Here is a 113,826-nt window from a genome sequence, read left to right as displayed (position 1 = left end):
GATGCGCCTGAACTCGACATCCATTGGCAGCCGTTCCAGCTGGACCCGGACGCGGATGCGAAGCCGGTGCCGCTGCGCGAGGCCTATGTGCGCAAGTTCGGCGGTGTCGAGCGCACCGAGCAGATCCTCAACCAGACCCAGACCACCGCGCGTGCCGAAGGCCTGCCGATGGACTTCAGCCAGGGCCAGGTGCGGGTGACCACGCTGCCGGCCCACCGGGTGCTGTGGCTGGCCGGCCAGCATGGGGTGCAGGACGCGGTGGGCGAGGCGTTGTTCCGCGCCCATTTCGAGCTGGGCCAGAACCTGGCCGACAGCTCGGTACTGGTCAAGGCTGGCGTAGCCGGTGGCCTCGACGCGGGCGAGATCACCCAGATGCTGGCCTCCGACCGCGGCCTGGCGGAGGTCGAGGCAAAGCTGCAGGAAGCCCATGCACTGGGCATTTCCTCGGTGCCGACCTTCGTCATCGACGGCCGTTGGGCCATTTCAGGCGCACAGCCGCCCGAGGCGTTCGCCAACGCGCTGCGCCAGATCGCGGCCGAGCAGGGCGCATCCGTGTCCCCGGCGGAGGGCGACGAGGCCTGCGGCCCGGACGGCTGCAAGGTCTGATCAGCCCCGAAAAAGGGGACGGAGGGGATTAAGCCGCAATCGGCCCTCACGAGCTGGAAACGACTTAATCCCCTCCGTCCCCTTTTCGCGACCACTGCGCCTGTCGGCCGGTTCTGCGACAATGCGGCACTGCGCCATGCGGGCGCGCGTTGTGGAGATCGACCATGCTGCTGATCGGCGTTGCCGGCACCGAACTGACCGCCCAGGAACGTGACTGGCTGCAGCACGATGCCGTGGCCGGGGTGGTGCTGTTCAAGCGCAACTTCGCCTCGCGCCAGCAGGTGACCGATCTGAGCGCGGCGATCCGCGCCGCCGCCCCGCGCCCACAGCTGATCTGCGTGGACCAGGAAGGCGGCCGCGTGCAGCGTTTCCGTGAAGGCTACAGCGATCTGCCGCCGCTGCAGGAGATCGGCGCGCTGTACGCGACCGATCCGCAGCGGGCGCTGGCGCTGGCCGAGCAGCACGCCTGGCTGATGGCCAGCGAGGTCCGCGCCAGCGGTGTGGACCTGAGCTTCGCGCCGGTGGTCGACCTCGGCCGTGGCAACCGCGCCATCGGCAACCGCGCCTTCAGTGAAGACCCGCAGGTGGTGGCCGCGTTCACCGCCGCCTACGTGCGTGGCATGCACGCCGTTGGCATGGCGGCCACGCTCAAGCATTTCCCTGGCCACGGCACGGTGCTGGAAGACACCCACGTGGACACCGCGATCGACCCGCGCGCGCTGGACGAGCTGCGTGCGCAGGACCGGGTGCCGTTCCAGGCCGGCATCGCCGCCGGTGCCGACGCGGTGATGATGGCGCACGTGATCTATCCGCAGGTGGCACCGGAACCGGCCGGCTATTCGCCGCGCTGGATCCAGGACATCCTGCGCGGCGAGCTCGGCTTCCGTGGCGTGGTGTTCTCCGACGACATCGGCATGGCCGCCTCGCACAGCGCCGGCGGCGTGCCGGCGCGCGTGCATGCACACCTGGACGCCGGTTGCGATGTGGTGCTGGTCTGCCACCCGGAACTGGTCGATGAAGCCCTGCACGCCGTGCAGGGACGCACCCTCAATACTGCTGCGCTGCTGGGGCTGCTTGGCCGCGGCGCGCTCGGCTGGGACGGCCTGCTGGCCGATGCCCGCCATGGCGACACCCAATCCCGTCTGCTTGAAACCCTTGGAAGAACCGTCTGATGCCCAACCTCACCATTTCCCAGGCCCTGGCCCAGGCTGACCTGCTGGTCGACCGCCCCACCATCGACAAGGCCATCGCTGGTATCGCCGACGCCATTGCGCGCGATTACAAGGGCGAGGTGCCGCTGTTCCTGTCGATCATGCACGGCGCGCTGCCGTTCGCCGGCCAGCTGGCGCTGGAACTGGGCGCGCGTGGCCAGGACGTGCAGTTCGATTACCTGCACGCCACCCGCTACCGCGGTGAAACCACCGGCGGCGACCTGGTCTGGAAGCACAAGCCGGCCACCTCGCTGTTCGGCCGCCGCGTGCTGCTGATCGACGACATCCTCGACGAGGGCTACACCCTGCAGGGCGTGCGCACCTGGTGCCTGGAGCAGGGCGCGACCGACGTGCGCATCGCTGCGATGACAGTGAAGAAGCACGACCGCGCGCTGCCGGACGTGGTCGCCGACTACGCCGGCATCGAACTGCCGGACCGCTACGTGTTCGGCTTCGGCATGGACGTCAACGAAACCCTGCGCTGCGTGCCGGCCATCTACGCGATGAAGGAATAACGACGCCGCCGCCCGCGGCGCGTGTTCTTCTGCCGCCGGCATCCTTGGGTGCCGGCGTTTGTCTTTTCATGGAGTGCTTCGAATGCAACAGATCGCCCTGGCCGTGATCGGCGGTACCGGTGTCTACAACCTGGCCAAGCTCGACGACGTGCAGACCCACGAGGTCGACACCCGCTTCGGCCGTCCGTCCGGCCCGGTGCGCGTGGGGACGCTGCTCGGCCATCGCGTGGCGTTCCTGGCGCGGCATGGTGAAGGCCACTCGCTGCCGCCGCACAAGATCAACTACCGCGCCAACCTGGCGGCGCTGCAGCAGCTGGGCGCGCAGCGGGTGCTGGCATTGAACACGGTCGGTGGCATCACCGAACACTTTGGTCCGCGCGTGCTGGCCTGCCCGGACCAGATCATCGACTACACCTGGGGTCGCATCAGCACCATCTGTGAAGAAGAAGGCACCGACGTGGTCCACGTCGATTTCGGCCATCCGTACACGCCGATGCTGCGCAGCAAGATCCTGGCCGCCGCGAAAGTGACCGGTGTCACGGTCCATGACGGCGGCTGCTACGGCGCCACGCAGGGCCCGCGTTTGGAAACCATCGCCGAAATCGCCCGCATGCGCCGTGATGGCTGCGACCTGGTGGGCATGACCGGCATGCCGGAAGCCGCACTGGCACGGGAGTTGGGGCTGGATTACGCCTGCCTGGCCATCATCGCCAACTGGGCCGCCGGCTGTGGAGATGGCGAGGAGATTACGATGGCCGAAGTGCTGGCCAACGTGCAGGCGGCCAGCAACGGACTTCCGGAACTGGTGGGCGAATTGGCACGGGGGTGATTGTCTTCCCCGAGCAAGCTTTGCATACTCAGCTTGTGCGCGGGTTCAGCGTACACCACCCATTCATTGCATAAGGTCTCGCATCACCATGCCGAACGGTACCGTCAAGTGGTTCAACGACGCCAAGGGATTTGGCTTCATCTCGCCGGAGGATGGCAGCGCCGACGTGTTCGCGCACTTCTCCGCCATCAACTCCAAGGGCTTCCGCAGCCTGCAGGAAGGCCAGCGTGTCACCTATGACGTGACCCAGGGCCCGAAGGGTGCCCAGGCTTCGAACATCACGCCGGCCGAGTGATCCACTCGACAGTGCGTTGAAAACCCCGCTCCGGCGGGGTTTTTTTTGCGCAGCTGTCCGCATTCCGGTCGTCATCTGCCGGCCTCGGGCACAATGCAGGCATGAAGGAACGACTGCGCATCGCCGTGATTGGCTACGGCACCGCTGGACAGGCCTTGTCCATCCTGCTCACCCGTGATGGTCATGAGGTGGACATTTTCGAGCGCGTGCCCACGCCGGGGCCGGTCGGCGCAGGCTTCCTGCTGCAGCCCAGTGGCCTGCAGGTGCTGTGGCAGATGGGCCTGCTCGACGCCGTGCGCGCGCATGCTGCACCGGTGCACCGCCTGTACGGCGATACGCCGTGCGAGCGCGCTGTGATGGACATGCGCTACGACGGCCTGGACGCGCGCCTGCATGGGCTGGGCATGCAGCGCGGCGCGTTGTTCTCGTTGCTGGATGAAGCGCGGGACGGCGCAGGGCAATTGCATGCCGGCATCACGATTACCGGAGTGGATTCCGAACAGGGCCGCCTGCGCGACGGCGAAGGCCGCACGCATGGCCCGTTCGACCTGGTGGTGGCTGCGGATGGCGCAGCGTCGTCGCTGCGCGGCACCATTGGCACGGGTGCCGGGCTGGATCGCGTGTATCCGTGGGGCGCGCTGTGGTGCCTGCTGCCGGCCGAAGACTGGCCACACGTACAGGAATTGCGCCAGCGCTACGTGGCCGCGCGCAAGATGATCGGTCTGCTGCCGGTGGGCACCTGTCCGGGTGACGACACGCCGCGCCTGAGCTTCTTCTGGAGCCTGCCGTGTACCGATTTCGAGCGCTGGCAGAACGAGGGCATGCCGTCCTGGCTGGAGGAACTGCACACGCTGTGGCCGCAGGCCGCTGCGCGCTTCACCCACCTGCGTGATGCCGGCCAACTGGCGCGCGCGGTCTATCGCGATGCGGTGATGTCGCGCTGGCATCAGGGGCGCTTGGTGCTGGCCGGTGATGCCGCACACGCGATGAGTCCGCAGCTGGGGCAGGGCGTGAACATGGCGCTGCTCGATGCGCTGGCGCTGCGCGATGCGGTGCGCATCCATGGTAGTGGCACGGCCGCGCTGCAGGCCTACCAGGCGCAGCGGCGCGCGCACGTGGCGGTGTACCAGCGTTGGAGCCGATGGCTGACGCCGTTGTTCCAGTCCGACCGCGATGCCTGGGCGAAGGCGCGTGATGTGCTGCTCGGCCCGATGGGGCGCCTGCCTGGCGGTCGCAGCCACATGCTGCGCGTGCTGAGCGGCACGCAGCATGGCTGGTTCGGTTCGCTCGCGCTGGAACCTGCCTTCATCGAGGCGCTGGGCAGCGCAGCCCGAGCGCCTCGCACTGCCGCTGCAAGCGCAAGCGTGTGAAGCAGACCGTCACGTGAATTAACGGTTGCCTCACTGTGGTTGTGCGACAAGAGGGGAGCACGCGATAGCCGCGTCGCCCGTTTTCCTTTCCGTGATCAACATCGCGCGTGGCCCGGGTGGCGCCGCCGTTGCGGCCTGCTGCGGCCCGGACGTGCCGCCGGATGTTGAAGAGGAGGACGCCATGTTGTTCGCGGTCGAAGAGCTGGAATCGGAAATCTGCAAGCTGCGCGGCCTGTTGCAGATGCTGCACGAGGACCAGCCCGACGTACTGGAGGACGTGTTCGAGTTCCATGTCGGCAGCCTGATCAGCCATGCATCACCGGAACACCACGCACGCATCCGCGCCTGCGCGCAGGAGATGCTGGCGGCGATCCAGGCCCTGCCGCGACGACGTGACGATGACACGGCGGATTTCCGCCTGATGCCGGCGCTGGGCCTGCGCCCGGCCTGATTCAACGCGCGGGCAGTTGCACCAGGCCGCCGTCGACGCAGGCGATCATCTGCTCGCCGCGGATGGGCACTGGCACGATGCCAGCGGTGAATGCGGAGAACGCGGGCAGGATCGTCATCCGCTCGCGCAGCCAGAATGCAGGAAATCGCCGCCGCAACGAGGGCAGTGCGACCTGCGGGTGCAGATGCCCTGCGATCACGTGCATCGCCGCGTCCGGCACCGGCTCATGGCGAAGCAGGAACGGCGCCAGCCCGATCTCATCGTGGATCTGTACCTGCAGCTGCGCGTGCGGCAGCTGCCGATCGTGATTGCCACGCAGTACGTGAACGTCCAGCCCGGCATTGCGCTCGCGCCAGCCCAGCCATTGCTGGTACCAGGCCGCGCGATGCGCGGGCCCATGCAGGATGTCGCCGAGAATCCACAGTTCGCGGCAGGCGCGCGTGTCCAGCAGTGACTGCACGCGTTGCAGGTCGTTGGCGGTGCCGCCGCGGGGCAGGGCGATGCCGGCACGACGGAACACGTCGGCCTTTCCGAGGTGCAGGTCGGCGATCAGCAGCGCCTGCCGCGCCGGCCAGTACAGCGCACGCGCGCCGATCAGAACCATGGTTTCACCGGCAAGCTGCACGGGCAGTTCATCGGCCATGGCGGCGTTCCAGTTGCTGTGCCGCGCGCTGCACGCGTGTGCGCCAGTCTTCGTTGCTGAACTGCCCGCGCAGACGCTCGGCCCACAAGGGAAAGCCCAGTGGCGTCAGCGACGCTGGGCGCTGCACTGACAGCGCCTGCGTACTGATGCGTGCCAGCACCTGCTGCAGGCCACGCAGGTCCAGGCTGTCATGCAGCACCTCGTGTTCGGCCAGCGCCAGCAGTAGATGGTCCGGATCGTGTTCGCGAAGCACGTCGTACAGCAGGCCCGCCGAGGCCTGCAGCTGGCGAAGCGAACGCGGCATGCCGCCGGGCAGGCTGGGCACCAGCAGGCCCGCCACGCGTGCGATGCCGCGGAACTGTCGGCGTGCCAGCTCGCCCAGGTTCACGGCTGCACGCAGATCGTCCAGCAACCGATCACCGGTGAACAGTGTGCGCCACTGCGCTGTGTCCAGATCGATGGCCTGCGCCGGTGCCAGCACCAGGCCATGGTCGTTCACCGCATAGCCGATGCTGTTGCGCTGCAGGCGCGTGCAACGCAGCGCCAACAGGGCCGCCAGTGCCTCGTGCACGTGACGGCCGGCAAAGGGATAGACGAACAGGAACTGGCCGTCGCGGCGGCGTACGTCCTCCACCAGCAGATGATCGGGCGCGGGCCGCGCCGACATGCGTTGCTGCAGGGCCAGCAGCGGAGCCAGCCATCGTGATTCCGCACTGTCATCGGCGCCGGACAGGACCGACTCCAGTTCGCGGCCCAGCGCCATCGACAGCGGCAACTGGCCGCCCTGCCAGCGCGGCACGACACCGTCACCGCGCCCGCGTGCCAATCGCACGAAGGCGGTCATGTCGCGCAGCTGCACCAGCTCCAGCAGGCGCCCGGCGAACTGGAAGCGATCTCCACGGCGCAGGCGGCTGGCGAACTGTTCCTCGACCGCGCCCAGGCCACCGCCGCGCAGGAACTGTACCCGCACGCTGCCATCGCTGCTGATGGTGCCGATCGAGAGCCGATGACGCAGCGCCTGGCGACGGTCGTGCATGCGATAGCAACCGTCGTCATCGCGCACCACCTTGTGGAAGTCGGGGTACTGGGCCAGCGCCTGGCCGCCCTGCACGACGAATGTCAGCACGGCCTGCCACTGTTCTTCACCGAGCGTGGCAAAGGCGTGGGTGCGCCGTACCTGCGCCAGCAACGCGTCGCTGTGGAATCCACCGGCCAACGCGCGGCTGACCGCATGCTGGGCCAGCACATCCAGCGACAGTGTCGGTGGCCTGCGCGCCTCGACCACGCCCTCAGCCAGTGCACGGCGCACGGCGGCGTACTCGGCCAACTCCAGCGCGTGGCTGGGTATGCAGAGGATGGCGCCGCCGGCTCCGGGTCGATGGCGTGCGCGTCCAGCGCGCTGGCGCAGGCGTGCCACGCCCTTCGGGCTGCCCAGCTGCAGCACCTGTTCAACCTCGGGGAAGTCCACGCCCAGGTCGAGGCTGGAGGTCGCGACCACGCAACGCAACGTGCCCGCACGCAGGCCATCTTCCACCTGCTGGCGCAGCGCTGGATCCAGCGAGCCATGGTGCAGTGCCAGCGTATCCGGGTCTTCCGGCCAGACTGCCGCCAGCGCCTGATGCCACAGTTCGGCCTGCGCGCGGGTGTTGGTGAACAGCAGGCTGCTGCGCGCCTGCAGCAGTGCCTCCAGTACGCGCGGCAGCTGCGCCAGGCCGAGATGCCCGGCCCACGGGAAGCGCTCGCCGGGCTCGGGCAGCAGGCTGCGCACGCTGATCGCGCGCGGGCGTACGCCCTGCACGATCGGTGCATCCGGCTGGCCAGGCAGCAGCACGTCGCGCGCCTGCTGCAGATTGCCCAGCGTGGCCGACAGCCCCCACAGCTGCAGTGCAGGCGCGGCCTCGCGCAGCACGGCCAGGTTCAGCTGCAGCAGGACGCCCCGCTTGTTGCCCAGCAGTTCGTGCCACTCATCCACCACCACGCAGCGCAGCTGGCGCATGCGCGGCAAGGTATCCGGATAGCTCAGCAGCAATGCCAATGATTCCGGTGTGGTCACCAGCACGTCGACGCGGCCCTCGCGCGCCTGCCGCCGCTCGCGGTTGCTGGCATCACCGCTGCGCAGGCCCACCCGCCATCCCAGGCCGAGCCCGTCGACCACCGCCTGGAGGGCGCGCGCGGTGTCGCTGGCCAGTGCGCGCAACGGGGTCACCCACAGCACCTGCAGCGGCCGTACCGCGCTGGCACGCCGCGGCGATGCGGGTGGGTCGATCATCGCCTGCAGCAGCGGCCCACCGAACATGGCCAGCGTCTTGCCGCTGCCGGTGGGCGTGTTCAGCACGCCCGATTCACCGGCCAGGTAGTGCCGCCACATCGCGCGCTGGAACGGCAGTGAGCGCCAGCCGCGCGCCGCGAACCAGTCCTCCAGCCGACGCAGCGCCTGGCTGCGGGTCATCGCGCCAGCACCTGCAGCGTGGCCAGCTGATCGGCCTCGCTGGCCGGCTTGTCGTGGCGCCAGCGCAGGATACGCGGGAAGCGCACGGCAACGCCCGACTTGTGCCGTGAACTCGGGTTGACCGCTTCGAAGCCCAGTTCGAAAACCTGTTCGGCGCGCACGCTGCGTACAGGTCCGAAGCGCTCGCGCGTGTTGGCGCGGATCCAGCGGTCGAGTGCGAGGATTTCCTTGTCGTCCAGGCCCGAGTAAGCCTTCGCCACCGGCACCAGGGTGTCGCCATCCCAGACCCCGAACGTGTAGTCGGTGTACAGCGTGCTGCGGCGGCCATGGCCGGCCTGCGCATACAGCAGCACGGCATCGATCGTGAGCGGATCGACCTTCCATTTCCACCAGTCGCCGCGGCGTCGCCCGGCCTGGTAGGGCGAGCCACGTCGTTTCAGCATCAATCCTTCCACGCCGCGTTCGCGCGCCAGCTCACGCATCGCGGCCGCATGCGCCCAATCATCGGCGGCGACCTCGGGCGACAGTTGGATGCGGGTGTCGCCCAGCCCGCCGATGACCTCTGCCAGCCGCAGGCGTCGCTGCTGCAACGGCAACGCGCGCAGATCCTCTCCGTCGAGTTCAAGCAGGTCATAGGCGAGCACGCGTACCGGCGTGTTGCGCAGCGTGGTAGTGCCGGGCTTGCGACGCTGGATGCGGGTCTGCAGCGCAGTGAAGGCGCGCGGCAGGTCGCCGCTCTCGTCCCAGGCCAGCAGCTCGCCATCCAGTACGCACCCATCGGGCAGGGCCAATGCAGCCTGTTCGATCTCAGGGAAGCGACCATCCAGCCGCTCCTCGCCGCGTGACCACAGGGCTGTTTCGCCGCGCCGCCGCAGCAGCTGCAGGCGGATGCCGTCCCACTTCCATTCCAGCATCCAGTCGTCGATCGGGCCGAGGCGGTCTTCCGGTTCGCCTTCCAGCGGCGAGGCGAGGAAGAACGGGTAGGGCTGCTGCCGGTCCAGTGGCAGCTCGTCCGGTGACAGCAGCTGGTCCAGCAGCCCGGGTGAAGGGACCCATTCGCCGAGCATGCGCTGGGCGATGCGTGCGATGTCCAGGCCCGACCATTCGGCCAGCGCCTGCTGCACCAGTCGCTGCGAAACACCGACACGCAGTGCGCCGGTCAGCAGCTTGTTGAACACCAGCCGTTCGCTGCTGCACAGCTGCTGCCAGCCAGCAACTACTGCTGCGCGGCGTACCGCCTCGTCCTGGTTGGCCACGGCCAGCAGGTGCTGTTCGATCCATTCTGCGAGGGGCCGGTCGGCAGCCGGTTGCGCCGGATCGTCCAGCAGCAGGGTGAGCGTTTCGGCCAGGTCACCGACCTGCGCATAGCTGTCTTCGACCAGCCACGGTGGCAGACCCGATTGTTCGGCAATCCAGGCGCGCAGCTCGCCGCTTGCAGCGATCTTCCTGCGCGCGCCGCCGACCTTGCCGCCGCTGAGCAGGTACAGCGCCCACGCCGCATCATGCGCACGTGCCTGGCGGAAGTAATCGACCAGCGCAGCACGCTTGTCCAGCGTGGCGGTGCTGCGGTCCAGCCGCTGGTAGAGCGCGGCGAAGGCTTTCATTCCTCGCTCCCGAAGTCGGTACGGAAAGCTTCGGCAGCGACCCCGCGCTCGCGCAGGAAGGGGATCAGCGCGTCGGTGTTGCCATGGGTGGCGATCACCCGCTGCGCGCCGGTCTGTTCGATGGTCTGCAGCAGCGCAGGCCAATCGGCATGGTCGGAAATGACGAAACCTCGATCGACATTGCGCCGGCGCCGATTGCCGCGCAGCTGCATCCAGCCGGACGCGAAGCCCAGCTGATGGCGTCCGAAGCGCCGCATCCACGGCGTGCCCGCAGCCGAGGGCGGCGCAAGGATCAACTGGCCGGCTGCATCCGGCTGGCGGCCCTGCTCGGCGACGGTGTGCGTCTCCAGCATCGGTACGCCGGCCTGCCGGTAGACCGCTACGCCGTTGGCAATGGCGCCATGCAGCCAGGCCGGACGATCATCCAGCGGCAACAGTTCGGCCAGCACCCGCTGTGCCTTGCCCAGTGCGTAGCACAGCAGGATCGCGGCCTCGCCACGCTGTTCGCATTCGCGGCGCCACCCCAGGATCTCGGCAGCGACTGCCGGCGTGTCCGGCCAACGGTAGATCGGCAGCGCGAAGGTGGCCTCGGTGATGAAGGTATCGCAGGGCACGACTTCGAACGGCGTACAGGTCGGATCAGGCTGGCGCTTGTAGTCGCCGGACGCCACCCAGACCTGCTGCCCGTCATCGATCCGGACCTGCGATGAACCCAGCACATGCCCGGCCGGATGCAGCGATACCTGTACCCGCCCCAGCCGGAACGGCACGCCCTCGGCATGTGCCTGCACCGGCACGTCACCCAGGCGCCAGCGCAGGATCGGCAGAGTCCCTTCGCTGCAGTGGTATTCACCCATGCCCGGGCGCGCGTGATCACCATGGCCATGGGTGATGACCGCGCGCGGCACCGGCCGCCAGGGATCGATGTGGAAGTCACCGGCGGCGCAGTACAGCCCCTCCGGGCGCAGGACCACCAGATCGTCGTTGCCTGTCATGCAGCAACTGTGGCGGCTGCCTCGTGCACGGGGTGAGAACCGGCCTGAACGCGGGCTTGGCAGGCGATGCGGCACAATCGGAGCGCACACTTCTTGCCGCCAGGACGGACCGGATGAGTGGACCCAGCATCAGCAGCAATGCCCCCTTTGAAACCCATGTGGTGCTGAACCAGCCGCCACCGTTCGCCGGCCGCCAGCTGTGGACCGATGATGTGGCGTTGATGGACGCGGTGCAGCGGGAGGGCGCCGGCGGCTTCGCGCCGCGCCTGGCGGTATACGGCGCGCTGGCCGGTGACGAACTGTACCGGCTCGGCTTCGATGCCAACCGTGATCGGCCACGACTGCGTACGCATGATGCGCAGGGCCATCGCATCGATACCGTGGAGTTCCATCCGGCCTACCACCAGCTGATGGGCACGGCGAAGCAACATGGCGTGGCTGGGCTGTCGTGGCACGAGCCGCAGCCCGGCGCACATGTCGCGCGCGCGGCCCTGAGCTACCTGCATCACCAGGCCGAGGCGGGCACCAGCTGCCCGTTGACCATGACCCACGCCGCAGTGGCGGTGCTGAGCCCGCACCCGCATCTGGCCGAGTGGGCGCGCAAGGCCGCTGCGCCGGTCTACGACCCACGCGACGTGCCGGTGGCGGACAAGGCCGGCATCACCCTGGGCATGGGCATGACCGAGAAGCAGGGCGGCTCGGACGTGCGGGCCAACAGCACGCGCGCCGAACCGATCGATGGCGAGCGCTACCGCCTGGTCGGCCACAAGTGGTTCTTCTCCGCGCCCATGTGCGATGGCTTCCTGGTGTTGGCACAGGCACCTGGCGGGCTGACCTGCCTGCTGATGCCGCGCCGGTTGGCCGATGGTGACCGCAATGCGTTCCGGCTGATGCGCTTGAAGGACAAGCTGGGTGACTGGGCCAATGCGTCCAGCGAAGTCGAGTTCTGTGGCGCACAGGCGTGGCGCGTGGGCGAGGAGGGGCGCGGTGTGGCCACCATCATCGGCATGGTGATGATGACCCGCCTGGATTGCATGCTGGGCGCTGCGGCGGAGATGCGCATGGCATTGGCACAGGCACTGCACCATGCGCGCCATCGACGTACCTTCGGCACGCTGCTGGTCGATCACCCGCTGATGGCCAACGTGCTGGCCGATCTGGCGTTGGAGTCAGAAGCGGCCACGGTGTTGTCGATGCGTATCGCGCGCGCGGTGGATCGTGCCGGCGTGGATGGCAACGAAGCGGCACTGGCGCGGCTCGGCACGGCCCTGGGCAAGTATTGGGTATGCAAGCGTGCGGCCGCGTTCGTCAATGAAGCACAGGAATGCCTGGGCGGCGCCGGCTATGTGGAGGAATCGATGCTGCCGCGGCTGTACCGGCAGGCACCGTTGAATTCGATCTGGGAGGGCAGCGGCAACATCCAGTGCCTGGACGTGCTGCGCGCGCTGGCACGTGAGCCCGAGGCGATGGTGGCGCTGCGTGGCGAGCTGGCCGCGGTGGCCGATCGTGATGCGCGCTATGCGGCCGCCCTGCAGCGCTGGGCGGCGGCACCGCCGCCGGAAGAATCGCAGGCGCGGATGTTCTGCGAGCGCACAGCGCTGCTGTTGCAGGCGGCGCTGCTGTTGCGTGCACGCAGTCCGATGGCCGAGGCATTCGTGCGCAGCCGGTTGGAAGGGGAGCATGGGCTGGCATTCGGGACGCTGCCGGTGGGGCTGGATCTGTCGGGGATGCTGGCGCGCGCGTTGCCGTAGGCGGCGTCCAACGGCGGAGCCCCGCGTGGTGGACGCTGATATCGGCGGTGGCCGCGCGAGTGGGTTGCGCAGGGGACGCCGTGAACCCGTCCCTGGGGGCTTGGCCGCGGCATCCATGCCGCGGACACCGCTGCGCAACCCACTCGCGCGGCCTCGGACGGTTTCCGTGCCGTCCACCACGGAATCAACAGAAAGAGCAGAGAGCGGAAAGCAGAAAAGCCGCGGCAGTGCCGCGGCTTTTCCTGTGGCGCCGAGCGCATGCCCGGCTGCCGGTATGCCTCAGTGCTTGGCTTCTTCCTTGGCGGCGTTGGCCTTCGCGTCATTGGCGACATCGCGGGCCTTGTCGGCGACCTTCTGGGCGGCGTTGGCGGTGGCGTCGCTGGCGTGAGCCGCGGCGTCGGTGGCAGCGTCCTTGGCCTTGTCGGCGGCATTGGCGGTAGCGTCTGCGGCCTTGTCCAGCGCCTGCTGGGTATCGGCAGCCGCCTGTTCGGAGGCGGCGGCGGTCTTGTCGGCGGCTTCGCGGGTGGCGGCGGCGGCCTTGTCGACAGCGTCGCGGGCGGCAGCGCCAGCGCTGTCGGCGGCCTGCTGTGCGTCCTGCTTGGCCTGTTCGGCTTCCGGGCCCTTGCAGGCGGCCAGTGCCAGCAGCAGGGAGGCGGCCAGCAGGGTAGTGGTGATCGGACGAATCTTCATGGCGGACTCCGGTGCTGCAATGGATGGGGACGCCAGCCTATTCATGCCGTTGTGAAGACGGGGTGGCGATGCACTGGCTCAACCGCCGGCATCGGCGCAAAGAAAAAGCCGCTGGCGAACCAGCGGCTTTTCCAGAACAGCGTGAAGAAAGAAGTTATTACTTCTTGGCTTCTTCAGCAGCGTCCTTGGCCTTCTCGGCGGTGCCTTCGGCAGCCTTGGCAGCGTCGGCAGCAGCGCCGGCAGCAGCGTCGGTGGCAGCAGCGCCAGCCTGGGCAGCGGCGTCAACCGAAGCGTCAGCAGCGGTGGCGGCGGTGTCAGCGGCCTGCTGGGCAGCGTCGGCGGTCTGGGCGCCAGCAGCGGCGGCCTGGTCGGCAGCAGCCTGGGCTTCGGTGGCGGCTTCGTTGGCCGAAGCAGCGGCGTCCTGGGCAGCTTCCTGCTTCGAGCAGGCGGCCAGGGCCAGAGCCAGGGACATCGCGACCAGCAGCTTGTTGATGCTCATTGTGTGAATCCTCGTCGTTAGAATTAGGCAACGCGCATGCTGCGCGCCGACAACATGATGACAAGCCAATATTGGGTGTCAAGCGATCCCGCATTCATTTTTGCGAAATCATCGTTAAATCTTTTTAAATCAATTCGATGGCAATTGCCGTCGCTTCGCCGCCGCCGATGCAGAGGGTGGCAATGCCGCGCTTGCCACCGCGCGTGCGCAGCGCGTTGACCAGGGTCACCACCAGGCGTGCACCCGAGGCACCGATGGGATGGCCCAGGGCGCAGGCACCGCCATTCACGTTGAGCTTGTCGTGCGGGATGCCAAGCTCACGCATCGGCGCCATCGCCACCACGGCAAAGGCTTCGTTGATTTCGAACAGATCGACCTGGTCCAGCGACCAGCCGGTCTTGGCCAGCAGCGTGTGCAGCGCGCCGATCGGCGCGGTGGTGAACCATTCCGGTTCCTGCGAGTGGGTGGCGTGGCCGACGATGCGGGCCAGCGGGGTGATGCCACGCGCGGCAGCATCTTCCTCGGTCAGCAGGACCACGGCGGCCGCGCCATCGGAAATGCTGGAGGAACTGGCGGCGGTGACGCTGCCGTCCTTCTTGAAGGCCGGACGCAGGGTCGGGATCTTGGCGATGTCCGAGCGGCCCGGCTGCTCGTCGATGGCGACCTCGATCTCTCCCTTGCGGGTGGCGACCTTCACCGCGACGATTTCATCGGCGAACGCGCCATTGGCCTGCGCGGCCTGCGCACGCTTGACCGATTCGATGGCGTAGGCGTCCTGCTCCTCGCGGCTGAACTGGTACTTGTCCACGGCGCATTCGGCGAATTCGCCCATCGCCTTGCCATCGTAGGCATTGACCAGGCCGTCGTGGGCCATGTGGTCGACCGCCTGGAAGTTGCCGAAGCGGTTGCCGGTGCGCGAGTTCGGCAGCATGTGCGGCGCGTTGGACATCGATTCCATGCCGCCGGCGACCACGATGCTGGCCGAGCCGGCCTTGATCAGGTCATGACCGAGCATGATGGTCTTCATGCCCGAGCCGCAGACCTTGTTGAGGGTGGTGGCACCGGTGGACAGGGGAATGCCGGCGGCAATCGCCGCCTGGCGCGCGGGCGCCTGGCCGAGGTTGGCCGGCAGCACGCAGCCCATGAGGACCTCGGAGACGTCGCCGGCCGGAACTCCCGACTGCTCCAGGGCGGCGCGGATGACGGCCGCCCCCAGGGTCGGGGTCGGCACGCCATTGAACTGGCCGAGGAAGGAGCCGATGGCGGTGCGCTTGGCGGCGGCGATGACGATGTTGGACATGGCAATCTCGTTGATGCGTAAGCAATGTTCGGAAAGGAGACCGGAGGCCGTTGGAAGCGCCCCGGTTTCCCGGCAGACTGCGTGGGGGTCGGCCCAAGTATAGAGGGTCGCGGAGGGCCGTCGCTGGGCGCGGCCGCATGCCAGCCAGGATCACGGCCGGCCAACGTTCATGGGAAGGAATCGATGGAACGCACGACGATGGTGAAGTCTGCCCTGGGTACCGCGCTGGCCATGGCGCTGACAGCATGTGGCGGAGGTGGAGGCGGCAGCAATGTGCGCATCGATCCACCGCCGACTACGCCGCCCACCACGCCGCCGCCCACGACCCCGCCCCCCACGACGCCGCCGCCGGCCAAGCCGCAGGAGCCGGCCTTCGATGCGCATCTGTCAGTCACCAACGCGCGGGCCGCACAGGCGGCCGGTCTGACCGGGCAGGGCGTGCGCATCGGCATCGTTGATTCAGGGGTGCAGCGCAATGCGGTGGCGCTGAACGGGCGGGTGCTGGCCAACCTCAACTACATCGATCCGGCCAGGAACAACCTGGCGGTCGACGATGTGGTTGGCCACGGCACGGCGGTGGCCAGCCTGGCCGCCGGTGCAGCGGTGGGAACGTGGCCGGGAGGCATCGCGCCGGGGGCGCAGATCGTATCCGCGCGGATCATTTCCGACACGCCGCCAACCGATGACGGCAGTGGGCGCGGCAATGCCTTCAGCGGTCCGCTCGGCGTGGCGCAGGTCCACCAGGACCTGATCAGCTACAACGTGAAGGTGATGAACAATTCGTGGGGCGGCCTGTACTGGACCGACCTGCCGACCACCGCGCAGGTGGCGGCCGAATACCGCCCGTTTGTCATCAACCACGGCGGCCTGGTGGTGTTCGCTGCCGGCAATGATGCACGCACCGAACCCAGCAGCCTGGCCGCGCTGCCCAGCCAGAAAGGCGTGGCCGGCACGCTTCCGGCGGCCGACCTGGAGCGCGGCTGGCTGGTTGCGACCGCGGTTGATCCCTACACGCCGGGCGCACTGGCCAGCTATGCCAATGCCTGCGGCCAGGCGGCCCGCTACTGCCTGGCGGCGCCGGGCAGCGCGGTCTATCCCGACGCCAGCGGCGGCAGCTATTACTGGAACTACGGCACGTCATTCGCCGCGCCGTTGATCTCCGGTGCGGCGGCGCTGGTCTGGCAGCGTTTCCCGTACTTCAACAACGATCTCGTGCGGCAGACCCTGCTGGGCACCGCCAAGGACATCGGCGCGCCCGGCGTGGACCCGGTGTTCGGCTATGGCCTGCTCGACATCGGCCGAGCGATCAATGGCCCGGGGCGCTTCGACTGGGGGGATGTGGTCGCCAATGTGGATGTGGCCTCGACCGGCTCGCTGTGGAGCAACGACATCGTCGGCAGTGGCGGCCTGGTCAAGCAGGGCAGTGGGACCCTGGTGCTGGGCGGCAACAACAGCTACACCGGTGCCACCCGCATCGAGCGCGGCATCCTGTCGCTGCAGAACGGCGGTGTCATCCGTTCCAACGTGACCATCCTCGGCCAGTCCGACCCGGACTCGACCGGCCTGCAGTTCAACGGCGGCACGCCGCGGGTGATCGGCAACGTGGTCAACGGCAGCAGTGTGTTCCTCACCACCGGCAACACCACCGCTACCATCGAAGGTGACTACACGCAGCAGGCCGGCGCACAGCTGATGATCGCGCTCGGTGCCAATGCGCTGCAGGTCACTGGCAACGCGAGGATCGACGGCGGCGTGCGCGTGCATGGCTTCGTCTCCGGCTACGTGCCACGCGACGGCAGCCGCCAGGATCTGATCCATGCCGCAGGCGGCCTCAGCGGCACCTTTGCTGCACCGGCTACGTCCAGTGGCCTGCAGGGCCTGTCACTGCTGCAGACCAGTTATGGCTATGACAGCAACACGGCCTGGTTGAACCTGGCCCAGGTCAGTGTCACTTCTGCCGCCAGTGGACTGAGCGCCTCTGCGCAGGCTGCGGCGCAGCGCGTGGACGGCGCGTTCAACGCGCTGGATCGCAGCGGTGGCCTGCAGGGTTCGCCGTTCGGCGCGGCCGCCGGCGCGCTGCAGTGGACCGGCGGTGGTCGTGATGGCCTGGCCGCCAGCCTGCAGAGCCTGTCGGGGCAGGCGCATGCGCGGGCCGAGGCGGCCACGTTCGACAGCATCGACATGTCACGTCGCGCGATCGCCGAACGTTTCGATCGGGTGCAGGCGGCACCGCGGCTGCGCGGCACCTGGCAGAGCGCCTTGGGCGAGGCCGGGCAGGGCAGCTTCGCCGGCAACAGCGCCGACAGCCGCGGCTGGATGGCTGGCCAGGATCTGGCCTTGGGCACCAACGGGCTGATGGGCGTGGCCTTCGGCGAGACCCGCAGCAACGGTGGCAGCAGTTTTGATGGCGATCGCGGTCGTGATCGCCAGGCGCAGGCGCAGTTGTATGCCGGCTGGAATCTGGGGCGTGGCTATGCGCTGGCCCAGTTCGGCAGCGGTCAGTTCACCCGTGCGCTGGATCGCCAGCTGCTGCTGGGTGCCGGCGCCTACGGTGTCTCTGCGCGCTACGGCGGGCGCTTCAGCAGTGCCAGCGTGGAAGGCGGCTATCGCTTCGGCCGTGCCGGTGCGTCGCTGACGCCTTACCTGGGCGCCAGCACCACGCGCGTGGAGACCGACGCCTTCCAGGAGATGGGTGGTTTCGGCTTCGGCCTGCGTGGCGATGCCAACCGCGTGCAGCGCAGCCAGATGCTGGCCGGTGTGCGCGGTGAGCGTGGATGGGGGCGATGGACGCTGCGCGGTCATGCCGAGTGGCAGCAACGGCTCGATGGCGCCGATGCGGATTGGCAGGCCAGTTTCGTCGGCGTCGATGCCTGGGCGCCACTGGCGGGCTGGAACACGTCGCGTGGAAGTGCGCTGTTCGGCGTGGCGCTGGAATCGTGGTGGGGCCGCAATGGCCGCCTGAGCCTGGGCTTCGACCAGCGTGTCGGTGGCGAAGGCGCGCGGCAGGCGGCCCTGCGCTACAGCACCGGGTTCTGAGTGATCGGTCGCGCCGGGCCAGGCCCGGCGCGACCCTCCGCAGGCTCAGCCGCCGCGCAGGTTGCCCAAGCGCGGGGTACTGCGGCCCAGTGGCATCTTCAGCTTGCCGATCGACAGGATGCGGCTTTCGGCGATGCGGTCGGCGGCACGCTGCGGCGCGATGTTCTCGCGCTGCGACAGTTCGAAGATGCGGGAGAGGTTGTGGTAGATGCTGCGGATCAGGCGCATCGCGCGTTCGCGGTTGTAGCCGTCGATCTCCAGCGACACGTTCATCACGCCACCGGCGTTGACCGCGTAATCCGGCGCATACAGGATGCCGCGCGCATGCAGCTCGTCGCCGATTTCCAGGCTCGACAGCTGGTTGTTGGCGGTGCCGCAGATGATCTTGGCCTTGATCCGCGGCAGGGTGTCGGCATTGATCGCGCCTTCCAGTGCGCACGGCGCAAACACATCCGCGTTGACCTCGTGGATCTCGTCCGGCTTGACCGCTTCGGCGCCGAAATCGCTGACCGCACGATCGACCAGCGCACTGTCCAGGTCGGTGACATACAGCTTGGCGCCGCGGTCGCGCAGCAGCTTCACCAGCTCCATGCCGATGTGGCCCAGGCCCTGCACCGCGATGCTGGTCTTGCCTACTTCTTCATGCCCGAACTTGAAGCGCATCGCCGCCATCAGCGCCTGCAGCGCACCGTAGGCGGTGAACGGCGCCGGATCGCCGGAGCCGCCATGGACCTGGTGCACGCCGGTCACGAACTGGCTCTCCAGGTAGATGTTCTCCATGTCGTTGACGTCGGTACCGACGTCCTCGGCGGTGATGTAGCGCCCGCCCAGCGAATCAACGTAACGGCCGAAGGCGCGGAACAGCACCTCGGTCTTGTCCACCTTCGGGTCGCCGATGATCACCGCCTTGCCACCACCGACATTGAGGCCGGCCAGCGCATTCTTGTAGGTCATCGTCCGGCTCAACCGCAGCACGTCGGCCAGCGCCTCGTCGGTGCTGGCGTAGGGGCGCATGCGCACGCCGCCTAGGGCCGGGCCCAGGGTGGTGTTGTGGATGGCGATGATCGCCTTCAGCCCGGCATCGTGGTTGTGGCAGAACACCACCTGTTCATGGCCGGTGGTGGCGAGGGTTTCGAATAGCATGGCATCTCCGATGGCGCGAACAGCGGCGAACTGCGGCGAACGGCCAGTGAACGGTAGGGTCCCAAAAACAAAAAAAGCGACGTCGTCGGTGCAGGGGGACGGGTCGCGCGGCGCCATTCTAGTCCATTCCTCCGGCTGCTGCCGTCGACATCGGCGGGCTTCTGGTTAAAGAAGATGAAAGCGCGGCCGATGCTGCGACGACGGCGGGTCGCCGGATTCATGTGAAGAGGCAGGACGGTCAGTGACGGCAAAGGCAGCACAACGACAGGGCGGGCGGCGATGACGCCGGCCTGGTGGCGATCGCTGCGCGCGTGGCTGGCGCGCTCGACCGGAGCGGCGCCGTCGCGGTTGGCGGCAGCGTCGCGGCAGGCGGTGGCTGCCGCCGCGGCCAGCCTGCAGGGCGAGGCCCTGCCGCCGGGTGAGATCGCCGCGCACCTGCAGCGCGGCCTGCATGCGCTGGCGCTGTATCCGCGGCTGGCCGGCGAGCCCACGCCGGTCCAGGACCCGGCGCTGGGCGAGGCGGTGGCGCGCGCGCTGCAGGATCGCGACTGGGCGGCCCGGCACCTGCCCCGCCGCCCGCAGCTGCTGCCGCAACTGATCCAGACCGTCAACGACGACGCGGCCTCGGCGCGGGTGATGGCGGCGATCATCGGCCAGGACCCGGTGCTGACCGGCAACCTGCTGCGCATCGCCAACAGCCCGGCCTACAAGGTGCACGAGCGGCCCGTGGAAAGCCTGCAGCGGGCGGTGACCCTGGTCGGCACCGAAGGCGTGCGCCAGATCATCAGCGCGGTGCTGGTGCAGCCGGTGATGCAGGTGCAGTGCGAGGTGTTCCCGCAGTTCAGCACGATCATCTGGGAACATGCGTTGCTGGCTTCGCGCGCGGCCGCCGACCACGCACGCACGGTCACCTTCGGCGATGCCTTCGCCGCGCAGTGGCTGGGACTGGTGCAGGGGCTGGGCGCTGCGCTGGTGATGCGCCAGCTGCTGCAGGAAGCGCAGGCGCGCGGCGAAACCGTGGAGCCGACCCTGGCCCTGCAGCTGCTGCAACAGTGGTCGTTGCCGCTGGCACAGCGCGTGGCGGCGGCCTGGGAACTGCCCGAACCGGTGCACCAGGCACTGGCACGGGAAGCGGACGGACCGCTGGCCGATAGTCTGCGGCTGGCCAGCGCCGCTGCGGCTGCCAGCCTGCTGTGCCGGCACGGACATGCCAGCCAGAACCGCATGCTGGCCCTGCTCGAACAACTGCCGTCGGCACCCCCGCATACCCTGCGCTGGATCTGGCGGCGCCTGCACGGGCGCAGTGTGGAAACGCGGGATGAGGCCGGGCAGGAGGCATCGCCGTCGCCCTGAGCGCTACAGCTGCGATTCCACCGGCAGCCAGCTGATCACCCGTGCAGTCCAGCGCTTGCCCAGGCTTGCCCCGGGTTCGGCCTCCACCCAGTGCGGCGGCGGCTGCCGCTCCAGCCAGCGCAGCGCATCGTCGTGGCCCAGGGCCAGCCACCAGCTGTGCGCAGGGCTGGCCAGGCGCAGGTACTCGTCGCGCAGCTGCGCACCCAGCACCGGATCGTCGAACAGCACGCCCATCTCGGTATTGAGATAGGCCGAGCGCGGATCGAGGTTGAACGAGCCGACGAAACCGCGGCGGTCATCGACCACGAACGCCTTGGTATGCAGGCTGGCCCCGCTGCTGCCAAACAGGCTGGTATCCGGCTGGCCGTGTGCCTTCAGTTCGTACAGCTGCACACCGGCCTTCAGCAATGGTACGCGGTAGCCCATGTAGCCGCCGTGCACCGCAGCCACGTCGTTGGCGGCCAGCGAGTTGGTGACCACGCCCACCTGGGCGCCGCGCGCAGCCAGTCCCGAAAGGCCCTCCACGCCATCGCTGCCGGGCACGAAGTAGGGCGAGATCAGCAGTGCGCTGCGACGGGTGGTTGCCAGCTCGTCGCTGAGCGTAGTGACCAGCCAGTGGCGGCGATCATCGTCGCGGTGCTTCATCGGCGGATCGGAGGCGATGCGCACGTTCGCGCTCCAGTGCAGGGGCTCCGGCGCAGGCCGCTGCAGGCCGCGCGATGCGGCTACGCGTTGCAGGTAGGGCTGCGCCCTGGCATGCAGCGCGTCCAGGTCCGACTGCCGCACGAGTTGCCGCAGCTGTTCATCGCTGTAGGAGGCCAGCGCGGAAATCGGAATGGCCGTGCTGCTGTTCCAGTAATCGTCGAAGATCCGGTTGGCCTGCTGCACGGCCGGTCCGGCCACCACCAGGTCAAGATCCTGGAAGTTCACATCGTCGCGTGCACTGAAGTATTCCTCGCCGATGTTGCGGCCACCGACGATCGCGATGCGGCCATCGGCGATCCAGCTCTTGTTGTGCATGCGGTGGTTCACGCTGAAGGCGCGTTGCACCAGCTCCAGCGTGCGTGCGATGCCACTGCGGTTGCGGAACGGGTTGTACAGGCGGATCTCGATGTTGGGATGCGCATCGAGCGCCATCATCAGCGCATCCTTGTCCCTGGCGTTCATGTCGTCGAGCAGGATGCGCACGCGCACGCCGCGCTCGGCGGCGTCATACAGCGCCTTGGCCATCAGGTGGCCGACCAGATCGTCGTGCCAGATGTAGTACTGCAGGTCCAGGCTGCGCCCTGCGTGCGTGGTGATCATCGCGCGGGCCGCGAACGCATCCATGCCATCGCTGAGGAAGGCCACGCCGGACTTGCCGGGATGGGCCTCCTGCAGTGGCACGATCTGCTGATCGATGCGGGTCTGCGCCGGCTGCAGTGGCAGTACGTGCGACGACGCGCCCTGTGCCTGCGGTGTGAGATGGTCGGCCAGCAGCAGGCCGGACAGCACCAGCAGCAACACGGCGGCGACGATGATCGCAGCGACACGCAACAGGCGTCGCCACAGGGGCTTGGGCGGACTCATGCCCCGATGGTAGATCCACGCCATGCGTGGATGAAAGCCGGAAGACCCATTGCAATGGATCCACGCCGTGCGTGGATGGCTTCTTCAGGCAATGTCATGCCATGCGTGGATGCGGTCAGAACCGCTCGTCACTGCCCAGGTAGCGCCACTGGCCCGGCGGCAGCGGCCCGAGTGCCACGCGCCCGATACGCAGGCGACGCACGGCTGCGACCTGCAGCCCGGCGGCGGTCACCGCCACGCGCAGGCCCTTGGCGGTCAGCCCCTTGCCGGCAAAGCGCAGGCGCTGTTCGCTCTGCCAGCTGACCTTGGCGCCGCCGGATTCCTGCTGCAGCCGTGCCATCAGCCACGGCCCACGCTCGGGGCCACCCTCGGCCACTTCGATCAGGTACTCCTGCTCGGTGCGGCCCAGGTTGCGCTGCAGATGGGCCAGCGTGGCAGGATCCTGGCTGACCACCACCAGGCCGCTGTCGCTGGCAGGCAGTGCGGCGGCCAGCTGCAGGCCGTGGAAATGGCGCTGCAGCGGACGGATGCCGCTGGCATCAAGCTCGCTGCGGCTGTCACTGCTGACCAGCGCGCACAGGGTCTCGGCGGCGACGCCGGCCGGCTTGTGCAGCAGCATGCTGACCCGTTCGGCCTTGTCATCGCTGGCCTGCTCGGCCACCACGATCACCGCGTTGTCGTCGACCGGGCGCTGCGGCTGTTCCACCACCTCGCCATCGACCGTGACCCAGCCACCCTCGATGTAGCGCCGGGCTTCGCCGCGCGGGATGCCGAGCAGGGCGGACAGGCGTTTGTCGAGACGGATCGGTTCCATGGCGGGCAGGTCGGTCAGGTCGGGCAGGGGGCGCGCAGTGTAGCTGCTGCGGCCGCTCAGCGCTGGCCGCGGTTGACCAGCTCGGTCAGGTACAGGCGGGTATCGAACTCCAGCTGCAGGTAGTCCGGCTCCATGTGCTGGCACAGCTGGTAGAAAGCCTTGTTGTGGTCGGCTTCCTTCAGGTGGGCCAGTTCATGCACCACGATCATGCGCAGGAATGCCGCCGGCGCCTGGCGGAACACGGTAGCGATGCGGATCTCGCGGCTGGCCTTGAGGCGGCCGCCGTGTACACGGGAGATGGCGGTGTGGGTGCCCAGCGCGTGCTTGATCACCTCCAGCGTGTTGTCGTAGCAGACCTTGTTGAGCGGCACCGACTTGCGCAGGTAACGGTCTTTCAGTTCCTGCGTGTACTCGTACAGCTGGCGATCGCTGCGCACCTCGTGCGGGTCCGGGTAGCGCTGCTGCAGCCAGGGCCCCAGCTTGCCCTGCGCCAGCAGTTCGCTGACCTGGGCGACCAGGGGCTCGGGATAGCCGGTGAGGTACTTCATCACTGCCATGCAGGGGCGGCGGGGCGTCGGTAGAATGGGGCCTCCAAGATTACACGCGGTACGCATCGACCATGGCAAAGCCCAACGCGCTGCAGGAACAATTGCTCAAGGCCGGCCTGGCCAAGAAGTCGCAGGCCAGTGCCGCAGCGAGCGCGCAGGCCAAGGCCCGCCAGGGCAAGGCCGAATCGACCTCGGCCGAGGTCCAGCGCGAAGCTGAACGCGCCCGCGCCGAGAAGGTCGAGCGTGACCGCGCACTGGCTGCCGAGCGCAATGCCCAGGCCAGGCAGGCTGAACAGAAGGCCCAGGCCAGGCAGATCATCAGCGCCCACGCCGTGCCCCACAAGGGCGATGACGAATACCGCTTCAGCGACGGCGCGGCGATCCGCACCCTGCTGATCGACCCCAAGCTGCGCAAGGCACTGTCGGTGGGCGTGCTGGTCATTGTCGCGCACGGTGAAGGCTATGCGCTGCTGCCGCGTGCCGCCGCCGAGAAGGTGCGTGAACGCGCCCCGGAAGCGATCATCGTCGACCACGGCCAGCCGGGCTCGACCGCCGAGATCTCCACCGGCAACGCCGAGGACGACGCCTACTACGCCCAGTTCCAGGTGCCGGACGACCTGGTCTGGTAAGCAAAAAGGGGACGGAGGGGATTAAGCCGCAATCGGCTCGATCGAACCCGTCCGCGTTCTGTTCGTCTTCCTGAAGAGCGGCCGAGCACGGCTCGGCTCCACATGAAGGCCTGTCTTTTTGCCGGCGTGTATCGTCCCCATATCAGGCGACACACCTGCGGAGGATGGCCATGGCCACCGGTTGGGCGGGAGATGGTGCGGTCCAGGACCAGATCGACGCTACCGTTGATGATGCGATTGCCCGCGCGCGGCGCCAGCTGCGCCAGGGTCCGGGTCTGGAACACTGTGAGGAATGCGACGCGCCGATCCCGTTGGCGCGGCGCCAGGCCGTGCCTGGGGTGCGCCTGTGCGTGGCCTGCCAGCAGGCGCTGGATGATGAGCAACACGCGCACAGCGGCTACAACCGGCGCGGCAGCAAGGACAGCCAGCTGAGGTAAGGGTTTTGTTGCAGGGCTGCGCCCTGCACCTGCAGATGCCTCAAGCCAAGGCAACAGCAAAAGCAAAAGCAATAGCTTGCGTTCCGCGGGTTAGCGGGGCGGTGTCGGAGTGCGGGGACGCCGTGAACCGTCCATGGGGGCTTGGCAGCCGCTTGCTCGTGTGCGCGTTCCTGCGCACACGGCAAGACCGGGGTTGGGCGTCCTGCCCAACCCGCCCGAGGCATGCCTCGGGCCCATGCGGCTGACACCCCGCACTCCGACACCGCCCCACCTTCGACAGGTTCACGCCGCTGTTGGCAACGGCGGCCGTTGGAACGCGCGGCTGTTGGTAGGTGTCGACCCTGGTCGACACGACTTTTCTGTCAGATATCGAATGAATCATCCACGCATGGCGTGGCTCTACTGTGTCGACCAAGGTCGACACCCACCAGAGCGGAACGCCGTTCCGGCAGCTCGCGGAAATCTGTCGAAGGCGGGGTGGGGCCGGTTGAGGGGGCGTGAGCCGCATGGATGCGGCGACCGAGCCTACATGGACGTATTTACGGCGCCCCCCTCAACCGGACCCCCCCCGCCAACCCACGGAATGCCGGCTTTTGCTGTTGTTCTGGCGATTGACGTGGATTCGGCGGGTGCAGGGCGCAGCCCTGCAAAGAAAAACCCCCTCAGCCGTCGCCCTGGATCCCGCCGGGGGCCTGCGCCGGGTCGCGCCAGCGACGCACCGTGCGCTGGAAGAACAGGTTGTTCGGCAGCTGCAGCACCGTGCCTTCGTGGCCGTCACCGGTTTCCTGCAGCGTCGTGTAGATCAGGTTCACGTCGATCACCCGGCCCTTCAGCCCAGGTTTCTCGCCGTTCTCCAGCACCTCGATGTAGTCGTGCAGGCGGAACGGACGGGTGGTGAAGATCAGCAGCGTGCAGAAGATGTTGGACAGCACGCTCCAGGCCGCGAAGAAGGCCACCGCGCCCACCGCGGCGAAGCCGGTGAAGGCGGTCCAGAGCACTGACGGTTTCGCGCCGAGCAGGCTGAGGATGTACAGCAGGGCACTGAAATAGACCACGAAGCTGGTGATCCGGCGTGCGCCCATCACCATTTCCGGCGGCAGCGTGTAGTGCTCGGCGAAGCGGCGGATCAGGCGACGGGCGAGCAGCCGCAGCAGCCAGGCGACCAGCAGCACCAGCACGATCTGCAGAGCAACGCCGGCGTAGTTCAGCCAAGGGTGAGTCCAGGGCGGCAGGTGGTCCTTCAGCGACAACATCATGGGGCGACTACGGCGGGGGGAACGGCCCCCGATGTTACCCGGCGCGTGCGGCGGATTCGACCGTGGGCGTCCAGGCCAGGCAGACCAGCTCCTTGCGATGCTGCTGCAGGCAGGCGCGGCCGTTGTCGGGGCGAAGCTGCAGCGACAGGCCCAGCACCTGCAACAGGACGCAGGCGGCGATCACCAGCAGGGCGGCGCAGGATGGGCTGGACATGGCAGGACTCCCGGACGGCGTTTTCACGAAGGACCTTGCATGGATGCAGCGGCCGCCGAAAAGGTTGCAGGGAATCGATCATCATCCGGCTCTAAACCTTTTTCCGGGCCGGCGCATCCAAGCGATATGCTCGACACCACCATGCCCGCGCCGCCTGCCGCCAACGACACCGTCGACGAACCCGCCTTGGTGCGGGCGGCGGCCGCTGGCGATACCGCCGCGTACGAACTGCTGTACCGGCGCCATGCGCCCCGCGTATTTGCCGTGCTGTGGCGGCTGTGTGGGGGGCAGCAGGCGCGTGCCGAAGATGCGCTGCAGGAAGCCTTCCTGCAGGCCTGGAAGGCGCTGCCGGGGTTCCGTTTCGAGAGCAGCCTGTCGACCTGGCTGCATCGGCTGGGCGTCAATGCCGCCCTGATGGAACTGCGTGGGCGCGCGGCCGGGCAGGACCACGACAGTCTGGAGGAGGTCGACGGCGGATTGCAGGAACTGGCGGTGCATGACCGCTGTGCCGGCACCGAGCGCGACCTGGAGCGCGCGCTGTCGACGTTGCCACCACGGGCACGTGCGGTACTGGTATTGCACGATATTGAAGGCTGGAAACACCAGGAAATCGCCGAGCAGCTGCAGATGGCTGTCGGCAGTTCCAAGGCACAGTTGCATCGTGCGCGCGGTTTGTTGCGTGCACGGCTGGGAGACATGACATGACGACACACGACTACGATTCCGATTCCGCGCTGCTGGCACGCCTGCGTGCCCTGCCCAGTGAACGCAGCGTGCCCGCCGATGGCTGGGAGCGACTGTCGAGCCGGCTGCCACCGCGTGAACCAGCGTCGGCACCTGCAGCGGATGGCAATGTGGTGGCCCTGCCCATGCGTCCGAGGCGGCGCTGGTGGCTGCCGGTGGGCGCGGCGCTGGCGGCCAGCCTGGCGGTGTATGCGGTGGCGCCATGGCGCCATGCGCAACCCGGCATGCCGGCGCCGTCCGCGCTGCAGTTGCAGGCCGCGGCGATGACCGAGCAGTACCAGCAGGCCGTCGCTTCGCTGCCCGATGGCCGCGCACCGGAATGGCAGCCGGCCCTGCACGAACTCGATGAAAGTGCCGCGCAGATCCGCGCCGCACTGGCGCAGGACCCACGTGCGCCGCACCTGCTTGGCCAGCTCAAGCGCACCTATGCGCTGCGTCTGGAACTGACCCGGCAGGCGGCCTATGCCGCCGAGTCCGGCCTGGCAACCTGAGGAGACCCCCATGACCCGAACCCTGATTTCCTGCTGTGTGGCGCTGTTGCTGGCACCCTCGCTGGCGCTGGCCGACACCCGTATCGACGAGCGCCACACGCTGGCCGCCGGCGGTCGCATCGAACTGAGCAATGTTGCCGGCAAGGTGACCGTGCGCGGCTGGGACCGCAACGATGTGCAGCTTACCGGCACGCTCAGTGACGGCCTGCAGCTGCGCCAGGAGAAGAGCGCCAATCGCGTGCGCTGGGAGATCGAGTACCCGCGCCGCAACAACAACGGTGGCGCCACCCTGGTGCTGAATGTGCCGCGCTCGGTGGAACTGCTGCTGAGTACGGTCAGCGCCAGCCAGGACATCAGCGGCATCGACGTACGCCGCCTGCAGGCCGATACGGTCAGCGGCAGCCTGAGCGCGGCCGGGCGCAGTGGCGACAGCAAACTCAACACGGTCAGCGGCAGTGTCAGTGCACGCCTGCAGACCCCGAAGCTTGACGTCAATACGGTCAGTGGTCGGATCGAGGCCGGTGGCGGCGTATCCGGTGATATCGGTGCGCAGACCGTGTCCGGCCGGGTCGAGGTGGACGCCGGGCGCGTGCAGCGGCTGGCGGTTGAGACCGTGTCGGGCAGCATCGAGCTGGCAGCGGCCGGGTTGGCACCGGGTGGCCGCATCAATGTCGAATCGGTGAGCGCTTCGGTCACGCTGAGCCTGCCGCGCACGGTATCGGCGCAGCTGTCGGTGAACAGCTTCAGCGGTTCGATCAACAGCGATGCCGGGCAGGTGGAGCGGCCGCGCTACGGGCCGGGCAGCCACCTCGACACGCGGCTGGGCGGCGGTGATGGTGACATCCGCATCCAGTCGCATTCGGGCAGTGTGCAGGTGCGCCTGGATCGCTGAGCGCGGTCCGGCAGGCCGCGGCGGCAGCGCCGCCGCGGTCGGTACTGGGTCAGCTGGCTTTCTTCAGCGCCCAGGTGGTGCCGAGGACTTCGATCTTGCCACCGGCCTTGCGGAACGCAGCCAGGTCCGAAGCGATCGAATCACTGCTGACCACGGTGCTGGCGGTCGCGCCCTTGCGTTCGCTGCGGATGCTGTTGCTGGCCTTCGCGGGGGTCTTTGCCTTGCGGGGCATGGTTGCTCCTGTCAGGTGGAAGGGGAGGAAAGCGCCCAGGCATCAGCCTGGCGCAGGTAATCCTGCCGCTCGCGGCGGCAGTCATCGCCGCCCATCGAAAACTGGCGGCAGATCGCCGGGCGCTGCGAATAGATCGTGCAGCGCAGGTGATAGGGATCGATCGCCGCGCACCAGCCTTCCTCGTTGCGTGCCATCACGGCACGGCCGTGGGCATCACGCGAAAGGAACTGGCCAGGCACGTGGTCGCCGGGCTGCAGCAGCACGGGCAGCCGGCAACAGACCGCGTCACAACGGCGGCAGTCGATGGGTGCAGGTGCTGCGTCAGGTTGTAAGGCCTCTGGGGCCTGGCGGGTGCCCAAAGCGGGTCTCGATGGCGGCTCCGGTGGTACGCGGACCATGAACGAGCCAGGAAGGCATGGCCGCTAGGCCCGCAGGGCGGGCCGGGCTGCACGGAAGACACGCACCGGCGTGGCCGGCGGAAGGTGCAGCTGGGTTCTAGCCGACCAAGAGTAACTTAGACCGCGTAACGTTTTGTTAATCCTGGCTGGCTGCCGCCAGCGCAAGGCCCTGGACCACCCCCAGCGAGGGGTCGCCGTGGACCATGCGGGCGCCCGGGAAGGCCTCGGCCACGGCCTGGCGCAGGTAGCCGGCACGGGACATGCCACCGGTCAGGAACACCGCGTCCGGATCGCCACCGATGTCGCTGCGGACCTGGGCCAGCAGCTCGCGGATCTGCTCCAGGTACCCATGCGCGGCGGAGGCCAGGCCGTCGGCGCTGCTGTCGGCATGCAGGTCGCGCGCGATGTAGTCCAGCGTGCTGCGGTGTTCACTGGCGGCGCTGAGGGCGATCTTGGCGCGTTCGACATCGCGGTACAGGCGCGCGGTATTGCCGGTGTCCTGCAGGGCCTGCAGGCGGTCGCCCCAGGGCGCGTCCACATGGTCGTACTTGTGCAGGCGGAAATCGCGCTGCCGGGTCATGTCCTGCACGGTGGCCGCCTCCACGTAGTGGTGGGCCGGTACGCGGGTGATGCCGCGGCCGAACAGCGGCATGTAGCTGGACAGGCTCAGCGCCAGGTCGATGTCGGTGCCACCGCGGGCGATACCCCAGGCGCGGTGGATGCGCGGTGCGTCGTCGCCGCCGACTTCGGCATGCGCGATGTCGGTGGTACCGCCGCCGATGTCGACGATCACGGCCTGGTGCCGCTCGCGGCTTTCGGCGTGGTAGTGCATGGCCGCCGCCGCCGGCTCTTCGAGAAAATCGATCTGGTCGAAGCCGGCCTGGGTGGCGGCCTCGCGCAGGATGTCCAGCGCCTGGTCGTTGCCGGCCGCGCCGATCGAACTGCGGAACTGTACCGGGCGGCCGAGCAGGGCGGCACGCAGCGGGCGGCCAAGCTGGGCGCTGGCGGTCAGGCGGATGTGTTCAAGGATATGCGCGGCGATACCGGTGATGGTCTGCCTGGCGCGCGGGTGCAGGTTGTAGCCCAGCATCGACTTCGGGCTCTGCACCAGGTTGCCTTCGTGTTCCTCGAAGTACGCTTCCAGTGCCTCATCACCGTAGACCGCGTTCTGCAGCAGGTCGCTGGCACTGCGTTCCTGACCGGCCCGGGCTTCCATCCACTCGCGGCGCAACGCGCGCAGGGCTTCGCGGCGCAGCGCCTGTGGCGTGCGTTCCTGGCCGGCGGCACGCGCTGCGCGGGCGGCGCTGTCGATCATCTGCTGCAGCTGGTGTTCCTGGCCGTCGTCGAGCTGGAAATCGTCCGGGTCGGGCACCACGCCGGGGAAGTACACGCTGGTGCGGAACTGCTCGGCGTCGCCGAAGCGGATCGGCAGCAGTTTTCCCTCATGCACGATGGCGGCGGCGGAGTTGCTGGTACCGAAGTCGATGCCGAGGCGCATGGGGAATTCCGGGGACGATCAGGGGCCGCGCACTCTGCTGCAGTTCGCGGCCGACTGCAAGTTCCAGCGTCCTGCCGTGAAGGAGGGCTGCCGCCGCCCCTCCCGGCGGAATGGGAAAAAGGCCGGCCGGTTACAATGGCGGCTGTTGATTCATTTTGAGGTACTTGCCGATGTCGTCCGCCCCCGCCTGCCCGCAGTGCACCCTGGAAAACACCTATGCCGATGGCGCGCTGTGGATCTGCGCCGACTGCGGCTTCGAGTGGACCGCCGAGGAAAGCGCCGGTTCGACCCTGGTCGTGCGTGACAGCAACGGCAACACCCTGCAGACCGGCGACACCGTCACCGTGATCAAGGACCTGAAGGTGAAGGGCTCCTCGATCCCGCTGAAGCAGGGCACGGTGATCCGCAACATCCGCCTGGTCGAGGACGATGCCGAGCACATCGAAGGCAACTCGGACAAGATCAAGGGACTGGTCCTGAAGACCTGTTTCCTCAAGAAGGCCTGACCGGACCTCAGCGCCTGGCCTGCTGCGCGCGCCAGCGCGCCAGGCTGTCCAGCTTGGCCTGGTAGCGCGCCTGCTCCTGGGCCCCGCCCAGTTCCTGCGCGCGCAGCATTTCGCGATCGGCGCGCTTGAGCTGGCCGGCCAGGAAATAGACCCGCGCCAGCCCGAAGTGGAACTGGTGCGCGGTGTCATACAGGCGCACCGCCTGGCGGTAGTAGCGGATCGCCGCATCCAGCTGGCCCGCACGCTCGGCCTTGGCGCCCAGCATGTACTGCGCGAACGGGTCCTCGCGCTGCACCGACGTCAACCGACGTTCCAGCGCCAGCGCCTGCGCGGTCAGGCCCAGGCTGCGGAACAGGGCCGAGGCATTGGTCAGCGCGGCATCCTGGCGTCCATCCAGCTGCAGCGACCTGTCCAGCGCCTGTCGTGCGCCTTCGTTGTCGCCTGCGCGATGGTCGAGCACGCCGACGTTGTTCCAGACCGGAGCGAACCCGCTGTCCTGGGCCAGCGCCGCGTCGAAGAACGCGCGTGCGCCCACCAGGTCACCTTCGGCAAGGTACTCGGCGCCGCGGTTGTTGTAGAAATGCGCCAAGGCCCGCGCACGGCTGACCGGAACCGGCCCGCGCCGGTCGTAGAGCACGTTGCGGTCGAGGTCGACCGTACCGAAACGCCCGCCGACGTCGACGCCGGCGTTGACGTGCCCGACGTTGTAGACCACGCCGTTCTGCTGGTCCTGGTACCACGACACCACCTGTCCCACTTCCTGCACGCGGGCCTGGATGCCGGCTTCGCGGGCAAGCGTCACGAACAGCAGGGTGAAGGCCAGGCAGTTGGCCTGGCGGTGCTGCCAGATCTCGCTGACGGTGTAGGTCGCATTGGCGTCGTACTGCAGGTCCAGCCCGTGCTGGTCGAAGATCATTTCCACCAGCGACTGCAGGCGCTGGTCGCGGGAGTAGCTGCGCTGGATCACCTGCTTCTGCAGCATCGCGCGCAGGTCCGCCGGAATGGCGAACACCTCGTCCGGTGTCGGCACGCGCGGGGCCGACACGGTGATGGTCGGAGTGGTCACCACCGCTGCAGGTGGCGCCGGGTCCGCGCCGAAGGCCGGCGCACAGAGGGCGAGCAGCGAAAGGGCCAGGCAAGGGACGGAAGGGCGGTACATGACAGCTCCCGGCAGCGGCGGGCGCTCCCGCCTGTGGCGAGTGTAGACCCAAGGATGTTCCGCTGCAGCGACCGTTGGTCGGCGCCGCGGTTCATCCACAACCGGTGTGGACCAGCGCTCGACAAAGCTGTGGACAACCACGCCGAGGCCACGCCCGGCAAGCGTTGTGAGTGCGTGGTGAAAAAACAGCCAGCTTGCCCGCCGCCAACGCAGGCGGGATGATCCGGGCATGGACTTCCAACCTCTGACGCTTGCCCCGGCGCAGTGGCAGGCGCTGCAGGACAGCTATGCAACGCCGCCACGCGCCTACCACCACTTTGGCCACGTGCGTGCCGTGCTGCAGCACTGCCAGCAGGTGGCTGATGGCCCGGGCTGGCAGCAGCCGGCCGAGGTCTATCTGGCCGTGCTGTACCACGATGCGATCTACCAGGCCGGGCGCAAGGACAACGAGGCACGTTCGGCACAGTTGGCCTTGCAGGCAATCGCGCAGGCACCGGAACTGGCCGCCGTCGATGCGGCCCGGGTCGAGCAGCTGATCCTGTTGACCGCCCGCCATGGCGAGCTCGGCCCGGGTGATGTCGATGCCGAGGCCGCGCTGTTCCTGGACTGCGACATGGCGATCCTGGCCGCGCCGGAACCGGTGTTCGCCGCCTACGACCGGGGCGTGGCCGAGGAGTACACGGGCGTGGTGCCGGGCTTCCTGTACCGGGCCGGGCGCCGGCGTTTCCTGCAGGGCCTGCTGCGCGCGCCACGCATCTTCCTCAGCGACTTCTTCCACCAGCGCCTGGATGCCGCGGCCCGCGACAACCTGCGCCGGCAGCTGGGCCGCTGAGCCCGCCCGGTACACTGGGGGCTGTTTCCACCGATCACCGTTTCCGACCGTGTCCGTCCCTGATCCCGATCCCCGTCCGCTGCCACCGGAAGAGCCTGGTCCCAATGAATGCTGCGGCAGTGGCTGCCCGCTGTGCGTGCTTGACCTGTATGCCGATGAGCTGCAGCGCTACCGCAAGGCGCTGGCCGAGTGGCAGGCGCGGCATCCGGAAGCGGCGCCATGAACCGCGCGCGTCCGGCGGCGATGCTGGCACTGGTGGCGTTGCTGCTGTTCATGGCAACTGCACTGTGGACCCAGTTCGCGCGCACCGACCTGGACTGGGTGCGGGCCACGCTCAGCCTCTACCTGCATGGGCCGTGGGGGCTGGCATTGCGCGCTGCGTACTGCCTGCTGGCGCTGGCCATCGCGGTGCTGGGCATCGCGCTGTATCGCGGCAGCATCGGCCCGCGGCGCAGCGGGGCCGCGCCGCTGCTGTTCACCGTGTCCGCACTTGGGCTGGCCACCGTCGCCATCGGTGACAGCTGGCTGCCCGAGGCAACGCCGTTGCTGGCACCGTTCATCCATGGGCTGGCGGCCAACACCGCGTTCCTGTGTGCCAGCGTCGGCATGCTGCTGCAGGCCTGGTACCTGCGCCGCGAACCGGGCTGGCAGTCCGCCGCCCGCCTGCTCTGGGGCTGGGCGTGGCTGGCGTTCGTGCTTCTCTGGCTGCACGTGCTGTGGCGCGCTGGGCCGCCGCGTGGGCTGGGACAGAAGGTTGTGATTACGGTGATCGTGGGCTGGCTGCTGTACCTGGCGCTGGCGTTGTACCGCCGCAGCCGCCGCCCCGCGCCCTGCTGAACCCCCAACGGCCTGCGCCGGTACGTGCCGTGCACGCGGTGGCGGCGTATCGTGTGCGCATTCCATCGGGGCTGCGATATGAAGCGTGCAGGGCTGGGCAGGGCAATGGGTGTGGTACTGGCGCTGGCTGCGCTGCCGGCGATGGCGGCAGCCAACGTGCAGCAGTTCAGCCACGGGCGGTTCGAACAGATTCCGGTGCACATGCCGTCGGGAACGCCGCAACGGGTAGTGATCTGGTTCCATGAACCTTCTGCCGGCGGTGATACCAGCCGTTTGCCGATCGAGGCCCTGCGTGCCGATGGCGCGATGGTCGCTGCCGTGGATATCGCGCATCTGCGCGGGGTGCTCAAGCGAGAGGGTGACCCGAGCTGCTCGTTCGGTTCCGGTGACGTCGAGAACTTCTCGCGCTGGCTGCAGGCGTCGCTGCATCTGCCCGGCTATCACCTGCCGCTGGTCGGCGGCGATGGTGAAGGTGCCGAAATGGCCTACTCGCTGGCGGCGCAGGCCGATACCCAGGTATTCGCCGGCCTGCTCACCACCGGCTTCTGCCCGGACCACAGCCACGAGCGCATGGTCTGCGGCGATGGCGTGAAGCGCAACAGGTTGCAGCCCGCCGAACTGAACTTCCCGTGGTTGAGTGCGGCCGGTGATCACGGCTGCAAGGTGGGCGAGGCCAGTGGGTTCGTGCAGCAGGTCGCGATGGCGCGCGAGTTCAAGCGCACCATGCGCGGTGATGCCTCGCCGGGGCTGGTGGCTGCGGCGCGGGTGATGGGGGCGCAGGCAGGTGTCAGCCTGGCGCCGCCACCGGCCGCGTTGAAGGGCTTGCCGGTGGTGGAAGTGCCCGCCGCCGGCAACGGCGACACGCTGGCCGTGTTTGTCTCCGGCGACGGTGGCTGGGCCGGCCTGGACAAGGACGTGGCGTCGTCGCTCAACGAGCACGGCGTGGCGGTGGTCGGCATCGATTCGCTGCGCTACTTCTGGAGCGAGCGCACGCCGAAGGGCTTTGCTGCGGACCTGCAGAAGATCATCGACCACTACCGCCAGCAGTGGCACCGCGACAAGGTCATGCTGATCGGATTCTCGCAGGGCGCCGACGTGTTGCCGGCCACCATCAACCAGCTCGACGCCGATACCCGCGCAGCGCTGGACCGTATCGTGCTGCTGTCGGTCGGCAAGAAGGCCGACTTCGAGTTCCACGTCAGCAACTGGCTGGGCGGCGGCGGTGACGGCCTGCCGATCGCGCCGGAAGTGGCGAAGCTGCCGGCTGGCAAGACGTTGTGCGTGTATGGGCAGGACGACGATGACGCGTTGTGCCCGGGCCTTCCCGCCAACGATGGCGTGCAGAAGGTGAAGCTGCCGGGCGACCATCACTTCAATGGTGACTACGACCGCCTGGCCGAGGTGATCCTCAAGGGTGGGGCGTAACGCCGGGCCAGGCCCGGCGGTAGGGGGCCTCAATTCCGCCGCGGATCCAGCGAGATCAGGCGCGTGGCATCCAGCAGCGCCGCCGGCAGGTGCATGCCGCCGGGTGCTGCCAGATAGCGCGGCCGCCACTGCGGGTCGAACTTCGACTTGAAGCGGCGCAGGCCACTGAAGCCATAGAAGCGTTCGCCGTGCCGCGCCAGCAGGCCGGCCAGCCGGTTCCAGCGGCCGGCCAGCCGATGCTGGGCCAGGCCGGACAACGGCGCCATGCCCAGCGAGAAGCGCGCGTAGCCCTGCGCGCGGCCCCACAGGAACAGCTCGATGAAGAGGAAGTCCATCGTGCCCTTTGGCGCCTCGTTGACATGGCGCATCAGGTCCACCGACAGCTCGGCGCCGGCCGGTGCCTGCCACAGGTTGGCGAATGCCACGATCTGGCCTTCGGCCTCGACCAGTGCGACCGGGAAGCGCGCCAGGTAGTCCGGGTCGTAGCTGCCCAGCGAGAAGCCCTTTTCATCGCCGGCCTTGTCGTCCAGCCAGGCGTTGGAGATGGCATGCAGGCGTGGCAGCAGGCTGGGAATCTCCTCCACTGGCGCCACCCGGAATGACAGGCCGCTGCGCTTGCCGCGGTTCCAGGCCTGGCGCAGGTCGGCACGTTCGCGGCCTTCCAGGCCGAAGTCGTGCAGCGGCACGATCGCTTCCTCGCCCAGCTTGACCAGGCCCAGGCCGAGGTCAAGGTAGGTCTGCCAGTAGGTCTCGCCCACCTGGTAGAACACCGGGCGCAGGCCCAGCCGGTCGGCTTCCTCGCGGAAGCGCCAGATCAGTGCGCGGGCGACCTCCGGCGGTCCGACCGGATCGCCCATCGCGATCAGCGAACCGCCATAGCGCTGCATCATCACGAAGCCCTGCTTCGCATCATCGCGCAGCACCGCCTTGTCGGCGGTCAGCACCAGGCAGGCCTGGGTATCGGTGGCACCGGCCAGTACCGGCGCCAGCGATTGCAGCGTGGCTTCATCGGCGGCCGGCAGCGGGCTGCGGGTGCTGTGCAGCAGCCGCGCCAGGCCGAACATCACCAGCGCGATGGCCACCAGCAGCAAGGCTCGCAGCGCGCGCGGCGCATTGCCGGACACCGCGAATTCCCACCACAGCTCGTTCTGGTATTCGACATGGCTGTAGGTGAAGAACAGCAGCCAGGTGACCGCCACCAGCACCAGCCCGAGGTTGCGCAGCCATGGCCACGACCAGGCCTCGTCCAGCAGTGCGCCCTGGCGGTAGAACTCGCGGCGCGCGGCCCACAGCGCCATCGCCACCAGCAATGCGGACACGGCGATCAGCGGCTGGCCGCCGCGCAGCCACAATGGCAGCGGCGTGATCACACACACCGCCATCGCCAGCATCCACGCCGCGTGGCTGCGCCGGGACAGGCCCTGGCCGATCAGCAGCAGGGCGACACCGCTGAGGCTGCCGATCAGGTGCGAGGTTTCCAGGATCGGCAGCGAGGCGTTGACCAGATGGCGCCGTGGCGTGGGCAGTGTGCCGTCGATGACCAGCGCCGCGCCGATGCTGAACGCCGCCAGCGCGATGATCTGTGGCAGCCAAGGGCGCAGCGCGTTCCAGCCGGCGCGGGTGGCGCCGGCGCTGGCCTGCAGCGGTTGCCGTAGGGCAGGGGCCAGCGCGAGCAGGGTGGCCAGCACCAACGGCAGCACGTAGTAGGTGACACGGTAGATCAGCGCGGCGGCCAGCACCGCCGCCGGTGCGACCTGCGGCAGCAGCTTCAGCAGGCTCCATTCGAACACGCCGAGGCCGGCGGGGACGGTCGAGACCAGTCCAGCCAGCACTGCAACCAGGTACAGGCCGACGAAGCCGGGCAGGCCGGTGGGCGTCGAGTCCGGCAGCAGCACGTAGAACGCGGCGCTGGCCAGCACCAGTTCGATCACGCTGAGCACGGTGACGCCGATCATGGTGCGGCGGTCGGGCAGCCACAGGCCATGCCCGAACACGCTGAACTGACGGCCTTCGCGTCCGACCAGCAGCAGCATCGCCAGATAGGCGAACAGCGCGATGATGCCAACCACGCGCACCGCGTCCGGATTCAACGGCAGTGCCAGCGCCGCGGCTTCAGGCTCCATGCACAGCGCCACGCTGATCAGCAGCCAGGCACCGAACACGAAGCCGAGCGTACTCATCAGCACCACCTGGCCGATCTGCGCCAGGTCCAGGCCGGCGGTGCGGTAACCGCGCAGGCGCACCGCGCCACCGGTCAGCGCGGCGAAGCCCACGGTCTGGCCCAGCGTATGTGCCAGGAACGCGGTGATGCCGATGCGTGCCGGATGCACGCGGATGCCGCTGCGGCGCAGGCCGATGGCGTCAAAGCCGATCAGGCAGGCGTAGCTGGCAAGGCCCAGCACCACGGTAAGCGCGATCTGCGTACCGCTGAGTTGATGGAAGGCGTGGCGGATGGCGCGGTAGCCATTCTCATCGAACTCGTTGGCCAGCCCATGCAGGGCCAGCGCCAGGATCAGCAGCGGGATGACGATGGTAAGGACCCGCTTCCATGCCGGGGTGGAGGAAGCGGTGGCGGGGTCGGTGGTTTCGGTCATCGGCGCAAGGGTGCGTCAGGGAGGGCGAGGGCGGTGTCAACGCGGGCGTGGCGCATCGTGCGCCTGTCGCGGGCATTTGACCAGCGGGCGTGTCGGAGCCCGGTAGTGGCGTTGCGCGGCACGTCTGCGTGCACCCATCGTTGACCGCTTTGGAGGACAATGCAGGCCTGATCACCCGCAGGAGCCACGCCCATGATGGAGCGTTACGACGTCGGACCGCGCATGTCCGAAATGACCGTGTACAACAAGGTCGCCTACCTCTCCGGCCAGATTCCGGAGGACACCAGCCAGGACATCACCGGTCAGACCCGGCAGGTGCTGGCGGAAATCGACAAGCTGCTGGCGCTGGTGGCCAGTGATCGCCAGCACGTGCTGCGCGCGGAAGTGTTCCTGGCCGACATCGCCGACTTCGAGGGCATGAACAAGGCGTGGGACGAGTGGGTGGTCGAGGGTGCGACCCCGGCCCGCGCCACGTTTGAAGCCAGGCTGGCCCACGCCGAGTGGAAGGTCGAGATCGTGGTGACGGCGGCGGTGCCGTAACCATCGTGCAGGCTCAGATCCCTTTTCCTCTGGACAAGGGATCTCAGCCTTGTAGCGGGTGCACCAGCTCGATGCAGTCCACCGGGCACGGCGGAATGCACAGCTCGCAGCCGGTACACAGATCGGCGATGACCGTGTGCATGTACTTGGCACCGCCGACGATGGCATCCACCGGGCAGGCCTGGATGCATTTGGTGCAGCCGATGCAGTCGGCCTCCACGATCAACGCAACCTGCGCGGCCTTGTGCTCGCCGCGCGAGCGGTCAAACGGGATCGCCGGCAGGCCCAGCACCTGGGCCAGTGCACGCGCGCCGGCGTCACCACCCGGTGGGCAGCGGTCCACGCCCGCCTCGCCGCGCGCCATTGCCTGCGCGTAGGGGCGGCAGCCCTCGTAGCCGCATTGCCCGCATTGGGTCTGCGGCAGCAGGCGGTCGAGGCGTTCGGTCAGGGGCGGGGTCAGGCTCATGCGTGGCGAAGGCTGCGCGTTGGGTTACTTCAGGGGTTTGCCACGGAACCAGCGCTCGTGGGCCAGTGCCAGCATCGGCTTGTCTTCGGAACTGTCGCCGTAGGCATGGATGCGCACGTAACGCGACAGATCGAACTGGCGACGGATGTGCTCGACCTTGCGCGGGCCGCAGTCGCCACCGGCATAGCGACCGGTCAGGCGGCCGTCCTGGCTCTCCAGCCGGTTGCAGATCAATTGCAGGCCCAGCTGCTCGCACCACGGTTTCAGGTACAGGTCCAGCGAACCGGACACGATCACCACGGTGTGCTGCTGTTCCTTGTGCCAGCGGATCTGCTCCAGCATTTCCGGGCGCACCACCTCGGGCAGGAATTCGCGCGAGAAGCCGGCGGCCAGCGTGGTGATGTCGTCGCTGTGGCGGTCGATGAAGGTCAGGCGGGTGACGCGTGCGCGGATGCGTTCGGCCGAGATCAGTTTCAGCTTGTACGCCACCAGCCACGGGCCGACCTTCCACCACGCCTGCGCCAGCTGTTCGGCGGTGGCGACGCGGCGCAGGAAACGGCCATAGGTATCGCAGGTGGTCACGGTGTGGTCGAAGTCGAACAGCGCCAGTTCCATTCCGTTGCCTCCCATCGCATTGCCCCCGTAGCCGGTGCTGACGGCGGGCGCGGCCTGGCCACGCCCGCTGCAGGCATCAGCGGACCGGCATGCCCGGCTGCGCGCCGCTGTCGGCGTCCAGCAGCGCCAGCGCGCCGCCGTCGAAACCGGCCGACAGGATCATGCCTTCGCTCAGGCCGAAGCGCATCTTGCGCGGGGCCAGGTTGGCGATGAACACCACGCTGCGGCCAACCAGCTTCTCCGGTTCACCGTAGCTGCCGCGGATGCCGGAGAAGATCTGGCGCTTGCCCAGCTCGCCGGCATCCAGTTCAAAGCGCAGCAGCTTGTCCGAGCCGTCCACGAGTTCGCACACCAGCACCTTGCCGATGCGCAGGTCGAGCTTGGCGAAATCATCGATGCCGATGTAGGCCGGCGCGCCGGCGCTGCTTGCTTCGTCCTTGGCCGGCGCCGGTGCGGCCGGCTTGGCGGCGTCGGTCTTGGCGGTGGGGGCGGCAGCGGCGGCCGGCTGCAGGGTGTCCTTGGAGGCGTCGATCATGGCGTCAATCTTCTTCGGGTCGATACGGGTGAACAGCGGGGTGTAGTCGGTGATGCGGTGGCCCAGCAATGGCTGCACCAGGTCGGTCCAGTCGTTCACCGGCGCGGCCAGGAAGGCCTCGGCCTGCGCGGCGGTGGCCGGCAGCACCGGCTTCAGTGCGGTGACCAGCACGCGGAACAGGTTCAGGCCCTGGCTGCACACCGCCTGCAGCTGCGCATCGGCGCCTTCCTGCTTGGCGATCACCCACGGCTTGACGTCATCGATGTAGCGGTTGGCTTCGTCGGCCAGGGTCATGGTCAGGCGGATCGCCGCAGCCGGGTCGTTGCGCTCGTAGGCCTCGCGGATCGGCGCCAGGCCATCGACGAAACGCTGGTACTGCGCCGCATCGGGCAGCTGCGCGGCCAGCTGGCCGTCGAAGCGCTTGCTGATGAAGCCGGCGCAGCGGCTGGCCAGGTTGACGAACTTGCCGACCAGGTCGGCATTGACGCGGGCGATGAAATCACCCAGGTTCAGGTCGAGATCGTCGACGCCACCGCCGGACTTGGCCGCGTAGTAGTAACGCAGTGCTTCCGGTTCCAGGCCGGCGTCGAGGAAGGTGCGGGCCATCACGAAGGTGCCGCGCGACTTGCTCATCTTGGCGCCGTCCACGGTCAGGTAGCCGTTGACGTGCAGGCGGGTCGGTGCGCGATGGCCGGTACCGTGCAGCACCGCCGGCCAGAACAGACCGTGGAAGTTGACGATGTCCTTGCCGATGAAGTGGTGCAGCTCGGTGCTGGTGCCGGCACGCAGGTGCGATTCGAAGTCTTCGCCGAGCTTGCCGCACAGGGTCTGGAAGCTGGACAGGTAGCCGATCGGCGCGTCCAGCCAGACGTAGAAGTACTTGCCCGGCTGGCCGGGAATCTGGAAACCGAAGTACGGCGCGTCGCGCGAGATGTCCCACGCGCGCAGGCCGCCTTCGGCATTGAGCCACTCACCCAGCTTGGCCTTGACGCCCGGCAGGGCGACGTCGCCGGCCAGCCAGTCGCGCAGGAATGCATCGAAGTGGCCGACCTCGAAGAAGAAGTGCTCCGAATCGCGCATTTCCGGCGTGGCACCGGAGATGACCGAACGCGGTTCCTTCAGGTCGGTCGGCGCGTAGGTGGCGCCACACACTTCGCAGTTGTCGCCGTACTGGTCGGGGCTGCCGCAGTTCGGGCAGATACCCTTGACGTAGCGGTCGGGCAGGAACATGCCCTTGGCCGGGTCGTAGAACTGCGCAACCGAACGGCGGCTGATGTGGCCGGCCGCTTCCAGCTTCAGGTAGAACTGCTCGGTCAGCGCCTGGTTGGCCGCCGAGTTGGTCGAGTCGTAGTGGTCGAAGGCCACGCCGAAGGCAGCGAAATCACGCTCGTGGCTGGCCTGGATGTTGGCGATGAAGGTTTCCGGGGAGACCCCGGCCTTTTCCGCGGCCAGCATGATCGGCGTGCCATGGGTGTCGTCGGCGCAGACAAACCAGGCCTTGCCGCCGCTCATTCGCCGTGCACGCACCCAGATGTCGGCCTGGATGTAGCCGACCAGGTGGCCCAGATGCAGCGGGCCGTTGGCGTAGGGCAGGGCGGTGGTGACGAGCGCGGTACGGGTCATGGTCGCGGGGTGAAGCCGAGGGGAACCGCAGAGTATCGCATGCCCGCAACGAGGTGACCCGGCCGGGGCCGGGTCACGGGGGTGAAGCGGGCCAGGGCGCTTATTCGCGCTGCCAGGTCTGCGCGCGGCAGATGAAGGCGATGCAGCCGGACACGTCCAGCTTGGTGCCACCCGGCTGCAGTTCCATCTTCGACTTGTAGGTCTTGCCGTTGGCCGGGTCGAGGATGGTGCCACCGGACCACTTGTTGGCGCCGTCGGCCTTCAGGTTCCAGAGGATGGTCATGCCCTTCACCGGCTTGTTCTTGTTGGCGCCTTCACAGCCGTCGCAGACCGGGTTGGGACCCTTGTCCGAGTGCAGGATGTCGACCACCTTGCCGGTCAGGGTGCCATTGGCGGCCTGGGTGATCTCGACGATCGACTTCACCTTGCCGGTCTTGTCGTCGATGGTCTTCCAGCGGCCGGCGGCGCCGTCGGCGGCCTGCGCCGAGAGCGCGGCCAGGCACAGCGGCAGCGCCAGCAGCAGGGTCTTGAAGGTCTTGCGCATGGTCCCCTCCCAGGGTTCATTCCGGCACGATGCCGGTATGGGTCGACTGTATACCCATTCGGCGGGGTATGGGGAAGGGGGCTTTGCAGGGCTTGCAGCCCTGCACCTGCTCAATGCAACGGCAACGGCCAGAGCCAGAGCGGCATTCCGTGGGATGGCAGGGCACTGTGGGTTTGCGGGGACGCCGTAGACCCGTCCATGGGGGCTTGGTCGCCGCATCCATGCGGCTCACACCCCGCAAACCCACAGTGCCCCGCCTTCGACAGGTTTCGGCGATCTGTCGGCACCGCTGCTGTGGGTGGGTGTCGACCTTGGTCGACACGGATCCATGCCATGCATGGATGAATCACGATTGAAAAATGCTCAACCGACTTCGTACAGCTCCAGCGGCAGGTCGTCGGGGTCAGCGAAGAAGGTGAAGCGGCGGCCGGTGTATTCGTCCACGCGGATCGGTTCGCAGGCCACGCCATGCGCTGCCAGGCGCTGGATGAACGGCTCCAGCGCGGCCACCCGGAACGCGAGGTGGCGCAGGCCCTGGGCCTCGGGGCGGCTGGGGCGCGGCGGCGGTGAAGGGAACGAGAACAGTTCCAGCTGGCCGCCGTCGGGCAGGGCCAGGTCCAGCTTCCAGGAGTCACGCGCGGCACGGTGGTTCTCGGCCAGCACGCGCAGGCCGAGGATGCGCACGTAGAAATCCTTCGATCGCGCGTAGTCGCTGCAGATCAGTGCGGCGTGATGGATGCCCAGCAGGGCGTCGGAAGCAGCCGTCATTGCAGGGTGTCCAGCCAGCGCTGGGCGATCTTCAGCGCCAGCGGATAGGGTTCGGGATCGTTGCGGTTGGTCAGCACGATCACGGTCAGGTGCTTTTCCGGGTGGCGAACGATCACGTTGCGGAAGCCGATGCTCTCGCCGCTGTGCCATTGCACCGCGCCATTCAGCCGCCAACCGAAGCCGTAGTGCGGCACGTCAGGTTCGGTGGTCGTGGTGGCCGGGCTGAACATCGCGCGGCGCGAGGCCTTGGACAGCAGGCGGTCGTCATACAGCGCGGCATCCCAGCGGGCCAGGTCGTCCAGCGAGGAATAGATGCCGCCATCGCCGAGTACGGCGCTGGTGGTGCTCTGGTCGGTGCGCTGCCAGTGGCCGTCGATCCGGCTGTAGCCATAGGCACGTGCCGCCACCGCATCGACACTGTCCTGGTGGGCCACGGTATGGGCCATGCCCAGCGGCGCGAAGATGCGCTGCTGCAGGAAGGCTGCGAAATCCTGGCCGGAGGCGCGGCCGACGATCAGTGCCAGCAGCGCGTAGCCGCTGTTGCTGTACCGGTACTGCGTGCCGGGCGCGAAGTTCAGGCGGTCTTCGCGCGCGAGCAGGGCCAGCACGTCGGCATCGTGCACCTGGCGCGGGTCGGCCGGGTCCATCAGGTCTTCGTAGTCGAGCAGGCCGCTGGTGTGCGACAGCAGCTGACGCAGGGTGATGGCCGCCGCAGCCGGCGGGAGCTCGGGCAGCCACTGCCGGGCCGACTGGTCCAGCCCGAGCCGGCCGTCTTCCACCAGCAGCAGTACCGCCGCTGCGGTGAACTGCTTGCTGACCGAGGCCAGCCGGAAGTTGCTGGCCGGGGTGACCGGGGTGCCGTCTTCCACCACCGCCAGGCCGTAGCCGCGGCGGAATACCGGCTGCCCGTCATGCAGTACCAGCACCGCGGCACCGGGCACCTGGCCGTCGTAGGCCTGCATCAGGCCATCGATGCCCGCATCCGGTGGGGTCAGCACCGGGGCGGCGGAGCTGGCTACGGGCAGCAGGCCCAGCACGGCGACGAGCAGGACGACGGCAGGGCGCATGACGGCTCCGGTCGGGTCAGGGTGAAGGGGCGGGCGTGGCGCTGGCCGGCTGGGCCATCCAGCGTTCCATCTTGCGGTCCAGCACGTCCAGCGGCATCGAGCCGTCCTTCAGCAGTTCGGCGTGGAAACGACGCAGGTCGAAGGCCGCACCCTGGCGGGCCCTGGCCTTGTCGCGCAGCGCCACGATGGTGGTCAGGCCGGCCACGTTGGACAGCGCCTGTCCGGGCTGGGCCATGATCCGCTCGACTTCGGCGTTGGCGTCATCGCTGCTCATGTCGACCGTCTTTTGCAGGTAGGCCACGGCCTGCTGCTTGCTCCAGCCCTGTGCGTTCACGCCGGTATCGGCCACCACGCGCGCAGCACGCAGCAGGCGCGAGTACAGGTAGCCGATGCGGTCGTAGGGATCGGTGTAGATGCCGAGGTCTTCGCCCAGCGTTTCGGCGTACAGGCCCCAGCCTTCGACGAAGGCGAGATCGCCACCGAGGCGGCGGAAGCGCGGCAGCTTGGCCAGTTCCTGCTGCAGGCCCAGCTGCACGTGGTGGCCCGGGATCGCTTCATGCAGGTACTGCACCGGCACGTTCCAGCGCTTGCGGCTTGGCAGGTCACGGGTGTTGATGTACAGCACGCCTGGTTGTTCGCCTGGCGACGGCTGGTAGGCCGCGGCGGCGGCGGTCAGCGCACGCTCCGGTTCCACCGCGCGCACTTCCAGCCCGGATCTGGGCAGCGTATCCAGCACCTGCGGCAGGCGTGCGTTGACCTGCTGCTGTACCTGCCGGTAGCGGTTGATCAGCGCGTTGGCATCGCCGTACTGGAACTGGCGGTCGTTGCGCATGCTGCGCAGCAGCTTGGCCGGGGTACCGCGCAGCTTGGCATCCTTCATCACCGTGGCGATCTGGGCCTGCAGTTCCTGCACGCGCTGTTCGCCCAGCGCATGCAGCTGCGCAGCGGTCTGGTCGCTGGCGGTGGTCTGCACGATCAGGTTGGCGTACCAGGCCTGGCCATCGGGCAGCGCGCCCAGGCCGCTGCTGGCGCGCGTGGCCGGCAGGTACTCGGTGGCGATGAAGCCGCGCAGGGCACGGTAGGCCGGCATGATGCGCAGCTCGATCATGCGCTTGTATTCGGCGCTGATGCGCGCTTTGTCCTCGGCCGGGATGGTGTTGGGCATGGTACGGATCGGCGACCAGAAGATGCTCTCTTCGGCGGTCGGCTTGATCACCGCATCCAGCTGCGGCAACACCTTTTCCATCAGGTCGCGTGGCTGCACCACGCCGGCCTTCATGCCCTGGCGCATGTTGTCGATGGCCTGGTCGAACAACTCGGGAATGCCGAGCGAACGGCGCGACCAGGTGTCGTAGTCCTGCACGGTGTTGAACGGCTGCGCGCCGGCACCGGCACCGAGGATCGCCATGATGCTGCCGATGTTGTAGTACTGGCTGATCGGCATCATCCAGCTCGGGTAGCGCTCGGCGGCCAGCGAGGCGCGTGCGTCGCGCACGAAGATCTCGTAGCTGAGCAGGTCCTGGCCCTGCAGGCCGTCACTGCCGAGTTTTTCGACCTTGGCCAGCCATTGCGTGGTGAAGTCGTGCGACTGCTGGCGCCAGGCGGCCGACAGGATGTTGGGCAGCTGGTCGTTGTAACGCGGCTCGCCCTGGAAGGTCGCCTGCAGCGGGTTCAGCCGCATCGAGGCATCCCAGTATTCGTCGTACAGGCGCTCCAGCTGCACCTGCTTGGGCACGGCGCGCGCGGGGGCGACGGGACGCGGCGTGGCGCGGCGCGCCGAACTGCCGCGGGCCGGCGCGGTGGCGCGGGCGGGCTTGGCCTTGGGCTTGGCCGCCTGGCGGGTCTGCGCGGCGGCAGGGCGGCTGGCCTTCTTCTTCGCTGCTTCGGCCGACGGTACGGCACTGAACAGGAACAACGCGGCGATGGCGGCGGCCAGGACGCGGGTGGGATGCGGCATCAGGAGCTTCCGTGGAACACAGACCGTGGAGCTTGCACGATCCGGCCGCGTACGGCCAGCGTGAAGGCGCAGTCAGCTGGCGGTCGCTGGGGCTTCAGTCAGCCGCCGCGGCAGCGCGCAACGCGGCCGCGCGTTCAACGCCCAGATAACCGGTGATCGCACGTCGCATCAGGTACAGCAGGGGGATCAAGGCGATCGCAAAACCCATCTTGTAGATGTAATTGACGCTGCTGACGGCCAGGAACAGCGAGGTCGGCCAGTGCTGCGGGCCGAGCACGAAGGCGATCCAGATCACCACGAAGCTGTCGACCACCTGCGAGATCGCGGTCGAGCCGGTGGCACGCAGCCACACATGGCGTTCGCCGGTGGCCTGGCGGATGCGGTGGAACACCGCCACGTCAATCAGCTGGCCGAGCAGGAATGCCACCAGCGAACCGGCGATGGTCCACATGCCCTGGCCGAACACCGCAGCAAATGCGGCCTGGTAGTCCGGCACGCCGTGAGCATCCATCGAGGTGACCCACCAGCTGGCCGGCGCCAGCGAAATGGCCGCAAAGGCGAACAGGAAGCCGTAGCTGATCAGCACCACCGCCAGCCACGAGATGAAGCGCACGCCGCGCTTGCCGAAGAACTCGTTGATGGTGTCGGTCATGATGAACACCACCGGCCACAGCAGGGTGCCGGCGGTGAAACTCAACGAGCCGGTCTGGCCGAACAGGTTCCAGTTCAGCGGATCGATGCCCAGCGTGTCTTCCAGGGCGAAGATCTTCACCCCGATCAGCTCGGCCAGCACTGCGTTGCCGCAGAAGAACGCGGCCAGCACGATGAACAGCAGGACCGCGCGGTCCTGCAGCGGGCGCTCGATCGGCGCCGGAGTCATTCGGCGCGATCGCCGGCGCGGGTGAACGGCACGCTGGACGGTGCCACGGCGCCGCCGGAAATGATGAAGCTCATGGCCTGGTCGACGGTCCAGTCGGTCGGGGTCAGCAGCTCCACCGGCACGATCTCCAGATAGCCCGATGTCGGGTTCGGCGTGGTCGGCACGTACACCGCGGCCAGTTCACGGTCAGTGCCGTGTTCCTTGATCACGCGGGTAACCAGCCCGACCGATTTCATGTCACGGTGCGGGAAGTCGATCAGCACCACGCGCTGGGTGCTGCCCGGCTCGGTCTGCAGCATGTCCAGCAGCTTCTTGGCGCTGTCGTAGATGATGCTGGCCAGCGGAATGCGCTTGATGACCGCACCCACCCAGCGCAGCAGGCGCTGGCCGAGCACGCGGCGGCTGGCGACGCCCACCGCCAGGATCACCAGCAACGTGGCCAGCAGGGCGATGGTGTCCTGGATCCATTCGGCGTGCACCCAGCCGAGGTAGTGCGGGAAGCTGGTCGCGATCTGCTCGGACAGCGGCACCACCAGCGGGCTGGAAATACCCGACAGCAGTACGAACACGAACTTGACCACGACCCAGGTCAGCCAGATCGGCAGCAGGGTCAGCAGGCCGGTCAGGAACAGGCGCTGCAGGGAGGGGCGGGGAACCAGGGCGGGGGCTTCGAGCGACATGTGCGCATTGTAGCGGTCACCGCCGGTCGATTACGCTGGGGAATCGACTGCGGCAACGGCACATGGAAGGGACGCTGTGTTGAAGATCCTGCGTGGGTTGGGTTGGACCCTGATGGGCCTGCTGGTGCTGGCCATTGTCGTGTGGTGTGCCTCGCGCATGTGGCCCATCCCCGAATCGCGGCTGCAGGCGCAGCAGCGGTTGGAGACCCGCCTGCCGGCACCCGGGCGCAATGGCTATGCGCTGTTGTGGACGCTCGCTGTTGACGGCCTGGATGCCCGCCAGCGCGAGCAGGCGCTGGCTGAAGACGTGCGGCGCTGGGACGCCGAACCGCATGGCAATAACGTCACCCAGCCCCAGCTTTCCAGCCGCCCTGACGCACTGCACCCGCGTGCATCCGCCAGCTGCGGCCCGGCTGCCGGCGGCTGCCTGGCGCAGGTGCGCGCCGATCCGCAGCGGTTTGCCGAAGCCCACGCCGGCCATCATCTGCTGCATGCGCGCCTGGAGCAGTTGGCCGAGGCAGACCATTTCGTATCGCCGTTCCAGCCGAAGGGCGAGGGCATTCTGGTGCCCCTGCCGACCTATGGCCTGGTGGTGGACGTCACCAGCGCCCGCGCGCTGGCCTACGTACAGGGCGATGTTGATGGCGCCCTGCGCGGCAGTTGCCTGGGGCTGCAGCTGGGACGCCGGTTGGTGCCCGGTGGAAGCTCTCTGGTCGAGAGCATCGTCGGGGCCAGCCTGGTCCAGGCCAATGCACAGCTGCTGGCCGACATGCTGGTCGAACTTCCGGCCGACCACCCGCTGCCAGCAGAATGCGCGCGGGCGATGCAGCCGATGCGGGCCGACGAGCAGAGCCTGTGCCGGGCAATGCAGGGTGAGTACGCAATGAGCCGGGCGGCGATCGAAACCTCGTCGAGGGAATTCGGCGGCGTTCTGGTTCTTGACCGCAGCAGCACCCTGGCACGCGTGGCCGGCAATCTCGGTTGGGCCTGCGGCGCGGCGGCAACGGCGGCACTGGAGGCGGATCGTCCGTTGCCCGTGCCGGCACCGCCACAGCGTGACTTCGGTTGCCTGTCGAACATCATGGGTTGCGTGCTGACGGATATGGCCGCACCGGCCTATCCCGCCTATTCGTCGCGCACCCAGGACGCCGCTGCGATGCTGCGATTGCTTGGGGCGCAGCGCTGGTTGCGGCAGCAGGCCGATGATCCGGCAGACGCGCTGCAGCGCCTGCCGGCGCAGTTCCGCTCGCCGGTGCGCGCACCGCAGCTGTCGGCCGATGGCAGCCGCCTGCAGGTGCCACGTCGCTCGCCGTCGCGCAGCGCTGCTGACAGCCCCTGGCTTTCGGTACCGCTGCAGGCTTCGGCCGTCGCGGGGGCAGCGGCGCGCGACTGACGCTCAGCGTGCGTGTGGCTTCAGCCGCAGATAGACCTGCTTGCGCACCTGCGCGACTACTTCACCCTTTTCATCAACCACGTCGTTGCTGAACCAGCGCAGCACCTTTTCGCCGCTGGCCGCTTCGGCGCGCAGTTCGTCCAGCAGCGCGTCATCGATGCGGAACGAAGTGCGCACGATGCCGCGGCCGGGCTTGAGGAAATCGATCGCACCGGCGCGGTCCCACACGTAGTAGTCGCGGCCGAGGATGTGCAGCAGGCCGAGCATCCAGAACGGATCGGTCATCGCGAACAGGCTGCCGCCGAAGTGGGTGCCGACGTAGTTGCGGTTCCAGGGCCGCATGCGCAGTTCGACGTCGATCTGCCGGTAGTCCGGCGAGACCCGGGTGACGTGGATGCCGGTGAACAGGAACGGCGGCCAGAGATTGATGCCGAAGCGGAACAGGCGGGCGTTCATGCGGGTCCAGGGGCGCAGGGCGAGATCCGCAGTCTAACCATTCGCATGCGTATGTTGCACCAGCTGACGGATCATCGCGATTCTGGCGTGACGGCAGCCGAGAGTAGAGTCGAGCTTGCTCGACTGTTTCCAGCGGGCCTCAATCGAACGAGTTCAGACAATGTCTGATCGCCATTTCGGGGTCTCCTGATAGGTATGGCCGTGAACCGCGGTCCATGCTGCCCGTATGCCCAGTCCAGCCTTGTTGCGCGGCCGATGCTCCACGGTCGGATGCTTCTACGTAGTCACCACTGTCACTGCCGGACGCCAACGCGTCTTTGCAGACCCGCGATGCGTGGATGCCTTGACTGATGAGCTGCGAGGCAGCGACTGCAAGGGGATCACGCGGTCATTGGCTTGGGTGGTGATGCCGGATCATCTGCACTGGGTTCTGCAGTTGCGCGAAGGTACGCTTGGCCGTTGCATGCAATCACTCAAGTCCAGGGTGGCGATCGCGGTCAACGCGCACTCCGGTGAAGGACGCCCGGTGTGGCAGCGGGGCTACTACGATCACCTGATCCGGAATGAGGAGGATGTCCGGCAACAAGCGCTGTATGTCATGGCCAACCCTGTACGTGCGGGTCTGGCATCAACCCTGGGGGAGTATCCATTCGCATGGTGTTGTTGGCCGCTCGAATGATGGGCGCGCAGTCGAGCAAGCTCGACTCTACAGGCAGAGTGCAGATGATGCCTCACGCGCCGTCGATCACAAACCCGTCGCGGCCATTGGCCTTTGCCTGGTACAGGGCGGTGTCGGCGCCTTCGACGAAATGATGCGGTTGCAGTTCTCCGTCCGGCACGCGGGTGAACACACCGATGGTGAGGGTGACCCGCTCGCCGCCGCCATCACCCGGGGACGGCAGCGCCCGTACGCAGGCGATCAGGTCGTCGATCACCAGGCGCGCACCTTCGGCCGGTGTATCCGGCAGCACCAGCGCGAATTCGTCGCCGCCATAGCGCGCAGCCATGTCGCGCGGGCGCCGCGCATGCGCGCCGATCAGGCGGGCGACATCGCGCAGCACGCGATCACCCACCTGGTGGCCATGGAGGTCGTTGTGACGCTTGAAATGGTCCACATCGATCAACGCCAGGCTCAGCGGCTTGCCACTGCGTCGTGCGGCGTCGCATTCCTGCTGCAATGACTGCTCGAAACGCAGGCGATTGCCGAGGCCGGTCAGCGCATCGCGGTTGGCCTGGCGGTGCCAGGCCGAGATCCGCCAGATCGCCCAGGCCAGAAGCACCAATAGAATGCCCAGCATCGCGGTGGCCGGCGCCCACCACAGATCGCTGCTGCGCAGCAGCAACCAGCTCAGCAATGGGGCCGCCGGCAACGACGCCAGCGCCGCAAGCCAGGGCAGGCGCAGGCCGAGCAGTAGGACGCACAGTGCGACCAGCACCGCGCTGATGGTCTGTTGCCATGCCGAGGGCAGCACATCGATCTGCTTGTGCTGCAGCAGCATCGAGGCGATGTTGGCCTGGTACTCGCTGCCGCTCATCCAGAATTCGCGGGTGGTCGGTGTCAGCAGGCGCGGCGCGATGCCGCTGGCGGTCATGCCGACCACGATGCGGCGGCCCTGCAGCATCGCCATGTCGACGTGGCCGTCGAGTACATCGGCGTAGGACACCTGCGGCAGTCGCTCCGGCGGGCCGGCGTAGCGCACGCGCACATAGTCGTCGCGTCGCCATTGATAGGGCGAGCCGACTCCCGGGTCGGGGTCGGGCAGGCCGTGCACGGCGCCCGCCGGCAGGTCGGCCAACGCCAGGCCCAGCGCCGGCCAATGTGGCTGGCCGATGCCCGCGTGCAGGTAGAGACCGCGGGCGACGCCGTCGCCATCCACTTCGACATCGGTGTGGCCGATGGCTGCGGCACTGGCCGCGATCTGCGGGATCGGCAGCATTTCCTCGGCCATGCGGTCACCCGCGGCGGGCGCGGCCAGTACCGGCAGCACCACCCGGCCGTTACGGCGGATGGCGGCCGCCAGCGCGTCGTCATGGCGGCTGTCGCGCCGATCCGGTTCGGACAGCATCAGGTCCAGGGCGACACGCTCGGCGCCGGCATCGGTCAACCGGTCCAGCAGGCGCGCGTGTATCGAGCGCGGCCAGGGCCATTGGCCGATGCGTTGCAGGCTGCCTTCGTCGATGGCCACGATCAGCACGCTGGGGTCGGGGCGGTAGTCCCAGCCACCGACCAGCGCGTCGTAGGCGGTCTCGTCCTGCCGCCACAGCCATTGGCCCTGGCTGGCCAGCACGGTCAGCACACCGGCCAGCAGGGCCAGTGCGATCCGCTTGCTCCACGGCAGTGGCGAACGCCTCACAACAGCAACCAGAGCAGCACGGCGCCGCCGCCTGCGCCGTAGCACAGGCGGCACGCCAGCTTGATCTGCTGGGCGGGCGAAAACTCGCCGGCATGGCCATCGTCGTCGATGTACTGCACGCGCACATGCAGGGTGCCGCTCCACGGCCGCTTGAAACTGACCTGCGGCTCGGCCACGGTTTCGTCGACCAGCGGCGCCTTGAAATCGCCATGGCGATCGACCTGCACCCGGTAGCGCTGGCCTTCGCTGCCGGCCTGCCAGCGCAGGGTCAGTTCACCATGAGCCGCTTCCGGCGGTTGCAGCGCAGGATCGACCGGTTCATTGCTCAGCTGCAGTGGCAGTGCCTGGCCGTAGCGGCCCTGGTGGCCATTGCCATCACGCGACGCGACCCGCCAGAAGTACTGGCCCGGGGGCAGTGGCTGCGCCAGGCGCAGGTCGGTGCCATGGCTCGCCTGTTCCTGCAGTGGCTGCTGGAACGTGGGATCGGAGGCGATCTGCAGCACACTGCTGCGCGCGCCCGGGGCCTGGCTCCAGCGGAAGCGCGGGCGGTCGCTGTTGATCGTCTGCCCGTGCAGCGGCGATACGGTGATCGGCGGTGGCGGCTGGTCGCTGAGTTCAAAATCGGCGCTGGCGTCGAGGCCTTCCACGCCCTGCGCATCGACCGCGCGCAGCAGGATGCGCAGCTGGCCCGGCGGCAGGTCGCCGATCGCCAGGCGCGTATCGGTGGTGGTGGCGGCGAACAGCAGGATTTCCGGTGTGGCTGCCTGCACCACTTCCACGCGGTAGTGCGCGGCACCCGCAACGGGCTCCCAGGCAAGCAGCGTCGGCAGCGGCGCCAGGCGCAGTTCGTCGTTGCGCAGCTGCGGTGCCGGCAGCAGCGGGGAGACCGTGTCAGGTGCGGCGTCGGCGCTGCCGATGAGCGTGGCCTGGCCCGGCCGGACCAGGCGCTGTCCGTGGGTGTTGCCGACCTGCACCTTGCCCTGCAGGACCTCGGTCGCACCGACCTGGCCGGCGTCGCCGGCGCTGACCCGGAACACGGTGCCGCGTACGCTGCTGGTCGCGGTGGGCGCATCGATGATGTAGCGCGATGCCGGGCCGCGGGCGGGCGTGACGCGATTGCTGGCGCGGCCCTGCTGCAGGCGCAGGCGGGTGTCCACCATGCCGGTGTGGCCATAGCGGCTGAGCTGGTCCAGGCGCAGCCGCGAGTACTCACGCAGCTGCAGGCGCGAGGCGTCGGCGAACTCGAGAGTGACGCTGGATTCGCCTTCGGTCTGCACGGTGTCGCCGATACGCAGCTGCTCGCCCGCCAGGATCGCGCGCGTGGCGCTGCCATCGGCGCCGGACAGCTCGACCTTGCCGCGAACCGACAGCACGCGGGCCGGCGCAGGCTCGGTACGCAGCCAGCTGATCGGGAAGCGCAGCAGCTGGCCGGGCGGCAACCGATAGGGATTGTCGATGCGGTTGTGCTGCTGCAGCTGTTGCCAGCGTACCGAGGGCTTCAGGTACAGGCCGCCCAGATCCCACAGGGTATCGCCGGGGCGGACCCGGTAATTCCAGTCCTGGGCGCCGGCCACGCCTGGCAGCAGCAGGAGGAGAAGGGCACACAACAGGGCGCCCTGGAAGCGCTTGGCGAACGACAGCGAGCGGACGAAGGTCACAGTTTGCAATCCCGGCAATGCGGAGGTGCAGCTGCAAGACCCCATGGCCCCGACCTCATCCCCCCGAACGGATCGTGGCGGCCGAACGGCCGCCATCTCGCGCATTATTGCCCGCGTTCAGTGCAGGGATTCTGAACGAAGAGGGCTCCCGTTCAGAACAGCAGAGAGGCCATCCTGCGGCGGTACTGGCCAACGAGGTCCTCGTCGGAGATCACATTGAAGGCGTCGATCAGGGCCTTGCGCGGCAACCCTTCCTCGAAGGTGCGATCGATCCGCAGCATTTCCAGGAACTGTGCCAGTGCGGCCTCATCGTGGCCGCCGAGCAGCAGCTGCACACCTCGCAGGTGGCGCGCCTTGAGATCGTTGCCGTCGGCGGCGATGCGCGCCTCCAGCACTTCGGCCGCGGGGGCGTCCTTCAGCGCGGCCGCAAAGGACAGGCGGGCACGGGCACGCACGGCGCGGTCATCGGTGGCCAGGTTGGCGGGCAGGCCGTCGATCAGCGTGCCGGCTTCATCCACGCCGCCGATCTGCAGCAGGGCCAGGGCCAGGTCGAGCTTGAGCTCATCCTTGTCCGGCTCGGCGGCGATCTGCGCGCGCAGCACGTCCACCTGCGCCTGCGGATCCAGTGGCGCTTCGTCCTCGGCGGCGGCATCGCCGATGTCGGCGGGCACGATGCCATGCTGGGCGAGGAACTCGCGCAGCTGGCCTTCCGGAATCGCGCCGGGGAAGCCGTCCACCAGCTGGCCACCCTTGACCAGGAACACGGTCGGTACCGAGCGGATCTGGAACGCCGCCGCGATCTGCTGTTCCTGGTCGACATCGACCTTGGCCAGTTCGAAGGCGCCGTTGTATTCGGCTGCCAGCTTTTCCAGCATCGGGCCAAGGGTCTTGCACGGCCCGCACCAGGTGGCCCAGAAATCGACCAGCACCGGCGTCTGCAGCGACTTCTGCAGGACTTCGGCCTCGAAGGTCGCGGTGGTAGCGTCGAATACGTAGGTCGTCTCGGTCATGGGGGAGGCATCGTCTGGCATCTGGAGACCGATTCTATGGTGACGATCGATGTCAGACTCAACCCTTGGTGTCGCCCCGGACCGCCGCCCTTCCAGGCAGGAGAGGGCGGGCGCGGGGCCTGCCCTCGATGCGCTGGCGGTTACTTCAGCTCATCACAGCGCACGTGATGCACGATCCAGCGCCCGGTCTTCAGCGGCAGGGTCGTTTCGGAGATGCGGGCCTGATACAGCTCAGCTGCGGTGCGTGCGTCGGGCGCCTTGATGGTGGGGCCCCCGAAGAAGTTGCTGCTCGGCGGTGCCGTGGCGCTGGGTGCGCCGATCCAGGCCGAGCACTGGAACTCGCCGGCGTGGGCCGTGGCGGCCAGGCCCAGGCTGAGCGCGCCGGCGACGAGGATGCGATGGATCATGGGAGGTCTCCCTGCATGGCGGGACTGCCATGCCCCGAGCATCGCGCGCGGCATGCCGGCGCGGATATCGAATGATTCTGAAATGTGCCGCCGCTTGAATGTGCCGCCGCTTGGCGCCCCGCATCGTTGCCGCGACAATGGCCGGTCTTCCGCTTCTTGGTGAATCCGCGCGATGTCCGTGCTCCGGCGTGATCGTTGGTGGGGGCTGCTTGCTGCAGCCATCTTCGTCCTGGCCGTGGTGGGCTTCGGCGCGGCGCTGGACGGCTACGCGCAGGCGCGCCACCCGGTGGCTCTGCTGGGCGCACGGGGCGTGCCGCATGCGCTGGGGTTCAATCTGCTGGGCTTCGTGCTGCCCGGCGTGCTGGCCGCGGTGGTCGCCGAGTGCCTGCGCCGCCGCCTTCCGGCCACGGCCGGCTGGGCGCCGCGGGTGGGCAGCCAGATGCTGCTGCTGGCCGGCCTGGCCTTTGCGGCGATGGGGCTGCTGCCGCTGGACGTGGATGACCTGCATGGACCGGCCAGCCAGCTGCACGCCAGCGCCTGGATGATCTGGGTGCTGGGATTTGTTGCCGGCGCCCTGCTGCTGGGTATCTCCCACCTGCGCCAAGGTCTTGGCAAGGCCCTCGGTGGGGTGGCGGTCATCTGTGCCGTACTGGCGGCAATGGCGGCCTTTGCCCTGCAGGGCGTGCTGCCGGCACCGCTGGCGCAACGCGTGGCTTTCGCCTGCTGGGCGGTCTGGCTGGCCCTGGCCCTGCCTCTGTCGCGGCCTCGCTGAGACGCTCTCCGCGCACGGGCGGCGCCTGCACGCGGCAGGCAGGATTGGAGACGTTTGCCGCACTGCGGTACGCTGTACCGCTTTGCCGCCGCATCCGCGTGTTCCATGACCAGCGCTGAAACCAACGCCTACGACCCGCAGCAGGTTGAATCCGCCGCCCAGCAGTACTGGGACGCCACCCGTGCCTTCGAGGTCGACGAGACTTCGGACAAGCCGAAGTACTACTGCCTGTCGATGCTCCCGTACCCGTCCGGTGCGCTGCACATGGGGCACGTGCGCAACTACACCATCGGTGACGTGATCAGCCGCTACAAGCGCATGACCGGTCACAACGTGCTGCAGCCGATGGGCTGGGATGCGTTCGGCCTGCCGGCGGAAAATGCCGCGATCAAGAACAAGACCGCGCCGGCGGCGTGGACCTACAAGAACATCGACCACATGCGCAGCCAGCTGCAGTCGCTGGGCTATGCCATCGACTGGTCGCGCGAGTTCGCCACCTGCCGTCCGGACTATTACGTCCATGAGCAGCGCATGTTCACCCGGCTGATGCGCAAGGGCCTGGCGTACCGTCGCAACGCGGTGGTGAACTGGGACCCGGTCGACCAGACCGTGCTGGCCAACGAGCAGGTGATCGACGGCCGCGGCTGGCGTTCCGGCGCCCTGGTCGAGAAGCGCGAGATCCCGCAGTGGTTCCTGCGCATCACCGACTACGCCCAGGAGCTGCTGGACGGCCTGGACGAGCTGGACGGCTGGCCGGAATCGGTCAAGACCATGCAGCGCAACTGGATTGGCCGTTCCGAGGGCCTGGAGATCCAGTTCGACGTGCGTGACGTGGACGGCGGTGTGCTGGATCCGCTGCGCGTGTTCACCACCCGCCCGGACACCGTGATGGGCGTGACCTTCGTGTCGATCGCCGCCGAGCACCCGCTGGCGCTGCACGCGGCGAAAAACAATCCGGAACTGGCGGCGATGCTGGCCGACCTGAAGCAGGGCGGCGTGTCCGAGGCTGAACTGGAAACCCAGGAAAAGCGCGGCATGGACACCGGCCTGCGCGCCCTGCACCCGGTCACCGGCGAGCAGGTGCCGGTCTGGGTCGCCAACTTCGTGCTGATGGGCTACGGCACCGGCGCGGTGATGGCTGTCCCGGGCCATGACCAGCGCGACAACGAAGTGGCCAACAAGTACGGGCTGCCGATCAAGCAGGTGATCGCGCTGAAGGATGCGCGCACCGAAGAAGAGCGCAGCTGGGACGGCAGCCGCTGGCAGGACTGGTACAGCGACAAGAGCCGGCAGACCGAACTGGTCAACTCGGCCGAATTCGACGGCCTGGACTTCCAGGGCGCCTTCGAAGCCCTGGCCGAACGATTCGAGCGCAAGGCCCAGGGCCAGCGCCGCGTCAACTACCGCCTGCGCGACTGGGGCGTGAGCCGCCAGCGCTACTGGGGCTGCCCGATTCCGGTGATCTACTGCGCCAAGTGCGGTGCCGTGCCGGTGCCGGAAGAACAGCTGCCGGTGGTGCTGCCGGAGGACGTGGCGTTCTCGGGCACCGGTTCGCCGATCAAGACCGACCCGGAATGGCGCAAGACCACCTGCCCGGAGTGCGGCGGTGCGGCCGAGCGCGAGACCGATACCTTCGACACCTTCATGGAGTCGAGCTGGTACTACGCCCGCTACACCTCGCCGGGCGCGCGTGATGCCGTCGACAAGCGCGGCAACTACTGGCTGCCGGTCGACCAGTACATCGGCGGCATCGAGCACGCGATCCTGCACCTGATGTATTTCCGCTTCTATCACAAGCTGCTGCGCGACGCGCGGATGGTCGACAGCAACGAGCCGGCGCGCAATCTGCTGTGCCAGGGCATGGTGATCGCCGAGACCTATTACCGCCCGAACCCGGATGGCTCGAAGGACTGGATCAACCCGGCCGATGTGGAAGTGCAGCGCGATGAGCGTGGCCGCATCACCGGTGCCACCCTGATCGCCGATGGCCAGCCGGTGGTGGTCGGTGGCACCGAGAAGATGTCCAAGTCGAAGAACAACGGCGTGGACCCGCAGGCCATGGTCGGCAAGTACGGCGCCGACACTGTGCGACTGTTCTCGATGTTCGCCGCGCCGCCCGAGCAGTCGCTGGAGTGGAACGAAGCCGGCGTGGATGGCATGGCCCGCTTCCTGCGCCGCCTGTGGGCCCAGGTGCAGAAGCACGCCGCCGACGGTGCCGCCCCGGCGCTGGACGCCGCTGCGCTGGATGCCAACCAGAAGGCGCTGCGCCGCAAGACCCATGAAACCATCGGCAAGGTCGGCGACGACTACGGCCGCCGCCACAGCTTCAACACCGCCATTGCCGCAGTGATGGAGCTGATGAACGCGCTGGCCAAGTTCGAGGACGGCAGCGGGCAGGGCCGGGCGGTCCGCCAGGAAGCGCTGCAGGCCATCGTGCTGCTGCTGAACCCGATCACCCCGCACGCCAGCCATGCCCTGTGGCAGGTGCTGGGCCACGGCGAGACGCTGCTGGAAGACCAGCCGTTCCCGCAGGCCGACGCTGGCGCGCTGGTGCGCGATGCGCTGACTCTGGCCGTGCAGGTCAACGGCAAGCTGCGTGGCACCATCGAGGTGGCGGCCGATGCCGCGCGCGAGCAGGTTGAAGCGCTGGCCCTGGCCGAGCCGAACGCGGCCAAGTTCCTGGAAGGCCTGACGGTGCGCAAGATCATCATCGTTCCGGGCAAGATCGTGAACATCGTCGCCGCCTGATGTACCCCGCACCGGCCACCTGCGTGGTGGCCGGTGCCTTTCCGGTGCCGGGTCATGCGCTTGATGGCCCTGCATTCACGCGGCTTCGGGCAGGCTGTGTGTTGCCGTGATCGCCCGGCTCCGCCAGACTGTCTACATGACCCGAATCCTGCTTGCCCTTGTTCTTGCCCTCGGCCTTGCCGGCTGCGGTTTCCATCTGCGCAGCAAGCTGATGCTGCCGACCGACACCGCGCCGGTGAAGGTAGTCTCCACCGCGCCGTACAGCGAACTGGTCAAGCTGCTCAACCGCAGCCTGCTGGCTTCTGGCGCCAAGCTGGCCGACGAGGACAGCAAGCAGCCCAGTACCCAGCTGCAGGTGCTCTCCGAGCGCTGGGGCGACCTGCCGATCGCCATCGATTCGCAGGGCCGTGCGCAGGAGTACAGCCTGCGCTACGCGGTGATCTTCATCTTCCGTCGCGAGGACGGCAGCGATCTGGTGCCGCAGCAGGTGATCGAGCTGTCGCGTGACTACGTGTCGCCGCCGACCGACGCCACCGGTACCACCACCGAGCGCGAGATCCTGGCTGATGAGCTGCGCCGGGAAATGTCCGCATCGATCATCCGCCGCATCGACAGCGTGGTCCGCGCCGAGCTTGAAAAGGGTGGCAGCCTGTCGGCACCGAAGGCCAAGCCCGTCGAAGGCGCGGTGCCGGCCGAGCCGGTTCCCGCAGCCAAGCACTGAGCGGCGAAGGACGATGGAACTGCGTCCGGAGCAGCTGGCCAGCCAGGGCGCTGATGTTGCACTGGCGCCGGTCTATCTGATTGCCGGCCCGGAGACGCTGCGCGTGCTGGAGGCGGCCGACGCCATCCGCGCGCGTGCACGCGGCGCCGGCATCGGCGAGCGCGAAGTGTTCGACGCCGATGGCCGCGATTTCGACTGGAACCAGCTCGACGCCAGCTTCAATGCGCCGAGCCTGTTCAGCGCACGTCGCCTGGTCGAGGTGCGCCTGCCCAGCGGCAAGCCGGGCAAGGACGGCGCCGAGGTGATCAGCCAGTTCTGCGCCAACCCGGCGCCGGACGTGGTGTTGATGATCACCGCCAACGAATGGAGCAAGGCCCACCAGGGCAAGTGGGCCGAGGCGGTCAACCGCATCGGCGTGCTTTCGGTAGCCTGGGCGATCAAGCCGCACGAGCTGCCGGACTGGATCGAGCGCCGCCTGCGCGGCAAGGGCCTGCGGGCCGACCCGGCCGCCGTGCAGCGACTGGCCGAGCGGGTGGAAGGCAACCTGCTGGCCGCTGCGCAGGAGATCGACAAGCTGGCATTGCTGGCCGATGGCCAGCCGCTGGATGTGGAACGGATGGAATCGCTGGTGGCCGATGCCGCCCGCTACGACGTGTTCCGTCTGCTGGAGGCGACGTTCTCCGGCCAGCCGCCGGCGGTGCTGCGCATGCTGGCCGGCCTGCGCGGCGAAGGCGAAGCGGTGGCCGCACTGATGCCGATGGTGATCCGCGAGCTGCTGGCCGGTGCCGGCCTGGCCCGGGTGCAGGCGCGGGGCGGCAACCTGGCCGCCGAAATGAAGTCGCGTGGCATCTGGGAGTCGCGCCAGGCGCCCTACAAGCGCGCGCTGCAGCGCCACCCGGAAGGCAAGCGCTGGGAACGCTTCGTGGCCGAAGCCGGGCTGGTCGACCGCATCGCCAAGGGGCGGGCCGACGGCGATGCCTGGCTGGCGCTGGAACGCCTGCTGGTGGCCGTGGCCGAACCGCGTGCCGTGCGCCTGCTGGCGCGGGCCTGAGCGATGAGCCTGCGGATCTATTACGGGGGCACCTTCGATCCGGTGCACCTCGGGCATCTGGCGATCGCGCGTGCCGCCCGCGATGAACTGCAGGTGGCGGTGCGCATGCTGCCGGCGGCCGACCCGCCGCATCGCGCGGTACCCGGTGCGACCGCCGAGCAGCGCTGCACCATGCTGTCGCTGGCCATCGGCGACGAGCCCGGCCTGCTGCTGGACCGCCGCGAGCTGGACCGTGCGGCGCGTTTCCCCGGTCGCCCGTCCTACACCGTCGATACCCTGCGCGAGCTGCGCGCTGAACTGGGACCGAGCCGGCCGCTGGCCTGGCTGGTCGGCGCCGACAGCCTGCTGGGCCTGCCCAGCTGGCATGAATGGGAGGCCCTGTTCGGGCTGGCCCATTTCGTGGTGGCCGAACGACCGGGCAGCCCGCTGCGGGCCTCGGTTGACGGCGTGCTGGGCCGTGCCCTGGAAGGGCGCTGGGCCGACAACGAACAGGCGCTGTTCGCCAGCCCCGCCGGCCGCATCCTGCGCCTGCACCACCCGCTGCGCGCCGAATCAGCCAGCGCAGTGCGCTCGCAGATCGCCTCCGGCGGGCCCTGGCGTGCGTTGTTGCCGCCCGCCGTGGCCGACTATGTTGCCGTCCACGGGCTGTATCGCCCCTCCACGCCGTGAATGCCGCAGCTGCGGCTTGCCCGTATAATCGCCCCCACGTTTATCGAGTCGATCCACTTTGAGCAACCAGACCCAGCCCCAGACCATCAAGGTCGATCTGCCCAGCCCGCCGCCGTCCGTGCCTGAACTGCTGGCCAGCGTCCGCCAAGCCACCGAAGACCTGAAGGCCAAGGACCTGGTCGAGATCGACGTGCGCGGCCGGTCCAGCGTTGCCGATTACATGATCGTCGTTTCGGGTACTTCGACCCGCCACGTCAAGTCGATTGCCGACGAAGTCGTGCGTTTCGCCAAGAACATCGACGTGATGCCGCTCGGCGTGGAAGGCGAGCGCGAAGCCGAGTGGGTGCTGGTGGATCTGGGCGACGTCATCGTCCACGTGATGCTGCCGCGCGTGCGCGAGTTCTACGCGCTTGAGCGCCTGTGGACGGTTGGCGACCAGCCGCCGCCCAGCGACGACGAAGTGGCCTGAACCACGCAGTGCTGCACCCTTCGACGGCGCCGATGGCGCCGTCGACGTTTTGGAGATGCCATAGATGAAAGCGCGCCTGATCGCCACCGGTGAACGCGCACCCAGCTGGGTCGCGCAGGGCTTCGCCGAGTACCAGAAGCGGCTGTCGCACTGGCTGCCGTTCGAGCTGGTGGAAATCGAGCCTGGCCTGCGTGGCAAGGGCCGCGATCCGCGCCGCGCCACCGAAGATGAAGGCAAGCGGGTGATCGCTGCATTGCCGAAGAATGCATACGTGGTCGCGCTCGACGTGCCGGGTCGCCAGCTCAGTTCCGAGCAGCTGGCACAGCGCCTGGAACACTGGCGTGGGCAGGGCAGGGACCTGGCCTTCCTGATCGGTGGCCCGGAAGGACATTCGCCTGAAGTCTCGGCATTGGCCGATGAGAAGTGGTCGATCGGGCCACTGACGCTGCCGCACATGCTGGTGCGGCTGGTGGTGGCCGAGCAGCTGTACCGTGCTGCTGCGATGATTGCCAATCACCCCTACCATCGCGCGTGAAGAGTGGTTATACTAGTCGTCTGCCCGAATAGCTCAGCCGGTTAGAGCACTTGACTGTTAATCAGGGGGTCGTTGGTTCGAGTCCAACTTCGGGCGCCACCTTGAAAAACCTGCATCGCGAGATGCAGGTTTTTTTTTGTGCCGGGTAGAGTCGAGCTCGCTCGACTGCTCTGTTGACCGGCCACGACAGTCGAGCAAGCTCGACTCTACAATGCAGCGTCATCGACCAAGGATGTTGATCGTGCGCGCACTCCTGTTGCTGGGCTCGCTGCTGCTTGTGGTGTTGCCGTTCGCCTCGGCGAAAGCGGAACCTCCCACCTGGCACCCGCCACAGGGCGCCACGGAACTGCCGTTGTGGCCGGATGGCAAGGCGGCGGTGCCGCCGAAACTGAAGGGACCCGAGCAGCTCAGTGAGGCGATCTCCGAAGCCAGTGGCGAACGCTGGATGATGCTGCAGAACGTGGCGGTGCCGACCCTCACCGTATTTCCGCCGAAGGGGCCGGGCAATGGCACTGCAGTGATGGTGGTGCCGGGCGGCGGTTACCGCGTGCTTGCGATGGATCTGGAAGGCAGCGAGATCTGCCAATGGCTGACCACGCAGGGCATCACCTGTGCGTTGCTCAAGTATCGCGTGCCGGCGTCGGGACCGAACTGGGACCGCGACTGCAACTGCCGCGACAACCCATCGGTGCCGATGGCGCTGCAGGATGCACAGCGTGCGATGGGAATGCTGCGTGCGCAGGCCGCGCGCTGGAAGATCGACCCGAAACGCGTCGGCGTGATCGGCTTTTCCGCGGGTGGCCATGTGGTGGCTGGCCTGAGCACGCATGCGCGGCGCAGCTACACGCCGATCGATGCGGCGGATGCACAGCCGAGCCGACCTGATTTTGCGATGGTCATGTATTCCGGGCACCTGTGGGCAGGGCACGGCAAGGGACTGTCACTGGTCAAGGACATCGTCGTGGATGACAAGGTGCCGCCAACGTTCATCGCACAGGCCACTGATGACCGTACCGATGACGTGCGCGAATCACTGGCCTACTACCGTGCCTTGATCGATGCGGGCGTGCCGGTGGAAATGCACCTGTTCGCACGCGGCGGCCATGCGTTCGGCCTGCGCAGGCAGGATGCACCGGTCGCGGCATGGCCTCGCCTGGCCGAGCGCTGGATGCAGGACATCGGCATGCTGCCGGAACGCCCGTAGTAGAGCCGAGCCCATGCTCGGCTACAGGGTCAGCTGGCCTTTCGAGAACGCCACCAGCGTGGCGATCGCCACCAGCAGGATCGCGCCGAACAGCACCCACTCCCAACGCGTGAACACCCGCTCGCCGCGCTGGCGCCGGGTCAGCGCGAACAACACCACGCCGGGTACGTACAGCAGCACCGACAGCAGCAGGTTGTCGAGGCCGCCGGCATACACCAGCCACAGCGCATAGGCACTGGCCAGCAGTGCGACGCCGAAATCGCGCCAGCGCACGCCCGGCTCGCCTGCGTAGGCGTGCCCGCGCCAGGCCAGTTGCACGCCGAACGCGGTGGACAGGAAATACGGCACCAGGCTCATCGACGCGGCCAGCAGTACCAGCCCGGTGTAGCTGCCCGCATTGACCAGCACCAGCAGCAGGAACAGCTGGATCAGGCCGTTGCTCAACCAGAGCGCGTTGGCGGGCACGCCGCGTGCGTTCTCGCGGCCCAAGAACGCCGGCATGGTGCCGTCACCCGCTGCGGCATACAGCACTTCGGCGCACAGCAGCACCCAGGCCAGCAGCGCACCGAGTACGGAAATGATCGAACCGATGATGATCACCGTGGCGCCCCACTCGCCGACGATGGCACGCAGCACGTAGGCCATCGAGGGATTGGGCAGCCCGGCCAGTTCAGCCTGCGACAGCACGCCCATCGACAGCAGGCTGACCAGTACCAGCAGCAGCCAGACACCGAGGAAGCCGATCACCGTGGCGCGGCCGACGTCGGCGCGACGGGCAGCACGTCGCGAGTAGATGCTGGCGCCCTCGATGCCGATGAATACCCACACGGTGACCAGCATCATGCCGCGCAGCTGCTGGCCGAGGTCGCCGAGTGCAGGCGTACCGAGGAAATCCGCGCGGAACACATCCAGACGGAACGCGCCTGCCGCGAGCACCAGGAACAGCGCGATCGGCAGCAGTTTGGCCACCGTCACCAGGCCGTTGACGATGGCCGCAGTGCGCAGGCCACGCAGCACCAGTAGATGCACGGTCCACAGCAGCACGGACGACGCGGCGACCGCGGCCGGGGTGTTGCCTTCACCGAAGACCGGCATGAAGTGGCCGAGGCCGCTGAAGATGAGCACAAAGAAGCTGGCGTTGCCAAGCACCGACGCGACCCAGTAGCCCCACGCGGCGGAGAAGCCGATGTAGTTGCCGAAGCCCTCGCGTGCATACGCGTAGATGCCGGTATCCAGGTCCGGCCGGCGGTTGGCCAGCGCCTGGAACACGAAGGCCAGCATCAGCATGCCGGCGCCACTCACCGCCCAGCCGATCAGTGCGGCGGCCGGCCCGGCGCTGCGTGCGACGTTCTGTGGCAGTGAGAAGATGCCGGCGCCGACCATCGAGCCGACCACCAGTGCGGTCAACGCGGGCAGGCCCAGCCGTTGCGATGTCGCGGCCATGGAGATCCCCTGCGGCAGTGATGCCGCGTGCACACGGTAGCGGCGTGCCCGTGAACATGCCTGCAAGGGCCAGCAAGACGAAGGCCCGGGCAGATGCCCGGGCCTTCGAAGGTGCTGCATGCAACGGCGATGCCGCTGTTACTTGAACGTGTACTTGAAGCCGACGGTGTAGTAACGGCCCAGCGCACCGGAGAAGTGCATCGGGTTGTAGTTCACCGCGCCGTAGGTGGTCGGATCGAGCGGGGCGATGCGATCGAACACGTTGGCCACCGAGGCATTGAGTTCGAACGAGTCGTTGATGCTCCAGCGACCGGACAGGTCCATCGTGGTGAACGAGGAGATCTTCGTCACCGGCGTGCCATCAGCGTAGAAGGCCAGGTAGCTGCCACCACGGCTGTCGATGTTGTCCATCTTGCTGATGTAGTTGACGATGCCGCTGACGCTCCACGGGCCCTGCTTCCAGGTGGTGCCGAAGTTGACCTTGTCCTTCGGCGTACCGATGCAGTTGGTGACGTCGCAGTTGCCGTGGGTGCCCACGTAGTCAACCGTGTCGCCGCCTTCGGTGCGCTCGAACTTCAGGATATGGCTCCACTGCAGGTCCAGCTCCAGCTGGCCCGGGCCGATCTCGAAGGTCTGGCGGATATCGGTGTCGATACCGCGCACACGCGACGAGCTGGCATTCACATAGCCGGTGTTGACCGCCAGGATGGTGCCGCTGTTGGCCACGCCATTGAGATTGTTGCTGTCGCGCAGCACGTTGCCGGCAAGAATCGCCGCTGCGGTGCTGCCCTGCACGATCTCGTTGGTGCGCTTGATCTGCCAGGCGTCAACCGTCATCGACGTGGTCGAGGTCGGCTGCAGCACGATGCCGACCGAGTAGCTCTTGGACTCTTCGGGCTTCAGCAGCTTGTTCGGCTTGGTGATGATGGCCACCGAGTTGGCACCGCATTCGCTGGCCGCGCCGCCGCTGATCTGGCAACGCACCGGATCGACCGCAGTGGAGAAGGCGGCCAGGCCACCATCGCCGTTCTCGGCCGGGTTCGGCGCGCGGAAGCCTTCGGCATAGCTGGCGCGCAGGGCGATCCAGTCGGCCGGGGTCCACTTCACGCCCAGCTTCGGCGTGGCCTTGCCTTCACCGCTTTCGTACTTGTCGTAACGCAGCGCGCCGGACAGTTCCAGCTGCTCCAGTACCGGTGCCGACAGTTCAACGTAGCCGGCGTAGACGTTCTGGGTGCCGTCATAGGCCGAATAGCCCAGGCCGATGATGTCGCCCTGGTCGGTGTAGGTCTGCGGGGTCAGGCTGTTGCTGGTCTTGCGCCACTCGGTGCCGATCGCCAGGCCCAGCGGGCCACCCTTGAGGTCCATCAGGCTGCGCGACACGGTGAAGTCGAACATGTCCAGGCTCGACTTGGCACGCGCGCTGATCTTCGGCGAGATGTAGTCGTACAGTGCCTGCGAGTTCTTGCCGGCATCATCACCGATGCGCCACACGCCACCGGCGCAGTTCGCATTGCCCAGTGCGCACTGCACGGCGCTGTAGCGCAGGAAGCCGGTGCGCTCGTTGGTCAGGTCGGTGCCCGAGTGCAGGTAGGCGGTGTCGTAGCTCCAGTCGCCCCAGTTGCCCTTGATGCCGACCAGGAAGCGGTTGAACTCGTTGGTGTTGTCGGTCACGCGCGGGCCGACGTCCCAGGACGAGTAGCGCACACGGACCGGCGTACCCGGGGTCGGGTTGTCCGGGTGGTTCGGGCCCAGCACGGTGGCGCCAGGGCCGGAGTTGGCATTGACCGGGCCGCCCGGATAGCCCCAGCCGCCCGACACGCCGGACGGGGTGTTGCTGAAGATGGTTTCCTTCTTCGAGTAGCCGATCTCGGTGTAGATCTCGCCGCCCTCACCGAAGGCGAAGCTGGCGCGGCCGAACACGTTGACGTACTTCTCTTCCGGAATCAGGTCGCGGTACTGCTGTGCCGGATCCCACAGGCAGCCGTCGGCGGCGATGCTGGCCGGGGTCTGGCCACCGATGGTGGTCAGGCCGGTGCAGCCGGGCAGCGGCACCAGGTGGCCGGTCGGATCGAGGTAGGAACCATTCGGGCCTGCGCCACCGGAAGTGCCGCCACGGGTATAGGCACCGCCGAGGAACTGCGCGGTCTTGTCATAGCCCCACTGCCGGGTGTCGCCGGTACCGATCCACTTGCGGTTCTTGCGGTCGCTCAGCTTGATCGCGTCGGTCTTGCCGACGTCCAGGCTGAAGAACGCATTCCAGCCATCGGTGGCCAGATCGCCGGTACCGGCGGTCAGGGTCGCCTTCCTGGCGTCGCCATCGCTGTCACCGGACAGGCCATAGGAGCCACGCAGGATGACGCCCTGGAAGTCGCTGCGCAGGATGATGTTGACCACGCCGGCGATGGCATCGGAGCCATAGATCGCCGAGGCGCCGTCCTTCAGCACTTCCACGCGCTCAACGGCGTCGAGCGGGATGGTGCTCAGGTCGGTGAAGACCTTCTGGCCGTCATCGGCCAGGCCATAGGTCGCCATGCGACGGCCATTCAACAGTACCAGCGTCGAGCCGGCGCCCAGGCCGCGCAGCGAGATGCCCGCGCCACCACCGGCAAAACCGTTGCCGAAGGTCTTGGGAATCGAACCGGCGCCATCGGCGGTGATGGTCTGCAGGTACTCGGCCAGCGAGGTCTTGCCGGTGCGGTCGATTTCCTGGCGGGTCACCACCTGCACCGGGGACGGTGTTTCGGTGTTGGTACGCGGAATGTTCGAACCGGTGACCGTGATGCGGTCGAGGTTGGTGGCCTTTTCCTGCGCGAAGGCGGAGGTGGAAGCCATGGTGCCGACCAGCAGCAGGGTGCCGCCGGCAAGGACGTGGGTGATGGACGATGCCAGGGTGCAGCGGCGGCGGCTGGCGGGCCGTTGGATCAGGTGTTTCACAGCTTCTCTCCTAACTGGAAAACCGTAGCGTTGAGGGCTGTCTCCGGTACTGTCCGGGACGGATCAATCTAGGTTTCCGGCAGGTGACGAAGTAGTGAAATTTTGCTTAATTCGTAACGCCTGACTGCGGGCTTTGCCGAGTCTGTCCTTTCGCATGTGAAGGCCGGCCCGGAAGGTAGCCGGGCCGGCCCTGAAAGCTTCAGTCCGGCAGCGAGAACTGCACCGGTACCAGGCCGATGGCTGGTACCGCTACTCCGTCACGCTGTGCCGGTTCAAAGCGCCAACGCTTGAGCACCTGCTGGCGTGCGGCCTGGTCCAGGCTGCGTGAGCCACTGCTGCGCTCGATGCTGACCGCGACCGGTTGGCCGTTGCTGTCGACCTCCACCCGCAGCAGCACCGTGCCCTGCTCGTGGTTGCGCAGTGCCGGCACCGGATAGGACGGCGGTGGGGCGCTGCGGTATTGCAGCTGGGCACCGGCCAACGGTGTCGAACGGTCGATGCTCGGGGCCGACTGCACCGGTGTCGATTCGGCGGCGGGCGTGATGATGCCCTGTGCCTCCTCCAGCGTGGCGGTCGGCGTTGGCAACGGCGTTGTTTCCTTCGGCACACTCTGCTGCTTCGGCACGACGTCCACATGCTGCGGCTCCACGTACTTGGGCGGCGGCGGCAGCGGCTTGGGCAGTTCCTTGGGAATCAGCCGCACCGTGGTGGTGTCACGCGGCAGCGTGGTGATGGCCTGGTAGGTTGCCGGGATCAGCAGCAACAGGAAGGCCAGCAGATGCAGGGCGATGGCCGCGCTCCAGGCGGCAACGCGGGCGGGGTCGAAGTGCGGGGATGCTACGGGATACGTACGAACCATGGTCCACCTCCATGCCAGTGACGAAGTCCTCAACGCACCAGGGCCCGTGGCGGGGTTGCCGCACGCGGCTGGCAGTGCATCAGTAGCGCGGCATGGCGGCCACTGCCTAGAGGCAGGGGCTGGATCGTTGGGCTGGCCTTCAGCCAGTCCCGGCAGCAGGCATGAAAAAGGCGGGCCCCGTTCGGGACCCGCCTGGTCCGGCACGGGCGGCGGCGATCAGCGGCCCAGTTCGAACACCACGTCCAGGTTGACCGACACGGTCGATTCACCCGGCGCGACCGGGGTGGCCTTGTCCATCGCTGCCCCGGCGGCCATGGCACGCATCATCGGCATCGGGCGGTAACCGCCACCGGCGTTCTCGGAGATGCTGACGATGCGACGCACCTGCAGGCCTAGCGACTTCGCATAGGTCTGGGCACGCGCCTGCGCCTTCTTCAGCGCGGCCAGGCGGGCTTCGTCGTACACCGGCTCGGGCTGGTCGATCTCGAAGCTGGGGCCGTTGATCTGGTTGGCGCCCTGCGCCGCCAGTGCGTCCAGCACCTTGCCGAGCTTGGCGATGTCGCGCACCTTCAGGCTGACCGTGTTGCTGGCCTGGTAGCCGGTGATCTTCGGTGCTTCGTTGTCGGCATAGCGGTACTGCGGGTTGAGGCTGACACCGCTGGTCTGCACGTCGCGCTCGGCAATGCCGGCGGCCTTGATCGCGGCCAGCACCTTGTCCATCTGCTGGGCGTTCTGGCGCATGGCGCTGTTGCCGTCGGCGGCCTGGGTAACCACGCCGGCCGACAGGGTGGCCACGTCCGGCACGCGGGTGGCCTCGGCGTTGGACGAGATGTTCAGCAGGGTGCCTTCCGCGGGGGCGGCGATCGACGGCGACGGCGGGGCAGCATGGGCGGTCATCGAGGTTCCAAGGGCGAGGGACAGGGCGAGCAGCAGCGGGGTGGCGGTCAGGCGCATGGAGAACTCCTTGTTGTGCCAGTGAGGGTGGTGTCGTAGCGATGAACGCGCTGTGAGCCCGTTCGGGGTTGAACGCGTTCCGGAACGGGTTGCCGACGATTCAGGTGGCGGCCTCAGGTTATGCTGTGCCGATGCTCTATCTTGCTTCCCGCTCCCCCCGACGCAACCAGTTGCTGGCCCGACTCGGACGCCCCTTCCAGGCCCTGGACCTGGAGGTCGTCGAGCAGCGCGCTGCGGCTGAAAGTGCCGAACAGTATGTCTGCCGGGTCGCCGCCGACAAGGCGCGCGCCGGGCTGGCCCGGGTGCTGGCCGATGATCCGCAGGCGCGGGTGCTCGGTTCGGACACCGAAGTGGTGCTGGACGGTGAAGTGTTCGGCAAGCCGGTCGATGCCGCCGATGCGCGGGCGATGCTGGCGCGGCTGGCCGGGCGCACCCACCAGGTGATGACCGCCGTGGTGGTGGTCGGCGCGCAGGGGCTGGACAGCGAGCTGGTTGTTTCCGAGGTGACGTTCGCGGCGATCGACGCCACCGACATCGCCGCCTACGTGGCTACCGGCGAACCGTTGGACAAGGCCGGTGCCTATGCCATCCAGGGCGGCGCCGAACGCTGGATCGAGCACCTGTCCGGCAGCTACTCCGGCGTGATGGGGCTGCCGTTGCTGCACACCGATCGTTTGCTGGCGCGCTGCGGCGTGCCGGCCCCCATTGCCGATGCCGCCAGGGAGGCTGCAGATGTCTGAGGAAATCCTGGTCAATGTGACCCCGCGCGAGACCCGGGTCGCGGTGATCGAAAACGGCATGCTGCAGGAACTGCACATCGAGCGCGGCTGGCGCCGGGGTGTGGTCGGCAACATCTACAAGGGCAAGGTGCAGCGGGTCATGCCGGGCATGCAGGCCGCCTTCGTCGAGGTCGGGCTGGAGCGCGCCGCGTTCCTGCACGCCAATGACGTGGTGCGCCCGGCCCCGGTGGCCAGCGCCGATACCGAGAACACCACCCTGCCGCCGCCGGCCAGCGTGCCGATCGTCGAACTGCTGCGCGACGGCCAGGACATCGTGGTGCAGGTGGTGAAGGATCCGATCGGCACCAAGGGCGCGCGCCTGACCACGCAGATCAGCATTCCCTCGCGCTACATGGTGCTGCTGCCGCAGTCCAAGGTAGTGGGCGTGTCGGCCCGCATCGAAGACGAGACCGAGCGTGCACGCCTGAAGGCGCTGGTGACCGAGCTGTCGGCCCAGCATGGCGGCTACGGCTACATCGTGCGCACCAATGCGGAAGGCCAGCCGGCCGAGGCCATCGCCGAGGACATCGCCTACCTGTCGCGGGTGTGGAACGTGGTCGAGCGCCGCGGCCGCGAAGCCGCCTCCTGCAGCATCATCTATGAAGACCTGAGCCTGCCGCTGCGTTCGGTACGCGACCTGATCCGCAAGGACGTGGACAAGGTGAAGGTGGACTCGAAGGAGACCTTCGGCCAGCTGCAGGCCTTCGTTGCCAAGTACATGCCGGTGCTGGCCGAAAAGCTGGAGCTGTATTCCGGTGACCGCCCGATCTTCGACATGTTCGGGGTGGAGGATGAGATCGGCCGCGCGCTGGACAAGCAGGTGCCGCTGAAATCCGGTGGTTACCTGGTGATCGACCAGACCGAGGCGATGACCACCATCGACGTCAACACCGGTTCGTTCCTCGGCCAGCGCAACCTGGAAGAGACGGTGTTCCGCACCAACCTGGAGGCCGCGCAGGCGGTGGCACGGCAGCTGCGGCTGCGCAACCTGGGCGGCATCATCATCATCGATTTCATCGACATGGATGATGCCGAGCATCGCCGGCAGGTGCTGCGCACGCTGGAGAAGGCGCTGGCCCGCGACCATGCCAAGACCACGGTGTACGACTTCTCGCCGCTGGGGTTGGTGGAGATGACCCGCAAGCGCACGGTGGAAAGCCTGGAACGCCAGCTGTCGGAAACCTGCCCGCAGTGCAGTGGCCGGGGCAGCATCAAGACCACCGAAACGGTGACCTACGAGATCTTCCGCGAGATCACCCGCGCGGTGCGCCAGTTCGATGCCGCGCGCCTGCTGGTGATCGCTTCGACCAAGGTGGTCGCGCGCATCACCGACGAGGAATCCTCGGCGGTGGCCGAGCTGGAGGAGTTCCTCGGCAAGAGCATCCGCTTCCAGGCGGACGAGCAGTACCTGCAGGAGCAATTCGATGTCGTTCTGCTCTGATCCTCGCCGGCCGCAGGCCGGCGGCGGCCGATGAGCGCGCCGCCGCGCCTGCGACTGCGAAGGATCCGCCGTCATTTCATTGCCGCGTGTGCGGTGGGCCTGGTCGGGCTTGCGTTGCTGGTGGGCAGCATCAGCCAGCTGCTGCCGCTGGCCGAGCGTCATCCCGACAGGGTTGCTGCCTGGCTGAGTGAGCGGGCCGGCCAGCCAGTACGTTTCGACCAGCTGCAGACCGCGTGGACCCGTCGTGGTCCGTTGCTGCAGCTGAAGGGCCTGCGCATCGGCGCCGGCCAGGGCCTGGCGATCGGCGAGGCGGAAGTGCTGGTGTCGATGTACAGCGGGCTGCTGCCGGGCCGTTCGCTGACCGAGTTGCGCCTGCGTGGCCTGGCGCTGGACCTGCAGCAGGGTGAGGACGGCCGCTGGTCGGTGCGCGGCCTGCCGCAGTCAACCAGTGGCGGTGACCCGCTGGATGCGCTGCGCCGACTGGGCGAACTGCAGGTGATCGAGGGCCGCCTGGGCGTGCATGCACCGGATCTGGGCATCGATACCACGCTGCCGCGCATCGATCTGCGCCTGCGCGTCAATGGCGACCGCCTGCGCGTGGGTGTGCGCGCCTGGGCGCAGGCCGACGCACTGCCACTGACCGCGGTGCTGGACGTGGACCGCGTGCGCGGCAACGGCCAGGCCTGGCTGGGCGCCGATCCAGTTGATTTCCATGCGTGGTCGCCGCTGCTGGCCGCCGGCGGCGTCCGCCTGCGCGAAGGCAAGGGCGAGCTCAACCTGTGGCTGACCCTGCGTGATTTCGCCCCGGTTGCGCTGACCACCGATTCGGACCTGCGCGAGGTACGCATCGATGGCGCACCGATGCCCGACGTGGCAGTGCCGCAGTTGCAGCTGCAGCGCCTGCAGGCACGCCTGCGCTGGCAGCGCCAGGCCGACGGCTGGGCCTTGCAGGTGCCGCGCCTGCGCCTGAAGACCGAAGACGGCGAACAGCAACTCGACGGTCTGCAGCTGCAGGTCGGCAGGCAGCTGCGGGTGAGTTCCGGCGATGTGCAGGCCGGCACCGCGCTGCGCGCGCTGGCGCTGAGTGATCGCCTCGACCCCGGCCTGCGCCACTGGTTGTTCCTGTCCCGGCCGCAACTGGATGTACGTGAGCTGCAGCTGTCCGGCCAGCGTGATGGCCCGCTGTGGGCGCAGGGTGAACTGAAATCGCTGGGCTTTGCCAGCGTGGGCCACTCGCCGGGCCTGCGTGGCCTCGGCGGGCGCTTCGAGGGCGATGCCGATGGTTTCAGCCTGCAGCTGCAGCCGCGCCAGCAGCTGCAGTTTGACTGGCCAACCGGATTCGGCGTGCGCCATGACCTGCACCTGGCGGGACAGGTGGTGGGCTGGCGCGACGAAGCGGGCGGCTGGCGCATCGGCACCGCGGCGATGCGCGTGGAAGGCACCGACTATGCCGCCGACGTGCGCGGTGGTGTCTGGTTCCAGGGCGACGGCACCCGGCCATGGCTGCAGCTGGCGGCCAAGCTGGACGACGTGCCGATGACCGCGGCCAAGCGCTTCTGGATCCATTCCAGGATGAGCAAGGGCGCCACCGACTGGCTCGACATGGCACTGGCCGGTGGCCAGGTGCGCAACGGCGTCGGCCTGGTCAGCGGTGACCTGGACGACTGGCCGTTCGACAACAACGATGGCCGCTTCGAGGCCACCGGCCACATCACCAACGGCGACATCCGTTTCCAGCACGACTGGCCCCTGATGAGCCAGGTCGACGCCGACATCGCCTTCATCGGCCCCGGCTTCGACATGCATGGGCGCGGCGACCTGGCCGGCGTGGCGGTACAGACGTTCGAGGCGGGCATTCCGGATTTCGGCCAGCAGCCGCTGTACGTGCGTGCCGACGCCCAGAGCGAGGCCGGCAAGCTGCTGGCGATGCTGCGGCAGAGTCCCTTGCACAAGGACTATGGCGACACGCTCGACAACCTCACCGCTGCGGGACCGGCGCATGTGACCTTCGACCTGCTGCAGCCGCTGCACCTGGATGAAGGCGAGGGCCACCTGCAGGGTACGGTCGACCTCAACGGAGTGAAACTGGTCGACAAGCGCTTCCAGCTGACCTTCGACAACATGCATGGGCAGGCCCGTTACGGCAACGGCGGTTTCGATGCCGAGGAACTGGCGGTGCGTCACCTTGGCCAGGACGGTCGGCTGAGCCTGCGTGCCGGCAGCTACGTGCGCGACAGCAAGCTGGCGTTTGAATCGCTGCTGTCGGCCAACCTTGATGCGGGCGTGCTGATCGACCGCGCGCCTGAAATGGCATGGCTCAAACCCTACATCGCAGGAACCTCGCCGTGGACCATCGCGGTCAACCTGCCCAAGGTTGCACCGGGCGCGCCTGCGCCGCCCAGCGAACTGCGGCTGAGTTCGGATCTGGTGGGGACCCGCCTGGACCTGCCTGCGCCGCTGGACAAGCCGGCCGGCGAACCGCTGGCGACCACGGTGGCCGCACAGCTGCCGATGGGGGCCGGTCGCATCGACGTGGCCTTTGGCCAGCGCCTGGCGCTGGCTGCGCGAAGCCACAACAACCGTACCGGCGTGCAGGTCACCCTGGGCAGCGATCATGTCGATCGCGAGCCACCGCCGAGCGGGCTCGCCGTCAACGGTCGCAGCCCGACCCTGGACGCACTGGAGTGGATCAGCCTTGCGCGCGGAGGCGGTGAGGATGACGGCATGCCGCTGCGTGCGGTGGATGTGCAGGTCGGCAAGCTGATGCTGATCGGTGGCGTTTTCGAGCAGACCCGCCTGCAGCTGCAGCCGGGCGCGCAGGCGCTGGACGTGCGCCTGGACGGACCTTCGCTGGCAGGTCGCCTGAGCGTGCCCAACGCCGAGGGCGGCACCATCAGCGGCCAGCTTGAGCGGGTGTACTGGCAGTCGCTGCCGGCGGCCGCGGGCGCGCCTGCTGCGCCGGCGCGGGTGCAGGCCGGTGCCAACGACATGGACCCGGCCAAGCTGCCGCCGTTCGCGCTGGACATTGCCGACCTGAAGTTCGGCAAGGTGGTGCTGGGGCAGGCGGTGCTGCGCACGCGCCCGCTGGCCAATGGCCTGAATGTTGACGAGCTGCGCTTCCGTGCACCCGACCAGGAAATCGACATCAACGGCCGTTGGCTGGGCCGTACCGGTGGCGCCCGTACCGAGCTGACCGCGCAGGTGCGCAGTGAAGACCTGGGCGGCCTGATGCAGAACCTCGATTACGGCGGCCAGCTGCGTGGCGGCTCCGGGCAGGCGCAGCTGCAGGCCTCGTGGAGTGGCGGTCCCTCGGACTTCCAGCTGGCCCAACTGCAGGGCCGGCTCGATCTGCACGCGCGCAATGGCCAGCTGCTGGAGCTGGAGCCCGGCGCCGGCCGCGTGCTCGGCCTGCTCAGCGTGACCCAGCTGCCGCGGCGCCTGATGTTCGATTTCCGCGACTTCTTCTCCAAGGGCTTCGCGTTCAACCAGGTCGACGGCAGCGTGCAGTTCGGCCAGGGCATGGCCCGTACCGACAAGGTGCTGATCGAAGGCCCCGCAGCGAACATCACCATCCGCGGTCAGGCCGACCTGCGCAACCAGCAGTTCGACCAGACCATCGACGTCAACCCGCGTGCCGGCAATCTGCTGACCGTGGTCGGCGCGGTGGCGGGGGGGCCGGTGGGCGCGGCACTCGGTGCGGCCACCAATGCGGTATTGTCCAAACCGTTGGGCGAGATCGGCGCCCGTACCTACAAGGTGACCGGCCCATGGAAGGAGCCGAAGGTGGAAGTGATCGAACGCAGCCGCGACAAGGCGCCGCCCGCTCCGGCACCCGGCATTCCGCCGACCGTCACCGACCTGCCACGCTCGCGCTGAGCGTGGCTTTCCTGTTCACGGGGCTTGCCTCGGCGCCCCCGCATCCCCAGATCGAGAGCCATGACTGATATCGCCCTGACGCTTGCCCAAGACCGCCTGCTGCGCCCCGGTGGCCTGGATACCGCTGGCCTGGAGCGCACCTTCGGCCAGCTGCTCGGCCCCGGTGTCGACTTTGGCGACCTCTACTTCCAGCACGCCCGCCGCGAGAGCTGGAGCGTGGAGGACGGCATCGTCAAGGACGGTGCCCATTCCATCGAGCAGGGCGTGGGTGTGCGGGCGATTTCCGGCGAGAAGACCGGCTTCGCCTACTCCGATGACATCCATGCCGATGCGCTGCGGGTAGCGGCGCAGTCGGCGCGCGCGATCTCGCGCGAAGGCGGCGCGCAGTCCGGGCGCTCGCTGCTGCGTGGCAATGCGCGTGCGCTGTACCCGGCGCTGGACCCGATCGACGGTATCGGCAACGAGGCCAAGGTCGAGGTGCTCAAGCGCCTGGACGGCTATCTGCGTGCCGCGGACCCGCGCGTGAAACAGGTGATGGTCAGCCTGTCCGGCGGCGTGGATACCGTGCTGATCGCCCGCAGCGACGGCGTGCTGGGCGCCGACGTGCGCCCGCTGGTGCGCCTGAACGTGCAGGTGATCGTCGAGCACAATGGCCGCCGCGAGTCCGGCTATGCCGGTGGCGGTGGCCGCTATGGCTATGCGGAACTGTTCGCCGACGGCCGGCCTGAAGCGTTTGCGCGTGAGGCGCTGCGCCAGGCGCTGGTGAACCTCGAAGCGGTACCGGCGCCGGCCGGCGTGATGCCGGTGGTGCTGGGCCCGGGCTGGCCGGGGGTGCTGCTGCATGAGGCGGTCGGCCACGGCCTGGAAGGCGACTTCAACCGCAAGGGCACCAGCGTCTATGCCGGCCGCATCGGTGAACGCGTTGCGGCGCCGGGCGTGACCATCGTCGACGACGGCACGCTGGAGGGCCGCCGCGGGTCGTTGAACATCGACGACGAAGGCCACCCGAGCCAGTGCACCACGTTGATCGAGGACGGCATCCTGGTCGGCTACATGCAGGACAGCCTCAATGCCCGCCTGATGGGCGTGGCACCGACCGGCAACGGGCGCCGCGAATCGTTCGCGCACCTGACCATGCCGCGCATGACCAACACCTACATGCGTGCCGGCCAGCATGACCCGCAGGAAATGATCCGCTCGGTGAAGAAGGGCCTGTACGCGGTCAACTTCGGCGGCGGCCAGGTCGACATCACCAGTGGCAAGTATGTGTTCTCGGCCACCGAGGCCTACCTGATCGAGGACGGCCGGATCACCACGCCGGTGAAGGGCGCGACCCTGATCGGCAATGGCCCGGAAACCATGCAGAAGGTGCGCATGGTCGGCAACGACCTGGCCCTCGACGAAGGCGTGGGCATCTGCGGCAAGGATGGGCAGAGTGTGCCCGTGGGGGTCGGCCAGCCTTCGCTGTTGATCGAGGGCATCACCGTCGGCGGTACCCAGGCCTGAGCCGGGCGATGGCCAGCGCCACCGCCCACGCCGGCGCGGACTCAGTCCTCGTCGGCTTCGCCGGTCTCCACGCCGGTGTCTTCGTCATCGGCGGTCTTCAGGCCCAGCGCGGCCGGCAGCATCAGGCCGCGCAGCACCTGGAAGATCTCGCGGTAGGCACGCGGCGGCTTGTTCTTCGCTTTCTCGGCCTGGGCATTGCGAACCAGCGTGCGCAGCTGCTGGCGGTCGGCCTGCGGGTAATCGTTGAGCAGTGCGGCCAGCGCTGTGTCGCCTTCGGCCAGCAGGCGCTCGCGCCAGTCTTCCGCGCGATGCATCATCGCCACTTCGCGGCGGCCGGTTTCGCTGTTTGCGTCCAGCGCATCGCGGATGGCGTCAAGCGTGGCGTCCTCTTCGCGACGCATGTGCTTGGCCAGGAACGCCAGCTGGCGCTTGTGGGCGATGTGGGCGGTGATCCGCTTGCACTCGGCGATGTGCGGCAGCAGGTCTTCCGGGATCGGCAGGCGCGCCAGCTGGGCCGGGGTCAACGACACCAGTTTCTCGCCCAGGGCCAGGACATCGAGCGCGTCGCGCCGGTTCTGGCTGCGGCTCTTGTCGTGGAATTCACCGGTTTCTTCGTCGCGTCCGCGCATCGTCCCTACCTGATCTCAAAAAAAGTCGCCCGGCGTGATGCCGGGCCCAACCTGTACAGGATAAAGCATTGAACGTGATCGCCCCTGAAGTCGCCGTCGGCGACGACAGCCCGGCCCGCCTGGAACGGCTGGCCGACCTCTCCCAGCAGCTGCTCGACCGCGCCCGCGCGCTGGGTGCCAGCCAGGCCGAGGTCAGCTGCAGCGAGGACCGGGGCCTGGAGGTCAATGTCCGCCTCGGCGAGGTCGAGACCGTGCAGTCCACCCGTGACCGCGGCATCGCGGTGACGGTCTATTTCGGCCAGCGCAAGGGCAGTGCCAGCACCGGCGACCTGAACGAGGCCAGCCTGGCGGCCACGGTCGAGCAGGCCTGCGCGATCGCCCGGCACACCGAGGACGACCCGGCTGCCGGGCTGGCCGAGGCGGCGCTGATGGCCCGCGACTTCCCCGACCTGGACAGCTGGCACCCCTGGGCGCTGCAGGCTGACGAAGCGGTGGACCTGGCCCTGGCCTGCGAGCAGGCCGGTCGCGGGGCCGATGCTCGCATCAGCAATTCCGACGGTGCCTCGGTGTCGAGCATGCAGAGCGTCTCGGTCTATGCCAATTCGCATGGCTTCATCGGCCGCGAGCGCGGAACCCACCATTCGGTTGGCTGCGCCCTGATCGCAGGCACTGGCGATGGCATGCAGCGTGATGGCTGGTACACCGGCGGCCTGGCCCGCGAGGACCTGGAGGCAGCCGACAGCGTGGGCCGCCGCGCCGCCGAGCGTACCGTGGCCCGGCTGCAGCCGCGTTCGCTGCCAACCGGCAGCATGCCGGTGCTGTTCTCCCCGGAAGTGGCCCGCAGCCTGGTCGGCCACCTGCTGTCGGCGGTATCCGGCGGCGCCCTGTACCGGCAGGCCAGCTTCCTGCTCGACAGTGTCGGCCAGCGGCTGTTCCCGGAGTGGATGCAGATCGAGGAGCTGCCGCACCTGCGCCGCGGCCTGCGTTCGGCCGCCTTCGACGGTGACGGCGTGGCGACCCGTGCTTCGGCCCTGGTCAGCGACGGGGTGCTGCAGCGCTACGTGCTGGGCAGCTATTCGGCGCGCAAGCTGGGCCTGCAGACCACCGCCAATGCCGGTGGCGTGCACAACCTGCAGCTGGCCGCCAACGCCGGCTCGTTGCAGGAGATCGCGCGCCAGATGGGCGACGGGCTGCTGGTGACCGAGCTGATGGGGCAGGGCGTGAACGGGGTGACCGGCGACTACTCGCGTGGTGCCGGTGGCTTCCGCGTCGAGAACGGCGAGATCCAGTACCCGGTGGACGGCATCACCATTGCCGGCAACCTGCGCGAGATGTTCAGCAGCATCGAGGCGGTCGGCAGCGACGTCGACCCGCGCTCACACATCCGGACCGGTTCGATCCTGCTGGGACGGATGACCATCGCCGGTAATGATTGATGGCATTGATGGCGTAAGCTATGCGCGCCTGACGCGACCAGCTTGGTGCTGGTGGGTCAAGACCACCCAATGAAAAGGAGTTTTGTCGTGAGTGAATTCGATAACGTCCCGCCGCCGCCGGCCACCACTGACGCGCCGGCCGACCAGCGCACCATGGCCCTGGCCGCGCACCTGCTGGGCATCTTCACCTGGTTCATCGGCCCGCTGATCATCTGGCTGATCAACAAGGATGACGCCAGCAAGGCCTTCGTGACCGACCAGGCCAAGGAAGCGCTGAACTTCCAGATCACCATCACCATCGCGATGCTGATCTGCATCGTGCTGACCATCGTGATCATCGGCGGCATCCTGGCCCCGATCGTCGGCATCCTGAATCTGGTGTTCTGCATCATCGCCGCGGTCAAGGCGAACAACGGCGAAGCCTACCGCTACCCGTTCGCGCTGCGCCTGGTCAAGTAAGATCGGCCACATGCGGAACTGAAAACGCCCGGCATTGCCGGGCGTTTTCATGTGCGGAGAGTGACGGGCGGTACCTGGCGAGCGCGCAGCAATCAATGATCGCGTTCGACCGCCAGCGTCGCCAGCGCGCGCAACGCATCGGCTTCCTCGCCATGGCCGGCCAGGATCGACTGCATGCGTGCGGCGAGTTCGCGCAGCTGGGCCTTCGCACCGTCCATGCCAAGCAGGGCGGGGAAGGTGCTCTTGTCCTGTGCCTGGTCCTTGCCGGCAGTCTTGCCCAGCTGTTCGGAACTGGCCTCGACATCGAGGATGTCGTCACGCACCTGGAACGCCAGGCCGAGTGCATCGGCGAAGCTGTCGAGCTGGGCCAACTGCGGTTCGTGGGCCTGACCACACAGCGCACCCATGCGCACCGCGGCGCGGATCAGCGCCCCGGTCTTCAGGGCATGCATGCGGGTGAGGGCCGCCAGTGTCTGCTGCTGGCCGGTGGCATCGATGTCCAGGGCCTGGCCGCCGCACATGCCGGCGGCGCCGGAGGCGTGGGCCAGCGTCTGCAGGCAGGCCACGCGCAATGTGGCCGGCAGCGGTGCATCGGCCAGCAGGCCGAAGGCACGGGCCTGCAGGGCGTCGCCAGCGAGGATCGCCGTGGCTTCGTCAAAGGCGATATGCGTGGTCGGCTTGCCACGACGCAGGGCGTCATCGTCCATCGCCGGCAGATCGTCATGCACCAGTGAATAGGCGTGGATCAGTTCGACCGCCATCGCGGCGGCGTCCAGCGCTTCCGGCTGCGCACCGAACAGGTGGCCGCTGGCATACACCAGCAACGGGCGCATGCGCTTGCCGCCGCCCAGCACTGAATAGCGCATGGCCTGGTGCAGGCCCTGCGGTGCCTCGGCAGGCGAGGGCAGTGCGGCGTCGAGCTGGCTTTCAATACGGTCGCGCCAGCGCGCGAAAAGGGCCTCAGCCGTCATGGCTGGGCGGGTCGAACGGCTCGGCCGCTTCCGGCTGGGCCGGATCGCTGAGCAGGCGCACGCGCAGTTCGGCCTGCTCCAGCGCCTGCTGGCACTGGCGGTACAGGCCAACGCCACGTTCGTAAGCACTGAGCGAAGCTTCCAGGCTCAGCTCGCCGGTTTCCATCTGCTCCACCAGCTGCTCCAGCGATTCGAGCGACTGCTCGAACTGGGCGACCGGGGAGGCGTTTTCGGGGGACTTCTTGGCCATGCGGCAAGTGTGGACGGGCCGCGCGCGGGGGTCAATTCACCAGCCGCCGGGACGCCACTGCAGTTGCGCCCCATGGGCCTGCAACCAGGCCTGCAAAGGTGCGGCGATGACCACGTCGGCGGCAGCAAGCAACTGCGGGCCATCGAAGATCAGCGGCAGCTGTGCGCGTCGCCAGGGCGCGAGGTGTTCCCGTTGCAGGCAGTCCTTCAGCGCGTGCGAATGCTGGCGTCCGGGCAGCTGGATGCGCTCACCACCCACGCGTGCGCGGACCTGCAGCGCGTGTTCGAAGGCCGCGGCGCCCTGCAGGCGCAGCTGGCCGCCATCGGGCAACGCCAGGGGCATGCGTCCATCCCACTCGGCCTGCCAGTCGCGAGGCAGTACGGGCAGCCGGGCAGGCAGCAGGTAGGCGTGGTCGCGCCATTGCTGGATCGCATGATCGTGCCACCCCACGCGCGCCTGGCGGTCGTTGTCGGCCGGCAGCAGTTCGGCCAGTGCCTGCTGCAGGACCGTGGCCGGCAACGGCGCCGCGCCATGGCCCAGCACCCAGGCCCGCAGCACGCGTGCGGCGCGTCCGGGTGAAATCTGCCGCAGCAGCTGCAGCGACAGCACGCGCGGTGCCACCTCCAGATGCGCGATCAGCTCGGCGTCTTCTTCATCAAGCAGCTCACGGGTCTGCGCGCAATGCGCCGCGCTGCCGGCCAGCGCCGCGGCCGCATGTGGCCAGCGCTGGCGCAGCAGCGGCAGCACCTGCAGGCGCAGGAAGTTGCGATCAGCGTGGTCGTCGGCGTTGCTGGGGTCTTCGACCCAGTGCAGCGCGTGTTGCCGGGCGTAGTCGAGCAGTGCATCGCGCGGTACCTGCAGCAGTGGTCGCCACAGGGAGTGCCTGCCAAGGCGGCTGTGTGCGGACATCGCAGCAAGGCCATCGACGCCCGAACCGCGCAGCGCGCGCAGCAGGAAGGTTTCGGCCTGGTCGTCCTGGTGCTGCGCCAGCGCCAGCGTTTCACCGTCGCGCAGCTCGGCGGCGAACGCCGCGCGTCGCGCCTGTCGCGCAGCACCTTCGAGGCCTAGGCCTGCGGTGTCGTCGATTCTTACGTGGTGCACGGCCAGTTCGATGCCCAGCGCCGCGCATTGCTGCCGGCAATGCAGCACCCAGTCATCCGCATCGGCGTGCAGGCCGTGGTGCACGTGTACTGCGCGCAGCGGAGTGCCGGAGGTCTGGGCGCAGCGCCACAGCCAGTGCAGCAGTACGGTCGAGTCGACACCGCCGCTGTAGCCGACCAGCAGCGGCGCATCCAGCGGAACAAGGGCAGGGAAGGCAGTCACGGCCGCAAGTATAGGGTTGGTCGGCAGGGCTGCGCCCTGCACCCGCTACGATCCAGAGCAACAGCAACAGCAACAGCAACAGCAACAGCGGGTTTCCTGAGGGATGGCGGGGTGGGTCCGGTTGCGGGAGACGCCGTAAACCCATCCATGGGGGCTTGGCCGCGGCATCCATGCCGCGGCCCCTCCCGCACCCGGACCCACCCCGCCTTCGACAGTTTTCCGCAATCTGTCGAATCTCATTCGATCAATTTCGATGTCTGATGGATCTCGACGATGAATGATGTGGATGTTCGATCCGTCATCGGGAACCTGTCGAAGGTGGGGCGGTGTCGGATTGCGGGGTGTCCGCGGCATGGATGCCGCGGCCAAGCCCCCAGGGATGGGTTCACGGCGTCCCCGCAATCCGACACCGCCCCGCCAAACCCACAGACAACCCAGAGCCGGCTGTTGCTGTTGCTGTTGCTGTTGCTGTTGCTCTGGCTTGCAGCAGGTGCAGGGCGCAGCCCTGCCGAAAAAACTACTTCACTCGACGGCCCGAGCGGTCGATGCGGAAACGCTCTCCGCCTTCCATCGGCGTGTGCCCATCACCATCCGGCGTGCCGCGACGGCAGCCGTTGCAGACCTCGGCCACGCCATCGCGGAACGGCCAGCCGAAATCGAAGGTGCCCGGCACCACCTGACGGAACTTCAGGTCGAAGTAGCCCACGCGGTTGCCGACGCGGGCCCGCAGCAGGCCCTCCTGCGGCGTCTCCGGGCCGTTGTCCCAGGTCAGTACCGGCAGGCTGCGGCCCTTGCGGTTGACGTAATGGAAACCCTGGTCGGCATACACCACGGCCAGGCCGTGGTCGTCGAAGTTCAGGTCTTTCAGCGTGTCGGGGTGGATCCTGGGCCGGTGATCGACCACCTCGCAGTCGGGCAGCGGCCACAGGCCGTGCTCGTCGGTCAGCAGTTTGCAGGCCGGCGCCTGCGCCAGCGCGCTGGAACTGGCCAGCATGCCGAGCAGGACCAGCGACCGCGCGAGGCGGTCGCTGGTGGGGGCAGGGCGGGCCTGCCGCGCGATCACTTGGCCTCGGCCTTGCGTTCGAAGGTGGTCGGCACCGGCAGCTGCACCGGCACGCCCTTGTCGTCGCAGGTGCCGGCCTGGCACAGGCGTTCGCGCAGGGCCGGGGTGGCCTGCACGATCATGTGGTAGATCGCGTTCTGTTCCAGCGTGCCGCGGATCGCCTTGCTGCCCGGTCCGCGTGCCCAGATGCCGACGTCCTCGCCACCGTGCGATTCAGCCTTCATCGGCACCAGCGCTTCCTGCATGTAGTCCGGATGCTCGGTGTCGACCTCACGCAGGTTCGGGCGACCATTGGCCGGTTCGAAGCTGCTCGGGTTGTGCGGGTAGCGCTTGGCGCCGGCCGGCTGCTGGTTGCTGGCGCCGGTATGGCCCGGGCCGTTGGCGTAGGTCAGGGTGGTGTACGGCTGGCCGCTGCCGTCCAGCGCATAGTCCAGCTTGCCGGCACCGTCTTCGCCGCCCTTGTCCTTCACCTTGCCCAGGATCGGGTTGCCGCGTGCCGGGTAGCCGACGAAGTTCAGGGTGTGCGAGTGGTCGGCGGTGACGATGATCAGGGTGTCGTCGGCCGAGGTCAGTTCATTGGCCACGCGCACCGCGTCGGACAGGGCTACGGTCTCGGTCAGGGCACGGTAGGCGTTGCCGCTGTGATTGGCGTGGTCGATGCGCGCGCCCTCGATCATCAGCACGTAGCCTTCCGGGTGCTTGGCCAGGTTCTTGATCGCCGCGGCGGTCAGTTCGGCCAGGCTCGGCTCGCCGCCCGGATCCTGCGGGCGCTCGTACTCGTAGCGCATGTGGTCCGGCTCGAACAGGCCGAGAATGGCCGGCGCGTTGGCGGCGGCCGCCAGCTGCTTGCTGTTCCAGACATAGGCACCCTGCGGATGTGCCTGCTGCCATTCCTGCACCAGGCTGCGGCCGTCCAGGCGCTGGCCGACCTTGTCGTCGTATTCCGGATCGCGCTCTTCCACGGTGGTGAATTCACCGCGACCGCCGCCGAGGGCGACCAGCGGGCCACGGCCATAGCGCGAGGTCGACAGCAGCTGCTGGGCGATGTCCTTGCAGCCGGCCGCCTTGGCCGCTTCGGTCAGGTCGGTGTCGTTTTCCCAGTTGCGCTCGGGCGAGTTCGCGTAGGTGGCGGCGGGGGTGGCGTGGGTCAGGCGGGCGGTGGACACCACGCCGGTGGCCAGGCCGGCGCTGTCGGCCAGCTGCAGCCAGGTCAGCAGGCCCTTGGACAGGCTGTCGGCGCAGTCGGTGCGGCTGCCGGCGCTGACGCCGATCGCACCCATGTGGGTCTTCACGCCGGTGGTGATGGCGGTCATGGTGCCGGCCGAATCCGGCGTCTGCGAATCGGTGTTGTAGGTCTTGCTGAACGCCGTGGCCGGGAAGCGCTCCCAGGACAGCAGGTTTTCTTCGCCCGAACCGCCCTTCTGCTGGCCCTCGTAGATGCGCGAGGCGGCCACGGTGGTCAGGCTCATGCCGTCGCCCAGGAACAGGATGACGTTCCTGGCCTTGCCGGACATCGCGCCGTTGGCGGCCGCCTGGGCGGCGCCGCTGCGGTACCACCACTGCGGGGTCTCACCGGCCGGGTGGGCGACGGGATCGACAGCGACCTTGAGGCCGGCCGGGGCGGACGCGGGGGCAGTGCTGGCGCAGGCGCCCAGCAGCAGGGTGGTGGCGCAGGCGGCCAACAGGGAGACGGAACGACGCATGGACGCTGGGATCTCACAAACTGTAACGGGACGTTCATTATGCCCGGCCCCGCAAGGCACGCCGATGACACACTGATTTGCCGGCCGGGCGGTCGTTCTGCCGGCCGCCTTGGGCTATCGTTCCAGCATCCCTTCTTCCCCTCTGGATTGCCTATGAAGCTGGTCTCTGCCTGGCTGCGGATTCCATTCTGGCAGCGCGTGGTCGGTGGCTTCGTGCTCGGTGCGCTCGCCGGCTGGGCGCTGGGCCCGGCCGCGGAAACGTGGTTCGGCCCGCTCGGCGAGCTGTACGTCACCCTGATCAAGATGATCGCGGTACCGCTGGTGTTCTTCGCGGTCATCAATGCGATCTCGTCACTGCACGGCCAGAAGTCGGTTGCCGCGCTCAGTGGCCGCACTTTCCTGTGGTTCGTGATTACCGCCGCGCTGGCGGTGTGCGTCGGCCTGGGCGTGGGTACGGTGCTGCAGCCCGGCGCCGGTGGCCTGCAGCTGTCGATGGCCAGCAACTATGTGCCGCGCGAAGTGCCCAGCGTGGTGCAGGTACTGCTGGACGTGGTGCCGGCCAATGTCTTCTATGCGCTGTCCGGCATCGGCACCAAGGTCAATGCGGCCGGTGAAACCGTGCTGGCCGCCGGTCGCGGCTCGATCCTGCCGGTGATCTTCTTCGCCGGACTGGTGGGCTTTGCCATCGTCAAGCTGGGCGAGAAGGTGACCGAGGCGCGCAAGCTGGTTGGCCAGATGAGCGACATCATGATCCAGGTGACCCGCTTCGTGCTGGAAGTCACCCCGATCGGTACCTTCGGCCTGATCGCCGGCCTGGTTGGCAGCTACGGGTTCGAGAAGTTGTTGCCGCTGGGCCATTTCGTGCTGGCGCTGTACGTGGCCTGCGCGCTGCACATCGTGGTGGTCTACAGCGCGCTGCTGCTGGCACACGGCCTGAACCCGCTGAAGTTCTTCCGTGGCGCGGCACCGGGCATGCAGGTGGCGTTTGTCAGCTCGTCCAGCTTCGCGGCGATGCCGGTTGCGCTGCGCTCGATCACCCACAACCTGGGCGTGAACAAGGACTACGGTTCGTTCGCGGTGCCGCTGGGGGCCAGCATCAAGATGGACGGCTGCGGCGCAATCTACCCGGCGCTGTGCGCGGTGTTCATCGCGCAGTACAGCGGCGTGCCGCTGACCCCGGAACAGTACGTGGTGGTGCTGATCGCCTCGGTGCTGGGCAGCTTCGGCACCGCCGGCGTGCCGGGCACCGCGGTGATCATGGCCACGGTGGTGCTGAGTGCAGCCAACCTGCCGCTGGAGACCATCGGCTACCTGTATGCCATCGACCGCATCCTGGACATGATGCGCACGATGACCAATGTGACCGGCCAGATGCTGGTGCCGGTGATCGTGGCCAAGGAAACCGGGTTGCTGGATCAGGCGGTGTACGACAACCCGTCCGGCAATGTGGGCGTGGATGACCCCGACCCGACACCGCCACGCGGCTGAGGTTGCGTAGCGATATGAAAGGCCCGCCCTGACCCGGCGGGCCTTTTGCTTGGCGGGTGGCTGATGCGGTGCCGGGCAGAGGGTAGGCCCTGGTAGATCCATGCCATGCATGGATGAAGGCAGTGCCGACCAAGGTCGGCACCCACCACCGTGCGCGCCCAACAAAAAAGCCGCTGCAGGGCAGCGGCTTTCTCGTGTCAGGCGGCGCGGTCGCGCCAACCGGTCAGATCAGAGATCGACCCGGCGGGCCTGCATGAACTTGTTGCCCCAGTAGCCACTGAGCAGGGTGTCCACGCGCACGTCCTTGCCCGAGCTCGGGGCGTGCAGGAAGCGGCCGTCACCGACGTAGATGCCGACGTGGTCCACGCGGCCCTTGCGGCCGAAGAACACCAGGTCGCCGGCAGCCAGCGCGGTGCGGTCGTTGATCAGTTCGGCGTTGTCATCGTGGGCCATCTCGCGCGAGACGCGCGGCAGCTCGATGCCGAGGGCGGAGCGGAACACGTAGCCGACCAGGCCGCTGCAGTCGAAACCGCTGTCCGGGTTGCTGCCACCCCAACGGTACGGGGTGCCCAGCAGGGTCATCGCACGGCGCAGCAGCGACTGTACCTTGCCGTTGTCGGCGGCGGTACCGACAACGCTGCCATTGGCGGCGCTGCTGGTGTCGTAGTTGGCGAGCAGGCGGCTGAGATCGCCGGCCACCACGGCCGAGCGGTCCATCAGCGGAATGGTGTCGTTGGCCGCCAGGTGCGGCAGCAGGGCAGCCAGGGTCGCGCTGGCGGCGGCATCGACGCGGCTGCGCTGCGGAGCGGCAGCCTCGGCCTTGGCGGCCGGTCGGGCGGGGCTCTCGGCCACCGGGGCCGGAGTCACATCGGAACGATTCGGAGCAGTCTGCGACCAGGCCGGAAGGCTGGTCAGACACAGTGCCAGGCCAAGCAACAGCGGGCGGGCACTACGTGAAGATACGGAAGTCTGGCCTTCGCTTTTCAGGTCGTCAGTCGTCACGCGTCGGTCACAGGAAAAAAACGATGGGGCATCATGCCTTGTAAAAGCGTCAATAAGTTAAAAATTCCGTTAGTAATCCGTTAGTTCCATAGTGATGTGCGTCACATTTTTGAACATATCGCCTGTTCATTTTAGCGAAGGACACGTTTCGCGCCTGTGTAGTGGTCCTTCCAGTAGGGGCCGCTGAGCGAGTCCAGCCGGACCGTGCCGCCGGTGCTTGGGGCGTGCACGAAACGTCCTTCGCCCACATAGATGCCGACATGGGTGACGTTGCCGCGGCTGCCAAAGAACACCAGGTCGCCGGTGGCCAGGCGCTGCGGGTCGATCTTCGGGCCCTGTACCGCCGCCAGGTCGCGCGAGGTGCGCGGCAGCTTCAGGTCCAGCATCTCGCGGTAGACATAGGCGACCAGGCCGCTGCAGTCGAAGCCGGAATCGGGGGTGTTGCCGCCGTAGCGGTAGGGCGTACCGACCAGGCTGATGGCACGCATCAGCACCGAGTTGGCGGCCTCGGGATTGTCCGGCACGGTCTTCGGCCAGTGGGCGGTCGGCGGGGGAGCCGAGGGCCGGGTGGCCTTGCCGCCGCCACAGGCGGTCATCAGCAGGGGCAGGGCCAGCAGCAGGGCCGGGGCGAGGAGCCGGCGCAGGCCGGACGAAACTGGCGTGATGTGCATGATCTCCGGATAATGCGCCACCTTGGATTGGCCGTCATGATGGCGGCGTCCCCGCCGGGCGACAACCCGCCCCAACCCGCCTGCCTCCGGCAGATCCAGACAGAGTTGCGCATGAAGATCGAAAAAGACCGCGTTGTCCGCTTCCACTACACCGTTTCCGAAGTCGGCCAGGAGCCGATCGAATCGTCCAAGGACCGCGGCGAGCCGCTGGCGATCCTGATCGGCCACGGCAACATCATTCCGGGCCTGGAAAACGCCATGATGGACAAGGAAGCCGGCGCGGCCTTCAGCGTCGACGTCACTGCTGCCGACGCCTACGGCGAGCGCCGCGAGGGCCTGTCCCAGCGCGTGCCGAAGAAGCACTTCGGCAACACCAAGCTGGCCCCGGGCCAGCAGGTCGTGCTGCAGACCAACTTCGGCCCGCGCGCGGTGACCGTGCAGAAGGTCGGCATGAGCGTGGTCGACGTTGACCTGAACCACCCGATGGCCGGCAAGGACCTGCATTTCGACGTGGAGATCGTCGATGTGCGCGAAGCCGGCCAGGAAGAGATCGACCACGGCCACGTCCACGGCGACGGTGGCCACCACCACTGATCGCAGCGCGATCGTGATGGCAGCAGCGGCCCGCTTCGGCGGGCCGTTGCGTTTCTGGAACACGGCGCGGGCATCCATGGCGCGTGGGCCGGCGGCATAATGGCGGACCTGCCCGACGGATGCCCCGTGAACGCCGCTTCTCATCCCTTGCAGCCGATGGCTTCCGCCGAACGCATCGCCGTGCTGGACATCCTGCGTGGTGCCGCGTTGCTGGGCATCCTGCTGATGAACATCGAAGCCTTCAGTGGCCCGCTGGACCTGGCGTTCACCGGCATCGACGTGCACTGGCAGGGCATCGACTACTGGGCCGATGCCTTTGTCTATGTGTTCGTGCAGGGCAAGTTCTTCACCCTGTTCTCGCTGCTGTTCGGCGCCGGCTTCGCGGTGATGGCGCAGCGCGCCGACGTGGCCGGGCGTGACTTCACCCCGTTCTACCTGCGCCGCAGCGCCGGACTGCTGCTGATCGGCCTGTGCCACGCGCTGCTGGTCTGGTCCGGTGACATCCTGGTGATGTATGCGCTGATCTCGCTTCCGTTGCTGGCCTGCCGCGAGGCGCCGCGCAGTTGGCTGCCGTGGATGGGCGTGATCGTCTATCTGGGCGGCGCGGCGATGATGCTGCTGGTCGGTGCGATGGTGTCGATGGCCTCGGCCGACGAGGTGCAGGGCATGCTCAGCGAAGCGCAGCAGAGCATCGAGCTGCAGCGGCAGGTGTACGGGCAGGGCAGCTGGGGACAGGCCACCGTGCAGCGCTTGAGCGAGTTCGGCACCTCGATGGGCGCGCTGCTGATCACCGGCCCGGAAGTGCTGGGCATGTTCCTGATCGGCAGCTGGTTCGCCGGCAGTGGCGCGCTTGCTGCGCCGGAACGCTTCCCACGCCTGTACACCTCGCTGCGCTGGATCGCGCTGCCGCTGGGCCTGCTGGTCACGTTGATCGGTGTTGCCTGGAAACCGTACCTGGCACCGGGCACGTACAACCTGCCGGTGACGGCGGCGATGGCGCTGGTGACCGTCGGCGGCCTGCCGATGTGCCTGGGCTACCTGGCGTGGATCGTGCACTGGCGCACGCGGCTGGCGTGGCTGGCGCCGGTCGGCCGCATGGCCTTGACCCACTATCTCGGCCAGTCGCTGCTGTGCACCTGGATCTTCTACCACTACGGACTGGGCAGGTTCGAGATGATGCCGCGCAGTGTGCAGCTGCTGTTCGCGCTGCTGCTGTTTGCCGTGCAGGTGGGCGTCTCGCACGTATGGCTGCGCCACTTCCGTTTCGGGCCCATGGAATGGCTGTGGCGTGCGATGACCTACCGGCAGTGGCCGCCGATGCGGCGCGGAGCCGGGCTGGGCTGATCGATGTCGAGGGCGCGCGAGGACGTGATCGTGGTCGGTGCCGGCGCCATCGGTCTGGCCACTGCGCTTGCACTGCGCGCGCACGGCCGGCAGGTGCGCGTGATCGAGCGGGGGCGCGTCGGAGGGGCGACGTCGCATGGCAACTGCGGCACGATCACCCCCAGCCACGCACCGCCACTGGCGGCGCCCGGGGTACCGCTGCGCGCGTTGCGCTGGATGCTTGATCCGCGCGCGCCGCTGTACGTGCGTACGCGGCTGGATCCCACGCTGTGGCGCTGGCTGCTGCAGTTTGGTGCACGCTGCAACGCCCGCGACTGGCTGCAGTCCACGCGTGCACGTGGTGCGCTGCTGGATGATTCGCGGCAGCGCCTGGCCGAGTGGGTGCAGGCACATGCGCTTGACTGCGAATTTGATGCGCGCGGGCTGGACTACGTGTTCGGCGATGCACGCAACTTCGACCACCATGTGGCCGAATGCGCGGCGCTGAACGCACAGGGCATCGCCACGGCCTGCATCGGTGGTGCCGACTATGCGCGCGCGAATCCGGCCTTCCACGATCGCCTGGCCGGTGCGATCCATTTTCCTGGTGATGCGCAGCTGCGGCCGGATCGCTACACCGCCGAGCTGGCACGCGTGCTGCGCGCGCAGGGCGTGGTGATCGACGAGCAAGTGGACGTGCAGGGATTCAGCGATGACGCACAGGGTGTACGCGTGCAGGCGGATGGGCAGTTGCTGGCCGCGCGCGAGCTGGTACTGGCCACCGGGCCGTGGTCGCGGCACTGGGCACGGCAGCTGGATCTGCGCGTGCCGATCCAGCCTGGCAAGGGCTATTCGCTGACCTGGTCGCGGCCGGCGCAGGTGCCGCAGCGGCCGGTGGTGCTGAAAGACCATTCCGTGTTCGTGATCGCCTGGCGCGAAGCACTGCGGCTGGGCGGCACCATGGAATTCGCCGGTGCCGATCCAAGCTTGCGCGCGACCCGCCTGCGCGCGCTGCAGCAGGCCGCCGACCACTACCTGCGCGCGCCATGCGGTGCGCAGCTGCAGGAGCAGTGGTGCGGTTGGCGACCCATGAGCGTGGACGACGTGCCGTTGATCGGCCGTGCGCCCGCGCATCCTCACGTCTGGCTTGCAGCGGGGCATGGCATGCTCGGCATCAGCATGAGCGCCGGCACCGGCCAGCTGATCGCCGATCTCGTCTGCGGCCGTAGCCCAGCGATCGATCCTGCCCCTTACCGACCCGAGCGATTCCGATGAGCACTGCACCCTATGATTACGACCTGATCGTCCTTGGCGGCGGCTCCGCCGGCCTGGCCGGTGCGATCCGCGCCGCGCAGCATGGCAGGCGGGTGGCAATGCTGGAGCCGGGCGAACTCGGCGGTACCTGCGTCAATGTCGGCTGCGTGCCGAAGAAGGCGATGTGGCTGGCGGCCGACCTGCACGAACGCATCGGCCTGGCCAGTGCGATGGGCTTCGATGTCGAGGCCCGCCCGGCGCTGTCGTGGAAGGAACTGGTGATCCATCGCCAGGCCTACATCAGCAACATCCACACCAGTTACCACAAGCGCCTGGACGAAACCGGCGTGGTGCGCATTCCGGCGCGCGGTCACCTGCTCGATGCGCATACGGTGGCCTGCAGCGATGGCGTGCGCTACAGCGCCGAACACATCCTGATCGCCACCGGCGCGCATCCGTTGCGGCCGGACATCCCGGGCGCCGAACTGGGCCTGGTGTCTGATGACTTCTTCGATCTGCGTGCGGCACCGGCCGAGGTGGCGATCATCGGCGGTGGCTACATCGCGGTGGAACTGGCGGGCCTGCTGCAGGCGCTGGGCAGCCGGGTCAGCCTGCTGGTGCGTGGCAAGCGCCTGCTGGAGCGCTTCGATTACGAGCTGACCGATCAGCTGGCCGAGAACCTGAAGCAGCAGGGCGTAAGGATTCATTTCGATTACCGCCTGCGCGAGCTGCAGCGCGATGGCGAGCGGGTGCGCGCCTTCGGCCACGACGGCCCGCTCGACAGCGTGTTCGATGCCGTGTTCTTCGCCACCGGCCGGCGCGGAAACAGTCGTGATCTGGGGTTGGAGGCACTCGGCATCGGCATCGGCGAACACCAGCAGGTGCAGGTGGATGAGTGGCAGACCACCCGCGTGCCGAGCGTGCACGCCGTGGGTGACATCGCCGGCAAGGTCGGCCTGACCCCGGTGGCGGTGGCGGCATCGCGGCGGCTGATGGACCGCCTGTTCGGTGGCCGCCCGCAGTCGAAGATGGATTACGAGAATGTGGCCAGCGTGGTGTTCTCGCACCCGCCGTTGGGCGCGGTGGGCATGAGCGAAGAGGAAGCGCGCGCGCGTTTCGAGCAGGTGAGCGTGTACCACAGCCGCTTCCGTCCCATGCTGCAGGCGCTGGCCAACGGCACCCAGCGCAGCCTGTTCAAGATGGTCTGCGTCGGCCCGGAGGAACGGGTGGTGGGCATCCACCTGCTGGGTGAAGCGGCTGATGAAATCCTGCAGGGCTTCGCGGTGGCGGTGAAGATGGGCGCGACCAAGGCCCAGTTCGATGACACCGTGGCGATCCATCCGACCTCGGCCGAGGAAGTGGTGCTGATGCGCTGACCCGGGCCGTTGTAGAGCCGAGCCATGCTCGGCTGCCGTGCGAAAGCAGTCGAGCATGGCTCGACACTACAGAAGGCGGCATTCGGGCACGCTCAGCGCTACCGGGGCGGGCACCGGTCGCCCCCATGCGACAATGGCCGCCCCCACGCCTTCCCGGGCCGCCCCGCGCGGCCCGCCGTCGTCCTGATGTCCAATCCCGCTTCCCGTATCGCTACCGCCTCCCCACGCATCGCGCTGGGGGGCATTGGCCTGGCCGCGATCGGCGCCATCGCCGCCTCCGGCAAGGCGATCATCGTCAAGCTCGGGCTGCGCCACGGCGTGGATGCCACCACGCTGCTCGCGCTGCGCATGCTGATGGCGCTGCCCTTGTTCGTGCTGATGGCGCTGTGGGCCGCGCGCCGGGCCGAGCCGTTGTCATGGGCCGACCGCGCCCGGGTGCTGTGGCTGGGTTTCACCGGCTACTACCTGTCCAGCCTGCTCGACTTCCAGGGGCTGCAGTACATCAGCGTGACCCTGGAACGGCTGATCCTGTACTTGAACCCGACCCTGGTGCTGCTGATCAACGTACTGCTGGCGCGCCAGCGACCGGGGCGCTGGCAGATCGGCGCGCTGGTGCTGAGCTATCTGGGCGTGCTGCTGGCGTTCGGCCATGACCTGCAGCGCGAGGGCGGGCAGATCATCGTCGGCAGCCTGCTGGTGCTGGGCAGTGCGCTCAGCTACGCGCTGTACCTGTTCGGCAGCGGCCAGGTGGTCGCGCGCATCGGCGCGGTTCGGCTGACCGCCTATGCCAGCTGTGTCGCCAGCGTGCTGGTGCTGCTGCATTTCGCGGTCACCCATCCGCTGCCGCTGCTGTGGCAGGCGCCTGCGCCGGTGCAGTGGCTGTCGCTGGTCAACGCGACCGTGTGCACCGTGTTGCCGGTGCTGGCGATCATGCTGGCGGTGCAGCGCGTGGGTTCGTCGCTGGCCGCACAGGTCGGTATGCTGGGCCCTGTTTCCACCATCGTGATGAGCCTATGGCTGCTCGACGAACCGATGGGGCCGGCGCAGATCGCCGGCACCGTGCTGGTGCTGATCGGCGTACTGCTGGTGACCCGCCTGCGGCGCTGACGCCGGAGCAGGCGCGTGCGCGCATCCTGGCGGTGATCCGCGCCATCCCGGCGGGGCAGGTGATGGGCTATGGGCAGGTGGCGATGCGCGCCGGCCTGCCCGGGCGGGCCCGGCTGACCGCGCGGATCCTCGGCCAGAACGACGACCCGGACCTGCCCTGGCATCGCGTGCTGCGCTCGGATGGGCGCATCGCCATGGAAGAAGGCTCGGCCGGCTGGCGCGAGCAATCGCAGCGGCTGCGCGCCGAAGGCGTGGTGGTGGAGAACGGCCGGGTGCGGATGCCGGCCACCGATCCGGCCGCGGCGCTGGATGCGGCGGTGTGGGGGCCGGGCTGAGCGCGGCTGGCGACTGAACAGGCCGTGCCTGCAGGTGGCCAACAAGGCAGGGTGCTGCGGCTATGATGGAGGCCGTTCCATGCCGGTGCTCCCATGTTCCCGCGACTGCCAACCGTCACCAAGGCCCTGCTGATCGCCAACGCGATCCTGTTCCTGCTGCAGCAGCCATTCCTGCTCGGCATGCAGACCTTCGAACCGTTCATGCTGCAGCCGTTGCAGCAGGGCTTCGATGCGTTCTCGCCGGGCGGCAACTTCCAGCCGTGGCAGCTGCTGACCTATGGCTTCCTGCATGGCAGCTTCGGCCACCTGTTCTTCAACATGCTGGCAGTCTTCATGTTCGGCGCGCCGCTGGAGCAGACCTGGGGCGAGAAGCGCTTCCTGCTGTACTACCTGGTCTGCGTGGCCGGTGCCGGCGTCTGCCAGCTGCTGGTCGGGACGCTGCTGGAAAACCCGGCGACGGTGCTGGGCGCCTCCGGCGGCGTGTTCGGCCTGCTGCTGGCCTACGGCATGCTGTTCCCCAACCAGCGGGTGATGCTGCTGTTCCCGCCGATCCCGATGAAGGCACGGACCTTCGTGATCCTGTTCGGTGTGGGTGAACTGGTGCTGGGCATGACCGGCTGGCAGCCGGGCGTGGCCCACTTCGCGCACCTGGGCGGCATGCTGTTCGGCTGGCTGCTGATCCGCTACTGGCGCGGGCAGCCGCCGTTCAACAAGCGCCGACCGCCGGGCCCGCCGAATCGACCGAACCACCTGCGCAGCGTGAAGTGAGGCGCTATGCGCCCCACTTCACGCGGGTAGGTGCCGACCGTTGGTCGCACGCCTTCATAGATCCTGCAACACCACCTGCGCGGCATTGTGCCCCGGTGCGCCTGTGACGCCGCCGCCCGGATGGGTGCCCGAACCGCACAGGTACAGCCCGGGCAGGGCGCCGCTATAGCCGGCCTGGCCGACCATCGGCCGTGCCGAGAACAGTTGGTTGGCACTCAGTGCACCGTGGAAGATGTCGCCACCGATCAGGCCGAAGATCCGTTCAAGATCCAGCGGTGACAGCACCTGGCGGCCCAGCACGCTGCCGGCGAACCCAGGCGCATAGCGTTCAACGGTGGCGATCATCATGTCGGCCACGGTGTCCCGATGATCATCCCAGTGACGCCCGTCGGGCAGCACCGGAGCCACGTGCTGGCAGAACAGGCTGGCCACATGCTGGCCAGGCGGTGCCAGCGAATCGTCCAGCGTGCTCGGAATCAGCATCTCCACGATCGGTTCGCGTGACCAGCCTTCGCGGCGCGCATCCAGCCAGGCGCGGTCCATGTAGTCCAGGCTGGGCGCCATGATGATGCCGGCGCTGAGGTGATCGCCGGGGCCGGGCAGGGCGCGGAACTCCGGCAGCCGCGACAGCGCTACGTTCATCCGGAACGTGCCGGAACCGCAGCGCCAGTTCGCCATGCGTTCGCGTGTGGCGGGCGGTACGTGCGCCGGTTCCAGCAGATGTTCGTACAGCAGTTTCGGGTTGACGTTGGCGATCACCGCGCGTGCGCGCAGGGTTTCGCCGTTGGCCAGTTCCACGCCCACCGCGCGGCCCTGCTCGATCAGCACGCGCTGCACGCCGGCCTCCACGCGCAGTTCCGCACCTGCCGCGCGCGCCGAGGCGGCGAGGGCTTGGCTGATCGCGCCCATGCCACCCATTGCGTGGCCCCAAGCGCCCTTTACGCCGTTGCACTGGCCGAACACGTGGTGCAGCAGCACGTAGGCACTGCCCGGGGTATACGGGCTGGCGTAGTTGCCGACGATGCCATCGAAACCGAACAGCGCCTTGATCGGCTCGCTCTCGAACCAGCGGTCCAGGTACTCGGCCGCCGACAGCGTGAACAGGTCCAGCAGTTCCTGCCGCAGCGAGGGATCCAGCGTCGACAGTTCGCGCCCGAGACGACCCATCTGCCACAGTGCGGGCAGGGCACGCCAACCACCTGCAACGCCAATATCCGGCGGTGCGCGCAGGGCCCACGCGCGCAGCACGTCGGCGAAGATCTCCAGACGTGCCTCATATTCGGGCAGGCGCTGCGCATCCCGCTCGGAAAACTTTGCGACTTCGCCCTGGGTGCGGCCCGGTGCCGACAGCAGATAGCGGCCATCCGGCAGCGGCAGGAAGTTGTTGGCCGGGCGCGCGACGATGCGCAGCCCATGCGCATGCAGTTGCAGGTCGTCGATCACCTTCGGCTGCAGCAATGACACCGTGTACGACGCGACCGAGTTGCGGAAGCCCGGATGGAATTCCTCGGTGACCGCCGCGCCGCCGAGAACGCCCCGGCGTTCCAGCACCAGCACCTTCTTGCCGGCGAGCGCCAGATAGGCCGCGCAGACCAGGCCGTTGTGGCCGCCACCGATGAGGATCGCATCCCAGGTCATCAGCACCTCGGAAAAAGGGGACGGAGGGGATTAAGTCGTAATCGGCACCTGAGCACACACTCGTGCAGGAAGCGACTTAATCCCCTCCGTCCCCTTTTTTGATTGCTGCTTCGATGGTGGCGATGTCGATCTTCTTCATCGGCATCATCGCGTTGAAGGCGCGCTTGGCCAGTGCCTTGTCCTGGCTGGTCACCGCTTCGATCAGCATGCGCGGGCTGATCTGCCAGGAGATGCCCCAGCGGTCCTTGCACCAGCCGCATTGGCTCTCCTGGCCGCCGTTGCCGACGATGGCATTCCACAGGCGGTCGGTCTCGGCCTGGTCTTCGGTCTGGATCTGGAAGGAGAAGGCTTCGCTGTGCTTGAACGCGGTGCCGCCGTTGAGGCCGACGCAGGGAATGCCGCAGACGGTGAATTCGACGGTAAGCACATTGCCTTCCTTGCCGTCCGGGAAATCACCCGGGGCGTGATGCACGGCGGTCACCGCGCTGTCGGGCAGGATGCTGGCGTAGAAGGTGGCGGCCTCGAGCGCGCCGTTGTCATACCAGACGCAGATCGTGTTCTTGTGTGCCATGTCAGGGCTCCACGATGGACGAAGCAGCAGCGATAGCATGCCCGGTGTTAATCCCGGATCGTGCTGCACCCGCAAAAAAAAAGGGCGCCCGAAGGCGCCCTCTGCGTTACCGGTTCATCAGCAGGCTCAGCGCCAGACCTTGATCTGCTCGGCCTCGCTGCGCTGCATCGGCTGGCCGGCCTTGCAGCTGAAGGTGGCACCGAAGGCCGGCAGGTTGGCCAGCGTGCCGTTGCTGCGCCACAGGCCCGGCGCGCGGATGTCGGCGGTCAGGCGGCGCACGGCCTCGTTCGGCGACAGCTGCTGTGCCCACAGCGTCGACCAGGCGCGGAAGAAGCCCTGCTGCTGTGCCTGCTTGGCCTTCGGCTCCTGTGCGGTATACGCCGCCCAGGCCAGTTCCAGGCCGGCGATGTCGGCCAGGTTCTCTTCCTGGGTGAGCGTGCCGTTGACCTTGGCCCCCTTCACGCCCGGGAAATCGTAGGCGCTGTACTGCGCGGCCACGCGGTTGCCGAGCAGGGTCCAGGCGGTCTTGTCGGCCGGGGTCCACCAGCTGCGCAGCTCGCCCTTGGCGTCGACCAGCGCACCCTTGGCATCGATCGCACGGGTCAGTTCGTGACCGACCAGGCCACCGAAGCTGCCGAACTTGTCGGCGGCGTCAGCCTTGGCGTTGAACACCGGGCCCTGCAGGATCGCGGCGGTAACGATCAGGCGGTTCTGCGCCAGGTCGTAGGCCAGCGACGGCTGCTGCGGCAGCACGTCCCAGCGACGGTCGGCGTTGCCCTTGCCGATGCGCTTCATTTCCTCGCGATGGCGCCAGGTCGAAGCGATCAGCATGTTGCCGCCGAACGAGCCACGGCCCATCGGCTGCACGCTGTAGTCCAGGTCGCGCAGCGGGGTGCCGATCTCGATCTTCAGCGCGGCCAGCTTGGCCTGCGCTTCGGTCTTGGCTTCGGCGCTCATCCAGCTGCTGTTCTTGACCGCTTCGATCTGCACTTCGCGGACCTTGTCGACGATCCACGCTGCCTGGCGACGGTCTTCGGCCGACAGGTAACGCGCGGCGTACTCGCGGCCGACCATCGGGCCGGCGGCCACGTTGATCGCATCCAGCACGTCTTCCCAGCGCTGCGGCGGCAGGGTTTCGCCACGCAGCACGCGGCCGCGGAATTCGAACTCGGCGTCGCGGTAGGCCTTGGACAGGTACGGCGCCATCGAGTCACCCACGCGCCAGCGCAGGTAGGCCTTCCACTGGTCCGGCTTGAGCTTGGTGACCATGCCGTCGAGCTGCTTGAACAGGCCCGGGTCGGCCAGCGAGACCAGGTCGTCATCCACGCCCTGCGCCTTCAGGAAGGCATCCAGCTGCAGGTTGCGGTAGCGGCTGTTGAGCTCCTTGGTGGAGATCGGCGCGTAGTTGTTGAACGGATTGTTGATGCCGGCCAGCGACTGCGCATTGCGTGCCAGCTCGGTTTCCAGCGCGATCACCGACTGCGATTCGGCATCCAGCTTGGCGGCCGGGGTGCCGGTCAGCGCCAGGATCTGCTTGACGTAGGCGCGGTAGCGACCCATCAGCGCCACGGTGTCGGCGTCGGTGCGGGTATAGAACGCCGGGTCCGGCAGGCCCATGCCGCCCTGCATGAAGTAGCCGATGTGGCGATCCAGCGCCTTCAGGTCCACGTCGGGGCCGAAGTTGAAGGCCACCGGAATGCCAACCTGGTGCAGCGCGGCAATCGACGCCGGCACGTCCTTGGCCTTCTTGATGGCGTTGATGCGGGTCAGCAGCGGGGCGATCGGATTGGAACCGTCGGCTTCCACCGCGGCTTCGTCCAGGCCGCTGGCCCAGAAATCGCCCAGCAGCTTCTGCACGTTGCCCTGCGGCGACTTCATCGCGGCGTCGAGCAGCTCGCGCTGCTGCTGGCGGCTGCGATCGACCAGCTGTCCCAGTGCGGTGGTGGCGCCGGTCTGCGGTACGGGGTTGGCCTTCAGCCAGCCTGCGTTGGTGGCGTCGTAGAAGTCGCTGCACTGGGCACTGACAGCCGGGGCGCGTGCGGCCTTCTTCTTGGCGGCGGCGAACGCATCGTGGGTCGGGACCAGGGTCGCCAGGCTGATGCCCAGGGCGATGGCAAGCGGACGGAAGTTGGGCATGTGGAACGAATCCGTGATGGATTGAGGGCGCGCGCACTATAGCAAGCCGCGCATCGACGCGGCATGCACGCATCACGCTGCGTTCGCAGGGCGCCGCCCAAAACAAAGGCCCGGGAAATCCCGGGCCTTTGCAGGTCTGCCGCAGCGTCAGCCGTGGCTTACCAGATCACCACCTGCTGCTCGCCAGCGCGGGCCATCGGCGAACCGGCCTTGCACTGGAACGCAGCGGCGAAGGTCGGCAGGTTCGACGGCGCACCCATGGCGCGGAACTGCGCCGGGGCATGCGGGTCGGTGGCCAGGCGGACCTTGGCGTTTTCCGGGGTGTACTTGGTGCGCCACACGGTGGCCCAGTTGAAGAAGAAGCGCTGGTCGCGGGTGAAGCCGTCGACCTTCGCATCTTCCTTGCCGGCGGTGGCCTTCTGCAGGGCGTCGTAGGCGGTGGCCAGGCCACCCAGGTCGGCGATGTTCTCGCCCAGGGTCAGGTGGCCGTTCACGGCCTGGCCGTCGACCTTGTACTGGTCGAACTGCTTGACCAGCTTGCCGGTCAGGCCTTCGAAGTTCTTCTTGTCGGCCGGGGTCCACCAGTCTTCCATGTTGCCGGTCGGCCCGAAGCGCGCGCCCTGGTCGTCGTAACCATGGGTCATTTCATGGCCGATCACCGCACCGATGCCGCCGTAGTTCAGCGCGTCGTCGGCCTTCGGATCGAAGAACGGCGGCTGCAGGATGGCGGCCGGGAACACGATCTCGTTCTGCAGCGGGTTGTAATAGGCGTTCACCGTCTGCGGGGTCATGCCCCACTCGGTCTTGTCCACCGGCTTGCCGATCTTGGACAGGTTGAACTTGTAGTTGAACTCGCTGGCCGCGCGCACGTTGCCCAGGTAGCTGTCGCGCTGGGTCTGCAGGCCCGCCCAGTCACGCCACTTGTCCGGGTAGCCGATCTTCGGGGTGAAGGTTTCCCACTTGGCGATGGCCTTGGCCTTGGTTTCCTCGCTCATCCAGCTCAGGCCCTGGATGCGTTCCTTCAGCGACGCAGCCAGGTTCTTCACCAGCTCTTCCATCTTCGCCTTGGCTTCCGGCGAGAAGGCGACCTTCACGTACAGCTGGCCGAAGGCTTCGCCGGCATCGTTCTCGATGGTGCCCAGCACGCGCTTCCAGCGCGGCTTCTGTTCCTTCTGGCCGTTGAGGGTCTTGCCGTAGAACTCGTAGTTCTCCTGCACGAAGGCGTCGGCCAGGTACGGCGAGGCGCTGTCCACGGTGTGGAAGCGCAGGTAGGCGCGCCACACCGACGGATCGGTGTCGCCCAGCGCCTTGCTCACTTCTTCATGGAAGGCCGGCATGGCCAGCGAGAACTTCTCCGGCGCGGCCACGCCCTGCGACTTGAAGAACTCGGTCCAGCTGAAGTTCGGGGTCAGCTTGTCGGCGTCGGCCAGGGTGACCGGGTTGTAGAACAGTTCGACGTTGCGCGACAGCTCGACGCGCGACTTGGAGGCCTTGGCCAGGCGGGTTTCGAACTTGACCACGTCCTCGGCCTGCTTGGCAGCATCGGCCGCGGCGACGCCGGACAGTTCCAGCACCTTGGCGACGTGCGCCTGGTAGGCCTTCAGCTTGTCGGCGTTCTTGGCATCGGTGTAATAAGTGGTGTCCGGCAGGCCCAGGCCGCCCTGGCTGGCGTAGGCCATGTTCACGGCCGAGTTCTTGAAATCGGCTTCGGCGCCGAAGCCGAACAGCACGTTGTCGCCCTTGGCCGCGCTGGTGCGCAGGTAGTTGGCGATGGCGGCCTTGTCCTGCAGGCCGTCGATCGCGGTCAGGTCGGCCTTCAGCGGCTCGATGCCCTGCGCGTTGATCTTGGCTTCGTCCATGCCGGTGGCCCACAGGTCGCCGACAATCTTCTCGATGTGGTTCGGGTTCTTCACCTGCGCGACCTGCTCGGCCAGCTGGTGCTGCACTGCCACCGAACGCTCGTCGAGGATGGTGAAGGCGCCCCAGCTGGTGCGGTCGCCCGGGATTTCATTGGCGGCCAGCCACTTGCTGTTGACGTAGTCGCCGAAGGCGCCACAGGCGTCCTTGCTGGTATCCAGGTCGCTGGGCTGGAAGGCGTTGTAGGCCGGCAGCTTGCTTTCGTCCAGGGTGTAGTGGGTGGCTTCGGCGGCAGCCGGCGTGGAGGCGGTGGCGTCCTTGGCCGGGGCTTCAGTCTTGCCGCAGCCGACCAGCGCGGCCGAAACGGCCAGGGTCAGCAGCACGATCTTGGGAGTACGGGTCACTTGAATGGCCTCCAGGCCGAGTGAGTCAGGGAAGGGCCGCGGGGACGGCCGTGGGCCGAACGATACGCCGCCGGCCTGCCCCGCAAGGGTGTCGAAGGTCATGGCCGGGCGCAAGGGGCCGGGTTCGTGGCCCGGAAAAGACAGACCCGGCAAAAGCCGGGTCTGTCGGTACTGCGGTCAGGCTGGGATCAGAAGCGGTACTTCAGGCGCACGAACGGGGTGCGGCCGAAGTAGTCGTACTGCGTTGCGAACGGAGCAACGTTGCCGTAGCGGCTGGTGGTCGCACCGGTGGAAACCTGCGGCGGAGTGGCGTTGAAGACGTTTGCCACGCCGGCCAGCACTTCCCAGTCGGCCTGCTTGTAGCTCACCGAAACCGTGTGATAGATGCGGGATTCGGCGACCAGGTCGCGGTAGGAGTTCGGGCGACCCTGGTAGGTGAACACCGGATTGAGGTTCTTGTTCTCCGTCTTGCCCACGTACTGGGTCAGCCAGTTGTAGGTCCAATCGCCACGCTCCAGGCTCAGGCCCAGGTTGGAGACAATCTTCGGACGGCCGATCAGGCCCAGCTGGTCCGACGAGGACAGGCCGCTGGCCTCGGCACTGTCGAACAGGTTGGCAACGTCTTCGACGGTGTAGGTGACCTGGTTGTCCAGCGAGAACTTGCCGAAGCTGAATTCATGCTCCCAGTTCAGGGTCATGTCCCAGCCGCGGGTGCGCTGCTCGTTGATGTTCAGGTACTGGGCATACACCTCGGTGATCGAGTTGGCGTCAGTCCCGGTGGTGGGATTGCGCTTCATGAGATCGCAGTAGCGGTTCGGGAAGGTCGTGGAACCGTAGCAGCCCGAAACGATGTCATCCGCGCCCAGCGAGGTGATCTGGCCCTTGACCTTGTAGTCGAAGTAGTCGATCGCAATGCTCAGATCGGTGAACGAGGGAGTGAACACCAGGCCAACGCTCTTGGCGGTGGAGGTTTCCGGCTTCAGGTTGCCGGCGCCGCCACTGGTGAAGATCGTTGCGCTTGAACCCGCTCCGACGTAGTCATCCGGAATGCCGGCGGCGCCACAGTTCGCGCGGATGTTGGTGTTGTTGCTCTCGCCCCAGCGGATGCACGGGTCGATGGCGCTCTGCGGCTGGAAGCCGGTCTGGTTGCCCAGGAACAGCTCGTACAGGCCCGGTGCGCGGTACGAGGTACCGATGGTGCCGCGCAGGCGCAGCGACGGGATGATCTGCCAGTTCAGGCCGGTCTTCCAGACGCTTTCGGTGCTGCCGGTGGAGTCATAGCGGAAAACACGACCGGAGGCATTGAGGCTCAGCGACTCGATGCCGGTAATGCCCTTCAGCAGCGGAATGTCGAGCTCGAGGAAGGCTTCCTTGACCTTGTCATCACCCTTGGTGACATCGGCCGTGCTCGAACCCCACAGGTCCTTGTAGCCCTCGCCCGGCTGGTCGTTGATCTTGTAGTAGCGATATTCCAGGCCGAACGCTGCGCCCACCGGACCGGCCGGCAGCTCGAACAGGTTGCCGGAGAAGATGGCGTTGACGGTGGCCTGGTCGTAGGTGGTCTTGCCACGTGCAGTGATGCCCAGGATGCCGACCAGTTCGTCGACCTTGGCGCCACTCAGGTAGCCCGGGTCGAAGTAGTTGGCGGCCGGCGTGGTGCCGGTACCCGGACGACCGAGATCACCGGTGATCGAGTTGCGGATGCCGAGGGTCGAGTACTTGCCGCTGGAGCGGCTGTAGTTCGCGTTGACTTCCCAGCCCCACGACTCGGTGCCCTTGAACAGGCCATCCAGCTTGTTGGCAATGTAGAAGTAATCGACCTCAACGCTCGACGCCGACTTGAACGGCATCACCGGCTGGGCCTTGGTGGTCGTGCCCGGGATGTAGACCGTCGGGAAGAACTGGCGCCACTGGAAGTTGTCCGTGGTGCGGTTGTTGTACAGGAACTGCGTCTTCCAGTTGAACGAGTCGAAGCCGAAGTCGGCGGCGACGTAGACGGACTTGCGTTCCTGCTTGTTGATGATGTTGCCTTCACCCCAGCGCGCGAAGTTCTGCGGCTCTTCGTAGTACGCAATCGGGTTGTTGGCGTAGGTCTTGTTCGCACGCGGGCGGTAGCCCGGGAACGGACCGACGGTGGTGCCCTCCGGGCTCGGCACGTAGCGGACGGCGCCGACATCGATCACGTTCATCAGCATGTTCTGGCAGCCGGCGAGGTCGGTGCCCTGCAGGATCGAATGATCCTGGCGATCGATGTTGTTGCCGTTGCCATCGGTGATCAGGTCACGGCTGCACTTGAAGAAGTCGCGATCGCCGCGGGTCAGCTCGTTCTGCTTGTACCACTCGACGGCGGCGACGATGCTGCCCTTGTCGAAGTTCCAGCCATTGGCGAGCGAGGCAGAGAACACTTCGCCACCGCCTTCGGTGGGAACGCGGCCGGTGAAGGTCATTTCCGGACGATCGAAGTGCTTCTTGGTGATCAGGTTGACCACGCCAGCCACTGCATCGGAGCCGTAGATGGACGAAGAGCCGTCCTTGACGATTTCCGCGCGCTGCAGGATTGCTGCCGGCAGGACGTTGAGGTCGAACGCGCCGACCGCGCCACGGGTACCCGCGGGACCCGGTCGCTGGCCGTCCAGCAGGATCAGGGTGCGGTTGGCACCCAGGCCGCGCAGCGAGAAGGTCTGGACGCCGGTGCCGCCGTCGACGACGTAGCCGCCGAACTGGTTGGTGATCTGGGTTTCTGCGGCGCCGATGGCGGACTTCTGCAGGAACTCGCTGACCGTCGCCTGGCCCTGGGCGGCGTTGCGCTCGGTGTCGATGGTGAACACCGGCGAGGTGGTCTCGTAGTCGGCGCGACGGATCAGCGAGCCCGTGACCGTGACCTTGTCAAGATCGGTTGCCTTCTTGCTGTCACGCGAGGGGCTTGACGCCGCCGCTTCCGTTTTGCCTGCGTCCTGGGCCAGAACCGGAGCTGCCTGGAGGCAGGCGAGCACTGCCAGGGCGAGCGGCAGGCGGCTTGGCGTAATGAGGCGGTTGACGATGGTCATGCTGTTGGATCCCCACTTGTTATGCTTCGGTTAATGGAGTGTATGTGCCGCGTAAAATAAATGCAACGTGAATGATGTCGTGGCGTAACTTGTTGTTGCTAATGGTGAATTCAGGAATCGGGCATGAAAAAACCCCGCCGCCCTGGGGCAGCGGGGTTGTCGGATACCAGACGCTGGAGGTCAGCTCCGGTCAGAGGCCGCCCGGGCCACAGTCCTTGGCAAGGAAGTCGGCCATCAGCGGCAGCGTTGCCCGATAGTGGCTGGGGTACCACGGCATGCTGTGCGGCATGTCCGGAATGAGCTCGAACTTTGCCGGCACCTTGTCCTTGACGGCGTTGTAGAAGTTCCTGGCGTGGAAGGACGGCGTGCGTACGTCGCGGTCGCCGACGAAGGTCAGCAGGGGAATGTTGGCCTTGGCAGTGTTCTGCATCGGGTCCATGCCCTTGACGGTCTGTCCCTGCAGGATCCGTTGCAGCCTGTTCTCGCTCCAGGAGACACCCAGCCGCGCGAGGTCGGTGACCGGCGCGCCTGCGATCGCGCATTGGAACGGAGAGGGCGCACGCACGGTGGCGGCGGCCGCTGCAAAGCCGCCGTACGAATAGCCGAAGATGGCCAGGCGATCCTTGGCGGCGATGCCCTGCTGCACAAGCCAGGCCGCGGCATCGTCGTTGTCATCCTGCATCGACAGTCCCCACTGCTTGTCACCGGCGCGCCAATGCTCGCGGCCGAAGCCGGTCGATCCACGGTACTGCGGCCGGATCACCGCATAGCCCCTCGAGGTGAAGAAAGGCACCCAGCCCGAGACGTCCCAACCGGTATAGTCGCGCGCCCACGGGCCGCCGTGCGGATGCACCAGCGCCGGAAGCGGTGCGTCGCCCTGTTTCCAACCGGCCGGAAGATCGACGATCGCCGGAATCGTGCGGCCGTCGCGCGCGGTGTAGGTAATCCAGCGCTGTTCACCGATCTGCTTGCCGTCGATCCAGGGGCGCTCGCTGCCCAGGGCCGTGACCTGCTTGCGGTCGCTCAACAGGCGGTAGGTCGTGGGCTGGTTGGCCGCGCTGGTGGTGAACAGCACGCGTGACAGATCATCGTTGTAGCCGGAGATGGCGACGTAGGCGTCTGGATAAGCCTGCTTCAGGCCGTCGTACAGGCTCTTCATCAGCGGGTCCACATACACCGCTTCGCGGCGCGGACCGTCGACGTAGAAGCCGAGTACCTGATTGAAGTTGCTCGGCTTGGTACCCAGGATCAGGCCACCGATCGGGTATTGCGGATGGGCCGCCAACGGTTCGTTGTCGAACGCGCGCTTGGCCGGGTCGTACAGGCGGGCCTGCACCTGTTCGGAGAACTTGTCGGTGAGCACATACAACTTGCCCGTCTGGTCGTCGATGCCAACCACATCCATGGTGTAGCGGTCGCTCAGGCGGGTGGTCAGCGCATCGTGCTTCTCGAACTGGCCGCTGCTCTTGTTCTTCACCAGGATCTGTTGCTCGTACTCGTTTGAACCGGCGGGCTCGATCTGGGTACGGGTCAGCAGTTCACCGTCGCGGGGGTGGAACAGGCCCGGCGAGGAGCGGGCATCGCCGCGGAACAGCAGGGAGGTTTCACCCGTGCGCAGATTGAACAGGTAATAGTTCGACGACAGCGTGGACTGGTTGATCTGCGAAATGATCACCCTGTCCGGGTCCAGCGGCAGCGAGTGCACGAGCGAGGCCGTGCCTGCGATCTCCAGGCAGCGCTGGGTCTGCTCACTGATGCCAAGCTTGCGCGAGCTGTCGGCAAAGGCTTCGTCGAACTTGGCCTGGTGCGTGTCGGTCAGGTAGGCCTTGGTCAGGAAGGTCTTGGTCGAACCCACGGCGTTGCCTTCGCCGCAACCGGCCAGCTGGGCCGTCAATTCCTGGCGGCCGATGACCAGGCTGCGCCCGGCCTTGAGGGCACTGGCGGCGATGAATTTCATCCGGTCGCCCGAGGGCGTGATCGCAACCGGGCTGCTGCCAGGGGATTCCAGGTTCCAGTTGGCCAGCGCGGTGTCGCCATTGTTGCTGCCGGGCGCGGCGATGATGGCGACCAGCTGCTTGCCGTCCGGACTCATCGAGACGGATTGGATCGAGGGGATCTTGGCAAAGTCCTCGACCGGCAGCGGGACAGGCGATGCCATGGCCTGGCTGGCGGCGAGCGCCAGCGCGGCCACTAGGGCGGTGCGGGTTGCAGCGGGGTGGTTCATCTTCGGGACGTCCTTGGCGTTGATCCATCAAGATGACCTGAAGATGAACGAGTGTCCTGATTCCGTCAACTCCGCGTGAATGGCCGGGGTGTACCGTCCGGCCCCTTTAAGCACGGACGCCCCGCCGGGGCGGGGCGTCCACCGCGCGGGCGAGGTTACTTCGCGCCGAAGTCGTACTGCGCCTGCACGTAGATCGCGCGCCCGTAGGCGTTGTACAGGGAGTTGTTGTACGGCACATCGATATTGCCGGCGTAAGAGTGCTGCTGGTTGTCCGGCACCTTGTTGAACAGGTTGTTGACCATCAGCGAGAGCGTCAGGTTGTCCATCGCGCGGTAGTTCACGCTCAGGTTGTACGTGGTGTACGAGCCCCACTTGCCGGCCTTGTAGCCGGAGGTCGGGTCGACGTAGTCGTAGCCGCGGCCCAGGTAGGCCATGTAGTTCGGCGTGCGGCCGATGTAGTTGAAGTACAGCGTGGTGGTGAACCTGTCGATTGCCCAGCCCACAGAGCCGTCGGCCCGGACCTTGGCATAGGAGTCGTACACCCACATCGCGTACGGGTTGCCCAGCAGGTCCAGGAACGGGTCGTTGAGCTGCGGCTGCAGTTCACGCTTGAGCATGTTGGTGTAGTTGCTGGAGAACTGCAGCGAGCCGAAGCGGCCGATGTCCTGCACGTACTTGAAGCTGGCGGTTACCGCTTCCAGGTTCTGCCGCGCAACGTTCAGCTTCGGCGTGTAGATCTCCTCCAGCGCGCCGGTGGCGTCGCGGGTGACCCAGTTGGCCACCTCGTCGCAGGTGGCGCCGGCGGTGTTGGTCAGGCCGTTGCGGCAGTAGTACTCGGCCAGCAGCAACTGGTCGGAACTGAGGGTGTTGACCTCGTTCTTGATCTTCCAGTTGTAGTAGTCCAGCGACACTGACAGATTGCTGATCGGCGCCCAGACCAGGCCGGCGTTCCAGACGTCGGCGGTGATCGGCTTCAGCTCCGGATTGCCCGACTGCGTGCCGAACACCGACACGCTGCCGTAGCGGCAGTCCACCGTGTTGGACGGATCGAACCCGAGCTGGCCGCAGCGGTAGTAATCCTTGGAGCCGTTGGCGTAGTAACCGCTCTTGCCCTGGAAGGCGTCGGGCAGGGAGGGGGCGCGGAACGCGGTGCCGTACTTGCCGCGGACCAGCAGGCTTTCAAACGGACGGAACTCCAGGCCGATGCTGTAGGTCGGCTTGTCGACGGTATGGCCGGCGATCTTGAAGTTGTCGTAGCGGCCGGACGCAGTCACCGTCAGCATGTCGTGCAGGGGCAGGCGCAGTTCGCCGGTCACCGCATAGTTGCTGCGGTGGCCGTTGCCGGCCACGGCGGTGGTGGCGAACACCGTGCCGTCGGTCAGGCGCGCATCCGGGGTGTAGGTCCAGCCTTCGCTGCCGCCTTCGACCACGGCGGCGAAGCCAGCGTCGCCACCGGGCAGCTTGAACAGCGAACTGTTGGTGAGCTGGGCGCGGGTCTGGGTCTGCCAGGTGCGGCTGCGGCTGGTGGTGAAGCCGGTGAAGCTCTGGAAGGCCCCCTGCGGCAGCTTCGAATAGAAGGCACCCCAGTTCGGGTTGTAGATGTTGTAGCCGTCGTCGGTCTCACCCAGCACCGGGCCCAGCACGTTGTCGGCGAACCAGTTGTTGATCGGGTCGTTCCAGCGCGCGTAGCCACGCTCGTTGAGCTTGTATTCGCCGCGGGTGATGCTGGCCTCGTAGTCCCAGTTGCTGCCGATCGCACCGCGTGCGCCCAGTGTGACCTGGTAGGACTTGCTGCGATCGGTATTCATGATGTCGCGGTAACCGCCACCACCGATGTCTTCGGGGGCGAACACGCGCTGCAGGCCAAGATAGCGGCCACTGGACTGATCGAAGAACGGACCCATGCTGATGTCCGTGCCCCAGTAGTTGTAGCCGGAACCGGTGTTGTACTTGACGGTCTCGTAGCTGTAGAGCACATCGCCGAACAGCTGCAGGTTGTCATTCACATCGTAGGTCAGCGCCGAATAGAACTGGCTGCTTTCCTTGCTGTTCTTGATCGTCTTGTAGCCGGCACCGAACGCCGAGCCGCAGGACTGTCCAGCCCGGCGCGTGCCCAGGATGGTGGTGCCGTCGAACTGCCCGGCAACGCCGGCGCAGTTGCCCGGGTCCATCATCAGGAAGTCATCGGTTTCCGCGTCGAAGACCAGGAAGTCGTTCGAGGGCAGCTGGCGGGTGTAGCCGCGCGGATTGTTCTGCCTGGTGATGTCGCGCTGGTAGCCCCAGATCGGGTTGGTCTTCTCGTACTGCACGTTGATCAGTGCGCGGAAGCGATCATCGCGGCTGTTGAAGCCATTGGCCCCGCTGACGCGGAAGCTGGCGCCGCCGCCATCGGAATAGCCGCCGCCCCGGACATTCAGGGTGCCGCCGTCCATCCGCTCCTTCAGGATGATGTTGACCACGCCGGCGATGGCGTCCGAGCCATACAGCGAAGACTGGCCGCCCGGCAGGACTTCGATGCGGTCGACGATATCGATCGGGATGCCGCTGATGTTGTTGAACGCGTCGCTGCCGTTGTACAGCGCCGGGTAGGACAGCATCGGCCGGCCATTGATCAGGTACTTGGTGTAGCCCGGATTCAGGCCGAACATCCCGGCCGCTTCGGCGCCCTGGGTGAACGATGCGGAGGTCTGGCCGCCCTGCAGGCCACCGGTGGTCAGCGAGGACTGCTGCAGCACTTCGGCAACGCTGGAGAAGCCGCGTGCCTGGATCGCCTCGGCGCTGATGGTCAGCACCGGAGTCTGGTTTTCGATCTGGGTCTGCGGGATCAGCGAACCGGTGACGGTGACCCGGTCAAGGTTGGTCGCTGCACTCTTGCTGTCCTGCGCGAGAGCGGCGGTGCTGGCGCTGGCGAGGAACAGGCCGCTGAGCACGGCACAGGTGAGCGGATGGCGTGGGAACAAGAAGCGACTGCGAGACATGCGATTACTCCGTGTGATCGTAAGAGCGCGTTTCCCCTTCCCGGGGCTCGGTTTTTGTCCGGCCGCTCCTGCAGGCCTGCGGCGCGGTGTGCCTGAAACCTAACATGGGCTTAATCTGGAATGCACAGAGGTGTAACCGTAATTGATTGGTTTGGTCACAGTTTTGTGAGTGTGTTCTTTGAAAACAGCTACTTGCGGATATTGTCCGGTTTTGCCAAATCTGGCGGAATGAATGAACGTAAAATGAGTCGTCATTAACAATCGAGACGCTCTTTCATTTTCTGCCCGGTTACTCCAGGCAAAAAAAAGGCCCCGCCGAAGCGGGGCCTGGTCCAGACACGAAGTCCGGAAAACGACGGGATTACTTGCCGAAGTCGTACTTCATCTGGGCCTGGATGGAGCGGCCGTAGATGCTGTAGAAGGCACTGTTGTACGGGGCGCCATCGGTGCCCTCGTAGCTGTAGCGCTGGCCGGTCGGCATCTTGTTGAAGACGTTGTTGACCATCAGCGACAGGGTCAGGTCTTCCTGTGCGCGGTAGGCGAAGCTCATGTTGTACGTGGTGTACGAGCCCCACTTGCCGGCCTTGGCGCCGTAGCGGTTGGTGTAGTCGTAGCTGCGGCCCAGGTAGGCGACGTAGTTCGGCGTGCTGCCGACGTAGTTCGCGTACACCGTGGTGGTGAACTTGTCGATGTTCCAGGCTACCGACAGGTCGCCACGCACCTTGGCGTAGTTGTCGTAGTAGTACATGTTGTACGGATCGCTCAGCAGGTCGATCTTCTTGGCACCCGGCAGCGGCTGCAGCTCACGCTTCAGCATGTTGGTGTAGTTGCCGGAGAAGTTCAGCGAGCCGAAGCGGCCGATGTCCTGCTGGTACTTGGCGCTGACCGCCACCGCTTCCAGGTTCTGGCTGGCGACGTTCAGCTTCGGGGTGTAGACGCGGGTGATGGCGCCGGCGTTGTCACGGGTGATCCAGTTGGCAACATCCTGGCAGCTGGCCGAGGTGTTGTTGGCGGAACCGGTGGCGCAGGCGTATTCGGCCAGCAGCAGCTGGTCGCTGCTCAGGGTCTTGACCTCGTTCTTGATCTTCCAGTTGTAGTAGTCAACCGACAGCGAGAAGTTGCTGACCGGTGCCCACACAATGCCCGCGCTCCACACATCGGCGGTGATCGGCTTCAGGTCCGGGTTGCCGGACTTTTCGCTGTAGACCGAAGTGTTCTTGTAGTAGGGGCAGCGATCGTCGTTCAGCGCGAAGCCCGCCTGGTTGCAGCGGTAGTAGTCGTTCTGGCTGGACGCGTACGAACCGCTCATGCCCTGGAAGGCATCGGACAGGGTCGGTGCGCGGAACGCGGTGCCGTACTTGCCGCGGAACAGCAGGCTTTCCAGCGGACGGAACTCGATACCGATGCTGTAGGTGGCCTTGTCGACGGTGTTGTCGGCGATCTTGAAGGCGTCGTAACGGCCCGACGCGCTGACCGTCACCATGTCGTGCAGCGGCATGCGCAGCTCGGAGGTCACCGCGTAGTTGCTGCGATGGCCTGCACCGGCCACGGCGGTGGTACCCCACACGTTGCCGTCGATGAACGACTGGTTCGGGGTGTAGTTCCAGCCTTCGCTGCCGCCTTCCAGCACCACGGCCAGGCCTGCATCACCACCCGGCAGGCTGAACAGCGAGCCGTTGGTCAGCTGCACGCGGCCCAGGTTCTGCCAGGTCTTGCTGTGGTGGGTGCCGTAGCCGGTGAAGCTGCCGAACTCTTCCGGGGTGATCGGCGAGTAGAACGCGGCGTAGTTCGGGTTGTAGATGCCGAACTTGCCACCGGTCGTCGGGTCGGTGTAGGTGCCCAGCTGCTGGCCCAGGACGCGATCGGCGAAGAAGCCGTTGATCTTGTCCTTCCAGCGCACGAAGCGGTCCTGGTCCAGGCGGTATTCGCCGCGGGTGAAGCTGGCGCTGTAGTCCCAGTCACCGAACATGCCCTTCGCGCCCAGGGTGACCTGGTAGGAACGGCTGCGGTCCGCATTGAGGATGTTGTTGTAGTCGCCGACGCCGATTTCTTCCGGCGCGAAGGCGCGCTGCAGGTTCACCACCTTGCCCAGGCTCTGGTCGTAGAAGCCGCCCATGCCGGACTGCGTGCCCCACCACAGGGCGCTGGAGCCGGAGGTGAACTCGGTCTTTTCCTTGCTGTACAGCACATCGGCGAACAGCTGCAGGTTGTCGTTCACGTCGAAGGTCATGGTCGAGTAGAACTGACCGCTGTCCTTGGCGTTCTTCAGCGTCTTGTAGCCGGCGCTGTAGATCGAGCCGCAGGATTCGCCCTTGCCTTCACGGAAGCCGACGGTGGTGGTGCCGTCGTACAGGCCCGCGACGTTGGCGCAACGGCTGGGGTCCATCATGTAGTACTTGCCGCCGCCGGTGACCAGGAAGTCATTCGACGGAGCCTGCGGGCTGAAGCCGGCCGGGTTGTTCTGGCGGGTGATGTCGCGCTGGTAACCCCAGATCGGGTTGCCCTTTTCGTACTGCACGTTGACCAGTGCGTTGAAGCGGCCATCGACGGCGGTGAAGCCGTGGGCGCCGCTGATGCGCAGGTTGCTGCCGCCACCTTCAGTGTAGGTGCCGCCACGGACGGTCATCGTGCCGCCGTCCATGTGTTCCTTCAGGATGATGTTGACCACGCCGGCGATGGCGTCCGAACCGTACAGGGAGGACTGGCCACCCGGCAGCACTTCGATGCGCTCGACGATGTCGACCGGAATGCCGCTGAGGTTGTTGAACGACTCGCTGCCGTTGTACAGCGCCGGATACGAGAGCATCGGGCGGCCGTTGATCAGGTACTTGGTGTAGCCCGGGTTCAGACCGAACATGCCGGAGGCTTCGGCGCCCTGGGTGAAGGCACCCGAGGTCTGGCCGCCCTGCAGGCCGCCAGTGGTCAGCGACGACTGCTGCAGCACTTCGGCAACGCTGGTGAAGCCGCGTGCCTGGATGTCTTCGGAGGTGATGGACATCACCGGGGTCTGGGTTTCAACCTGGGTCTGCGGGATCAGCGAACCGGTGACGGTGATCTTGTCCAGGTTGGTCGCCTTGTCCTGGGCCATTGCCGGGGCGGCGGCCATCAGAGCGGAAATCAGGGCGACGGCGAGCGTGTTGCGACGTGCGGTGTTGCTTACGTATTTCATGTAGTTCCAATAGAGAGCAGAAACAAAATCGGCACTGCGCATGCGCCATCGTGCGCGCTGGAAACCAGCCCCGCAGCCCAAAACAGTGCTTCAGGAACGTAACATGAACTTAACAATCTGTGCACGAATCTGTAGCAATCCTGAATTTCAGTCAGGCTACGTCCAGCTTGTATGATGTTGGGTTATCCCCCCTGATTCCGCTGGTGCCCGTTGTGAACAGTTCTCTCCGCCGTCCCCATGCCAGCCAGGTCCAGAAGGGACTGACGCCGCATGCCCGCATCCGCAACGTGATCGCGGTTGGTTCGGGCAAGGGCGGTGTCGGCAAGTCGACGACCGCGGTCAATCTGGCGGTTGCGCTGCAGCAGCTGGGTGCGCGCGTCGGCGTGCTGGATGCGGACATCTACGGTCCCAGCGTGCCGGCCATGCTGGGCCTGTCCGGTCGCCCGGAAAGCCCCGACAACAAGAGCATCGAGCCGCTGCGCGCGTTTGGCGTGGATACCATGTCGATCGGCTACCTGATCGAAGAGGACACGCCGATGATCTGGCGCGGTCCGATGGCCACCTCGGCGATGACCCAGCTCTTCAACGACACCCTGTGGGATGACCTGGACTTCCTGCTGATCGACCTGCCGCCGGGCACCGGTGACATCCAGCTGACCCTGACCCAGAAGATCCCGCTGGCCGGTGCGGTGATCGTCACCACGCCGCAGGACATCGCCACGCTGGATGCGAAGAAGGCGCTGAAGATGTTCGAGAAGGTCGAAGTACCGGTGCTGGGCATCGTCGAGAACATGGCCGTGCATACCTGCAGCAACTGCGGGCACGTCGAGCACCTGTTCGGCGAAGGCGGTGGCGAACGCATGGCGGCGCAGTACGGCGTGCCGCTGCTGGGCTCGCTGCCGCTGCAGATCGGCATCCGAGAGCAGGGCGACGCCGGTACCCCGATCACCGTCGCCCAGCCCGATTCGGTGCCGGCCCAGGCCTATCGCCATGCCGCACAGCGCCTGGTCGAGGAAGTCGGCAAGCGCCCGCGCGCGTCGATCCCGATCCTGTCTTCGCTGTTGTAAGTGCCCGCGCAGGGGCCGCCGGCCACGTCCGGCCCCCTGCTAGAATCCTCGCGCCCCCTCGCATCCCCAGGACAAAGCATGAGCATCAAGAGTGACCGTTGGATCCGCCGCATGTCCGAGCAGCACGGCATGATCGAGCCGTTCGAGGCCGGGCAGGTGAAGCAGGCCAACGGCGAGCGCATCGTCAGCTATGGCACGTCCAGCTATGGCTACGACGTGCGCTGCTCGCGCGAATTCAAGGTGTTCACCAACAT

Annotated in this window: 99 protein-coding genes and 1 tRNA gene (2 of these 100 only partly in view); 48 read left to right on the top strand and 52 right to left on the bottom strand. The window is 67.4% G+C overall.

Annotated features, from left to right (window positions below; translation table 11 throughout):
* The 7 genes from N440_RS12740 to N440_RS12710 all read left to right on the top strand — a co-directional run.
* Positions 1 to 606, top strand: partial view of a DsbA family oxidoreductase gene (locus tag N440_RS12740; protein ID WP_133935298.1) — the 3' portion only. Its footprint begins 90 nt before the window's first position; only the last 606 of its 696 coding nucleotides appear in the window; its start codon lies beyond the left edge, outside the window; it ends in the stop codon at positions 604 to 606.
* Positions 607 to 770: 164 nt separating this feature from the next.
* Positions 771 to 1,778, top strand: coding sequence for a beta-N-acetylhexosaminidase (nagZ, locus tag N440_RS12735; RefSeq protein WP_133935297.1), 1,008 nt, complete (start codon positions 771 to 773; stop codon positions 1,776 to 1,778).
* Positions 1,778 to 2,332, top strand: coding sequence for a hypoxanthine-guanine phosphoribosyltransferase (locus N440_RS12730; RefSeq protein WP_006461210.1), 555 nt, complete (start codon positions 1,778 to 1,780; stop codon positions 2,330 to 2,332). The genes nagZ and N440_RS12730 overlap by 1 nt, the downstream gene beginning before the upstream one ends.
* Before the next feature lie 82 nt (positions 2,333 to 2,414).
* Positions 2,415 to 3,161 (top strand): S-methyl-5'-thioinosine phosphorylase, encoded by a 747-nt coding sequence (locus N440_RS12725; RefSeq protein WP_049430529.1) that lies wholly within the window; start codon positions 2,415 to 2,417, stop codon positions 3,159 to 3,161.
* An 88-nt stretch (positions 3,162 to 3,249) separates the two neighbouring features.
* Positions 3,250 to 3,456, top strand: coding sequence for a cold-shock protein (locus N440_RS12720; RefSeq protein WP_005410590.1), 207 nt, complete (start codon positions 3,250 to 3,252; stop codon positions 3,454 to 3,456).
* Between the two features lie 101 nt (positions 3,457 to 3,557).
* Positions 3,558 to 4,826 (top strand): NAD(P)/FAD-dependent oxidoreductase, encoded by a 1,269-nt coding sequence (locus N440_RS12715; protein ID WP_133935296.1) that lies wholly within the window; start codon positions 3,558 to 3,560, stop codon positions 4,824 to 4,826.
* A gap of 181 nt (positions 4,827 to 5,007) precedes the next feature.
* Positions 5,008 to 5,277, top strand: coding sequence for a hypothetical protein (locus tag N440_RS12710; RefSeq protein WP_040009460.1), 270 nt, complete (start codon positions 5,008 to 5,010; stop codon positions 5,275 to 5,277).
* Between the two features lies 1 nt (position 5,278).
* Here the strand turns inward: N440_RS12710 and pdeM are convergent, their stop codons facing one another.
* Genes pdeM through N440_RS12690 form a run of 4 tightly spaced genes read right to left on the bottom strand, consistent with a single transcriptional unit; the run spans position 5,279 to position 10,968 of the window.
* Positions 5,279 to 5,920: a ligase-associated DNA damage response endonuclease PdeM gene (gene pdeM, locus N440_RS12705; RefSeq protein ID WP_133935295.1), complete on the bottom strand. Its 642-nt coding sequence runs from the start codon at positions 5,918 to 5,920 to the stop codon at positions 5,279 to 5,281.
* Positions 5,910 to 8,369 (bottom strand): ligase-associated DNA damage response DEXH box helicase, encoded by a 2,460-nt coding sequence (locus tag N440_RS12700; RefSeq protein WP_133935294.1) that lies wholly within the window; start codon positions 8,367 to 8,369, stop codon positions 5,910 to 5,912. The genes pdeM and N440_RS12700 overlap by 11 nt, the downstream gene beginning before the upstream one ends.
* Complete coding sequence (locus N440_RS12695) at positions 8,366 to 9,973, bottom strand: ATP-dependent DNA ligase (protein ID WP_133935293.1); 1,608 nt, start codon at positions 9,971 to 9,973, stop codon at positions 8,366 to 8,368. Before N440_RS12695 ends, N440_RS12700 begins: the two co-directional genes overlap by 4 nt.
* Positions 9,970 to 10,968: a ligase-associated DNA damage response exonuclease gene (locus N440_RS12690; RefSeq protein WP_133935292.1), complete on the bottom strand. Its 999-nt coding sequence runs from the start codon at positions 10,966 to 10,968 to the stop codon at positions 9,970 to 9,972. Before N440_RS12690 ends, N440_RS12695 begins: the two co-directional genes overlap by 4 nt.
* A gap of 113 nt (positions 10,969 to 11,081) precedes the next feature.
* On the opposite strand from N440_RS12690, the gene N440_RS12685 reads away from it, so the two are divergent.
* Positions 11,082 to 12,719 (top strand): acyl-CoA dehydrogenase family protein, encoded by a 1,638-nt coding sequence (locus N440_RS12685; protein ID WP_133935291.1) that lies wholly within the window; start codon positions 11,082 to 11,084, stop codon positions 12,717 to 12,719.
* A gap of 279 nt (positions 12,720 to 12,998) precedes the next feature.
* On the opposite strand, the gene N440_RS12680 is transcribed toward N440_RS12685, so the two are convergent.
* From N440_RS12680 to N440_RS12670, 3 genes are all read right to left on the bottom strand, one after another.
* Positions 12,999 to 13,409, bottom strand: a complete 411-nt coding sequence (locus N440_RS12680) for a hypothetical protein (RefSeq protein WP_006461120.1) — start codon at positions 13,407 to 13,409, stop codon at positions 12,999 to 13,001.
* A gap of 157 nt (positions 13,410 to 13,566) precedes the next feature.
* Positions 13,567 to 13,908 carry a hypothetical protein gene (locus N440_RS12675; RefSeq protein ID WP_004153024.1) on the bottom strand — a complete coding sequence of 114 codons (342 nt, stop codon included), beginning with the start codon at positions 13,906 to 13,908 and terminating at the stop codon, positions 13,567 to 13,569.
* A gap of 124 nt (positions 13,909 to 14,032) precedes the next feature.
* A complete protein-coding gene (locus tag N440_RS12670; RefSeq protein ID WP_133935290.1) occupies positions 14,033 to 15,208 on the bottom strand; it encodes a thiolase family protein in 1,176 nt (391 codons plus the stop codon).
* A 183-nt stretch (positions 15,209 to 15,391) separates the two neighbouring features.
* On the opposite strand from N440_RS12670, the gene N440_RS12665 reads away from it, so the two are divergent.
* A complete protein-coding gene (locus N440_RS12665; RefSeq protein ID WP_133935289.1) occupies positions 15,392 to 18,244 on the top strand; it encodes an autotransporter serine protease in 2,853 nt (950 codons plus the stop codon).
* Between the two features lie 45 nt (positions 18,245 to 18,289).
* Here N440_RS12665 and N440_RS12660 read toward each other — a convergent pair whose 3' ends face one another.
* On the bottom strand, positions 18,290 to 19,387 hold the full coding sequence (locus N440_RS12660; protein WP_133935288.1) for a Glu/Leu/Phe/Val dehydrogenase dimerization domain-containing protein: 1,098 nt from the start codon (positions 19,385 to 19,387) through the stop codon (positions 18,290 to 18,292).
* A gap of 279 nt (positions 19,388 to 19,666) precedes the next feature.
* Between N440_RS12660 and N440_RS12655 the strand changes: the two genes are divergently transcribed.
* Positions 19,667 to 20,740, top strand: a complete 1,074-nt coding sequence (locus tag N440_RS12655) for an HDOD domain-containing protein (protein ID WP_133935287.1) — start codon at positions 19,667 to 19,669, stop codon at positions 20,738 to 20,740.
* A gap of 3 nt (positions 20,741 to 20,743) precedes the next feature.
* Here the strand turns inward: N440_RS12655 and N440_RS12650 are convergent, their stop codons facing one another.
* From N440_RS12650 to N440_RS12640, 3 genes are all read right to left on the bottom strand, one after another.
* Positions 20,744 to 22,333: a phospholipase D family protein gene (locus N440_RS12650; RefSeq protein WP_133935286.1), complete on the bottom strand. Its 1,590-nt coding sequence runs from the start codon at positions 22,331 to 22,333 to the stop codon at positions 20,744 to 20,746.
* Positions 22,334 to 22,424: 91 nt separating this feature from the next.
* Complete coding sequence (locus tag N440_RS12645) at positions 22,425 to 23,123, bottom strand: RNA pseudouridine synthase (RefSeq protein WP_133935285.1); 699 nt, start codon at positions 23,121 to 23,123, stop codon at positions 22,425 to 22,427.
* Between the two features lie 56 nt (positions 23,124 to 23,179).
* Entirely contained in the window at positions 23,180 to 23,680 is a 501-nt protein-coding gene (locus N440_RS12640) for a M48 family metallopeptidase (protein ID WP_133935284.1), read from the bottom strand.
* Between the two features lie 62 nt (positions 23,681 to 23,742).
* Here N440_RS12640 and N440_RS12635 point away from each other — a divergent pair, with 62 nt between their 5' ends.
* Positions 23,743 to 24,300 (top strand): DUF2058 domain-containing protein, encoded by a 558-nt coding sequence (locus tag N440_RS12635; RefSeq protein WP_133935283.1) that lies wholly within the window; start codon positions 23,743 to 23,745, stop codon positions 24,298 to 24,300.
* A 170-nt stretch (positions 24,301 to 24,470) separates the two neighbouring features.
* A complete protein-coding gene (locus tag N440_RS12630; RefSeq protein ID WP_133935282.1) occupies positions 24,471 to 24,737 on the top strand; it encodes a DksA/TraR family C4-type zinc finger protein in 267 nt (88 codons plus the stop codon).
* Between the two features lie 662 nt (positions 24,738 to 25,399).
* Here the strand turns inward: N440_RS12630 and N440_RS12625 are convergent.
* Both N440_RS12625 and N440_RS12620 read right to left on the bottom strand, forming a co-directional pair.
* Positions 25,400 to 25,993: a mechanosensitive ion channel family protein gene (locus N440_RS12625; RefSeq protein WP_006462204.1), complete on the bottom strand. Its 594-nt coding sequence runs from the start codon at positions 25,991 to 25,993 to the stop codon at positions 25,400 to 25,402.
* Between the two features lie 34 nt (positions 25,994 to 26,027).
* Positions 26,028 to 26,207 (bottom strand): hypothetical protein, encoded by a 180-nt coding sequence (locus tag N440_RS12620; protein WP_008268616.1) that lies wholly within the window; start codon positions 26,205 to 26,207, stop codon positions 26,028 to 26,030.
* Between the two features lie 126 nt (positions 26,208 to 26,333).
* On the opposite strand from N440_RS12620, the gene N440_RS12615 reads away from it, so the two are divergent.
* From N440_RS12615 to N440_RS12605, 3 genes are read left to right on the top strand one after another with little or no spacing between them, the layout of a single operon-like run.
* Complete coding sequence (locus tag N440_RS12615) at positions 26,334 to 26,912, top strand: sigma-70 family RNA polymerase sigma factor (protein WP_049456129.1); 579 nt, start codon at positions 26,334 to 26,336, stop codon at positions 26,910 to 26,912.
* Entirely contained in the window at positions 26,909 to 27,442 is a 534-nt protein-coding gene (locus tag N440_RS12610; protein WP_133935281.1) for a hypothetical protein, read from the top strand. The genes N440_RS12615 and N440_RS12610 overlap by 4 nt, the downstream gene beginning before the upstream one ends.
* 10 nt (positions 27,443 to 27,452) lie before the next feature.
* Complete coding sequence (locus N440_RS12605; RefSeq protein WP_133935280.1) at positions 27,453 to 28,334, top strand: DUF4097 family beta strand repeat-containing protein; 882 nt, start codon at positions 27,453 to 27,455, stop codon at positions 28,332 to 28,334.
* Between the two features lie 49 nt (positions 28,335 to 28,383).
* Here N440_RS12605 and N440_RS12600 read toward each other — a convergent pair whose 3' ends face one another.
* The 3 genes from N440_RS12600 to N440_RS12590 form a co-directional block, all read right to left on the bottom strand.
* Positions 28,384 to 28,566 (bottom strand): hypothetical protein, encoded by a 183-nt coding sequence (locus N440_RS12600; protein ID WP_049456126.1) that lies wholly within the window; start codon positions 28,564 to 28,566, stop codon positions 28,384 to 28,386.
* A gap of 11 nt (positions 28,567 to 28,577) precedes the next feature.
* Positions 28,578 to 28,871 carry a YkgJ family cysteine cluster protein gene (locus tag N440_RS12595; RefSeq protein WP_080354961.1) on the bottom strand — a complete coding sequence of 98 codons (294 nt, stop codon included), beginning with the start codon at positions 28,869 to 28,871 and terminating at the stop codon, positions 28,578 to 28,580.
* A gap of 229 nt (positions 28,872 to 29,100) precedes the next feature.
* Complete coding sequence (locus N440_RS12590; protein WP_133935279.1) at positions 29,101 to 30,462, bottom strand: Hsp70 family protein; 1,362 nt, start codon at positions 30,460 to 30,462, stop codon at positions 29,101 to 29,103.
* A gap of 170 nt (positions 30,463 to 30,632) precedes the next feature.
* Here N440_RS12590 and N440_RS12585 point away from each other — a divergent pair, with 170 nt between their 5' ends.
* Entirely contained in the window at positions 30,633 to 30,968 is a 336-nt protein-coding gene (locus N440_RS12585) for a zinc ribbon domain-containing protein YjdM (RefSeq protein WP_006462284.1), read from the top strand.
* Positions 30,969 to 30,975: 7 nt separating this feature from the next.
* Here the strand turns inward: N440_RS12585 and N440_RS12580 are convergent, their stop codons facing one another.
* A complete protein-coding gene (locus N440_RS12580; protein ID WP_133935278.1) occupies positions 30,976 to 32,127 on the bottom strand; it encodes a transglutaminase domain-containing protein in 1,152 nt (383 codons plus the stop codon).
* 229 nt (positions 32,128 to 32,356) lie between these two features.
* Between N440_RS12580 and N440_RS12575 the strand changes: the two genes are divergently transcribed.
* From N440_RS12575 to N440_RS12560, 4 genes are all read left to right on the top strand, one after another.
* Positions 32,357 to 32,959: a hypothetical protein gene (locus N440_RS12575; RefSeq protein WP_133935277.1), complete on the top strand. Its 603-nt coding sequence runs from the start codon at positions 32,357 to 32,359 to the stop codon at positions 32,957 to 32,959.
* Positions 32,960 to 33,008: 49 nt separating this feature from the next.
* Entirely contained in the window at positions 33,009 to 33,182 is a 174-nt protein-coding gene (locus tag N440_RS12570; protein WP_008265759.1) for an oxidoreductase-like domain-containing protein, read from the top strand.
* Positions 33,179 to 33,796 carry a DUF998 domain-containing protein gene (locus tag N440_RS12565; RefSeq protein ID WP_133935276.1) on the top strand — a complete coding sequence of 206 codons (618 nt, stop codon included), beginning with the start codon at positions 33,179 to 33,181 and terminating at the stop codon, positions 33,794 to 33,796. Before N440_RS12570 ends, N440_RS12565 begins: the two co-directional genes overlap by 4 nt.
* A 78-nt stretch (positions 33,797 to 33,874) precedes the next feature.
* On the top strand, positions 33,875 to 35,221 hold the full coding sequence (locus N440_RS12560) for a virulence factor family protein (RefSeq protein ID WP_166671558.1): 1,347 nt from the start codon (positions 33,875 to 33,877) through the stop codon (positions 35,219 to 35,221).
* Positions 35,222 to 35,250: 29 nt separating this feature from the next.
* Here the strand turns inward: N440_RS12560 and mprF are convergent, their stop codons facing one another.
* Positions 35,251 to 37,815 (bottom strand): bifunctional lysylphosphatidylglycerol flippase/synthetase MprF, encoded by a 2,565-nt coding sequence (gene mprF, locus N440_RS12555; RefSeq protein ID WP_133935274.1) that lies wholly within the window; start codon positions 37,813 to 37,815, stop codon positions 35,251 to 35,253.
* A gap of 192 nt (positions 37,816 to 38,007) precedes the next feature.
* Here mprF and N440_RS12550 point away from each other — a divergent pair, with 192 nt between their 5' ends.
* Entirely contained in the window at positions 38,008 to 38,355 is a 348-nt protein-coding gene (locus tag N440_RS12550) for a RidA family protein (protein WP_133935273.1), read from the top strand.
* Positions 38,356 to 38,398: 43 nt separating this feature from the next.
* Here the strand turns inward: N440_RS12550 and rnfB are convergent, their stop codons facing one another.
* The 9 genes from rnfB to N440_RS12505 form a co-directional block, all read right to left on the bottom strand.
* Positions 38,399 to 38,821, bottom strand: a complete 423-nt coding sequence (gene rnfB, locus N440_RS12545) for an Rnf electron transport complex subunit RnfB (RefSeq protein ID WP_133935272.1) — start codon at positions 38,819 to 38,821, stop codon at positions 38,399 to 38,401.
* Positions 38,822 to 38,845: 24 nt separating this feature from the next.
* A complete protein-coding gene (locus N440_RS12540; RefSeq protein ID WP_133935271.1) occupies positions 38,846 to 39,436 on the bottom strand; it encodes an HAD family hydrolase in 591 nt (196 codons plus the stop codon).
* Between the two features lie 76 nt (positions 39,437 to 39,512).
* The gene (metG, locus tag N440_RS12535; protein WP_133935270.1) at positions 39,513 to 41,594 is read right to left on the bottom strand and encodes a methionine--tRNA ligase; all 2,082 of its coding nucleotides are present in this window, start codon (positions 41,592 to 41,594) and stop codon (positions 39,513 to 39,515) included.
* 100 nt (positions 41,595 to 41,694) lie between these two features.
* Entirely contained in the window at positions 41,695 to 42,138 is a 444-nt protein-coding gene (locus N440_RS12530) for a DUF2147 domain-containing protein (RefSeq protein ID WP_006462411.1), read from the bottom strand.
* Between the two features lie 363 nt (positions 42,139 to 42,501).
* Positions 42,502 to 42,906 carry a VOC family protein gene (locus N440_RS12525; RefSeq protein ID WP_133935269.1) on the bottom strand — a complete coding sequence of 135 codons (405 nt, stop codon included), beginning with the start codon at positions 42,904 to 42,906 and terminating at the stop codon, positions 42,502 to 42,504.
* Positions 42,903 to 43,973, bottom strand: coding sequence for a serine hydrolase domain-containing protein (locus N440_RS12520; protein ID WP_133935268.1), 1,071 nt, complete (start codon positions 43,971 to 43,973; stop codon positions 42,903 to 42,905). The genes N440_RS12525 and N440_RS12520 overlap by 4 nt, the downstream gene beginning before the upstream one ends.
* Positions 43,974 to 43,989: 16 nt before the next feature.
* Entirely contained in the window at positions 43,990 to 45,930 is a 1,941-nt protein-coding gene (locus N440_RS12515) for a DUF885 family protein (protein WP_133935267.1), read from the bottom strand.
* Between the two features lie 94 nt (positions 45,931 to 46,024).
* Entirely contained in the window at positions 46,025 to 46,810 is a 786-nt protein-coding gene (locus N440_RS12510; protein ID WP_133935266.1) for a queuosine precursor transporter, read from the bottom strand.
* On the bottom strand, positions 46,807 to 47,490 hold the full coding sequence (locus tag N440_RS12505; RefSeq protein WP_133935265.1) for a DUF502 domain-containing protein: 684 nt from the start codon (positions 47,488 to 47,490) through the stop codon (positions 46,807 to 46,809). The genes N440_RS12510 and N440_RS12505 overlap by 4 nt, the downstream gene beginning before the upstream one ends.
* A gap of 76 nt (positions 47,491 to 47,566) precedes the next feature.
* Between N440_RS12505 and N440_RS12500 the strand changes: the two genes are divergently transcribed.
* Positions 47,567 to 48,883, top strand: coding sequence for a hypothetical protein (locus tag N440_RS12500; RefSeq protein WP_133935264.1), 1,317 nt, complete (start codon positions 47,567 to 47,569; stop codon positions 48,881 to 48,883).
* A gap of 3 nt (positions 48,884 to 48,886) precedes the next feature.
* Here the strand turns inward: N440_RS12500 and N440_RS12495 are convergent, their stop codons facing one another.
* Complete coding sequence (locus N440_RS12495) at positions 48,887 to 49,339, bottom strand: DUF4442 domain-containing protein (RefSeq protein ID WP_133935263.1); 453 nt, start codon at positions 49,337 to 49,339, stop codon at positions 48,887 to 48,889.
* Between the two features lie 226 nt (positions 49,340 to 49,565).
* Here N440_RS12495 and N440_RS12490 point away from each other — a divergent pair, with 226 nt between their 5' ends.
* A complete protein-coding gene (locus N440_RS12490) occupies positions 49,566 to 50,018 on the top strand; it encodes a transposase (RefSeq protein WP_133935262.1) in 453 nt (150 codons plus the stop codon).
* Between the two features lie 52 nt (positions 50,019 to 50,070).
* Here N440_RS12490 and N440_RS12485 read toward each other — a convergent pair whose 3' ends face one another.
* The 4 genes from N440_RS12485 to N440_RS12470 form a co-directional block, all read right to left on the bottom strand.
* On the bottom strand, positions 50,071 to 51,693 hold the full coding sequence (locus tag N440_RS12485) for a CHASE2 domain-containing protein (RefSeq protein WP_133935261.1): 1,623 nt from the start codon (positions 51,691 to 51,693) through the stop codon (positions 50,071 to 50,073).
* Complete coding sequence (locus N440_RS12480; protein ID WP_133935260.1) at positions 51,690 to 53,396, bottom strand: FecR domain-containing protein; 1,707 nt, start codon at positions 53,394 to 53,396, stop codon at positions 51,690 to 51,692. The genes N440_RS12485 and N440_RS12480 overlap by 4 nt, the downstream gene beginning before the upstream one ends.
* Before the next feature lie 107 nt (positions 53,397 to 53,503).
* On the bottom strand, positions 53,504 to 54,361 hold the full coding sequence (gene trxA, locus N440_RS12475; RefSeq protein ID WP_133935259.1) for a thioredoxin: 858 nt from the start codon (positions 54,359 to 54,361) through the stop codon (positions 53,504 to 53,506).
* A gap of 140 nt (positions 54,362 to 54,501) precedes the next feature.
* A complete protein-coding gene (locus tag N440_RS12470) occupies positions 54,502 to 54,768 on the bottom strand; it encodes a hypothetical protein (protein ID WP_133935258.1) in 267 nt (88 codons plus the stop codon).
* Between the two features lie 172 nt (positions 54,769 to 54,940).
* Here N440_RS12470 and N440_RS12465 point away from each other — a divergent pair, with 172 nt between their 5' ends.
* From N440_RS12465 to N440_RS12425, 9 genes are all read left to right on the top strand, one after another.
* A complete protein-coding gene (locus N440_RS12465; protein WP_133935257.1) occupies positions 54,941 to 55,540 on the top strand; it encodes a DUF998 domain-containing protein in 600 nt (199 codons plus the stop codon).
* A gap of 105 nt (positions 55,541 to 55,645) precedes the next feature.
* On the top strand, positions 55,646 to 58,288 hold the full coding sequence (gene leuS, locus N440_RS12460) for a leucine--tRNA ligase (protein WP_133935256.1): 2,643 nt from the start codon (positions 55,646 to 55,648) through the stop codon (positions 58,286 to 58,288).
* A 136-nt stretch (positions 58,289 to 58,424) separates the two neighbouring features.
* Complete coding sequence (lptE, locus tag N440_RS12455; protein WP_133935255.1) at positions 58,425 to 59,009, top strand: LPS assembly lipoprotein LptE; 585 nt, start codon at positions 58,425 to 58,427, stop codon at positions 59,007 to 59,009.
* A 13-nt stretch (positions 59,010 to 59,022) separates the two neighbouring features.
* Entirely contained in the window at positions 59,023 to 60,060 is a 1,038-nt protein-coding gene (gene holA, locus N440_RS12450; RefSeq protein ID WP_008266587.1) for a DNA polymerase III subunit delta, read from the top strand.
* A gap of 3 nt (positions 60,061 to 60,063) precedes the next feature.
* The gene (gene nadD / locus N440_RS12445) at positions 60,064 to 60,729 is read left to right on the top strand and encodes a nicotinate-nucleotide adenylyltransferase (RefSeq protein WP_133935254.1); all 666 of its coding nucleotides are present in this window, start codon (positions 60,064 to 60,066) and stop codon (positions 60,727 to 60,729) included.
* Positions 60,730 to 60,787: 58 nt separating this feature from the next.
* Entirely contained in the window at positions 60,788 to 61,198 is a 411-nt protein-coding gene (gene rsfS / locus N440_RS12440) for a ribosome silencing factor (RefSeq protein WP_008265938.1), read from the top strand.
* 64 nt (positions 61,199 to 61,262) lie between these two features.
* Positions 61,263 to 61,733 carry a 23S rRNA (pseudouridine(1915)-N(3))-methyltransferase RlmH gene (gene rlmH / locus N440_RS12435; RefSeq protein WP_005418108.1) on the top strand — a complete coding sequence of 157 codons (471 nt, stop codon included), beginning with the start codon at positions 61,263 to 61,265 and terminating at the stop codon, positions 61,731 to 61,733.
* Between the two features lie 22 nt (positions 61,734 to 61,755).
* Positions 61,756 to 61,832: transfer RNA gene (locus N440_RS12430), tRNA-Asn, on the top strand.
* A gap of 133 nt (positions 61,833 to 61,965) precedes the next feature.
* A complete protein-coding gene (locus tag N440_RS12425; protein WP_208322786.1) occupies positions 61,966 to 62,937 on the top strand; it encodes an alpha/beta hydrolase in 972 nt (323 codons plus the stop codon).
* Between the two features lie 21 nt (positions 62,938 to 62,958).
* Here N440_RS12425 and N440_RS12420 read toward each other — a convergent pair whose 3' ends face one another.
* The 4 genes from N440_RS12420 to N440_RS12405 all read right to left on the bottom strand — a co-directional run bounded on the left by N440_RS12420 (position 62,959) and on the right by N440_RS12405 (position 69,127).
* Positions 62,959 to 64,380, bottom strand: coding sequence for a basic amino acid/polyamine antiporter (locus tag N440_RS12420; RefSeq protein WP_133935252.1), 1,422 nt, complete (start codon positions 64,378 to 64,380; stop codon positions 62,959 to 62,961).
* 138 nt (positions 64,381 to 64,518) lie between these two features.
* Positions 64,519 to 67,314 (bottom strand): TonB-dependent receptor, encoded by a 2,796-nt coding sequence (locus N440_RS12415; protein ID WP_133935251.1) that lies wholly within the window; start codon positions 67,312 to 67,314, stop codon positions 64,519 to 64,521.
* A 199-nt stretch (positions 67,315 to 67,513) separates the two neighbouring features.
* Positions 67,514 to 68,173 carry an energy transducer TonB gene (locus N440_RS12410; RefSeq protein WP_133935250.1) on the bottom strand — a complete coding sequence of 220 codons (660 nt, stop codon included), beginning with the start codon at positions 68,171 to 68,173 and terminating at the stop codon, positions 67,514 to 67,516.
* 216 nt (positions 68,174 to 68,389) lie between these two features.
* Positions 68,390 to 69,127, bottom strand: a complete 738-nt coding sequence (locus N440_RS12405; protein WP_133935249.1) for an SIMPL domain-containing protein — start codon at positions 69,125 to 69,127, stop codon at positions 68,390 to 68,392.
* A 131-nt stretch (positions 69,128 to 69,258) separates the two neighbouring features.
* On the opposite strand from N440_RS12405, the gene N440_RS12400 reads away from it, so the two are divergent.
* The 4 genes from N440_RS12400 to tldD are packed head-to-tail and all read left to right on the top strand — an operon-like array spanning position 69,259 to position 76,729.
* A complete protein-coding gene (locus N440_RS12400) occupies positions 69,259 to 69,867 on the top strand; it encodes a Maf family nucleotide pyrophosphatase (RefSeq protein WP_133935248.1) in 609 nt (202 codons plus the stop codon).
* Positions 69,860 to 71,347, top strand: a complete 1,488-nt coding sequence (gene rng / locus N440_RS12395; protein ID WP_008264487.1) for a ribonuclease G — start codon at positions 69,860 to 69,862, stop codon at positions 71,345 to 71,347. The genes N440_RS12400 and rng overlap by 8 nt, the downstream gene beginning before the upstream one ends.
* A 30-nt stretch (positions 71,348 to 71,377) precedes the next feature.
* Positions 71,378 to 75,223 carry a YhdP family protein gene (locus N440_RS12390; protein ID WP_133935247.1) on the top strand — a complete coding sequence of 1,282 codons (3,846 nt, stop codon included), beginning with the start codon at positions 71,378 to 71,380 and terminating at the stop codon, positions 75,221 to 75,223.
* Positions 75,224 to 75,283: 60 nt separating this feature from the next.
* Positions 75,284 to 76,729 (top strand): metalloprotease TldD, encoded by a 1,446-nt coding sequence (gene tldD, locus N440_RS12385; RefSeq protein ID WP_133935246.1) that lies wholly within the window; start codon positions 75,284 to 75,286, stop codon positions 76,727 to 76,729.
* Between the two features lie 41 nt (positions 76,730 to 76,770).
* Here the strand turns inward: tldD and yjgA are convergent, their stop codons facing one another.
* Positions 76,771 to 77,358, bottom strand: coding sequence for a ribosome biogenesis factor YjgA (gene yjgA / locus N440_RS12380; protein ID WP_049457996.1), 588 nt, complete (start codon positions 77,356 to 77,358; stop codon positions 76,771 to 76,773).
* A gap of 68 nt (positions 77,359 to 77,426) precedes the next feature.
* Between yjgA and pmbA the strand changes: the two genes are divergently transcribed.
* Together pmbA and N440_RS12370 are read left to right on the top strand one after the other, a co-directional pair.
* Positions 77,427 to 78,794, top strand: coding sequence for a metalloprotease PmbA (gene pmbA / locus N440_RS12375; RefSeq protein ID WP_133935245.1), 1,368 nt, complete (start codon positions 77,427 to 77,429; stop codon positions 78,792 to 78,794).
* Positions 78,795 to 78,881: 87 nt separating this feature from the next.
* Positions 78,882 to 79,253 carry a DUF4870 domain-containing protein gene (locus N440_RS12370; RefSeq protein ID WP_049457994.1) on the top strand — a complete coding sequence of 124 codons (372 nt, stop codon included), beginning with the start codon at positions 78,882 to 78,884 and terminating at the stop codon, positions 79,251 to 79,253.
* 92 nt (positions 79,254 to 79,345) lie between these two features.
* Here the strand turns inward: N440_RS12370 and N440_RS12365 are convergent, their stop codons facing one another.
* The 5 genes from N440_RS12365 to N440_RS12345 form a co-directional block, all read right to left on the bottom strand.
* Positions 79,346 to 80,224, bottom strand: coding sequence for a farnesyl diphosphate synthase (locus N440_RS12365; protein ID WP_049457993.1), 879 nt, complete (start codon positions 80,222 to 80,224; stop codon positions 79,346 to 79,348).
* The gene (locus tag N440_RS12360; protein ID WP_010482975.1) at positions 80,214 to 80,474 is read right to left on the bottom strand and encodes an exodeoxyribonuclease VII small subunit; all 261 of its coding nucleotides are present in this window, start codon (positions 80,472 to 80,474) and stop codon (positions 80,214 to 80,216) included. Before N440_RS12360 ends, N440_RS12365 begins: the two co-directional genes overlap by 11 nt.
* Before the next feature lie 36 nt (positions 80,475 to 80,510).
* Positions 80,511 to 81,797 (bottom strand): tRNA lysidine(34) synthetase TilS, encoded by a 1,287-nt coding sequence (gene tilS / locus N440_RS12355; protein ID WP_208322785.1) that lies wholly within the window; start codon positions 81,795 to 81,797, stop codon positions 80,511 to 80,513.
* A gap of 517 nt (positions 81,798 to 82,314) precedes the next feature.
* Positions 82,315 to 82,860 (bottom strand): WG repeat-containing protein, encoded by a 546-nt coding sequence (locus N440_RS12350; RefSeq protein WP_133935243.1) that lies wholly within the window; start codon positions 82,858 to 82,860, stop codon positions 82,315 to 82,317.
* Positions 82,857 to 84,563: an alkaline phosphatase gene (locus N440_RS12345; RefSeq protein WP_133935242.1), complete on the bottom strand. Its 1,707-nt coding sequence runs from the start codon at positions 84,561 to 84,563 to the stop codon at positions 82,857 to 82,859. The genes N440_RS12350 and N440_RS12345 overlap by 4 nt, the downstream gene beginning before the upstream one ends.
* 153 nt (positions 84,564 to 84,716) lie before the next feature.
* Between N440_RS12345 and N440_RS12340 the strand changes: the two genes are divergently transcribed.
* A complete protein-coding gene (locus tag N440_RS12340; RefSeq protein WP_133935241.1) occupies positions 84,717 to 86,051 on the top strand; it encodes a dicarboxylate/amino acid:cation symporter in 1,335 nt (444 codons plus the stop codon).
* Positions 86,052 to 86,279: 228 nt separating this feature from the next.
* Here the strand turns inward: N440_RS12340 and N440_RS12335 are convergent, their stop codons facing one another.
* On the bottom strand, positions 86,280 to 86,987 hold the full coding sequence (locus N440_RS12335; protein ID WP_230078916.1) for a C40 family peptidase: 708 nt from the start codon (positions 86,985 to 86,987) through the stop codon (positions 86,280 to 86,282).
* 197 nt (positions 86,988 to 87,184) lie between these two features.
* Positions 87,185 to 87,724, bottom strand: coding sequence for a C40 family peptidase (locus N440_RS12330; protein ID WP_053509406.1), 540 nt, complete (start codon positions 87,722 to 87,724; stop codon positions 87,185 to 87,187).
* Positions 87,725 to 87,835: 111 nt separating this feature from the next.
* Between N440_RS12330 and N440_RS12325 the strand changes: the two genes are divergently transcribed.
* The 7 genes from N440_RS12325 to N440_RS12295 all read left to right on the top strand — a co-directional run bounded on the left by N440_RS12325 (position 87,836) and on the right by N440_RS12295 (position 94,481).
* Complete coding sequence (locus tag N440_RS12325) at positions 87,836 to 88,318, top strand: peptidylprolyl isomerase (RefSeq protein ID WP_133935240.1); 483 nt, start codon at positions 87,836 to 87,838, stop codon at positions 88,316 to 88,318.
* 99 nt (positions 88,319 to 88,417) lie between these two features.
* Positions 88,418 to 89,662, top strand: a complete 1,245-nt coding sequence (locus N440_RS12320) for a DUF418 domain-containing protein (protein WP_133935239.1) — start codon at positions 88,418 to 88,420, stop codon at positions 89,660 to 89,662.
* Positions 89,663 to 89,665: 3 nt separating this feature from the next.
* Positions 89,666 to 90,916, top strand: coding sequence for an FAD-dependent oxidoreductase (locus tag N440_RS12315; RefSeq protein WP_133935238.1), 1,251 nt, complete (start codon positions 89,666 to 89,668; stop codon positions 90,914 to 90,916).
* Positions 90,913 to 92,271: a glutathione-disulfide reductase gene (gene gorA, locus N440_RS12310; protein WP_133935237.1), complete on the top strand. Its 1,359-nt coding sequence runs from the start codon at positions 90,913 to 90,915 to the stop codon at positions 92,269 to 92,271. Before N440_RS12315 ends, gorA begins: the two co-directional genes overlap by 4 nt.
* Positions 92,272 to 92,457: 186 nt before the next feature.
* On the top strand, positions 92,458 to 93,378 hold the full coding sequence (locus N440_RS12305; protein ID WP_049423794.1) for a DMT family transporter: 921 nt from the start codon (positions 92,458 to 92,460) through the stop codon (positions 93,376 to 93,378).
* Positions 93,375 to 93,713, top strand: a complete 339-nt coding sequence (locus N440_RS12300; protein ID WP_224329410.1) for an MGMT family protein — start codon at positions 93,375 to 93,377, stop codon at positions 93,711 to 93,713. The genes N440_RS12305 and N440_RS12300 overlap by 4 nt, the downstream gene beginning before the upstream one ends.
* Before the next feature lie 93 nt (positions 93,714 to 93,806).
* Positions 93,807 to 94,481 (top strand): rhomboid family intramembrane serine protease, encoded by a 675-nt coding sequence (locus tag N440_RS12295; protein ID WP_008267505.1) that lies wholly within the window; start codon positions 93,807 to 93,809, stop codon positions 94,479 to 94,481.
* A gap of 54 nt (positions 94,482 to 94,535) precedes the next feature.
* Here N440_RS12295 and N440_RS12290 read toward each other — a convergent pair whose 3' ends face one another.
* The 8 genes from N440_RS12290 to N440_RS12255 all read right to left on the bottom strand — a co-directional run bounded on the left by N440_RS12290 (position 94,536) and on the right by N440_RS12255 (position 112,505).
* Positions 94,536 to 96,119: an NAD(P)/FAD-dependent oxidoreductase gene (locus tag N440_RS12290; protein ID WP_133935236.1), complete on the bottom strand. Its 1,584-nt coding sequence runs from the start codon at positions 96,117 to 96,119 to the stop codon at positions 94,536 to 94,538.
* Positions 96,120 to 96,195: 76 nt separating this feature from the next.
* Entirely contained in the window at positions 96,196 to 96,690 is a 495-nt protein-coding gene (locus N440_RS12285; protein ID WP_133935235.1) for a VOC family protein, read from the bottom strand.
* A 126-nt stretch (positions 96,691 to 96,816) separates the two neighbouring features.
* The gene (locus N440_RS12280) at positions 96,817 to 98,826 is read right to left on the bottom strand and encodes a M13 family metallopeptidase (RefSeq protein WP_133935234.1); all 2,010 of its coding nucleotides are present in this window, start codon (positions 98,824 to 98,826) and stop codon (positions 96,817 to 96,819) included.
* Between the two features lie 158 nt (positions 98,827 to 98,984).
* Positions 98,985 to 101,087, bottom strand: a complete 2,103-nt coding sequence (locus N440_RS12275; RefSeq protein ID WP_133935233.1) for a M13-type metalloendopeptidase — start codon at positions 101,085 to 101,087, stop codon at positions 98,985 to 98,987.
* A gap of 188 nt (positions 101,088 to 101,275) precedes the next feature.
* Positions 101,276 to 104,134, bottom strand: coding sequence for a TonB-dependent receptor (locus N440_RS12270; protein ID WP_133935232.1), 2,859 nt, complete (start codon positions 104,132 to 104,134; stop codon positions 101,276 to 101,278).
* Between the two features lie 190 nt (positions 104,135 to 104,324).
* The gene (locus N440_RS12265) at positions 104,325 to 106,358 is read right to left on the bottom strand and encodes a prolyl oligopeptidase family serine peptidase (protein ID WP_133935231.1); all 2,034 of its coding nucleotides are present in this window, start codon (positions 106,356 to 106,358) and stop codon (positions 104,325 to 104,327) included.
* 155 nt (positions 106,359 to 106,513) lie between these two features.
* Positions 106,514 to 109,336, bottom strand: a complete 2,823-nt coding sequence (locus N440_RS12260; RefSeq protein ID WP_133935230.1) for a TonB-dependent receptor — start codon at positions 109,334 to 109,336, stop codon at positions 106,514 to 106,516.
* A gap of 361 nt (positions 109,337 to 109,697) precedes the next feature.
* Positions 109,698 to 112,505, bottom strand: coding sequence for a TonB-dependent receptor (locus N440_RS12255; RefSeq protein WP_133935229.1), 2,808 nt, complete (start codon positions 112,503 to 112,505; stop codon positions 109,698 to 109,700).
* A gap of 212 nt (positions 112,506 to 112,717) precedes the next feature.
* Between N440_RS12255 and apbC the strand changes: the two genes are divergently transcribed.
* Positions 112,718 to 113,572 carry an iron-sulfur cluster carrier protein ApbC gene (apbC, locus tag N440_RS12250; protein WP_006459367.1) on the top strand — a complete coding sequence of 285 codons (855 nt, stop codon included), beginning with the start codon at positions 112,718 to 112,720 and terminating at the stop codon, positions 113,570 to 113,572.
* A gap of 78 nt (positions 113,573 to 113,650) precedes the next feature.
* Positions 113,651 to 113,826: the start of a dCTP deaminase gene (gene dcd / locus N440_RS12245; protein WP_006459366.1), read on the top strand. The gene runs 397 nt beyond the window's last position; the window shows 176 of its 573 coding nt (coding positions 1–176); its start codon is at positions 113,651 to 113,653; its stop codon lies off the right edge, out of view.

It is taken from the genome of Stenotrophomonas sp. CC22-02, assembly GCF_004365115.1.
GTDB classification, from domain to species: Bacteria; Pseudomonadota; Gammaproteobacteria; order Xanthomonadales; family Xanthomonadaceae; genus Stenotrophomonas; species Stenotrophomonas forensis.
Note: the sequence above shows the minus strand (reverse complement) of the source record. Positions and strands in the feature narration are given on the sequence as shown.

What these genes read in the sequence shown, in the direction of transcription:
- nagZ (WP_133935297.1), top strand. Translation starts at nt 771, where the DNA reads ATGCTGCTGATCGGCGTTGCCGGCACCGAACTGACCGCCCAGGAACGT.
- N440_RS12730 (WP_006461210.1), top strand. Translation starts at nt 1,778, where the DNA reads ATGCCCAACCTCACCATTTCCCAGGCCCTGGCCCAGGCTGACCTGCTG.
- N440_RS12725 (WP_049430529.1), top strand. Translation starts at nt 2,415, where the DNA reads ATGCAACAGATCGCCCTGGCCGTGATCGGCGGTACCGGTGTCTACAAC.
- N440_RS12720 (WP_005410590.1), top strand. Translation starts at nt 3,250, where the DNA reads ATGCCGAACGGTACCGTCAAGTGGTTCAACGACGCCAAGGGATTTGGC.
- N440_RS12715 (WP_133935296.1), top strand. Translation starts at nt 3,558, where the DNA reads ATGAAGGAACGACTGCGCATCGCCGTGATTGGCTACGGCACCGCTGGA.
- N440_RS12710 (WP_040009460.1), top strand. Translation starts at nt 5,008, where the DNA reads ATGTTGTTCGCGGTCGAAGAGCTGGAATCGGAAATCTGCAAGCTGCGC.
- pdeM (WP_133935295.1), bottom strand. Translation starts at nt 5,920, where the DNA reads ATGGCCGATGAACTGCCCGTGCAGCTTGCCGGTGAAACCATGGTTCTG.
- N440_RS12700 (WP_133935294.1), bottom strand. Translation starts at nt 8,369, where the DNA reads ATGACCCGCAGCCAGGCGCTGCGTCGGCTGGAGGACTGGTTCGCGGCG.
- N440_RS12695 (WP_133935293.1), bottom strand. Translation starts at nt 9,973, where the DNA reads ATGAAAGCCTTCGCCGCGCTCTACCAGCGGCTGGACCGCAGCACCGCC.
- N440_RS12690 (WP_133935292.1), bottom strand. Translation starts at nt 10,968, where the DNA reads ATGACAGGCAACGACGATCTGGTGGTCCTGCGCCCGGAGGGGCTGTAC.
- N440_RS12685 (WP_133935291.1), top strand. Translation starts at nt 11,082, where the DNA reads ATGAGTGGACCCAGCATCAGCAGCAATGCCCCCTTTGAAACCCATGTG.
- N440_RS12680 (WP_006461120.1), bottom strand. Translation starts at nt 13,409, where the DNA reads ATGAAGATTCGTCCGATCACCACTACCCTGCTGGCCGCCTCCCTGCTG.
- N440_RS12675 (WP_004153024.1), bottom strand. Translation starts at nt 13,908, where the DNA reads ATGAGCATCAACAAGCTGCTGGTCGCGATGTCCCTGGCTCTGGCCCTG.
- N440_RS12670 (WP_133935290.1), bottom strand. Translation starts at nt 15,208, where the DNA reads ATGTCCAACATCGTCATCGCCGCCGCCAAGCGCACCGCCATCGGCTCC.
- N440_RS12665 (WP_133935289.1), top strand. Translation starts at nt 15,392, where the DNA reads ATGGAACGCACGACGATGGTGAAGTCTGCCCTGGGTACCGCGCTGGCC.
- N440_RS12660 (WP_133935288.1), bottom strand. Translation starts at nt 19,387, where the DNA reads ATGCTATTCGAAACCCTCGCCACCACCGGCCATGAACAGGTGGTGTTC.
- N440_RS12655 (WP_133935287.1), top strand. Translation starts at nt 19,667, where the DNA reads ATGACGCCGGCCTGGTGGCGATCGCTGCGCGCGTGGCTGGCGCGCTCG.
- N440_RS12650 (WP_133935286.1), bottom strand. Translation starts at nt 22,333, where the DNA reads ATGGCGTGGATCTACCATCGGGGCATGAGTCCGCCCAAGCCCCTGTGG.
- N440_RS12645 (WP_133935285.1), bottom strand. Translation starts at nt 23,123, where the DNA reads ATGGAACCGATCCGTCTCGACAAACGCCTGTCCGCCCTGCTCGGCATC.
- N440_RS12640 (WP_133935284.1), bottom strand. Translation starts at nt 23,680, where the DNA reads ATGGCAGTGATGAAGTACCTCACCGGCTATCCCGAGCCCCTGGTCGCC.
- N440_RS12635 (WP_133935283.1), top strand. Translation starts at nt 23,743, where the DNA reads ATGGCAAAGCCCAACGCGCTGCAGGAACAATTGCTCAAGGCCGGCCTG.
- N440_RS12630 (WP_133935282.1), top strand. Translation starts at nt 24,471, where the DNA reads ATGGCCACCGGTTGGGCGGGAGATGGTGCGGTCCAGGACCAGATCGAC.
- N440_RS12625 (WP_006462204.1), bottom strand. Translation starts at nt 25,993, where the DNA reads ATGATGTTGTCGCTGAAGGACCACCTGCCGCCCTGGACTCACCCTTGG.
- N440_RS12620 (WP_008268616.1), bottom strand. Translation starts at nt 26,207, where the DNA reads ATGTCCAGCCCATCCTGCGCCGCCCTGCTGGTGATCGCCGCCTGCGTC.
- N440_RS12615 (WP_049456129.1), top strand. Translation starts at nt 26,334, where the DNA reads ATGCTCGACACCACCATGCCCGCGCCGCCTGCCGCCAACGACACCGTC.
- N440_RS12610 (WP_133935281.1), top strand. Translation starts at nt 26,909, where the DNA reads ATGACGACACACGACTACGATTCCGATTCCGCGCTGCTGGCACGCCTG.
- N440_RS12605 (WP_133935280.1), top strand. Translation starts at nt 27,453, where the DNA reads ATGACCCGAACCCTGATTTCCTGCTGTGTGGCGCTGTTGCTGGCACCC.
- N440_RS12600 (WP_049456126.1), bottom strand. Translation starts at nt 28,566, where the DNA reads ATGCCCCGCAAGGCAAAGACCCCCGCGAAGGCCAGCAACAGCATCCGC.
- N440_RS12590 (WP_133935279.1), bottom strand. Translation starts at nt 30,462, where the DNA reads ATGCGCCTCGGCATCGACTTCGGTACCAGCAACTCCGCCGCCGCCATC.
- N440_RS12585 (WP_006462284.1), top strand. Translation starts at nt 30,633, where the DNA reads ATGTCGTCCGCCCCCGCCTGCCCGCAGTGCACCCTGGAAAACACCTAT.
- N440_RS12580 (WP_133935278.1), bottom strand. Translation starts at nt 32,127, where the DNA reads ATGTACCGCCCTTCCGTCCCTTGCCTGGCCCTTTCGCTGCTCGCCCTC.
- N440_RS12575 (WP_133935277.1), top strand. Translation starts at nt 32,357, where the DNA reads ATGGACTTCCAACCTCTGACGCTTGCCCCGGCGCAGTGGCAGGCGCTG.
- N440_RS12565 (WP_133935276.1), top strand. Translation starts at nt 33,179, where the DNA reads ATGAACCGCGCGCGTCCGGCGGCGATGCTGGCACTGGTGGCGTTGCTG.
- N440_RS12560 (WP_166671558.1), top strand. Translation starts at nt 33,875, where the DNA reads ATGAAGCGTGCAGGGCTGGGCAGGGCAATGGGTGTGGTACTGGCGCTG.
- mprF (WP_133935274.1), bottom strand. Translation starts at nt 37,815, where the DNA reads ATGACCGAAACCACCGACCCCGCCACCGCTTCCTCCACCCCGGCATGG.
- N440_RS12550 (WP_133935273.1), top strand. Translation starts at nt 38,008, where the DNA reads ATGATGGAGCGTTACGACGTCGGACCGCGCATGTCCGAAATGACCGTG.
- rnfB (WP_133935272.1), bottom strand. Translation starts at nt 38,821, where the DNA reads ATGAGCCTGACCCCGCCCCTGACCGAACGCCTCGACCGCCTGCTGCCG.
- N440_RS12540 (WP_133935271.1), bottom strand. Translation starts at nt 39,436, where the DNA reads ATGGAACTGGCGCTGTTCGACTTCGACCACACCGTGACCACCTGCGAT.
- metG (WP_133935270.1), bottom strand. Translation starts at nt 41,594, where the DNA reads ATGACCCGTACCGCGCTCGTCACCACCGCCCTGCCCTACGCCAACGGC.
- N440_RS12530 (WP_006462411.1), bottom strand. Translation starts at nt 42,138, where the DNA reads ATGCGCAAGACCTTCAAGACCCTGCTGCTGGCGCTGCCGCTGTGCCTG.
- N440_RS12525 (WP_133935269.1), bottom strand. Translation starts at nt 42,906, where the DNA reads ATGACGGCTGCTTCCGACGCCCTGCTGGGCATCCATCACGCCGCACTG.
- N440_RS12520 (WP_133935268.1), bottom strand. Translation starts at nt 43,973, where the DNA reads ATGCGCCCTGCCGTCGTCCTGCTCGTCGCCGTGCTGGGCCTGCTGCCC.
- N440_RS12515 (WP_133935267.1), bottom strand. Translation starts at nt 45,930, where the DNA reads ATGCCGCATCCCACCCGCGTCCTGGCCGCCGCCATCGCCGCGTTGTTC.
- N440_RS12510 (WP_133935266.1), bottom strand. Translation starts at nt 46,810, where the DNA reads ATGACTCCGGCGCCGATCGAGCGCCCGCTGCAGGACCGCGCGGTCCTG.
- N440_RS12505 (WP_133935265.1), bottom strand. Translation starts at nt 47,490, where the DNA reads ATGTCGCTCGAAGCCCCCGCCCTGGTTCCCCGCCCCTCCCTGCAGCGC.
- N440_RS12495 (WP_133935263.1), bottom strand. Translation starts at nt 49,339, where the DNA reads ATGAACGCCCGCCTGTTCCGCTTCGGCATCAATCTCTGGCCGCCGTTC.
- N440_RS12490 (WP_133935262.1), top strand. Translation starts at nt 49,566, where the DNA reads ATGCCCAGTCCAGCCTTGTTGCGCGGCCGATGCTCCACGGTCGGATGC.
- N440_RS12480 (WP_133935260.1), bottom strand. Translation starts at nt 53,396, where the DNA reads ATGGGGTCTTGCAGCTGCACCTCCGCATTGCCGGGATTGCAAACTGTG.
- trxA (WP_133935259.1), bottom strand. Translation starts at nt 54,361, where the DNA reads ATGACCGAGACGACCTACGTATTCGACGCTACCACCGCGACCTTCGAG.
- N440_RS12470 (WP_133935258.1), bottom strand. Translation starts at nt 54,768, where the DNA reads ATGATCCATCGCATCCTCGTCGCCGGCGCGCTCAGCCTGGGCCTGGCC.
- N440_RS12465 (WP_133935257.1), top strand. Translation starts at nt 54,941, where the DNA reads ATGTCCGTGCTCCGGCGTGATCGTTGGTGGGGGCTGCTTGCTGCAGCC.
- leuS (WP_133935256.1), top strand. Translation starts at nt 55,646, where the DNA reads ATGACCAGCGCTGAAACCAACGCCTACGACCCGCAGCAGGTTGAATCC.
- lptE (WP_133935255.1), top strand. Translation starts at nt 58,425, where the DNA reads ATGACCCGAATCCTGCTTGCCCTTGTTCTTGCCCTCGGCCTTGCCGGC.
- holA (WP_008266587.1), top strand. Translation starts at nt 59,023, where the DNA reads ATGGAACTGCGTCCGGAGCAGCTGGCCAGCCAGGGCGCTGATGTTGCA.
- nadD (WP_133935254.1), top strand. Translation starts at nt 60,064, where the DNA reads ATGAGCCTGCGGATCTATTACGGGGGCACCTTCGATCCGGTGCACCTC.
- rlmH (WP_005418108.1), top strand. Translation starts at nt 61,263, where the DNA reads ATGAAAGCGCGCCTGATCGCCACCGGTGAACGCGCACCCAGCTGGGTC.
- N440_RS12425 (WP_208322786.1), top strand. Translation starts at nt 61,966, where the DNA reads ATGTTGATCGTGCGCGCACTCCTGTTGCTGGGCTCGCTGCTGCTTGTG.
- N440_RS12420 (WP_133935252.1), bottom strand. Translation starts at nt 64,380, where the DNA reads ATGGCCGCGACATCGCAACGGCTGGGCCTGCCCGCGTTGACCGCACTG.
- N440_RS12410 (WP_133935250.1), bottom strand. Translation starts at nt 68,173, where the DNA reads ATGGTTCGTACGTATCCCGTAGCATCCCCGCACTTCGACCCCGCCCGC.
- N440_RS12405 (WP_133935249.1), bottom strand. Translation starts at nt 69,127, where the DNA reads ATGCGCCTGACCGCCACCCCGCTGCTGCTCGCCCTGTCCCTCGCCCTT.
- N440_RS12400 (WP_133935248.1), top strand. Translation starts at nt 69,259, where the DNA reads ATGCTCTATCTTGCTTCCCGCTCCCCCCGACGCAACCAGTTGCTGGCC.
- rng (WP_008264487.1), top strand. Translation starts at nt 69,860, where the DNA reads ATGTCTGAGGAAATCCTGGTCAATGTGACCCCGCGCGAGACCCGGGTC.
- N440_RS12390 (WP_133935247.1), top strand. Translation starts at nt 71,378, where the DNA reads ATGAGCGCGCCGCCGCGCCTGCGACTGCGAAGGATCCGCCGTCATTTC.
- tldD (WP_133935246.1), top strand. Translation starts at nt 75,284, where the DNA reads ATGACTGATATCGCCCTGACGCTTGCCCAAGACCGCCTGCTGCGCCCC.
- yjgA (WP_049457996.1), bottom strand. Translation starts at nt 77,358, where the DNA reads ATGCGCGGACGCGACGAAGAAACCGGTGAATTCCACGACAAGAGCCGC.
- N440_RS12365 (WP_049457993.1), bottom strand. Translation starts at nt 80,224, where the DNA reads ATGACGGCTGAGGCCCTTTTCGCGCGCTGGCGCGACCGTATTGAAAGC.
- N440_RS12360 (WP_010482975.1), bottom strand. Translation starts at nt 80,474, where the DNA reads ATGGCCAAGAAGTCCCCCGAAAACGCCTCCCCGGTCGCCCAGTTCGAG.
- N440_RS12345 (WP_133935242.1), bottom strand. Translation starts at nt 84,563, where the DNA reads ATGCGTCGTTCCGTCTCCCTGTTGGCCGCCTGCGCCACCACCCTGCTG.
- N440_RS12340 (WP_133935241.1), top strand. Translation starts at nt 84,717, where the DNA reads ATGAAGCTGGTCTCTGCCTGGCTGCGGATTCCATTCTGGCAGCGCGTG.
- N440_RS12330 (WP_053509406.1), bottom strand. Translation starts at nt 87,724, where the DNA reads ATGCACATCACGCCAGTTTCGTCCGGCCTGCGCCGGCTCCTCGCCCCG.
- N440_RS12325 (WP_133935240.1), top strand. Translation starts at nt 87,836, where the DNA reads ATGAAGATCGAAAAAGACCGCGTTGTCCGCTTCCACTACACCGTTTCC.
- N440_RS12320 (WP_133935239.1), top strand. Translation starts at nt 88,418, where the DNA reads ATGGCGGACCTGCCCGACGGATGCCCCGTGAACGCCGCTTCTCATCCC.
- N440_RS12315 (WP_133935238.1), top strand. Translation starts at nt 89,666, where the DNA reads ATGTCGAGGGCGCGCGAGGACGTGATCGTGGTCGGTGCCGGCGCCATC.
- gorA (WP_133935237.1), top strand. Translation starts at nt 90,913, where the DNA reads ATGAGCACTGCACCCTATGATTACGACCTGATCGTCCTTGGCGGCGGC.
- N440_RS12305 (WP_049423794.1), top strand. Translation starts at nt 92,458, where the DNA reads ATGTCCAATCCCGCTTCCCGTATCGCTACCGCCTCCCCACGCATCGCG.
- N440_RS12295 (WP_008267505.1), top strand. Translation starts at nt 93,807, where the DNA reads ATGTTCCCGCGACTGCCAACCGTCACCAAGGCCCTGCTGATCGCCAAC.
- N440_RS12290 (WP_133935236.1), bottom strand. Translation starts at nt 96,119, where the DNA reads ATGACCTGGGATGCGATCCTCATCGGTGGCGGCCACAACGGCCTGGTC.
- N440_RS12285 (WP_133935235.1), bottom strand. Translation starts at nt 96,690, where the DNA reads ATGGCACACAAGAACACGATCTGCGTCTGGTATGACAACGGCGCGCTC.
- N440_RS12280 (WP_133935234.1), bottom strand. Translation starts at nt 98,826, where the DNA reads ATGCCCAACTTCCGTCCGCTTGCCATCGCCCTGGGCATCAGCCTGGCG.
- N440_RS12270 (WP_133935232.1), bottom strand. Translation starts at nt 104,134, where the DNA reads ATGACCATCGTCAACCGCCTCATTACGCCAAGCCGCCTGCCGCTCGCC.
- N440_RS12265 (WP_133935231.1), bottom strand. Translation starts at nt 106,358, where the DNA reads ATGAACCACCCCGCTGCAACCCGCACCGCCCTAGTGGCCGCGCTGGCG.
- N440_RS12260 (WP_133935230.1), bottom strand. Translation starts at nt 109,336, where the DNA reads ATGTCTCGCAGTCGCTTCTTGTTCCCACGCCATCCGCTCACCTGTGCC.
- N440_RS12255 (WP_133935229.1), bottom strand. Translation starts at nt 112,505, where the DNA reads ATGAAATACGTAAGCAACACCGCACGTCGCAACACGCTCGCCGTCGCC.